The organism is Tenacibaculum gallaicum (genome assembly GCF_003387615.1).
GTDB classification, from domain to species: domain Bacteria; phylum Bacteroidota; class Bacteroidia; order Flavobacteriales; family Flavobacteriaceae; genus Polaribacter; species Polaribacter gallaicus.
In genome coordinates this window covers 463698-577460 of the sequence record NZ_QUNS01000002.1, presented here as the reverse complement: position 1 = coordinate 577460, position 113763 = coordinate 463698, and the positions used below count along the sequence as shown (strand labels likewise).

Here is a 113763-nt window from a genome sequence, read left to right as displayed (position 1 = left end):
ACCTAACTTTATACACAACAAAAAACCTTTGAAGCTAGCTTCAAAGGTTTAATTAATATTTTATAAAAACTGTCAACCTATTTCAGGACGACTCAGTAATTAAAAGTTCTTATTTATTATTAATCTTTTCTAAATACCTCTCCATTTTTCATCACAAAAACTACTTTTTCCATTATATGAATATTTTGAGTTGGGTCTTCCTCTACTGCAATTATATCTGCTAAAAACCCCTTTTTAATTTGCCCTAGCTCATTTTTCATCCCTAACAATGCTGCATTAGTTATTGTAGCAGATTGAATGGTCTCTACAACAGGCATTCCTGCTTCTACCATATACCCAAACTCTTTTCCGTTTTTTCCATGTTTAAAAACTCCTGCATCTGTACCAAAAGCTATTTTAACTCCTTTTTTATAAGCTCTACCAAAAGTTCCTTGTATTTGTGGACCAACAGCCAACGCTTTAGGTACTACAATTTCTGGATAAAAACCTTTTACTTTTGCTTTCTCTTCAACCTCTTTTCCTGCCGTAATGGTAGGAACTAAATACGCATCGTGTTTTTTCATCAACTCCATCGTTTCATCACTCATATAAGTTCCATGTTCAATAGTTTTTACTCCTCCAATAATCGCACGTTGCATGCCTTCATCTCCATGAGCATGAGCAGCTACATGCATTCCATAATCTTTTGCAGTTTCACAAATTGCTTTTACTTCTTCAATAGTAAATTGAGGGTTGTCACCACTTTTAGCTACACTCAACACACCGCCTGTCGCTGTAATTTTAATACAATCTGCTCCATTTTTATACCGTTGACGTACTGCTTTTTTAGCATCTTCAACTGAGTTTACCACCCCTTCTTTAGGACCAGGGTTTCCTAGTAATTTTCTACTACTTCCATTCGTTGGGTCTGCATGCCCGCCCGTAGTTGCTAATGATTTACCAGCCGTGAATACTCTAGGGCCTGTGATTTTTCCTGCTTTAATTGCTTTTGCCAAAGAAATATTGACTCCTGTTCCTCCTAAATCTCTCACTGTTGTAAAACCATTTAATAAGGTTGTTTCTGCAAATTTTACCGAGTTATAAGCTCTATCAGCATCATTCAATATATATTTTTCTAATCTCGATTTTGGACTATGCTCACTTTCTATATGTACATGCATATCAATCAGTCCAGGCATTACCACTTTGTCTTTTAAGTCAATTATTACATCATCAGAGTTTTCTGGGTTAACGTACCCTTTTAACACTTCAACAATTTTATTTCCTTTTACAATAACGGTTTGTTCTTCTTTTATATTTCCTTTTTCTGTATCAATTAATTTTCCGCAAAATATATAAGTATTTTGAGCAAATATTGTCATTGACATTGTTAAGAATAGCGCTAAAAAAAATATTTTTTTCATGATAATTTAAGAATGATTAAGCAATAAATGTAGTGATTTTTATGTAGCTTGCCTTTTTAAATTTTGCCAATTACATGAAGAACATTGTTATTACAGGAACTAGTAGAGGTATTGGTTTTGAATTAGCACAGCAATTTGCTAATCAAGGACATCAGGTATTAGCGCTATCTAGAAACACAAAACCTTTAGAACAAATAAATCATTCAAACATTACAACTATTTCCGTTGATTTATCTGACGAAAGTGACATAAAAAAATCGGTTGATTTTGTTTCAACTGAATGGAAAAAGGTAGACATCCTTATCAATAATGCTGGAAAATTAATTAATAAACCTTTTGAACAATTAACCACCCAAGATTTTGAAGAGGTTTATAAAGTAAATGTTTTTGCAGTTGCCGAATTAACAAAAAACTTACTACCATTTATGCAACAAGGAAGTCACGTAGTAACGGTAAGTAGTATGGGAGGAGTTCAAGGTAGTATGAAGTTTCCTGGATTAGCAGCTTATAGTTCTGCTAAAGGCGCAGTAATTACTTTATCAGAATTACTAGCTGAAGAATACAAAGAACAACAAATAGCTTTTAATGTGTTAGCGTTAGGTGCCGTACAAACAGAAATGTTAGAAGAAGCTTTTCCTGGTTATGAAGCTCCTTTATCGGCTAAAGAAATGGCTAATTACATTTTTGATTTTGCTTTAACAGGTAATAAGTATTACAACGGTAAAGTTTTACAAGTTTCAAGTTCTACTCCGTAGAGAAATAACGATTGTCACTTCGAGTGATTTTCGTTCAACATAATTGAAAAGAAAATTATATCGAGAAGTACTAGCTAGTTCTCGATACAATTTTTATTTTTCCTTTTTATTTCAAAATAAAAAACCACTCGAACTGACTTTTGAAAAAAATACTGATTAAATACATCCCTGAAGAAGCAATTCCGTTAGTTGAATATTTAATTATTGAACATAAAATCAATTTGAAAATAGTAAGCGAACGTCAGACCAAACATGGTGATTTTCGTCGATTGCCAAACGGACACATGCAAATTACGGTCAACAATAATCTGAATCCGTATCAGTTTTTATTAACCTTAATTCATGAAATTGCACATCATGTTACCTATCAAAAATTTGGAAGAGTACAACCGCATGGTAAAGAATGGAAAACAGTATTTCAGCATTTAATGCTGCCTTTTTTACAGCCTGAGATTTACCCTAAACATATTTTACCCTATTTAGCCAACTACTTAAAAAATCCGAAAGCAAGTACCGATACCGATGTAAATTTATCATTGGCTTTACGAGAAGGAAAATCAGAAGACGGAAAGAACTTTATCTTTGAAGTTCCAAACGGAAGTGTTTTTCAGTTTAAAGAAAAACTATATAAAAGAGGAAATAAACGCAGAACACGCTACGAATGCTTAAATTTAGAAAATAAGCGCGTGTATCTGTTCAATCAAAATGCAGAGGTGAAACTCATAGCTTTAAATAAATAACAGCTTGTATGAACACTAATTATTATGCAGTAATCATGGCAGGTGGCGTAGGTTCTCGTCTTTGGCCAGTAAGTACCGAAAAATACCCTAAACAGTTTCATGATCTATTAGGGTCTGGTGAATCGTTGCTGCAAAGAACTTTCAACAGAATTAGCCAATTAATTCCTTCTGAAAATGTTTTAATCGCTACGAATAAACATTATGAGGAATTAGTGTTAGAACAACTTCCTAAAATTGGTAATAAACAGTTACTGCTAGAACCTGCAATGCGTAACACTGCTCCTTGTATTTTATATGCTGCACTAAAAATTCGCCAGCATAATGAAAATGCAGTGATGTTAGTTGCTCCATCAGATCATTGGATTGAAAACGAGACTGAATTTCTTAAAAACATTGAAACTTCTTTTAAAGCCTGTACTAAAGAAAATATATTGATGACTTTGGGGATTCAACCAAATCATCCTAATACAGGTTATGGCTATATTCAATTTAAAGAAAATGTTTCTGAAATTAAAAAAGTAAAAACATTTACTGAAAAACCAAACCTAGAAAAAGCTACGCAGTTTGTAGCAAGTGGTGATTATTTATGGAACGCTGGTATTTTTGTTTGGTCAGTTTCAAGTATTTTAAATTCCTTCCAAAAACATCTTCCTGATATGGTTGGCATTTTAGATGATGGGAATAATGTCTACAATTCCGATTTTGAAGACGATTTCATTAAAAATAACTACGAAAAATGTGAAAACATTTCTATTGACTTCGGAATTATGGAGCGCTCTGAAAAAGTACACGTATTACCTGTAGATTTTGGTTGGGACGACCTTGGTACTTGGGGATCTTTATACAACAAACTCGCTAAAGACAACCAGCAAAATGCAACTGTTGGAGCTAACATTATTTTTAAAGATGCCAACGGGAATATGGTTAGTACTAAAAATGGTAAAAAAGTAGTAATTCAAGGATTACAAGATTTTATTATTGTAGAAAAAGACGATGTACTTGTCATTTGTCCTCGTAAAGAGGAACAAAATATTAAGCAACTACGATCGGAAGCTAAAGATACTTTTGGTGAAAAGCATATATAACTTCCACAATACTTTATAAAAAACACTATAGAAATGGATCGAAATTATATAGACGGTACTCTCATTACTTTTATAAAATCATTTATAATTATACCACTAGGAACCATTTATTTCGCTATTACTGGCTATATAGGAGTTCAAAACCCTAGACTCGACTATTTTATACTTGCCTTTTTCTATGGTCTATTCTCCTCCCTTTTAATCAAATATATTATAGACTCCAATAAAAGACGTTTTATTTACGATATTAAATACAAAAAAATAAAACCTATCTTAAGTTTTAAATACACCAAAAGTGAATGGGTTCTTTTTATTCAAAAAAACCTAACTAAAAGAAAGAAAAAACACGCTATAATTACCCTGTGCCTTTTTATTGCTTCCATTTCTTTAATATACTTTGGCTATACCTTAAAAAATGATGGTGAATTTGCTTTAGCTATAGGTTACAACATATTAATGGCTTCTCTTTTTTGGGGAATATTCTCTTACAGATTTTTAATTTCTCCTTTAAAATACGCTTTAGAGTGTTCTGTAAGAGAAGTTCAATGCTTTAAATATGGTATTGTTCTTATAAATGAATACTATATTATTAAAACTTTTAGCTACATGAAAAACGTATCATTAAGCAAAAAACATAATAAACATAGTATTTGTTTTACAGATGAAACTAGAGGTACTAGTCTTGAAGGATATGATGCTAATAGAATTATGAAATTTACTTTACCAATACCAAAAGAAGAAAAAGAAAATTCAAAAAAAATATATACCACAACTTTTAGAAGCCTATTAACAAGTAAATAAAGTTATTTTGTTTTTTTTACTCTTCTTATTTCTTCTAACACCAAAGAGTTAAAAACCTGCTCTTCGTTTAGAAAATCACTTTTTATTGATATATAACTAAGATGATCAACCTTACCTTCTAAACGCATATAATCTTTTTCAGTAGTTAGAATGATTTTTTGTTGAGATGACAACTCTTTAAAAGCTTTCTTAATATTTGAAATGTCCTGCTGAGTAAAATTATGATGATCTGGAAAATTTAAATGCTTAAAACCTATTTCTTTTTCTTTTAAAAAGTTCAATAATGGTTTGGGGTTCGCAATTCCCGTCACCAACAACACTTCTTTATCTTTCAAGTCTGAAATTGCTAGTTCTTCTGTTCCTTTTAAATTTTCGTCGTACACAATCGTCGTAAAAAACACTTTTTGATACGACTTCGGATTTATCTTTCGTACTATCTTTTCTTGCTCCGTTTTCGATAAACCCTCAGGACATTTCGTTACCACAATCACACTAGCTCGTTTAGCTCCTCTCCTACTTTCTCGTAAATTCCCTGTTGGTAACACAAAATCATCAACATATAAGTCATTGTATTTTGTCAGTAAAATATAACTACTAGCAGTTACTTTTCTATGTTGGTAAGCATCGTCCAACAATACTACTTCTGGCGAATTATCTCGCTGTAACAACTGCTGAATTCCATTTGTTCTGTCAGCATCAACAGCCACCATAACATCTTTTTTAAATTTTTTATAAAACTGTAAGGGTTCATCACCAACATCTTCAGCACTATGCGTGTCATTTACTAGCTGAAACCCTTCTGTTTTTCGTTTATATCCACGACTTAACACAGCAATTTTATAATTATCCTTTAATAAGCGTATCAAATATTCAATCTGCGGAGACTTTCCTGTTCCTCCCACACTCAAATTTCCCACAGCTATTACAGGAATATCAAAAGATCTAGACTTAAAAACACCTATATTGAAAAACCAATTACGAACAGTCGTAACAACATTGTACAATACAGCAAACGGAAATAATAAAAATCGAAGTAACTTCATTATATCAAAAGTAATAATTTAAGCATTAATGTACAGGATACTTTTATTTTCATTTTTCTACTTTGTAACTTTGCTATATTAATACTTTGAAACTTACTTAAATGCAAATAAAAGACGTCACCAACTATATTGAACAACTGGCTCCACTCTCGTATGCCGAAGATTTTGACAATGTTGGGTTATTAATAGGTAATTACAACACAGAAGTAACAGGAGTTTTAGTCACGTTAGATACTCTTGAAGAAACTGTAGACGAGGCTATTGCTAAAAACTGTAATCTTATTGTAAGTTTTCACCCTATTGTATTTAGTGGACTAAAAAAATTTAACGGCAACAACTATGTAGAACGTGTTGTATTAAAAGCTATTCAAAATAACATTGCTATTTACGCTACACATACAGCCTTAGACAATGTAAACAACGGGGTTTCTGCTAAAATGGGAGAAGTTTTAGGCTTAGAAAAAATGAAAACCTTAATCCCCAAAAAAGGAATCATTAAAAAACTAACTACTTATGTTCCGTTTGCTGAAGCTACTAATGTACGTGAAAAGTTATTTGAAGCTGGGGCAGGTAACATTGGTAATTACGACAACTGTTCTTTTAATGTAGAAGGAAAAGGAAGCTACAGAGGAAACGAAAATTCGAATCCTACTATAGGTAAAAAAGGAGAATTGATGTTTGAAGAAGAAACCTGTATTACAGTAACTTTTGATTCTTATTTAGAAGGAAAAATACTTTCAACACTCTTCAAAAACCACCCATATGAAGAAGTTGCTTATGAAATTATTACATTAGACAACCAAAATCAACATGTAGGTATGGGAATGATTGGTGAACTACCTTCAGCGATGGATGAAAAAGACTTTTTATTATTTGTAAAAGAAACTTTTAAAACAGGTTGTGTCAGACACTCAGAATTACTTGACAAACCCATTAAGAAAGTAGCTGTGTTAGGTGGCTCAGGAAGTTTCGCTATTAAAAATGCGATGCGAGCTGGTGCCGATGCTTACATAAGTGCTGATTTTAAATATCACGAGTTTTTTAAAGCAGAAAAAAGAATTTTGCTTGCAGATGTAGGACATTATGAAAGTGAACAATTTACAAAAAACCTTTTAGTTGATTATCTTAGCAAAAAAATTAGTATTTTTGCAATTATTTTAAGCGAAAAAAGTACAAATCCAATATACTATATTTAACAGATGGCAAAAAAAGAAGTAACGGTAGAAGAAAAATTAAGAGCGTTATACGATTTACAGTTAATCGATTCTAGAATTGACGAGATTAGAAACGTTCGCGGTGAATTACCTTTAGAAGTTGAAGATTTAGAAGATGAAGTTGCCGGATTAAACAAGAGACTTTCTAATTTAGCTGAAGATGTTAAAAATTTAGAAACTGATATTAGTAATAAAAAGTTAGCGATTGAAGAATCTAAAAACTCAATTACTAAATACGAAGAACAACAAAAAAATGTTCGTAATAACCGTGAATTTGACTCTTTATCTAAAGAAATTGAGTACCAAGAGCTAGAAATTCAATTATCTGAAAAGAGAATTAAGGAATATAAAGCTAAAATTGCTCAAAAGAAAGAGGTTATTGACAACACCAAAGAAAAATTAGCGAAGCAAGAAGCACATTTAACTCACAAAAAAGGTGAACTAGATGCTATCTTAAAAGAGACTGAGAAAGAAGAGCAATTATTAAAAGAAAAGTCTGAAGAATTTTCAAAGTCTATCGAAGGTCACTTATTAACTGCTTATAAAAGAATTAGAACTAAAGTAAGAAACGGATTAGCTGTTGTTGCAATTGAACGTGGAGCTGCTGGAGGTTCTTTCTTCACTATTCCACCACAAGTTCAGTTAGAAATTGCTAACCGTAAAAAGATTACAATTGATGAGCATAGTGGTCGTATTTTAGTAGACCCTGCCTTAGCACAAGAAGAAAAAGAAAAAATAGATAGCCTATTTGCTTAATATTTTTCTTAAAATATATACAAAGCCTCCAAAATTTGGAGGCTTTTTTATTGCTACATATTTTGACCATTATATTATTAAAAAATTTAAACTCCACACTTTTCTTTTTCAACTTTTCACCTAACGTCACATTTTCGTATCTTGCATTCTGCTTATGATACAATTTATATTAAATAATCAGGTAATAAAAACTACAGCAAACGCTGGTATTACCTTACTCGATTTTATTCGAGAACACCAACAATTAAAAGGAACAAAAATAGGATGTCGTGAAGGCGATTGCGGAGCTTGTACTGTTTTAATTGGTGAATTAAAAGATAATAAACTTAGTTACCAAAGTATAACTTCTTGTATTTCTCCCTTAGGAAATGCTAACGGAAAGCATATTGTTACGGTAGAAGGAATTAATTTACCCAAAGAACTAAACACTGTTCAAAAAGCGATGACTGACAATTATGCTACGCAATGTGGTTTTTGTACCCCTGGTTTTGTAGTTTCTATGACTGGTTATGCTCTTGACGACAAGCAAACAACCTCATGTAACGATGCTATTAGTGGAAATATTTGTCGTTGTACAGGTTATAAATCGATTGAAAAAGCTGGTTTTGAAATAGAACAAAAACTACAACAAAAAGATAACAATCATCAAATTGACTGGTTAATCAAGGAAGGGTTTATTCCTAATTATTTTGAATCAATCCCTAAAAAATTAACTCAAATACAACCTAAAATCTTTGAAAAAACAGGAGTAAAAGTAGCTAACGGAACCGATATATATGTACAGCATGCAGATAAAATGGCAGAAGAAGATGTGCATTTACTAACCGATAAAAACGCTTTAAAAGAAATTTCTTTTACTGAAGGATTTTGTACACTGGGTGCTAATACAACCGTTACCGAAATTGCAGAAAGTAAGCAACTACAAACCCTTTTTCCGAAACTAAAACAATTTTTAAAACTCATTTCTTCTGAACAAATCAGAAATATGGGAACTATTGGAGGTAACTTTGTAAACGCCTCACCTATTGGCGATATGTCTATTTTCTTTTTAGCATTAAACTCAACGTTAACCATTCAAAAAGAAGATGGAAACACGCGACAAGTTCCGTTTCAAGAGTTTCATCAAGACTACAAAACATACGATTTACAAGAAGGCGAAATCTTACAGTCCATAACATTTAAAGTTCCGCAGGCAGAAGACAATTTTAATTTCGAAAAAGTAAGTAAACGAACACATTTAGACATTGCTAGTGTAAATTCCGCAGGAAGAATTACACTAAAAAATAATACTATTACAGATGCACATTTTTCATTAGGAGGTGTTGCTGCCATTCCGAAATATTTACACGAAACCAACGCTTTTTTAATCGGAAAAACAATCAATTCAGACACTGTAAAAGAAGCCGAAACAGTTTTACAATCAGAAATCTCTCCTATCACCGACGTTCGAGGAACTGCTGAATACAAACGTTTGTTAGCACGACAGTTATTTTTTGCTCACTTTTTAGAGCTATTTCCTAATCATGTAGAACTAAAAAAATTAATTGCCTAATGAAGACGATGAAAAATATTGACAGTTTTACACATGTTAGAGGAGAATCGTTATTTGTTGACGACTTAATGCTACGTCAAGATACCTTATTCGGATTGGTTTATGATTCGCCAAAAGCACACGGAAAAATAAAGTCGGTAGATTACTCCAAAGCAGAAGCGCTAGAAGGCGTGGTAAAAATATTCACTTATAAGGATGTTTTAGGAGAAAATCAAATTGGAGGTATTATTCCCGATGAACCCTTATGGGCTGAAGATGAAGTCCATTTTTGGGGGCAACCGATTGCCTTTATCGTTGCTAAAAGTGAAGCCATTGCTAAAAAAGCTAGAACTTTAATTTCCATAGATATTGAAGAACTTCCCGTAATTACAACTGCTAAAGAAGCCAAAGAAAAAGGTAGTTTTATCAATGCTCCTCGCTCATTTAACTTAGGGAATACTCAAAACGCATTTAGCGAATGTGACTATATGTTTGAAGGCGAAACTTTTTCGAACGGACAAGAGCACTTGTACCTCGAAACACAAGGTTGTTATGCGGTTCCTCAAGAGAATGGAAGTATAAAAATTACCTCATCAACTCAAGGACCTACTGCTGTGCAAAAAACAGCTGCGAAAGTGTTGGGTATCCCAATGCATAAAATTGAGGTAGATGTTATCCGTTTAGGTGGTGGTTTTGGAGGAAAAGAAGACCAAGCTACTCCATGGGCTGTAATGGCTGCTGTTGCAGTACAACATTTGAATCGTCCGGTAAAATATATGTTAAATCGACATGATGATTTACGCATGACTGGGAAACGTCACCCCTATTCATCATTTTATAAAATAGGATTAACTAAGGACTTAAAAATTAAAGCCTTTGAAGCTGAGTTTTTACAAAACTCAGGTGCTGCAGCTGACTTATCACCTGCTATTGCCGAGAGAACTCTGTTTCATGCTACCAATAGCTATTTTGTTCCGAATGTGAATACTACCGTGTATAGTTGTAAAACCAACTTACCGCCTAATACCGCTTTTCGTGGTTTTGGAGGTCCGCAAGGTATGTTTGTTATTGAAAGTGCTATAGCAGATGCCGCTGATAAAATAGGCATTAACAAAAGAGAAATACAAGAAGCCAATCTATTAGCTGAAAACGATGAGTTTTCATACGGACAAATTGCAACCGAAGTACAAGCACAAAACTCTTGGTTTAGCGCAAAAGAGCAATATCAACTGGAACAGCTAGAACAAAAAGTAGCTGACTTCAATAAGAAGAACCACCACTACAAAAAAGGTATTTCATTAATGCCTATTGCTTTTGGTATTTCGTTTACCAATACTCCAATGAACCATGCACGTGCTTTGGTGCATATTTATCAAGATGGAAGTGTTGGCGTCTCTACAGGTGCCGTAGAAATGGGGCAAAGTGTAAACACAAAAATGTTGCAAGTAGCACAAAGTGTTTTAGGAATTTCGGCAGATAAGGTTAAACTGGAAACCACGAACACTACACGTGTTGCCAATACCTCACCTTCTGCAGCAAGTTCAACTGCCGACCTTAACGGAAAAGCAACTGAAATGGCTTGTAATTCGTTAGTTGAACGACTAACAGAAGTTGCTGCTGACATGCTCTCTACCAAAAAAGAAAATATCTCTTTTCAAGAAGATGCTGTTTTTGTAAGCGATAAAAAATCAGACTTAACATGGGAAGCTTTAATTGCTGAAGCGATGCTACGTCGTGTGGCGCTATCTGAAAATGCACATTACGCTACCCCAGTTATTCATTTTGATAAAACCAAAGAAAAAGGGCATCCATTTGCCTACCATGTGTACGGTACTGCCATTACAACAGTTACTGTAGATTGTATCCGTGGTAATTATGAAATTGACAATGTAAAAATTGTACACGACTTTGGTAAAAGCATGAATATGGGTATTGATTTAGGGCAAGTGGAAGGTGCACTAGCGCAAGGAATCGGCTGGATGACCCTAGAAGAAATTTCGTATAATAACGAAGGAAGGTTATTGTCAAATGCTTTATCTACTTATAAAATTCCTGATATTTTTTCAGCTCCCAAAACAGTAGAAACAATTCCTTTAAAAACCGAAGGAAATCAAATGGCAATTAAAAAGTCGAAAGCGGTGGGCGAGCCTCCGTTGATGTACGGGATTGGAACTTATTTTGCCATTCAGCAAGCTGTAAAAGCTTTCAACCCTAATTATAAATTAAAATTCCACTCCCCTTTTACACCAGAAAAAGTGTTGACGGGATTGTATGAAAAATAAAAATGACATACTCAATAAACGAACATGTTTTTGATACGTTTCCTGAATTAGAAAGTGACAGACTTTTATTTAGTGAATATACAAAGACAGATGCCTCAGAATTATTTAACATTAGAACTCACCCAAAAGTTTGTGAGTATTTAGATTCTGACACTCCTCAATCTCCACAAGACATTGAAAAAAGAATAGAACTCATTCAACAAGCTTTTAAAGATAAAAACGGAATTACTTGGGCTATCATCAACAAGGAAAATAACAAACTAATTGGTGATTTTGGAATTTGGAAATTAGACAAACAAAACTTTAGAGGTGAAATAGGCTATGTGTTGAGCCCTGATTATTGGGGAAAAGGATATATGAAAGAAGCTATGAAAACCTTAATTCACTTTGCTTTTAACACCTTCAATCTTAATAGCTTAGAAGCTAATATAAATCCTAAAAACCAAAACTCAAGAAGTATTCTTTTAAAACTAGGGTTTCAAAAAGAAGCCTATTTTAGAGAGAACTATTTTTACAATGGGATGTTTTTAGATAGCGAGATTTATTCGCTATTAAAATCAGATTTTAATTCAAAATAAATAAGAAGAGTATCAAACTACAATACACTAAACAAAATATAATTCGTGGGGCACTTATTTATAGCACTGGTGATACTATTGCCGCCTTGTTAGTAAACGAGTTCTCAATATACAGACTCCTTGGAATGGTTGTGGTTGGCGCTACTGTATATGCCTTAGAAATACCTAATTATTTTAATTGGATAGAAAGAAAAACAGCCAACAATAGCGGACTAAAAAGAACCATAGCAAAAACAATATTGGCTATTGCCTATTTTAATCCATTATGGATTTTTAGACATTTACTGTTTATCAAGTTATTTTCTGGAAATTTTGAACAAATAACCAGTAACTTATTTGTAGTTGCTTGTTGGTCGTTTTTGGTAAACGTTCCTATTTCGTTTATCGCTAATTTTATCATTCAAAATAAAGTAAAACTCGATTGGCGTTTTTTAGCCAGTGCTATTTTTTCTGCATTGATGGCTATTTATTATGCGTTGAGCGAAACCATTTTTAAGTAAACTTTTATGGAATTCTGGCAACAGTTACATACAAAACTTCAAAATAAACAGAAGGTATACGTGCTAACGGTAATTGAAAACCTTGGTAGTTCTCCGGGGCGAAAGGGTTTTAAAATGTTAATTGCTGAAGATGGTTTTATTTTCGGTTCTGTAGGTGGTGGTGTGATGGAGTTTACACTCGTTGAAGAAGCGAAACAACTACTACAGCTAGAGAATTCGCCAACATTTATCAAAAAACAAATCCATAAAGGAAACATCAAAGATGGTTCGGGTATGATTTGTTCTGGTGAGCAAACAGTAAGCTTTCATTACTTGGGTTCAGAGAATATTTCAATAATCTCAATCATTATTTCTTCTTTACAGCATGGTAAAAAAGGAACTTTACACTTATCTCCTACCTTATTTGATTTTACTCCTGATGTTCTAGAAAGTCAATTTGAGTATGATATCAACTCAAAAGAAGATTGGTACTTTAAAGAACATATCGGTTTTAAAGAAACCTTGTATATTATAGGTGGCGGTCATGTAGGCGTTGCCGTTTCTGAACTTTTTGTAAAGCTTGGTTTTTATGTGGTGGTTTTTGACAATCGAGAAAACCTCAACACTTTAGAAAATAATCAAACCGCTCATCAAAAACAGGTTATTGATTATAACGACATTGAAAACTACATAGAAGAATCTTCTTCAAGCTATGTAGCCATTATGACTAATAAATACACTGATGACAAATTGGTATTGAGTAAACTCCTCAAAAACAACTATAAATTTCTAGGAGTTTTGGGTAGCAAAGCAAAACTACAAACCATGTGGGAAGTTTTACAAAACGAAGGCTTTACTCAAGAAGAATTAAACAAAATTCACGCACCTATTGGACTTTCTATAAAAAGTGAAACCCCTGAGGAAATTGCAGTAAGTATTGCAGCACAAATCATTCAAATTAAAAACACCTAAACGAATAATGAATCAATCTAATGAATATAAAACCTTTTTAACAAGCGTTTTTAATCGTTATGCTACGGTAAGCGACGACTCCATTTCTTCTTTGTTTTCAGCTGTAAAAATACATAATTTAAAAAAGGGAACCACCCTATTAGCTTTTGGTAAAATATCAAAACATGTACATGTTCTTTACAAAGGCGCAATAGTTTCGTGCTTTTTACATAAAAACGGTACGGTATATCATAAAAATATCTTTTTATCAGGGAGTTTTATAAGTTCTGTAGTATCATCACTTACCAACACACCTTCCCAGTTTTCTTTAGAAGTTATAGAAGACTCAACGGTTATTAGTTTTCCGTATGATGTATACAGGCAACTTATTAAGGATAACCAAGACTTGCAAAACTTCTATATTGCTTATCTTGAAAAGAATTGGGTAATTGACAAAGAGAAACGAGAAATTGACATTGTTTTAAAAGAAGCTAAAGAACGATATCTTGATTTTGTAAACGCTAACCCTAACATAGAAAATAGAATACCATTACACTATATTGCCTCTCATTTAGGTATTACTCCCACTCAATTAAGCCGAATTCGTAAAAGCATTAAAAAAAGTGTGTAGCAATCAACATATGTAAAGAAAAAGACCTTATTTCCTTCCCATCTTTGCAGTATGAAAATATTCTTTATATACTTTTTGGCCTTTATTGGTGGAGTATCACTAGCTGTTCAAGCAGGATTTAACACGCAACTAGGTACTATTGTAAAACAACCTGTTATCGCTGTTATAGCCACCTCTGTAGCTAGTGCTGTTTTTGGGTGCTTATTCATCTTTCTATTCAAAGAAGAAAGTATTCAATTAACTATAGCGCAACAAGTACCTTGGTATTTATGGTTTATTGGCGGACTTTTTAGCATGATTGGTATTTCTCTTTATTTTTACACCATACCAAAACTAGGGATTTCAAAAATGATTGCTTTTGGCTTATGCGGTCAATTGATTTTTTCGTTATTCGCAGGAAAATTTGGTTGGTTAAACCTGCCTGTTGAGCCTATAACTACCAAAAAGTGTATTGGAATTATTTTCATGGCAATTAGTATTCTTTTAATCAACTCAAAATGAAAAAAGTAGTATCAAACATTAACAATTTAGCCTCTTTATGGAAAACTGCTGCGGCTCCATATCAAGGTTATCATAAAGAAACATCTTTTGAAAGCGCTTACATTGAAAATGCTCAATGGCCTAATAGAATTTGGACCAACCTCTCTCCTTCTACTAATCAGCTAAAGGAAATACAACAGCAAATAATTAGCAAAGACAACCGTTTTACATTTTCTTTATTTACACTACCAGGTCAAGAAAATAATATGGAACTTGACACTAAAATTCAGTTAAAGTCAACACAATACGGAATGAGTTTAGAACTAAACGAAAAGTTTGAAACTCAAAGACACATCGATTTTAAAAGAGTAGAAAACAAAGAAGATGCTGATGTTTGGAGCAACGCCTTTTTTAAAGCCTTTAATTACGAAATAAGTACAGCAACCATTTTAAAAACCAAAGAAACCATCCCCTACTATCTTGTTTATTTTGAACAAGAGCTTATAGGCACCGTAATTTTATACACTACTAATACGATTGCTGGCTTGCACAGTTTAGGTATTATTCCTGGAAAAAGGAAACAAGGTTTTGCTACCGAAATTATGCGTCATACACTTAACAAAGCCATTGACCAAAATTTATCGTTAGCTACACTACAAGCCTCAGAAATGGCTAAAGAAATGTATTTTAAACTAGGGTTTTCTTTAGACTTTTTAATGGAAAACTATATTACACCTTAATTTATAATAAAACAATATTCTTAAAACATCTGATTAGGCTCTTATAGTTCTTTAACCTTAAGAACATATTAGTCATTTCCTGACATTTTTCAACAAAAAAACTTTATTAACTTTTATATAATAATGAAAAACTCAATAACCGTTTTGGCAATTTTAAGTATTTTTTGCCAATCTTTTTCGCAACAAGTAGATACGCTAAACGTATATAGTCAATCAATGCAAAGAAACATTAAAACCTTAGTAATAAGACCTAATAACACTATTAAAAAGTCCGTTCCTAGCATATATATTTTACATGGTTACAGTGGTTACCCTGAAAGAACAATAAAAAAAGATATTCCTTCTCTACTTCGTCTAAGTCAAGAAATGCAGACTCTATTTATTTTACCCGATGGTAATTATGACAGCTGGTATATTGATAGCGAAACAACAAACTCAAAATATGAAACTTTTATCGCTAGTGAGCTTGTTTCTTATATAGATGAGCACTACAATACAGATAATTCAAAAACTGCAATTGTAGGTTGGAGTATGGGAGGACATGGTGCTTTGTATATTGGAGCAAGACATCAAGATCTTTTTGAAGCTATAGGAAGTATTTGTGGAGCTATAGATTTTTCTGCATACGGAAAGGATTATGGAGTACCAAAATTACTAGGAAAAGACAATAAAAACTGGGCTAATTATACAGCAGCATCTCAAATAATGCGGTTAAAGAACTCTAAACAAAAAATTCTGATTAGCTGTGGAATAAATGATTTTCTGATTAAGCAAAATAGAGATTTACATCAAAAGCTCAATACTCTCAATATTCCACATATTTATGAAGAACGTCCCGGAGAACACAATGCAGCTTATTGGTCTAAAGTTGCAAACACCCAATTGTTTCATATAGATAACTTTTTTAAAGAGAGTAACTAAAAGTGTCTTCCTTTTATAATCACGTCTTATAAAAAAAATGATTATAAATACACCTAAACAGTAAAATGTGCTGTTTAGGTGTTACTCTTATTAAACCTTTTAATTAAAGGGAAAACTATTTTATGGTGGGATAAATAGTTTACAGGGAAAACAACCAGAATAATTTGCATATTAGGCCAACCTGCTTGGTACTATAAATGGTTTTATAGAAGCCCGAGTCATAATGCGGTTAAAAAACTAACATTAAACTATATAGAAATAAAAAAAGTGCGAATTACTACCATTGGCCCTATAAGACTCTCAAAAGAAAAGTTTAGAGCAAAATGGCTAAAAAAAGTAGCAACCCTTGGAACAATGAACAAATAAAAAATAACTGTTATTTATTATAAACTGTAACAATTTCGAATCTCATCTGTCATTGAAAAAAACAGAACTAATGAAACTAATTTTACAACTATTACTAATTACTTGTTTAATAGGTAAATCTTATGCTCAAAAAAATGACAAAAGTATTTATAGTAAAACTGATGCCTATTTGGAAAGTACTATAGATAGCCTAAATATTATTGGGTTAAACTATGTAATACTTATTGACAACAAAATAGTTCACAAAAAATCTTTCGGTTTAGCGCATGCACAGCTTAAAGTACCTATGACTATAGATAAGTCTTTTCCTGTTGCTTCAGTATCCAAATTATTCAGTTCGGTTGCACTTCATAAATTATTAAGCATTCATAAACGAGAGGTAAATGAAACTTTAGAAGATTTTCTTCCTAACAGAAATGACTTACCTGAGTCTTGGAAAAAATTAACTCTCAAACAATTACTATCTCATACTTCTGGTATTCCAGATCAAATAGATTATCAAATTTATTTAGCTCCTGAGAGTGAAAAAAGTGTTATTGACGCCCTTAGAGATAAACCATTTAGTTCTGAACCAGGAACAGAGTCAAAATATAATGCAACAGGTTTTTTACTAGTTCGTGCTATAATTGAAAAATTGGCAAATCAGGATTTTGAATCCTATATGCAAACTGAATATTTCGACAAGTTTAATTTAAGTTCAGCTAAGTACGGTGGGTTTAAAAAAGTTATTCCTAATAGGGTTACTTGCTACCAAAAAAGAAATGGGAGTTTAGAGATGTTTCCTCTAAATTATTCTTCTCCTATGTATGCTGGTGCTGGTTTAAATATCTCAATAGATGATTTAGTTAAATGGTTTCAAGCTATTCAGAAAGAAAAAATCATCACAAAAGAACAACTTGAAAAAGCTTGGACACCTGTAAAGTTAAAAAATGGAAAAGATGGCTATTTTGGATTAGGTTGGGAGTCTTACAGACTTCAAGATGGTTATAGAATGGTTGGACATGGAGGAGCTGGTATTTCCTCTTTCAGACATTACTGGAACGAAAAAACCAATCAAAATATTACAGTTATTTTATTAACTAATGGTGCTTTAAACTGGGCTATTAGACCAAATCAAATTAACTCAAAAATTGCAACTATAATACTTGAAGATGAGTAAAACACTTCGTGTAATGCTATATATATATAGTAGTTGCTTTTTTACATTTAATCCTTAAAACCACAATTATACATTTAACATACTAACTAACATTTTTCTACACAATACGATATTTTATCTTTTTCTTGTTTGGTATCACTTCCCTTAGGCAAGAAGTGTTGACCTAATTAGGCTTCGTGTAGTATTAATTTATCTATTGCCGTAGTATTAGCGACCCATGCCGTGATATTAGCGACCCATGCCGTGGTGTCAGCGACCCATGCCGTGATATCAGCGACCCATGCCGTAGTATCAGCGACCCATGCCGTGGTATCAGCGACCCATGCCGTGGTATTAGCGACCCGTGCCGTGGTGTCAGCGACCCATGCCGTAGTATCAGCGACCCATGCCGTGGTGTCAGCGACCCGTGCCGTGATATTAGCGACCCATGCCGTAGTATCAGCGACCCGTGCCGTAATATCAGCGACCCATGCCGTGGTGTTAGCGACCCATGCCGTGGTGTCAGCGACCCATGCCTTGGTATTAGCGACCCATGCCGTGATATTGGCGACCCGACCCATGCAAGCTTTTATGATAGCTAAAACAACTTTTATTACCTAAATAATTGAGCTTATGGGATTCCGTAAGAATATGTATTGATATTTTTTTAGATTCGCAAGAATTGTAAGAGCAACTCGCTCTTATAGTTACGTTAATAAACAACAACAACTCGTTGATAACTTTATTTTAGGTAAAGCATTGTTTTGATATATTTGATATCATATAAAAATTGCTTAAACTTTATGATATCCATACTTTTATCAGGATAAAAGAACTAAAGTTTGGTATATAACGAGTTGTAAGCAATGTAACCCAACAATATGAAATAGATGATTACAAAGTTTAAATCAATAAATAATCTTGCGGTATTTCAAAATTTTGATTGGGATTCAACTATTCGTGATAGTAGTGGAAATAATGTTGTTTTATTTAAACCAATCAATATATTTTACGGTCGAAATTATTCGGGAAAAACTACTCTTTCTCGAATTGTCAGAGCATTAGAAACAGGCAACTTATCTGAGAAATACGAAAATCCTCAATTTGAAGTTTGTATTACTGATGTTGCTGATTGCACACCTAATAATCTAACTGAACACAGAAAAAAAATCAGAGTATTTAATGAAGACTTTGTAAAGGCTAATCTTCGCTTTATAGTAAATCCTGATGAGAGCGTATCACCTTTTGCTATAATTGGCGGAAATGCTACTATTGAAGCCGAAATTCAAGCACTAAAAAGTGAATTAGGTGAAAAGGAAAATATTGAAGAAGATATTAATGCTACAGGATTTTATCTTGAATTGAAAAATACCTCATTAAGAGCAAATACCGCATTAGTAGCATATCAAAACGCGAATAAAAATTTAACCGACCAATTAAGATTTAAAGCAACTAACAATCCTCTCGGAATAAAATACAAATCTGATAAATATGGCGACCAAAACTATAATATCAATAAATTACAAAATGAAGTTAACACAGTTTTGGAAAACTCATTTCAGCCTTTAACTGATGACGAAGTAACAGAAAAACTTAATTTACTGAATGAAAGCGCAAATTCTAATATCCCAGAAGTTGAAAAACCAAAATTAGACTTAGATACACTGAATATAAAAGCGAAAGAGCTTGTAACAAAGTCAATCAGCAATTCTAATAAAATCGAGCAACTTTTAAAAGATGCTATTCTCAATCGTTGGGTAAAGGAAGGTCGTCAATTACATAAAGACAAGCTAGATAAATGTTCTTTTTGTGGTAATGATATAACAAAAGAGCGCTGGAATGAATTAGAAAGTCATTTTGATGAAGAATCAGAAAAGTTAGAAAAGGAAATTGATACCTTAATTTCTGAAACCAATAACACAATTCAGAATATTGAAAAACAACTAATAATAAACAAAACCTTGTTTTATTCAAAATTTCATTCTGATTTAGATACTCTAACAATACAAAAAGAGGAAGCTGTTGAAAAAATTAAATCTGAATTAAATATTATAATCGAAAAACTTCAAGAGCGTAAAAATGATATACTCAATTCCAAAACTTATAATGATATTACTGATAACAGCAAATTATTAGAAAATTGTTGGTCGTCATTCGAAACTTTTAGGATTCAAGCTAACGAATACACTAGTTCATTGGAAACCGAACAAACAAAAGCAAAGAGGCTTTTGCGATTAAGAGAAGTAAGCGATTTTACTACAACTATCCAGTACACAACTGTAAAAGCAAGAGTACAAACTTTAAAAGACACTTCAGATACTGAAACTCAATCTAAGAAAGTTGTAGAGGAAAAAATCAATCAGCAAATTAATCAAATTGAAGCAAAAGAACGGTTGATGAATGATGAAGAGAAAGGAGCTATTAAAGTAAATGAATATTTAAACAATTTTTTTGGTCACGATTTTTTGACATTGCAGGCGTTAGAAGATACTGATGAGTTTGGTGGAAAAAAAATTAAATTTGAGATTGTAAGGAATGGAAACAAAGCCCATCATTTAAGTGAAGGAGAAAGTAGTTTGATTGCATTCTGCTATTTTATGGCTAAACTTGAAGATGTGGATACCAAAGGAAGTAAGCCAATAATTTGGATTGACGACCCAATTTCTAGTCTAGACAGTAATCATATCTTTTTCGTTTACAGCCTTATTAGTGCAGAAATTTTCACGAGACAAGAGTTTGAACAAATTTTTATTTCCACTCATAATCTTGATTTCCTAAAGTACTTAAAAAGATTACCAAGTGCTTTGAATAAAAATCAGTGTAGTTATTTTTTGATTTCTAGAGAAAATGAAATCAGCAAAATTACTTTAATGCCAAGGTACTTAAAAGACTATGTGACGGAGTTTAATTTTCTTTTTCACCAAATTTATAAGTGCTCAATTGCTGAGTCTGATGATGAAAATCAACATAATCTCTATTATAACTTTGGGAATAATACGAGGAAATTTTTAGAAGCTTTTCTATTCTACAAATACCCAAATACCAGCAAGCAAATTGATAAACTGACAAAGTTCTTTGGCAACAATAGACAAGCTTCAACGATGACTGATAGAATCAACAATGAATTCTCACATTTAGAAGGATTGTTTGAGAGAAGTATGACACCGATAGATATACCTGAAATGAAAAAAACTGCGAAGTTTATTTTAGATAAGATAAAAGAAAAGGATAATGAACAATATGAAGCCTTATTATTAAGTATTGGAATAGAAGTACAAGAAGAAGTATAAAAACACTGCTCACAACAACCTATATAACTCATAGCTAACTAGTTGCTTAAACAAAGTTAAGGTATATTTGGAAAGTCGCCAAATTTTTAAATTTTGACGATTTCCAATAAAAAGATAAATAGTAAAATTTAAAAATCTGGCTTGTGCTTAATCCGAAAATATTTTTATAATTTACACGCTACGAGCCATATACAGAGACGTTGGTAATAATTGCCTGCGGCACGTAGAAACCGTGTTTTAACAAACACTCCTTTTCTACTAATTATTACCAACGCTCTAGGTTAATTGCTCCTCTAACAATTATATTGTGTACCTTTAGACTTCTTTGTGAACTACACACGAAACTATAAACAACAAAATGTATAACGAATGAGGCACAATTATGGCTCCTCATGAGGCTGTACCTCACACGCCATACACCTAGAGCCTTAATGCAAAATCTTAAACAGTAATTCTTTTAAAATATCAGCATGGGTTTGGTTAGCTCCTACTCCTTTGCTCTTTACATCGGCATCGCGTAATAAGGTAATAATTTGTGATACTTTACGCATCGGGTAGTTACGGGCAGTATTTATGTAGTCGTCCACAAAATATGAGGGTACTCCTATGTTTTTGGTGTTATAAAATTTTTAATCTTCTAAAATCAACTTTTCTTTGGTTTAAAAACTTTAAGTCTACAAAGTATTCTTCAAAATCTTTTTTAAGAATATTTTCTCCAGCTTTACTTAAATACATATCTTCCATTTCCCATTTTTTATAATATATATTAATACCGTTTTGTTCGTAAAGCTTCATTCTGGCTTCTACTTCATTCATAAAAACTGATGTTTGTAGTTTTATATTTTTGTCTTTTAAAGAAATTGTTATTTGCGACCTAAACCTTTTTCGAGTTTCAAACCTGTCGTGTTTGTTTTTATAATATTCAGGCGACCTTATAAATAATTCATCTAAAAAACTACTCTTTTCATCTAAGTAATCGTCTGGATTTTCTCTACACTCTTTTCCGTATACATCAATAGATATAGTTTCGTCGTAATAGAATCCTTCAATTCTAACATCTTCTGTAGGTACTTTTATGTGTAAGTAATCTTTAAAGAGCAACTTGTTTGACCTATTGTTGTATCTGGTAGCATTATTATAGTTATCGGGACTCTTATGTGAGGATGTAAGGTAAATACCTTCAATTATTTTTCTTATAAATGTTACTAAGCTAAACTGCATTATTAATGGGTGTCTTTGATGTTTTAATTTTTAGCTATTTTTTCATGTAAACTAAGTTATTATTGATTTTAAAACTCATACGTAGAAAAACGATTACTTACTCTGTTAATAAACTTTTTAAGAGTACTATGAATTAACAGGTAAGAAAAAGCTAAAATAACAGGATATATAACGACTTCCATCCCTAAATATAAGTGGTCGTATTTATCATACTCTGAATTGTGATTATACCAACCGAAAAAATTAAATATAGTATAGCTAAATTCATGATTGTAAGTATAATTACGATCAAAGTAATAAAATAACCTCATAAGTATCATACTTAAAACACCTACCAAACCAACATAAACCACTACCTTTTTCCATTTAGAAAAAGATAGCACCATAAAAGAAACAAAAAGAAGAACTAATAAAGGTGTAAAAATTGCCATTTCATTATCTGAACTTATATTTTTTTTACTTTGAAGAGCTTTAGAGCAATTAATAATATTAATTATTAGTATTGTGGAATAAATACTGGCTATGACAGATAAAATTATATTCGCGCTATTTTTTTTCATAATACTTGATTACCACTTTACAGGTATTTTAATACGTTCGTGCTTACTTTCTATTGATGTAATGGTTTGAGGTTCTCCTGTACTAGGATCGACAACTGTCATTTTTTCTTCTCTGCTGCCATGTCTTAGAAAAAATCTAGTAAAAATAGTGTCATTACTAGTTAGCATGTTAAATAGTTCTTGATTGTTTTTCTTGAAATCAACAATACCTATATGTATAGTATCTTTGTTTTTCTTTTTATCTAGTAATGGTCTTAATAATTGTTGAGTAACAGTACTTGTATCTATAATGTAATTGACATAATAGGTGTAATTAAGACTTTTCTTACCAAATATTATTTTTCTATTATAATTTCCAGCAGACTTTAGAGAGCCTCCTTCTACCGAATATAAATACATTTGAGGGCGTCTATAAGAAGACTTATAGTTTGATTCATAGGTTATTCTACTTAAGTTTAAGTTCACATAAGACGTATTTTTTAATTCAATTTGATTAGGCAACTTAATATAAGCTACCTCTTCTATTTCTGACTTGTATGTTCCAAAAATTACAGGAAAATTAACCGATTGAGATTGTTTTACTACAAGATCTTTTTTAGGGTTGGCACAAGTAAATGTTGTTAAGGTTATAAATAAGTAAATAGTTAACTTCATTAATTAATTTTAATAGGGACTTTAATTCTTTTTGTAGATAGTTTACTTTTTTTATCCTCGTTGTTAACGACTAAAAAAACTCTGTTACCACTCTACAGGAACAGTAACACGTTCTCCAAATTTTCCATCATCTAAAAACTGAATTGAAATACTATCTCCTTTTGTTAACTTTTTAAATAATGCTGCATGGTTTTTCTTAAACTCGGTAACCCTACCAATATGTAAAGTGTCTTTATTTTCTGCTAGCATTTTTGCTACATAAGGCTTGAACTGTTGTTGGATTGATTTTGTTGAGTCTACAAAATGTCTTGAGTAAATAAGGTATTCTTTATTATTATATGATAGAACTTCTTTTTTTGAATTATTTGATGTTCTAGAAATTGATTTTTCTTTATACTCAAATAACATTATACCATAATCTCTTCCAATAGGTATAGAGTTATAATTATACTTAATTTTAATAAACTCTTCATCTTTATTAGAATTATTTATTAAATCAACTTTTAAAGGCAGCTTAATACTTATTACTTTTTTAAACTTTTTGCTTAACCTTATAATTACAGGGTATTCAGTTGAACTTTGAGAAAGTTCAATAGTTTTTTTACTTACCTCACAACCAATAAGTAAATAACATGTCAATATTAATACTATCTTATTCATTTAAAAAAATGGTTTCAATTATATAATCATACTTATTCTTACTAGTGTTAAGTTTTTCTTTATATAGGACAAATATTTTATCATCATAATCTGTATTCTCTTCATTATAATCATTCAGTCCTTCAAAAGTTATAAATTCTCCATTAAGAAGCTTGTTAGCTGTTTCGTTAGAAATAGCCATTAAACGCCACTCAAAACCTTTTTCATAGTAATCTTGGAAATTTTCTCTCCTTTTCCATGATTCAATATACTTTTTTACTGCACTTAAACCTTCTGACTTTGCTTTTAAAAGTTCTTGGTCTACCACCTCATTAAAAAACTCTTTAAATATTGCTTCGTTTTCTTGAGTAATTAAATTTGTAATATTTGTTAAGGGAGACATAGGACCTAATGGAATAGGTAATTGCTTTGAGGTTGCTTCTTCATCTGCCATAAAAGAAGCAACTCCAAAAAAGTCATATACACTACCTGCTTTTTTTAACGTTCGTAAAAATGTTACTCTCTTACCTGTTTTAGAAAAATAGTCATATTGACTTATAGGTTTAGTTGAGGTGTATTTATTACCAGTGTTTTTACGAATTTTCACATTTTCAAGTAACTTACTGTCATTTGTATAAACACCTTTTTGTAACAGTTCTCCATTGTTTGAATAGAAGTTTTTACCATAAATTTGGCTATTCCTTGTTATTATATTTCCTTGAGTGTTAATTAGCATACCTTTTTCTAGCTTCGCCAAAGCTATATTACTTATAACTTTGTCAACACCACCATTTTTTATAAAACCTTTAGCTTTCTTTTTTACTTGTTTTACTCCAAAAGACTTGGCAAACTCTATAAATACCATTGGACTACCATCGTACGCAACAAATTCTGGCAAATTATGTCCAGCGATAATAGGGTTAAAATATAAGTCTCTCTTGCTAAAACCAACTTTTAGCATATCCTTTGTTTTTTTAGGCACTTTCGCCCAAAGTTTTGTATCGTAATTGGGTAATTTAAAATGTACTTGCCAATATAAATCTAGATCATAAGCAGTGTCTTTTTTTACCATATTTTCCCACCTCTGATCAAGGTAAAGTTTTATACAAGCTTTTCGTATTTCCCCTTTTTCTATTACTTCAGTTTTTACAATAACTTCTTCTTCATTAAACTCGTCATCATCTAAACCATCACGTAAAAAATTATCGTAGTCATAGAGTTTAAACTTCAATTGTGTTTTATTTGGCAATCCTGTTATTTCTGTGTGAAAGTATACAGTTTCAGAAAGTTCAGCCTTGTTTATAGTTTCTTTTCCTTCCTTATCATAACTCCATTTATGATTGAAAAAAGAAATTTTGTAGCCTAATACTTCTTTGGTTATCGATTGCCCTGTTTCGTTTAGCGTAATTTTAAATTTTGTTTCAGCCATAGCTTTTAGTTAATTTCTTCTTTTTCAGGAACTATAACTTCCAGTATTATTTTTTCAAGATTACTGTTAATTACATAATCTTTTAATGTATCATCTTTTAAAACAGTATTCTTATACTTAAAGTCATAAGACTTATCATTTAAGTTTAGTGTTATGGTTTTACCAATAGCATTAATTGTTTCAACATGTAACACGATTGTATCACCAGCAAAGTATTCTTCAATTTCTACATTGTTGGTGTTTCTTATTGTGTACTTAGTTATTTTTATGCGGTTATCGTTTGTTTTCGCTTTATATGGTTTATCTTCTATAGGTGGTATAAAACTTTCTTGCCATGGTTTTATATAACGAGTTCTGCTTTTTCTTCTCCAGTCAGTACTATTATTAAAAAAACGATAATCTTGCATTGCAGGTGATATGGTTAGGGTAACCTGCATGCCTTTCTGGTTATCAAAAGCTTCGTAATAATTTACAAGTACACCATCTTGAAAGTTGTATTGGAATAGTTCTACTCCATCAAACTCGTCTTTGTAAAAAACTATTTTACCATCTCTTAATTGGTAAAGATTAAAAGGATGACGTTTTTTTTTATTGCCTCTTCTATCAGATTTAATCCAATCAACAAAGGTATCATCGTACATTTGAGGTTCAAAAGTTACTGAAATAGCTCCTCCTAATAAGGCGGAAGTTGGTTTACCGTTCCAATCGGTAAGGCGATTATAATTTAAGTTAGTAGTAAGTAGTTCTCGTTCCTCACCACATACAAAAAGCTTTGCTTTTATGTTCATAGATGTATTTTAGGGGTGGTACAATTTTTTGAGTTAAAGATATAAAATATCTCTAAAATCATACAATTAGTGTATTGATTTTTAAGCTTTTTACCGTAAAATACTGTCTTTTAAGAAGAACTAACTTTATTTGTACGCAACTTGTACCTGTGTATACAATTTTATGTACTTAAAAAGCCACTAAGTAGTACGTGTTTTTTTGCCCTTTTATTCGAGCAGTCGTCTGTTTTGATACGTTTGATTATGAAAAGTGAGTCTGTGGGTAAGTTAAAATTGCCTCTTTATTAGAATTTTGTTTGTAACAATACAGTTTTACAATATTTTTCTCGTAGTTTTTTATTTCTTCAGTCACAAAAGTTATACACAACACTATTAATGCAAAATCTTAAACAGTAATTCTTTTAAAATATCGGCATGAGTTTGGTTGGCTCCTACTCCTTTGCTTTTTACATCAGCATCACGTAATAAGGCAATAATTTGTGATACTTTTCGCATCGGATAATTACGGGCTGCGTTTACGTAGTCGTCCACAAAATATGGGTTTACTCCTAAGTTTTTAGCTACCGAAGCTTTCGATTTGTCTTTTAATCCGTGGTATAGTAATAGCTGTGTAAAAAAACTATTTAGTAAAGAAATGGTCATTACCAACGGATTGTTTTTTGGGTTCTGCGCAAAATAATTGATAATTCTGTTCGCTTTTACCACATCACGCTGTCCTACTGCTTTACGCAACTCAAAATTGTTAAAGTCTTTAGAAATCCCAATATTTTCTTCAATATGCTTATCGGTAATAATGGTTTCCGCAGGTAATACTGAAGTCAACTTATCTAATTCGTTGCTAATTTTGCTTAAGTCAGTTCCTAAAAACTCCACTAACATTTGTGCAGCTTTCGGTTCGATGTTAAACTTTTTTCCGCCCAACACCTGACGAATCCAATCAGCTACTTGGTTATCATACAGTTTTTTACTTTCGTAAATGAGTCCGCTTTTTGCTATGGCTTTGTACGCCTTTTTACGTTTATCTAGCTTTTTGTATTTGTAATTAAACACCAATACGGTACTCGGTTGTGGATTTGCAGCGTACGACTCTATTTTATCAATCGTACGGCTTAAATCTTGCGCTTCTTTAACAATAATCACCTGCTTTTCTGCCATCATCGGAAAACGTTTTGCCGACGACACAATTTCTTCTATCGATACATCACGACCGTACATGACTACTTGATTGAATCCTTTTTCAGATTCATCCAACACATTGTCTTCAATATAATCTGAAATTTTATCGATGTAATACGGTTCTTCCCCCATTAAAAAATAAATGGGTTTGATGTTGCCTCCTTTGATATCGGATATGATAGATTTAATTTCGTTCATAAAGCCTCTCCTCAATCCTCTCCAAAGGAGAGGAAGTATTATTGTTTCTTGTTAATACTAACTCGAATAATTACCTCTTCTTGGTATTATTATTTAAAATGTTATAGCGAGGTATTCATTTCTTAATAACACTCTTGGTTATTTCGACGGAGCGATTTTATGAGCGACGAGAAATCTTAACAATAAGAGTAACACACCTCTTGAGATTCCTCCTCCTTCGTCGTTCGGAATGACAATTACTATAATGTCATTTCGAAGGAGGTTACGACTGAGAAATCTCATTCAACGGAGTAACTCTCATGTTTAAGATCTCTCACATTCCGCGTTGCTCCAGTTCGAGATGACAATAATGTTCGTCATCTTGAACAACGAAGAAATAACTTATAATTTTATTACTTTTGGGTTATGCAAAAGCTCAACCTTCCCAGCTATACATTCAAGCTCAAAAGTAACGAAAATAAGACGCTTATTTTTGATAATTTGAGAAAAAAATATATGGTATTAACTCCCGAGGAATGGGTACGTCAGCATTTTGTTCAATGGTTGATTCAAGAAAGAAACTATCCTGTTTCATTGATTGCTATTGAAAAACAGTTGGTTATCAACAACCTTAAAAAACGTACCGATATTGTGGTTTTTGCTTCTGACGGGCATCCGAATATTATTGTGGAATGTAAAGCTCCGCATATAAAAATTACCCAAGATACTTTTGATCAGATTGCACGCTATAACTTAAAGCTTGATGCCGATTACCTCATCGTTACCAACGGACTGCAACACTTTTTTTGTATGCTAGATAAAGAGAAGGAAACTTATGTGTTTTTAAAAAATATACCTAAGTACCAATAAGTTTTATGAAAGCAAATTTTACCACTGAACTCGTAGCTATTATTGAAAACGATTCTTGGATGCTAAACATTCTTGAAACCGTTAGTAGCTTACACCTCTCTGATTGTTGGATTGGTGCTGGTTTTGTGAGAAACAAAATTTGGGATTATAAACATAATAGTAGAAGAACTCCTTTAAACGATGTTGATGTTATTTATTTTGATGAAAGCGATATTTCTAAGGCTCGTGAATTAGCTCTTGAAGAACAACTCAAAACTATTAATTTCTCTGTCAACTGGTCGGTTAAAAATCAAGCAAGGATGCATATTCGAAACAATCATTTACCTTATAAAGATTGTTACGAAGCTATTTCTTACTGGCCTGAAACAGCTACAGCAATTGCTGTTCAGTTAAATACAAACAATCAAATAGACTTTATTGCTCCGCATGGTTTAGACGATGTATTCAATCTTATTGTACGACCTACTCCTAATTTTGATTTAACAACGTATCGTAACAGAGTTATGAATAAGGGATGGGAAAACATCTGGGAGAAGTTAGTTATTGAAAAGTAAGAGTTACGCGCCTCGTGAGATTCCTCCTCCTACGTCGTTCGGAATGACGATTACTATAATGTCATTTCGAACTGAAGTGAAACGGAAGAAGAAATCTTAAGAATGAGAGCTCCTCTCTTCATGAGATTCCTCCTCGTACCTCGTTCGGAATGACGATAACTGAAACATTAGAGCGAGGAATGATAATAACGTGGGCTATTCTCGACAAAAAGATTACTTAACATACCACTTCGACTACGCTCAATGTTTATTTGGAATGATGGTAATTCCTTTAATGACATCCAACACATATTTCAACACACAAAACAGCACGCTTATAACATTTCTTTCTCCTTGCTTTTATCATTTTCTTAAATTCATATTCTAAAGTACCAAACTTAAAAAGTTGATTTTATGAGCAATACTATTAAACTAAACTTTATAAACAGATCTAATGATGCTAATAACAGTGATGTTGTAATTTTTCAAAAGAACGTTGCAAGCAATTTTGATGAAATAGCCACTGCATGGAAAGTTATTAAAAATTGTGGTCGATTAGACAATCATCCTTTCAACTATCCTAAAAACTTTCAAATTAATGCTAGTGATTCTTGCGGAAACTTCACACCTCAATTAACCGCATATAATGGAAATGGTTATGAAATGGTTAAAAGTACTTCTGGAAATATCTTACAAAGTTCTTCAACTCCAGCTACTAACGCAGAAGAAGTAGAAATACGTAATAACTTAACTAATGGCAGCATTAATGCTCACTGTTACAGAAATGGTAAGTTATTAGCTTCTAAACGTAATATTGCTCCAGGTCAAAAAGCTGTTTTTAAATTTAACCCTAAACTTTACATTGGTCTTGCTTCTGAAATTGTAGAAGGAGAAATTCTTAATTCTGCTATTATTTCAAAAATAAACACAGAAATAAACTTATTTGAGGTTCAAAGCGCTGATATTGTAATGACTGGTGGTGGTTCTGAACCTTTTAATTTTAGTTTGGAAAACGTAACCTAGTTTTTTAATAAGAGTAACTCACTTCAATAAGATTCTTCTCCTGAGCTAGAATAACACTAGTTAAACGTCATACTCTACGGAGAGATTACTTTGTTCCACTCGCAATGACGATAACTGAAACATTATAACGAGGAACTCATTGAGTGAAGTCGAAATGAACGACGTACTATCACATATTTATAAAAAATAGTTATTTATTGCCTCCTAAAAAGTATTTTCTACTGTTACACTCATAATCAACATTACACCTTTCATTAGTAAAAACAAACCACTTAAAACATTTAAATAATGATGTTTACAAATTTTCATCAACTTTAATGTATAACTAAACAGGTTTGATTTATCAACTCCTTAAAATTTTATTATTATGAGTAAAACTTTTTATTTTTATAAGGGCGACATTGATTCTGTCCCTTACGACTTTGCCCCTAGCACCAAATTGAATGATATAAGAAAAGAATTGGTAGCTAAGGGATTTATGACCGCTTCTGAAAGCACAAACAATTTTCGTTTTATCAATTACCAAAACTCAGGTCTTAAATATGAAGATATGGTTGTAGGTATTGGAACTGAACAATTTATTCCTCTGGATGCTATCAGTGGAATAAATGATCAGGCATATCTTACTAATGTAAATAAAACGAAAGCTGTAGATCTTATTGGGTTTAACACTAACTGGTGGTTTGACAGGTATATGTCTTGTAAAATGACACTTAACACTATTGACCCTGAAGCCCAAACTGCTAATAAAGGGAAATTTCAACCATTTATGTTAACAAATGTAAAAACAGCAAACCCTAACCTACCTGGTGTTACTATGGATAATGTAGTGGTATGTGAAAAGGGTAGTATTGTACAATTCAATATTAGCTCTTGGGGCTCTGCCGGATATGGATATAAAATTAAACCTATTTCAGGTGCTCCTATTAATAGTGAAAACTTATACATAACGTTTACCACATGTCCTACAAACGGAGGTAATTACGCCAACTCTAGTTTGCGTCGTTATTTTTCAAAAAATGAAAGTCAAAACAACAGTACCATAAAAGTTGTTGCAACTGAGAGTCTTAATCTGGGAGGGAAGACCCTTAATTACATGAAGTTTTCAATTAAAACATGGAAAGTAACCAGTTATAAATCGGGAGGAAAAACCTACAAATGTGATCTTCCTTTACCTGTAGCACAGCAAAAAGCACCTTCTAATTTAATGGCCAGATCTATTAAGGCTGATGTAGGAACAGCATCTGTACCCCCATACAACAAACTGGTGAATGCCGATGAATCTGTAGTACCCGGAGGCACAATTGAACCAGGAACTACAGTACCTTCAGGACAACAATCTACTCAAAACATTGGTACGATTTACAATGTAAAAGAGAGTCAAGACCCAGGAAATATAATAGGAGAAGTAATCTTCTACATCTTTGTTTTCAAATCTCATGAAGATGCTGTAGCTGTATTTGGAAAGATGAATGATATAAATCCATCTGTTTGGGGAAGTTAATACCTCTATTTATTTCTTTTTTTAACTTTTTAAAACAAAAAAAATGACAACCAAGACTTTAACAAAAAAAAACGAAACAAAATTAATAGTATTTCAAAAATCAGGAGCCACTTCAATTTCATATCCTTTTGATGTAAATGACACTTTAGCACAGGTAAGAAAAACTTTAGAGTCACCCAAGGCTGATAGCTTTATGGATAAAGATGATTATTTTTTAAATCATGGAAGTAAAGTTTTAGTTTCTTCTGAAAAAACAATTACATTAAGCATATTATTAGATGGTAGTAATACCGTAAATATAGGATCTCCTGAGCATTCTGACCCTTTAGACCCGAAAGATGGTGTTCAACATTACATGAATTTAAGCAATGTAGAAAAAGAGTCTCTTTTTAATAACATTCAAATTTTCAATGGACTAACATTCAATCCTACCTATGGGTTTCAAAAATCCTTTAAAAAGATATACTCTTGGAAAGATAATCAATTTCCTGATTCTGTGATTCCACGGGTATTAACTGAAGTTGTATACACCGACTCTTACTCAAAAGTTACACATTCGTTACAAGAAACAAGTACTGATAGTAGTTCTGTATCATTGAATACACCTTATGGTGGCGGAGAAGCTGAATTTAAATATGAAAAAAGTAAAGAAACATCGAGTAGTAAAGTCACAGAATACATTACTGGAAAGTTCTTAGTTAGAAAAGTTGCTCTTCAAATCGATTTATCAAAGTTTCAAAGTTCTGATGAATTTAATCAAGCTATTAATCAAGCACTCCACGACAATATGGATAATGATTTTCAGGCATGCAAAGCTGTTTTAGAAGTGCTAAACGAATATGGCTATTACGTACCCAAACAATTTAATTTAGGTGGAGCTCTCTTTTCAAGTGATACTACCACCATAACAGAGTACAGCGAATCGGAAACTAATAAACAAGAATTTGGAGGTTCTTTTAAAGCTGCTTTCGATGGTATTGGAGGCGGAGCATCTTATAATCATGCACAAGGAAGTACTGAAAAAACTACTAAATCCGATAAATTTCAAATTACGTCTTTTTCTCAAGTTGGAGGGAGAGCTGGTACTTCTAACGACTTCAACGAATGGGCTAAATCATTAGATAAAGCAATGTATTGGGGAGTAGCTACTTTTGATGAAATGTTGCCTTCAGTAGCCTTAATTAGTAATGTTCCTAACATGAATAAAATAATTCAATTATTTGATAAATACAGTTCGTACCCTGGCGTCTTAGAAGTTCAACCTTATGTTAACTTGTTAGACTATGCAACATCCGTTCAAGATCTTTTTAACCCTTGGGGGTAATCACTAACTCTATAAGGCAGGTTATAAAAATACACAACCTGCCTTTTCCTATTTTAACTTTATGAATAAGTATACAATTTACATAGGCTACACCAATTGGCTACAACACCTATTTCAACCAAATACATTATTAAAAGATGTTAGAATAGCATTAGGAAACGCTATTACTGATAACTTTCGGTTTTTAAATTATCAAGATACTAGTACTTACTATACAGATATGATTGTAAGTCTTAGTGACGAGAATTTTTTACCTATTTCAGCTATTACAGGGCTTTTAAATCAAGTTTATATTACCAATGTTACTGCAACAGTAAAAACAGACATATTGGGGTTTCGAAATCCTTGGTTTTGGGATAGAAAATTAGGAATACAAATAGGTTTTAATACAGAACAAAGTGCTCAAGGTTATAACAAAGGAAAAATGCCTCCTTTAATGCTAACAAATGTAAAATTAGCAAATCCTAATTTAAGTGGTATTGGAGCTATGGAAAATGTTTTAGTTTGTGAAAAAAACACGGTTATTCAATTTCTATTAAATTCTCCTGGTTCAATGGCATATGGCTACGATATAAGACCACTATCAGGAACCCCCATAACACAAAACCCTTTATATATATGCTTTAAATCTTGTAGTTCTAACAATAGAGCTACTGGGGTACTCAGAAAATATTACACTCCTAATAGGTCTAGTAATGGCAAAATGATTGAAATTGTCCCTACTTCGAGTATTAGACTAAGTAACGGAACGACTCTTTCTTACATGAAGTTTACTGTAAAATCATGGAACGTTACTAGTTATACAGAACAAAATGGTAGTGTTCATACATGTAATAAATTACCCTCAAAAATTCTCGGTGCAAAAGTGTCACCTGGAACTTCAAAACCACATACAAAAACATCTGGGCAGGTATTTAATGGTCCTATTCATAACATTGTTCAAAATAAAGGTACAACAGGTATTTTTGGCGAAATAGTTTTTTATGCTTTCGTTTTTGATACTCATGCTGATGCTATAAAAGCATTTACAGCCATTAATACTCCAGACCAAAGTTTATGGGTAGTATAGTTTATGTCAAAAAAACTTATGTATTAATTAAATTTTAAAATAAAACTTTATCACTGGTGTTTTGATGTAATAACTGTAAATTTGCCGTCTTGAAAACAGCTATCGTCATATTAAACTGGAACGGAAAAAAATTGCTTGAACAATTTTTACCTTCTGTAGTAAATTATAGTTCTGAAGAAGCGAAAGTATATGTCGCAGACAATGCTTCTACAGATGATTCTATTGAATTTATTAAGCAGTATTTTCCTACTGTAAAAATTGTAGAGAATACCGAAAATGGCGGGTATGCAAAAGGTTACAACGATGCTTTGCAACATATTGATGCGGATGTATATTGTTTAGTAAATTCTGACATTGAGGTTACTGATAACTGGTTAACTCCCATTATTAGCACTTTTAAAAAAGAACCTAACACAGCCATTATTCAACCGAAGATTTTAGACTTTAAAGATAAATCGAAATTTGAATACGCCGGTGCTGCTGGTGGTTTTATTGATGCTTTTGGATATCCTTATTGTCGTGGTCGTTTGTTTATCGATTTAGAAACTGATAACGGACAGTTTAACGATACTACCGAAATATTTTGGGCTTCAGGAGCTTGTTTTTTTATTCGTTCAGAAGTTTTTCATCAACTCAATGGTTTTGATGAAGACTTTTTTGCACATCAGGAAGAAATTGATTTGTGTTGGCGCGCTAAAAATAACGAACACACCATAAAGTATGTGGGTACTTCAACTGTATACCATGTTGGTGGTGCTACACTCGACACTTTGAATCCGAAGAAAACATTTTTAAATTTCAGGAACAGTTTACTTAGCTTAGTTAAAAACCTACCATCAGCAAAGTTATTTCCAATTATTTTTTCCCGTTTGGTCTTAGACGGATTGGCAAGCCTTAAATTTTTATTGGAAGGAAAACCTAATCATTTGTTTGCTATTTTAAAAGCTCATTTTAGTTTTTATATACATCTTCCTAAGTTCATGAAAAAGAGAAATGAATCTCCTAAAAAATCGAATTACTACGAACATAAATCTGTAGTTTGGCAATATTATGCTAAAGGAAGAAAACAATTTACTGAACTACGTTAATTCTTGTTCATCTTTATAGATATAATATAATAGGAAGAAGACTGCAATTCCGCCGAAACTATGCCATAACCAGTGCGTTCCCATAGGTAGTAACTCTACTTTATTATCCAACGTTCTAAATAGTAACGCTATTCCAAACACTATTCCTCCATACATTATGTACTTTACGTTTTTCCAATGTGTTTTGTAAGCATACCAAATTAACGGAGTTATTACTGCAAATGCTGTTACTGCATATCCAAACGATGTTCTATATCCTGAAGGTATTGGTAAAAATCTTGGTAAAACGGATACTAAAAGTATAGCTACAATTATTGCTAATCGTTGCCACCATTTCTTTTTAATTTTTCCTATGAAATAAATAATAGCTCCTAAACATACAATCATAATAGGAACCCAATCTAACAACAACCAAAACTCATGACTTCGTGTTCCGTGAAACATGGTACCTCCTATCCAACTGATAAATATTACTGGAATGGCAAACAGAAAAAATGGGTATTGTTTAGGGTTTTGATAAATTCTTCTTCCGAAGTAAATCAGTAGTACTATAAAAATTAAGTTACTAAAGGTATTGAAAGGTTCAACAGGCAATCTGCCTGCTATGGTTTCTTGATATATTGGTCCGCTGTCGTTGGGGAATCTATCCAGTAAAAACATATATCCTTTTTCTATTCTGTACCAAGATAAGGATTACGCTTTTAATTAAAAAGTGATTTTTTAAGATTTCAACCAGACTTAATATTTACAAAATATCCAAACTTCCTTTTCCTTCACGAAGTACTTCTGGCTCATCGGTTGTTAAATCGATTACGGTAGATGCATGGTTATCTCCATACCCTCCATCAACTACAACATCAACAGTATTTTGCCATTTTTCAAAAATTAATTCGGGATCTGTTGTGTACTCTAATACTTCATCTTCATCATGTATAGAAGTTGATACAATCGGGTTTCCTAAAGCTACCACAATAGCTCTTGCTATATTATTATCGGGTACACGAATACCTACTGTTTTACGCTTTTTATACGCTTTTGGCAGTGAATTACTCCCTGGTAACACAAAAGTATATGGACCAGGTAAAGCTCTTTTCAAGATTTTATAGGTTGCAGTATCAATTTGCTTTACATAATCTGATAAATGACTTAAATCGTTACAAACAAATGAAAAGTTGGCTTTTTCTGGCTTTACTTTTTTTATTCTCGCTACTTTTTCTAGTGCTTTAGTATTGGTAATATCGCAACCTAAACCATAAACAGTATCGGTTGGATAGATAATCAACCCGCCATTTTGTAAAACTTTTACAATTTTTTCAATCTCTTTTGGGTTGGGATTGTCGTTATACAATTTTATAAATTGTGCCATAGCTTAATAATTATCAAAGTCAAAATCGTCTAGACTCTCAAAGTTATTAAATTCGTCATCAATTTCATCGTCTATATTTTTTGAAAGATCTTCTGCCTTAAATTCTTTTTCAGGAGCTTCTTCTGGTAACTCCCCTACAGATAAAATCATTTTTGTTTCAGCAACCTCTTCATTCGATTGTTCTATCAACTCTACATAAAACGTCCACATTTGTAAGAAGTCGTACACATAAATTAACTTATCGTTTTGATTAGGTAAGGTTTCATGCAAAATACATGTTGCCATTGAAATTCCTTCTCCTGCTTCTGACATATTAAATAATGGAATTTCTTCTCCTTGATTCCAACCTTCATCGGTACGGTAAAAAGATGCCATTTCTTGTCCGTTAAAACCAAACGCTTTGGCAATATCAAAGTGTAAGTTTTCTAACGAAGCTTTTTCATTTACCAATAGTGTTCTTATTACATCTTCTTTCGTATCTAAAATTACGCGTACTTTATACATTCTATCATTTTTATTCAATGCAAAAATACGTATTTTTGAGTGATAATTTTTAGTTACCATGAATAAGCAAGCATCTCTTACAGTCTTAAACAGTTACAATAAAAACACCTTGATGGAAACTTTAGAAATAGAGTTTGTTGATGTAGGAAATAATTTTATTACCGCTAAAATGCCGGTAACTCCTAAAGTACATCAACCATATGGAATACTACATGGTGGAGCAACAGCTGCTTTGGCAGAATCCGTTGGGAGTTGTGCTTCTGCATTTTTTTTAAGAGATTCTAATAAAATTATTAAAGGAATTGAGTTGAGTATCAATCATGTAAAAAGCAAAAGAGAAGGATATGTTTTTGCGACTGCAAAAGCGATTCATAAAGGTAGAACTACACATTTATGGGAAGTGAGAATTGTTGACGAAGATGATAATTTGATTTCGCTTTGTAAGATTACCAATATCGTTTTAGATAAACAATAGCATGAAATTGCTAAAAAAAATCTTGAAGTTTATTGGAATTGCTCTTTTTGTGCTTTTCCTTGTTTTGTATTATTTATTTTGGAGTTTTTCTGCTCCTAAACCTGATATAAAAGTACTTGAGAAATTTTCAGGTAGTTCTGCTACTCCTCTCCTAACTTATGAAAACTTTAAAGGTTTTAAGTATAGAAAACTTTCTATTCTAAAAGACACGACTTTACCTACACTCGTTTTTGTTCACGGAACGATAGGTTCTTCTACTGACTTTATTGAATATATGAAAGACAGCGTATTACTTAGCAAAGCTAATATGATTTCATACGACAGAATTGGTTACAATTATCAAGACAAAAGCTCGGTTCAAGAAAGTATTGCTTTTGAACGTGATATGCTAAAGCGTATTTTACAAGATATAAACCCTGATAAAACAATTTTAGTAGGTTATTCTTATGGTGGTCCTATTGCCTTAGCCATTCAACAAAAAGTTAGAAAAGTAATTTTGTTGGCTCCTGCTGTATATAGTAAAGTAGAACCTATACCTTGGTCTTTAAGTTTATATAATTGGAAGCTTACTCGATGGCTTGTTCCTCCTATTTGGCAAGAAGCAAGTAAGGAAAAATTATCTCATAAACAAGATTTACAAACTTTTGAAAACCATTGGAAATCTACACTTAACAACATAATTAGTATTCATGGAACTAACGATTGGATCGTTCCTTTTGAAAACTCTACTTTTTTAAAACGTCAATTTCCTAAAAATCAATTTGAGTTAATTAGCGTTCCTAATGCTGGTCATGGGTTTATTTGGAGTAAATTTGACACGATTAAAGAACTTTTAATACAGCAACTAGATTGAGTATTTTTTCAAACATAAAAAAAGCTTTAGACAAACAATTACCTTTTGTTACTTATAGAAAACCCAATACGTCTACAATAAAAGGATGGTTTCAACAAAATGATGATTTAATTACTTCGGAGAACTATAGCGAAAGCGGGTTTATTTTCGCTCCATTTGATAGTAAAGAGAAAGCTATTTTAATCCCTCAAAATCAATCTTCCTTTATTATTGAAGAAAAAACTACTTTTGATACTATTGTAGCTAACAACACAAATCACGCTACTGATACTACTTCCAAAGAAAAACATATTCAACTAGTTGAAAAGGGAATAGCAGCTATTAAAAATCATCAGTTTAAAAAGGTAGTACTTTCTAGAAAAGAAAAAGTTGAAGTACCTGACTTTAACCTTATTGAAACTTTTCAAAAACTATTGAGCCACTACCCTACTGCTTTTGTATATCTTTGGTATCATCCTAAAGTTGGTTTATGGTTAGGAGCTACTCCAGAAACCTTGGTTAGTATTCAAGACAACAGTTTTACTACCATGTCTTTAGCTGGAACTCAACTTTATAATGGAACAACTAATGTTACATGGCAATCTAAAGAGTTAGAAGAACAACAATTTGTAACTGACTACATTATTGATAGACTATCAAATATCTCTTCAGAAGTTACAACATCAGGAATTGAAACTATTAAAGCAGGGAAATTACTTCATTTAAGAACAGTTCTTAATGGTAAGCTAAAAACTAACACTGCTTCTTTAATCAAAACTTTACACCCTACCCCTGCTGTTTGCGGATTACCCTTAGAAGCTTCAAAGCAGTTTATTTTGGATAATGAAAGTTATCACAGACGGTTTTATACGGGGTTCTTAGGCGAACTAAACATTAACACTAAAGAAAGTAATTTGTTTGTTAACCTTCGTTGTATGGAAGTTTCTGACAATATTATATACATTTATATTGGTGGTGGAATTACACTTGACAGTAATCCTACAAAAGAATGGCAAGAAACGGTAGCGAAAACAACTACTATGAAAAAAATTTTATAGGAAAAACACCTAACTCACAAGATATTTTAATTCAAAACAACATAACCTACTGAAATTCAGTTTTTTTTATTATATTTAGATAAACTCAAAAACTCGCTTTCCTATGAAACAAAAATTACTTAGGATTAACCAGCGTGAAGATAAACTTAATAGTAGAGTAGGTAGAACTTTAACTTATAAGCAGCTGGTTGAATTCGCATCAAAACTACCAAACAAAATAAAATCGCTTATATAAAAAATAAAAACCACCAATTGCTTGTGCAACAATTGGCAGTTTTTCTAAGTGTAAATTGAATTTGAATTGATTTTTTCTGCACAATCCAATCTCTAAACACAAATTATACATTTGTGTTTAGAGTTATGCAAAACAGTTTCTTCTGCTTAAATATCGTCGAAAGAAACGTCAGTAAAACTTTCTGTTGAAGTTGCTTCTGTTGCTGCGTTTTCTTCTTTTTTATAGTCTTTTTGATGACGTTCACTGATTACCTCAGATCCTTTTTCATTTACGATAAAGTCTGTTGCTTTATTCAACATCTCTTTAAAGTCTTGAAAATCTTCTTTATATAGGTAAATTTTATGTTTCTGATAATGAAAAGAACCATCATCATGAGTAAACTTCTTACTCTCTGTCACTGTTAAATAATAATCATCTGCCTTTGTAGATCTAACATCAAAAAAATATGTTCTTCTTCCTGCTCTTAAAACTTGTGAAAAGATTTCCTCTTGTTCTACTCTCTCGCTCATAATTCGTTACTTAAAATAATAGTTGTTTACTTAAATTTTCTCAACAAATCTAACAAAATATTTGACTTGACAATACGAAATGCTATATTTCTTTTTCTAAAAGCTGTTGCTCATATAGCTCTTTGTAATACCCTTTTTGTTTTACTAATTGATTATGAACACCTTGCTGAATTATCTTTCCGTTATCTAATACAATTATTTTATCTGCATTTTTTGCCGATGATACTCTATGACTTATTATTATCGTTGTTTTATCACTAGAAACTCGTTCTAAGTTAGATAATATTCTCTCTTCTGTCTCAGTATCTACTGCTGATAAACAATCGTCAAAGATTAAAATTTTAGGCTTTTTTATAATAGCTCTTGCTATTGAGGTTCGTTGCTTTTGCCCTCCTGAAAGCGTAACACCACGTTCTCCTAAAATAGTTTTATACTCTTGTTTAAAATCGATGATATTTTCGTGAATTACCGCATTTTTAGCTGCTTCAATAATTTCTTCTTCTGTGGCGTCTTCTTTACCAAATTTTATATTGTTTTCAATGGTGTCTGAAAACAGAAATGGTTCTTGTGGCACAAACCCTATTTGGTTTCTTATATCATACAAGTTACAGGTTTTAATATCTTTTCCATCCATTAACACACTTCCTCCTGTAGTATCATACAATCGTGAAACCAGATTAATAATAGATGATTTACCACTTCCTGTTTTCCCTAAAACTGCTAGCGTTTCTCCTTTTTCTATTTTAAAGCTAACATCTTTTAACGCAGTAATATTTGTATCTTCATAAGTTAAAGAGACATGTTTAAACTCAATATTTCCTTCTATTATCGTTTCTCCTTCATTTGCATTTTTAATTTCTGGAACTTGCTCTAAAAATTCGTTTATTCTTTCTTGAGAAGCTTCTGCTTGTTGTACCATAGAAGTTACCCAACCAACGACAGCTACTGGCCATGTTAAAATATTTACATACATTACAAATGCTCCAATAGCTCCTACCTTAATTTCATCATTAATATATAAACTACCACCAACATACAATACTATAATATTACTGATTCCTATTAACAAAATCATTAATGGAAAAAACAACGCTTGTACTTTATATAAATTAATGTTTTTGTCTTTGCTTGCATCTGCCAACGTATCAAAATTTTTAGTCACAGCACTTTCTATTGCGTATGATTTCACCACATTAATACCCGAAAAGAACTCTTGATTAAAAGTTGTTAATTTTGAAAGGTATTGCTGAACCACGGTACTTCGCTTATTGATTTGTTTACTTAAAACAAAAACTGATATTGATAAAACTGGAAAAGGTATCATTGTATACAAAGTAAGCTTTGGTGATATCGCATACATTTGGGTAAATCCAACTGCAAAAGAAACCAACATGTTTAACGAGTACATAATAGCTGGTCCAAAATACATACGTACCTTAGATACATCTTCGCTAATACGGTTCATTAAATCACCTGTTCTATTTTGCTTATAAAAATTAAGTGATAATCGTTGATATTGTTGATAAATCTCGTTTTTTAAATCAAATTCTATTAATCGTGACATTACAATAATAGTTTGACGCATTAAAAATGTAAAAAAGCCACCCAATAATGTTACTCCCACAATAAGTAGGATATTTGTAAAAAGAATACTTTTTACTTCTGACATTTCAGTTATTTTACCTAATTGATAATCTTCAACAACATTTAATGAGTCACCAACAAAATTGGGAATTTTAAGTGTCAGTATTTTTGATAATATCGTAATTAAAATCCCTAATAATAACCTCCATTTGTATTTGACAAAGTACTTGTTTAAGTATTGTAATGCTTTCAATTCTATTTTATTATAAAAATTAAACTTTATAAAGACGCCCTGTTAAAGATACCTTAATTGAGACCTCTTTTTTTGCTTATGTTTTAATGATTTCTTACTTTTGCACTCGAATTTTTGAGATTATCCAAATCGTCTCAAATTAAAAAACAAAACAAATGACATCAGAAATCATTGATACTAAAGATCTTAAGAATGACCCAGTGTTTGGTCAATTATCTTTTGACAATCACGAGCAAATCGTTTTTTGCAACGACGAAGATACAGGTTTAAAAGCAATTATCGGTATCCATAATACAACTTTAGGACCTGCTTTAGGAGGTACTAGAATGTGGCAGTATAAAAGTGAATGGGAAGCTTTAAACGATGTGTTACGTTTGTCTCGTGGTATGACTTACAAGTCTGCTATTACTGGTTTAAACCTTGGTGGTGGTAAAGCAGTTATTATTGGTGATGCTAAAACTCAAAAGAATGACGCTTTAATGCGTAAGTTTGGTGAGTTTGTTAATTCTTTAAGCGGAAAGTATATTACTGCCGAAGATGTTGGAATGGAAACTCGAGATATGGATATTATCCGTGAAGTTACCCCACACGTAACAGGTGTTTCTGAAAGTATTGGAGGTTCTGGAAACCCTTCTCCTGTAACAGCTTACGGTGTTTACATGGGTATGAAGGCTGCTGCTAAATATAAGTTTGGAACTGAAAACTTAGATGGTAAAAAAGTATTAGTTCAAGGTGTTGGTCATGTTGGAGAAACTTTAGTAAAGCACATTACTGATGAAGGTGCTCAAGTTGTTTTAAACGACATTAATGAAGCTCGCTTAGAAGAGTTAAGTAAAAAATATGGTGCTAACGTAGTATTAGGGAATGATATTTTTGGACTAGATGTAGATATTTATGCTCCATGTGCCTTAGGTGCTACTATTAATGATGAAAGTATTGCTCAATTAAAAGCTAAAGTAATTGCAGGTGCTGCTAATAACCAATTAGCTAACGAATTAAAGCACGGCACAATGTTAAAAGATAAAGGAATTGCTTATGCTCCTGACTTCTTAATTAACGCTGGTGGTATTATTAATGTATATGCTGAAGTTATAGGTTACGATAAAGCTGAGAGCTTAAAAAGAACCGAAAACATCTACAATACTACTTTAGATATTTTCAATTTATCAGAAAAAGAAAACATTACTACACATCAAGCTGCCTTCAATATTGCACAAGCAAGAATTGATGCTCGCAAAAAAGAGCAAAATAGCTAGATAAAAAATAAAAAAGTTTTACTTTTGCAGAGCGTTAGAAATGGTTTCTATCGCTCTTTTTTTTAAAGTTCTTTAGAATGATTAACAGAAGACATATTCGTGTTAAAGTAATGCAGTCGGCTTATGCGATGCAACAATCGCATAGCGATGATTTGGTTAAGGAAGGAAAATTCTTAAAACACAGCATTCAAAAAATGTACGATTTGTACGTTTTAAATCTTCAATTATTAGTTGAAGTGCAAAAATTAGCTCGTAAGAGAATAGAGCTTTCTAAAAAGAAAATACTTGCTACTAAAGAAGAACTGAATCCAAACACAAAATTTATAGATAATAAGCTTTTAAGCTTACTTAACGAAAGTGTGAGTTTAGAAGGCTATATTGAGCTTAACAAGTTAAATTACTGGGATCTTGATGATGAGTACGTAAAGATTTTATTAGATGAGCTACAAAAAAGTGATCTTTATAAAAAGTATATGGATACTGTTGAAGACTCTTTTAATGTAGACAAAGCTTTTGTTATCGACTTTTTTAGAGAGATAGTAGCTCCTAATGAAAAATTAGCTGATTATTTTGAAGATAAAATGATTTCTTGGGTAGATGATATTCCTTTTGTAAACACTTGGACTCTTAAATCTTTAAACAAACAAAAAGCCAATAAACCTTTTATTTTAGGTAGTTTATATAAAGATAACGAGGATAAAATCTTTGTTTCTGATTTGTTTACAAAAACGATGTTACATCAACACAAATACGAAGAAGACATCATAGAAAAAACTCCTAATTGGGAAGCTGATAGAATTGCAGATATTGATATGATTATTATTAAAATGGCAATTACTGAGTTTTTACACTTCCCTTCTATTCCAAGTAGAGTTACTATAAACGAATATATTGAACTAGCTAAGGATTATTCAACGAATAAAAGTGGTTACTTTATAAATGGTGTTTTAGATAAATTAGCCAAAGACTACCTAAGTTCAAATAAGATGGTAAAAATTGGTAGAGGTTTATTATAATAAATTAGTATTTTTACAATAAATTAAAAATATTTTTACAATGAAGAAAATAGCAGTAATAGCAGCATTTGTTGTATCGGCAGGAATGTTAGTTTCTTGCGGACAAGGAAATGCTTCATCAAAAGTTAAAAAAGAAAATGTTGAAAACGCAGAAAAAAGAGACAGCTCTATTGGTTTAGGTGCTCCTGTTATTTCTTTTGACAAAGAAGAATTTGACTTTGGTACTGTTAACGAAGGAGAAGTTGTTAAAACGACCTTCTTAGTAACAAATACTGGTAAGAGCGATTTAATCATTACAAATGCACAAGCATCTTGTGGATGTACTGTTCCTGAATGGCCAAAAGGGGCTATTGCTCCAGGTAAAACAGGAGATATTAAAGTTAGTTTTAACACCAACGGAAGAGTTAACAAACAATCAAAATCTATTACCCTAACTACCAACACTGAAAAAGGTAGAGAAATTATTAAGATTTCTGGAATGGTAACTCCTAAAAAGAAAAATTCATAATGTTTATAACCATTTTTTTACAAGCTAGCTCTCAAGAAAGTTTAATGAACATGCTTCCTTTTGTAGCAATGATTGCTGTCTTTTACTTTTTAATTATTCGTCCACAAATGAGACGTCAAAAAAAAGAAAAGCAATTTCAAACTGAAATCAAAAAAGGAGCAAAAATAGTTACCACTAGTGGTATTCATGGTAAAATTGTTGAAATCAACGATACTGACAACACAGTTACTATTGAAACTGGTGCGGGTAAAATAAAGTTTGAACGTTCTGCCATTTCTATGGAAATGAGTAAAAAACATTCTACTGAGACTAAAAAATAATAGTATATTTTTTCATAAAAAAGTGAGCTCATGAGCTCACTTTTTTGTTTTTTACGTAGATTGCATCAATAAACTATTTCTTGAAAACAAAATTTAACATACCTAAAACTTTCTTTGGTTTTTTAACTACTTCAGTATTTTTTTGGTTGCTTATCAATCTATCAAAAGAATATGACACTACCCTTGTGTACAGTGTTGAATACGTACAACTACCACAACAAAAAACATTAATAGAAACACCTATTAATCAGCTTTCTTTAAAACTAAAAAGTAGTGGATATAATTTGTTAGTTGCTAGCATTACCCATAAGCCGATTAAGCTAGATCTTACTAAAGTTTCTAAGAAAACTGGAACTAATTATTACTTTTTATCTAAAGACCTAACTTCAGAAGTTCAAGAACAATTAAAATCTAGCATTGAATTAACTGAAATTGTAGAAGATACAATTCCTTTAAAAATTGGCACGCTTAGTTCAAAAAAAATCCCTTTAAAACCTAACTTAAATATCACTTTTCAATTAGGGTATGACCTCTCAAAACCTGTAACAATTACTCCTGATAGTGTTTTAATTTCTGGAGATGAAACCTATGTTAAAGAAACAAAATTTTTAACCCTAGAAAATATAACGTTAGAAAACTTATCAAAGAGTACTAATATCTCCTCTCCTATTATCTTTCCAGAAAATACACAACTTAAATCAAGCCATTCAACAGCTGAAATTAGTATTGACGTTGATAAGTTTACCGAAGGACAAATAGAAGTTCCTGTGTTTGTAAAAAATGCTCCAAAAGGAATTAATGTCTTTCCTAAGAAAGTTAAGATTATCTATAAAGTAGGCTTGCAGAATTTTAATGAAGTAACACCTGACTTATTTAAAGTAGAGTGTGATTATCTACAATCTAAAAACAAAGAAGTTAACTATCTTACCCCTCAAATAAAAGACCTTCCTGATATGGTTACATTGGTAAGAATAGTTCCTAATAAGATTGATTTTTTAATATATGAATAGTATGGTAGTAGGTTTAACAGGCGGTATTGGTAGTGGGAAATCTACCATAGTTAAAATGTTTTCAGAATTTGAAAATATTGCCATTTATATTGCTGATGATGAAGCTAAAAGGCTAATGAATACATCCGCTAAAATTAAGACTCAACTAATTGCCGAATTTGGTGAGCAAGTTTATGTTAACAATGAGCTTAATAGGTCTTACTTAGCTTCAATTGTTTTTAACAATAAAGAAAGATTAACTACCCTTAATGCTATCGTTCACCCTGTCGTTAATGAACATTTGCAGCATTTTATTAAAGAAAACAATAATAAAGATTACATTTTGTATGAAAACGCCATTCTTTTTGAAAATGGAAGCGATTCTTTTTGCGATAAAATTATTACAGTTACTGCTCCTGAAGATATAAGAATTAGTCGAGTCATAAATAGAGACAGCTCAACCATTGAAGAAGTAGAAAACAGAATTAAAAATCAATGGGATGAAACTAAAAAAACACTTCAATCAAACTATTTAATTGAAAACCTTACACTTACAAAATCAAAAGAACAAGTCTTAAAAATCCACAATTCTTTAACAAAAAAAAGAAGTTAATTTGCACTTTTTCATTTTTTTTTGTTAAAATTATCTTAATTTTATAGTAACTTTGTTAATCTAAGTTAAAAGATTATACGCCTAAATTTTATTAATTTATTTTTGAATAATGGGTAAGAAAATTTTTATTCTCATTGTTATTTTAATGAGTATTTCTTTAATAGGAATCATCTCTATTCAAGTCTATTGGATTAACGATGCTATTAAAAATAAAAAAGAACAATTTAAAAACAATGTAAAAATTGCTTTAGCTCGCACCTCTGAAAATATAAAAGAGAGAGAGTATCTAGAGTTTAAGCAAAATTATAAAGATTATTTTGAAAGTGATAAGCTAAGAACTGATGCTGAAATAACAACTTTTCTTTTTCAACAAGTTGATACGGTAAGCAAAAAAAAGTTTTCTTTTGGTAGTACTATTTTAGAAGAGAGTATTAAAATGCCCAATGAGTTTGTAGATAACGACTCTATCATTATTAAACGATACTCGGGAAAAGAAGATATTTACTTTTCTCAGGTAATAAAATCTGAAAATAAAGATTTTAAGCCTTTTTTAGATGAAAACCGTTACTCTACTTTTAGAACTTATAATAGTTGGAATAATGAAGTTATGGAACATGCTTTTAGACGAAGTAAAGCCGTGTTTCCTATTAACCAAAGAATAAGTAATAAAGAGTTAAGTTACACTCTTAAAGAAGAGTTTGCTAAAATGAATATTACACAAGATTTTAAATATGTTGTTTATGAAGATGGTTTAGCAACACAGTTAAAATCTGGATATTTTAATATACAACCAGAAGATATTAGCTATCCGTTATTGGAAGATGAAAACGGAAATAGCAAATATAAACTATATGTTAAATTTCCTAACGAGAAAAAGAATTTGCTTTCAGGTATGATGAAAGTACTGATACTTTCTTTATTTTTTATAGGGATTATCATTGCTGCTTTTTCAACATCGTTATATCAACTTATTCGTCAAAAAAAGATCTCTGAAATAAAAACAGATTTCATTAACAATATGACACATGAGTTTAAAACACCTATTGCTACTATTAATCTAGCTTTAGATGCAATTAAAAACCCGAAAATCATATCAGATGAAGAAAAGGTTAAGCGATATGTTCAAATGATTCGCGATGAAAATAAGCGTATGCACGGACAGGTAGAGAATGTATTACGAATTTCAAGACTCGAAAAGAACCAAATTGAAATTAGTAAGGATGCAATAGACATGCACGACATAATTGAAGAGGCTACTGAACATATTCAGCTATTAACCGACGACAAAAAAGGAAGTGTAACAACTCATTTTAAAGCTATTTCAACAGAAGTTCTTGGAAATCAGTTTCACTTAACAAATGTTGTTGTTAACATGTTAGAAAACGCATTAAAATATTCAGAAAATGCACCAAAAATTGATGTATTTACTGAAAACACAAATAAATACTTTATCTTTAAGATTAAAGATGAGGGGATAGGAATGAGTAAAAATGCTCAAAAGTATGTGTTCGATAAGTTTTATAGAGAACATAAAGGGAATATACACAATGTAAAAGGTCATGGATTAGGCTTAGCCTATGTAAAAGAAATAATAGACAGCCACCAAGGTACCGTTTATGTTGAAAGTGAGAAGGGTAAAGGAAGTACATTTACAGTTAAATTACCATTAATATAAATTATTTAAAAATGGGGAGTAAAAAAATATTATTAGTAGAAGATGATCCTAATTTTGGAACAGTTCTGAAAGATTATTTAGCATTAAATGATTACAATGTTACACATGCTAAAGATGGAATAGATGGTTTAATTATGTTTAAAAATGCAGAGTACGATTTGTGTATTTTAGATGTAATGATGCCTCGTAAAGATGGTTTTTCTTTAGCTGAAGACATTCGTTCAACTAACAAAGAAATCCCTATTATTTTCTTAACTGCTAAAACACTAAAAGAAGATGTTTTAAAAGGGTATCAAGTAGGTGCTGATGATTATTTAAATAAACCTTTTGACTCAGAAGTTTTATTACATAAAATCAAAGCTATTTTACAGCGTAAAGAAACCGAAAAAACAAACGATAATGATGAGTTTGAATTTAAAATTGGGGCTTTTGACTTCAACTCTAAACTACGTCATTTAATATACAAAAGTGGTGAACCACAAAAACTATCACCAAAAGAAAGTAAACTTTTACGAATGTTAGCCGTTCATAAAAATGACTTAATGCCTCGTGAATTAGCTTTAACAAAAATATGGAGAGATGACAACTATTTTACATCTCGTAGTATGGATGTTTATATTGCCAAACTTCGTAAATACTTAAAGAGTGATGAAAATGTTGAAATATTAAACATTCACGGTGAAGGGTTTAGATTAATAGACAATAAATAAAAGACATATACATTTTAACAACAACAAAAGACTTCTTAAATACAAGAAGTCTTTTCTTTTTTATACATTGTAACAATAATTTGTATCAATCGTCAAATACATATAATCAACAAAACCAAAATAGCTTGGAAACAATTTTATCTATTCGAAACCTCGATAAAAAATACGGAAAAGTTCATGCCGTAAATAACCTTTCTTTCGACATTCAAAAAGGAACTGTTTACGGAATTTTAGGTCCTAATGGAAGTGGAAAATCGACCACATTAGGAATCATTTTAAATGTAGTAAACAAAACCTCAGGTAGTTTTAGTTGGTTCAACGGAAACCTTACTACACACGAAGCATTAAAAAAAGTAGGAGCTATAATAGAACGCCCTAATTTTTATCCATACATGAGCGCTGTTCAAAATTTACAATTAATATGTAAAATTAAAGGTGTTTCATACGATAAAATAGATGAAAAACTAAAAACTGTAAACCTTTATGAACGTAGAAACAGTAAATTCAAGACTTATTCTTTAGGAATGAAACAGCGCTTAGCTATTGCTTCTGCCCTATTAAATGATCCTGAGATTTTAATTTTAGATGAACCAACAAACGGTTTAGACCCTCAAGGAATTCATGAAATTCGTCAAATAATTAAAGAAATTGCTAAAAATGGAACCACAATTTTACTTGCTTCTCATTTACTTGATGAAGTAGAAAAAGTATGTTCACATGTAGTAGTAATTAGAAATGGTGTAAAACTATATAGTGGCAGGGTTGATGAAATGAGTGCTTCAAACGGATTTTTTGAACTTCAAACCGATAATCAAGACACACTTATTCAACTTTTAGAAAATCACCCAGCAATAGGAAAAATAAAAGAAGAAAATGGAGTTTTAATAGCAAGTCTAGCATCAGAATTGTCAGCATCAGAAATTAATACATTTTTATTTGATAAAGGTGTTTCTCTTTCTCATTTAGTAAAACGCAAACCTAGCTTAGAACAACAGTTCTTAGATCTAACCAACAACCAATAAACCTACACCATGTTACGACTTTTAAATATAGAAATTCATAAATTAAAATATAACAGAGCTAGTAAAGTTCTTTCTATTATATATTTCGCTTTATTAACCTCAATCGCTTTAATTGCAGCAATAAAATTTGATATAGGTCCTATTAAGTTTCATTTAGCTGAACAAGGAATTTTTAATTTCCCTTATATCTGGCACTTTAACACATATATGGCTGCTATTTTTAAATTCTTTTTATTGCTAGTTATTGTTTCTATGATGGCTAACGAATACAGTTATAAAACTTTAAAACAAAATTTAATTGATGGCTTAAGTAAAAAAGAATTTATTCTTTCAAAGTTTTATACTGTTATAGCTTTTTCTCTTATTTCTACCATTTTTGTTTTTGCTGTTTCATTAATTCTTGGTGCTATATATTCTGATTTTAATGAAGTTGCTATTATATTTTCAGACTTGGATTATTTATTTGCTTTTTTCATTAAACTTTTAGGTTTTTTCTCTTTTGGATTGTTTTTAGGAGTCTTAATTAAACGATCAGCTTTTGCTGTAGCGGCTATGATTGTTTGGTTAATTATAGAAAGCCTAATTAAAGGGTATTTATACTGGACATTTAGAAATGCAAAAACAGGTGTTGAGGAAGCTGTTAATTCAATTATGCAGTTTTTCCCGTTAGAGTCTATGGCTAACTTAATTAAAGAACCTTTTACAAGGTTAGGTGCAGTTAAATCAGTTGCAAATCAAATAGGAGAAAACTTCACGAAAGATTACTCTGTTAGTTTATTTAACATCGTAATTGTATTAATTTGGACAACTATTTTTATTTATTCATCATATGCTTTGTTAAAAAAACGAGATTTATAGAGGGTTTTATGTAGTTTAGTTGTTTTATTTATATAATTAATTCCATTTAAATGAAAAAACAACTACTTCTAGCACTTTTCTTTATAGTTTCTATTTCTTCATATAGCCAAAAAGAAGCAAATATTTGGTATTTTGGGAATAATGCAGGACTGGATTTCAACTCAGGAAATCCAGTAACATTAAATGATGGACTACTAAAAACAGACGAAGGTTGTTCAACCATTTCAGACGAAAATGGTAACTTATTATTTTATTCAGATGGAATTAATGTTTGGACAAAAAACCACGAGTTAATGCATTATTCTAGTGGTGGTTTAGCAGATAACCTTCAAGGAAACCCATCAAGCTCACAATCAGGTTTAATTGTCCCTAACCCTGAAGATAAAAACCTTTATTACATATTTACCGTGGGTACCAACTTTATAGGAAACCTTCCCTACCCAGATAATCCTGGATTTAAATTTTATACTATAGATATTTCAAAAGGTAATGGTGGAGAAATTATTTCTGGCCCCGTAAACTTAGCTGATAGTAGAGATTTTGAATGGTCGGAGAAAGTTACTGCTGTACAAGGAAAAGATTGTAAAGAAATATGGGCTTTATCTATAGTACAAAATACTTTTTACGCCTATAAAATTGATAAAAATGGAGTAGATTCAACAAACCCAATAATCTCAACTTCTTCATACTTTTTAAGAGATAAAAGAGGATATTTAAAAGTATCTCCCGATGGAACTAAGGTAGCATTAGCTGATTTTACTAATGACGGAAGTGGAAGGTTAGTTTTATACGATTTTGATAACGCTACGGGTAAAGTAGTTCCTAATGGTTTAATTCTTACAGACGGCCCAATTGATGGATCCCCTTATGGCGTTGAGTTTTCACAACAATCAACAAAACTATATACTTCTTTATATCATGAAAACAGTAATTCTTTTAGAATTTTTCAATATGATTTGTTAGACTCTAATATTCCACAAACTAAAACTCAAGTTCATCAAGAACAAGGTTATAGAGGTGCTTTACAGCTTGCTCCTAACGGAAAAATCTATGCTTCCATTCCTGAAAGAAGTCATTTAGGGGTCATAGAAAACCCCGAAGACAATGCTACTGACATTCAGTTTACATCAAATGCTGTTAGTCTTGGCGGGGCAAGGTCTTCACAAGGTTTGCCTCCTTTTATCCAATCATTTTTTGCCCCTGTAAAGCTAATAAACCTTGCTAATAATGAAGTTTTAAACAATAGCAATCAAGTTTTTTGCATTGGAGAAAGTTATCAAATTCAACCAGAAAAGAACAACCCTAGTGATACATATACATGGTTTAAAGATGGAACAGAAGTAGCTAATACAAGGGTTTTAACAGTTGACAATACTAATTATGGCAGTGGTTTGTATGAAATACAAATAGAATCTAACTCTTATTGTAAAAAAACATATACCGGTAAAGTTCAAATTACATTTGAACCAAAGCCGGCAATTAACACATTACCTCCATATATTCAATGTGATTTTGATAACAATACCATTGATGGATTTACAACTTTCAACCTAGAAATACTAGAAAAAGCACTAGTAAAAAACCTTTCTGAGGTTACAATAGATTTTTTTGAAACATCTGACACTAGTTTTTTAACACCACTTAACAAAAATAACTATACCAATTTAGCAACCATAAATCATTCTATAACTGTAAGAATTACTAACAATACTACACAATGTTACCAAACTGATGTTGTCAATTTGCAAGTAAACCCTACAGGGTTAACTTCATACACCAATGAATACATTCATGAATTAGATCAAAACGCATCTAATCCTGATGCTAAATTTAGTGTTGGTACTAACAACGGTTTTCTTGATTTTTCTCTGAAAACTCAAGAAATAATTAATAACTCTGGAGGAACATTATCGGAAACTACTCATGATTTCCAATATTACAGAACAGCAAATGACGCATCATTACAAACAAATCAAATTGTGCCTCCATACCAAGACGACTTATTTACCGATAATTCTGATGTATATGTTAGAATTTCAAACAAAGGAGCTACATCTTGTGAAGCAGTTGGGAGTTTTAAAATTTTTGTAGAAAAAATTCCTGTACCACAAGGAAACCTTAATGACTTAATTTTATGTGTCGATAATCCAAGAACAAACCCTCAACCAAATACAATTCCTTTAAATGCTGATACAGGAATTTCAACTGATACCTACAAGTGGTATTTAAATGGTAAATTAATTTCAGGTGAAACATCTGCTATTATAAATGCAAATTCTGCAGGAGAATATAAAGTTGAAGCTTATAGAAAGCATCCTAACATAAATTCTCTTTACATTGGCTATAATACTTTCTTTATAAAAGAATCCAACCAAGCATTAATTATAAATATTAAATCAGTAGACGACCAAGATAATCCAGACAGTAACAAAATTGAAATCACTATCGATGGAATTGGTGACTACGAATATGCTTTAAATAGCACAAATCTTAGCGACTTTGTCAAAGGGAATGAAAACCTATCATATATTTTTACTGATATCCCTCCTGGGTTAAACTCAATCTCTATTAGAGACCGAAATGGATGTGGAATTACTACATCAAACCAAATTTCAACTATTTATTTCCAACGTCACTTTACACCAAACGGTGATGGGAATTTTGACACATGGAAAGTCTTAGGAACTAATAACGATTATTACGATGTTGTAAAAGTTCAAATATTTAATCGTTACGGAAAACTCATTAATGAAATTACTGATAAAAATCACCCAGGTTGGGATGGCGTATACAATGGCACGACCTTACCTACAAATGATTATTGGTATAACGCTGAGCTAATTGATTCCAATGGAAAAGTAAGAAAAAAGACTGGGCACTTCTCTCTACTTAGAAAATAAATCACACACTATGAAAAAATTAATTATCTTAAGTCTATTGTTTACTTACGTATCTCTATTTTCTCAAAATGATTGTTCTGATGCTATTGTTGTTTGTGGTAATAGTGGTTTTCAAAACTTAAATGCGACAGGAGTAGGTATTCAAGAACTTTCAGGATCTAATACTTGTTCTAGTCAAGAGAATAATAGTTTGTGGATTAAAATTAAAATTGATAAAGGAGGTACATTAAGCTTTACCCTAACTCCAACTAATGCTGACGGTAGTCATAATACTGACATTAACATCGATTTTGACTTTTTTATATTTGGTCCAAATGTAAATTGTGGAAACATAGGACAAGCCATTCGATGCTCTACAACAAATCCAGCTGCAAGTAACCAAGGAAATAACCTAACAGGTATTAGGAGTTCTGAAACTGACACCTCTGAAGGTCCAGGGCCTCAAGGAAACAGCTTTGTTAGTTCATTAAATGTTAGTGATAATGATTCTTATTTTCTAGTTATTGATAGACCCATAGGTAATAGTAGCTTTAAAATTGATTGGACGGGTACAGCTACTTTTAACAAACCTCCCTCTATTAATCCTCCAACAGTTGGTCAATCATATGACTTAGAAGAATGTGATAGTGATGGTACTTTTGACAACAGTACAAATTTTGATTTGACTACCAATAGTAACTCAATACTAAATGAACAAACAGATGTAAAAATTAGTTACCATCTGAGTAATAATGATGCTCAAACCAACACAAACCCTATAGTAACTCCAAATACTTTTAAAAACACAAGTAACCCTCAAAAAATATTTGTGAGGTTAACAAACATAAACTCTGAATGTTTCTCTCTAACTGATTATGAGATTATTGTAAACAATAATATTAATATTACTCAACCATCAGATTATGTTATATGTGATGATACTGATAGTGGAAATAATACTGATGGTTTGTATAGTTCATTTTTATTATCTTCTAAAGACAGTGAAATTTTAGGAACATTAGACCCGAGTACACATACGGTGAGTTATCACCAAAGTCTTTCTGATGCACAAAATGATTTAAATCCTATAAATAAAAACACTCTTTTTACTAATACAACAAAAGACACTCAAGCAATCTTTGTAAGAGTTGAGAATAATGTTGGTTGCTTAAATACTGCATCCAGCTTTAACCTAATTATAACACCTGTTCCCAATTTTGTTACAACACTACCATATCAACAATGTGATTTTGATGCCAACCCTACTGATGGTTTCACTACATTTAATTTAAAAATCAAAGAGGCTGAAATATCAAACAATGCTACAAATGTAACAGTATTGTTTTTTGAAAATCAAACCGATTTTAATAACAACATACCTATAACATCGCCACAAAACTATATCAATACAACTCCATTTAGTCAAACACTACTTGTAAAAATTATAGATAACACAACACAATGTTTTAATACAGGGAGCCTAGGCCTAACTGTTAATTCCTCAGGCTTGAGTACATTTGATGATATGTATTCTTGTGAGTTAGACACTAATGCTTTAAACCTAAATGCTACTCAAAGTATAGGAAGTCAAAATGCCTTTTTTGATTTCGACATGAAAAGAGATGATATTATTACAAAATCTAACAGTGCTTTAACTAACACTACACATTTGATTGAATTTTACAAAACAGCTATCGATGCTTCTTTACAAATAAATAAAATTATCTCACCTTATAACGATGATTTGTTCACCGATAACTCAGAAATATTTGTAAGAATTATATCAAGACACAATAATGCTTGTGAAAGCATAGGTAAGTTTAATGTACATGTTGAAAACCTTCCTAAACCTCAAAGGAATCTAAATGATCTTATTTTATGTGTCGATAACCCAAAGTCAAACCCTCAACCACATACAATCCCTTTAAATGCTGATACAGGAAACCCAACCGACACTTACAAATGGTATTTAAATGGAAACTTGATTTCTAATGAAACATCAAATATTTACAACGCTAATTCTGCAGGAAAATATAGAGTTGAGGCCTATAGGAAATACCCTAATATTTCTAAATATTGCATGGGATATAACACATTTCTTGTTAAAGAGTCCAACCAAGCATTAGTCGTTAATATTAAATCTGTAGATGATCAAGACAATCCTGAAAGTAATAAAATTGAAATCACTGTTGATGGAATTGGAGATTACGAATATGCCTTAAATAGTACAAATATCAGTGATTTTAGTAAGGGAAATGAGAATCTTACATACACCTTTAGTAATATCCCTACTGGGCTAAACTCTATTTCTATTAGAGACAGTAATGGATGCGGGATTACTACATCTAATCAAATTTCAACTATCTATTTCCAACGTCATTTTACTCCAAATGGAGACGGACATTTTGATACATGGAAAGTGTTAGGTGTTGACAATGACTATTATGATATTGTTAAAGTTCAAATTTTTAATCGTTTCGGAAAACTAATTAATGAAATTACTGATAAAAACCACCCAGGATGGAATGGCGTATATAACGGAACTACATTACCTTCAAACGATTATTGGTATAATGCTGAATTAATTGATAAAAGTGGAAAAACTCGAAAAAAGACAGGACATTTTTCTTTATTAAGAAAATAATATATTACTACAAAGAAGTAGGGATTTTTTTAACAAAAAACTCTCTGTTTTTTTTGTAAATTAGCTTTTCACTAAAATTAACTAGCTATGAACAAGTTAATATTCATTTATTTATTTATTTTTTCTCTTTCGTGTTTTTCTCAAAGAGAAACCGATAACTGGTTCTTTGGAGATAAAGCAGGAATAGTTTTTAATGCTGGTGATCTTAGTATTTCAAATAAAGGGCAAATAGTTACCGAAACTGGTTCCTCTTCTATTTCAAGTAATCAAGGGGATTTATTATTCTATACTAACGGAGCAACTATTTGGAATAAAAATCACAAAGTAATGGAAAATGGAGAAGATTTAATAGGCGAAGCTGAAACAGCTCAACCGTCAATAATCATACCTAAACCTAATAGCAATAGCATTTATTATGTCTTTACCACTAGAAAGACTAAAACTGAAAATCCTTCTTTGTTTCCAGGTATTTACTTTTCTGAAATTGAAATATCAAACACATACCCCTTAGGTAAAGTAATTAGAAAAAACATAAGACTTGAAAACTCTACTGCTCAAAGAATAACTGCTGTACATCATAAAAACGGAAAAGATATCTGGGTTATAACATATGGAAGTAATTCTTACAATAGTCCAGATGAAATTTTCTTTGCATTTAAAGTAACTGATAAAGGTGTTAATTTTCGTCCTGTAAAAACTAAACTAAACGAAATTAAAAGTTCCTTATCCAAAGGAGAAATAAAAGCCTCTCCAGATGGAAGTAAAGTTGCTCTTTCAACTGGATCTAATTTATACATTTATAACTTTGATAATGAGACAGGGTTGTTTTCACGTTTTAAATCACTCAATTTACAACTAAACTTTACTGATGGATATACCTGTAATGGACTAACTTTCTCTTCAAATTCTAAGATTCTTTATTATTCCTCATTTTACTATGAAAGAGGAAATAACGACAGTTATAATATTATGCAATTAGATCTTAACAATACAGGTCTTTTCTTTTTTGGTGAACCTATTTTTACAACTACACCAGATAGAGTTAGTGCTTCTGCTCAATTAGCCTCTGATGGGAAAATCTATATTGCTCAAATAAACTCTGAAAGACTTTTTGATTATGGAGGGCAACCTATTGGCTTTGATTTAACCCCTTTCAACACCTTAGGTGTTATCAACGACCCTAATAAACTAGGCACTGCATGTAATTATGTACACGATGCAATTAACTTAGAGGATGGTTTATCTTATTTTGGCTTACCTAATTTCATTCAATCTTACTTTAGAAACAGAATAACTACAGAAAACCAATGCATTTTTGATACATTCACTTTTTCTCTTGATTCTTATGCTCCTATAAATAGTGTGGTTTGGGATTTTGGAGATGGAAATACTAGTAATGATATCGCTCCTAAACATTCCTATACTACCACAGGTGAATATACAGTTACTGCCACAATCAATATTAATAATCAAGACATTCCTCTTTATAAAAAAATTACTGTTTACCCCCTTCCTAAACTGATACCTAACCAAGAAATTATTCAGTGTGATGATGATAATGATGGTGTAAACTTATTTAATCTATATACTATTACCGATAAAATATCTAATGATAATACACATACCTATAAATTTTATAGAAGTTTAATCGACTCTCAAAATGATACAAATCAAATATCTGATCCAGAAAACTTCTATAATGAAACTAATCCACAAACTATTTACACGAAAACCACTTCTATAAATGGTTGCTCTGATATCGAAAGCTTTTCTATTAAAGCCTTATTTAGACCTGCACTTACCATTAGCCCCATAACTGTTTGTAGAGATTCCGAAAATAGTATAGATGAAGATAAAGGTCTTTTTGACTTGAGGGTTAAAAAAAGTCAAATAATAAGTGATTTAGGCTTAAGTAAACTTGAAAAAGTATCTTTTTTTGATTCGGCAGAAAATGCTCAAAAATCAATCAACCCTCTTCCTTTTGAATACATTTCAGGTTCTACTACTATTTGGGTAAAAATAGAAAATGAAAACGGATGCTTTGGTATATCTCCTATAGATTTAATTGTTAACCATCCTCAAATTAATTTACAGGACAATTATACCATTTGTATTAGTCCCTCAGATCACCCCGCTATTATATTAAATGTAGACTCTTCTAACGATCGGTTTGAATGGAAAGATGAAAACAACAATACAATTAGTACCAGTAATAGTTTCACTTTAACCAGAGAAGGTGAGTTTTCTTTAACCATTTACAAAGTAGTAAACGGTATAGAATGTTCAAACTCTAGAAATTTTACAATTAACTATCCTCCAGCTCCAGAGATTTTAAATGTTGAAGTAAATGTTCAAAGCGATACCGACAACAGTGTTTATATTAGTATTGATGGAAATAGTAGCTATGAATTTTCTTTAGATAATACTACTTATGCTGGAAATGGGACTTCTCACTCTTTTAACAATGTGCAACCTGGTATTGCCACTATTTATATAAGAGATATTAATAAATGTGAAAGCCCTACTAAAGCCTCAGCTAGTATAATTGGCTACCCTAAGTTTTTAACTCCTAATGCTGATGGATTTAACGATTATTGGAAAGTTTATGGAGTTAGTACCAATTTCTTTAAAGATATAGATATCAAAATATTTAATCGCTTTGGTAAAGTCTTATATGTTATAAATGATAAAAACACAGAGCTTGGTTGGGACGGAACTTACAATAATATAAAACTACCTTCTAATGACTACTGGTTTCATGCTAAATTAACTGATATTAATGATAATACAATAGATAAAAAAGGGCATTTTACACTCAAAAGAAATTAAAATTCATCACATAAATAACTATCCGTATTTTTGTTGAATGAACTTTGAATTACACTCAGAATTTAAACCAACAGGGGATCAACCTCAGGCCATTAAACAACTTTCAAACGGAATTTTAGCCGATGAAAGATACCAAACACTTTTAGGGGTTACCGGATCTGGTAAAACGTTTTCGGTTGCCAATGTTGTAGCCGAAGTAAATAGACCTACGCTAGTATTGGCTCATAACAAAACCTTGGCTGCTCAGTTGTACTCTGAATTCAAACAGTTCTTTCCAAACAATGCTGTAGAATATTTCGTTTCATATTATGATTACTATCAACCAGAAGCTTATATCCCTGTAACAGGAACCTACATTGAAAAAGACTTATCCATCAACGATGAGATAGAACGCTTACGAATTAGTACCTCTTCTTCCCTACTTTCAGGACGTCGAGATGTGTTAGTAGTAGCCTCGGTATCTTGTTTGTATGGTATTGGAAATCCGACTGAGTTCAAAAAAAATGTTATTACTATTGAAGTTGACCAACAAATTTCTCGTACCAAATTTTTACATCGCTTAGTTACAAGTTTATATGCTCGTACAGAAGTTGAAATAAAAAGTGGAACGTTTAAGGTAAAAGGTGATGTTGTTACCATTTATCCTTCTTATGGAGATAATGGATATAGAATTCATTTTTTTGGAGATGAAATAGAAGAAATTGAAACCTTTGATATTGAAACCAACGAAGTTCTTACGCGATTAGACAAGCTGAATATTTATCCAGCTAACTTATTCGTAACCTCTCCTGACATACTACAAAATGCCATTCATCAAATTCAAGATGATATGGTGAAACAAGTAGATTATTTTAAAGAGATAGGAAAACATTTAGAAGCAAAACGTTTACAAGAACGTACTGAATTCGACCTAGAAATGATTCGTGAGTTAGGCTATTGTTCTGGAATCGAAAATTATTCTCGTTACTTAGACGGAAGAGAAGCAGGTACCCGCCCTTTTTGTTTGTTAGATTATTTTCCTGATGATTATCTAATGGTAATTGACGAAAGTCATGTTACCGTACCACAAGTTCACGCGATGTATGGTGGAGACAGAAGTCGTAAAGAAAACTTGGTAGAATACGGATTTCGCCTACCAGCTGCTATGGACAATCGTCCACTAAAGTTTGAAGAATTTGAAGCTCTACAAAATCAAGTAATTTATGTGTCTGCAACACCAGCAGATTATGAATTACAAAAAACAGAAGGTTTATTTATAGAACAAGTAATCCGACCTACGGGATTATTAGACCCAGAAATTGAAGTTCGTCCTAGCTTAAATCAAATTGATGACTTAATTGAAGAAATTCAAATTCGTGTTGAAAAAGACGAACGTACTTTGGTGACTACCTTAACCAAGCGTATGGCTGAAGAATTGGCAAAATACCTAACTCGAATTCAAGTACGCTGTCGTTATATTCATTCTGATGTAGACACCTTAGAACGTGTAGAAATTATGCAAGATTTGCGTAAAGGATTATTCGATGTACTTATTGGAGTTAACCTTTTAAGGGAAGGCTTAGATTTACCAGAAGTATCATTAGTGGCTATTTTAGATGCTGACAAAGAAGGTTTTTTACGTTCTCACCGTTCGTTAACACAAACCGTTGGACGCGCTGCTCGTAATGTAAACGGTAGAGCGATTATGTATGCTGACAAAATTACCAACAGTATGCAACTCACCATTGACGAGACCAATCGCAGACGTGAAAAGCAAATTAATTACAATACGGCTCACGGAATTACTCCAACACAAATCAATAAAAAGATAGACAATACGCTATCTAAAAATGCTATTACCTCGTATCATTATGATAATGTGGCACAAAAAGCTGCTGAACAAGAGTTGGAATACTTACCTAAACAAGAAATAGAAAAACGTATTCGTACCAAACGCAAGCAAATGGAAGAAGCTGCTAAAGCATTAGACTTTTTAGTAGCAGCACAACTCCGTGATGAAATTGAGGTTTTGAAAGAAAAATTGTAGTTTTATAAAAATTATGTATTTTTACTAGAAAAATGCTAAAATTTTTAACTTCACTCATTATTTTTATTTCTTTGAACTCTTACGCTCAATTAAAAGATACTATTTTTCTTAATGAAGACTTTATTAAACTTACTAAGGAAACATATTTTTCAAACGAAAAAAATGAACATTTTTTTCATTTCCAAATACAAGAAGATTCAACTACAATAGCCTTAATAAAAGTTGCTAAAAGAAAACATGGAAGAATTGATATTAACACCCATAATAAAATTAAAAAATATCTTTTTTATTTGTCTGATGAAAAAATTGACTCAACAAAAACTATTATTATTAATTATTTCCCAAAACAAGACAACTGTTGTATTGCAAACAACCCTTGGAGCAAAGCTAGTATTAAAAACTTTAAGCGTTTCGTTCAAGAATTAAAGAATAAAGAAAATATATCTCAGTTTTTTATTTTTAAAGACACACGTACAGTTAATAACTTTAGTGATTACTTTTCTTGGTATCCAGATAAGGAATCAATCATGGAAAAAACATTTTTTAAATTCCAATATCCTTGTTACAGTTATATTATTATTAGACCTAATGGAAACTATTTTACATTTAGAGGAGAATATTATGCTCCAGAAATAATAGGTGTCCTAAACAGGTAAAGTCCTTTAAAACTTTAAACTACCTTATTTAAAACAAAAAACCTCACTGCAATAGTGAGGCTTTCTAATATATTATTACTAAGAATTAAAAGGTAGTTTAAGCACTTAAAACTTCTCCTACTTTATCAGCAGCTTCTTGGAACTCAGTAGCTGAGATAATTTCCATTCCGCTGTTGTCAATTAATTCTTTTGCTTCTTTAGCATTTGTTCCTTGTAAACGACAAATAATAGGCACATTAATTTTGTCTCCCATATTCTTATAAGCATCTACAACACCTTGAGCAACACGATCACAACGAACGATTCCTCCAAAAATGTTTACTAAGATAGCTTTTACATTAGGATCTTTTAAAATAATTCCGAAAGCAGTTTCAACACGTTGTGCATCTGCAGTACCACCAACATCTAAGAAGTTAGCTGGATCACCACCTGCTTGCTTAATTAAATCCATAGTTCCCATTGCTAAACCAGCTCCGTTTACCATACATCCAACGTTACCATCTAAATCTACATAGTTTAATCCTGCAGCTTTCGCTTCAACCTCAATAGGGTTTTCTTCACGTAAATCACGCATTGCTGCATAATCTTTATGACGGTATAATGCATTCTCATCTAACGATACTTTAGCATCTACTGCCATAATTTTATCATCAGATGTTTTTAATACTGGGTTAATTTCAAACATCGAAGAATCAGACTTGATGTATGCAGTATATAAAGCAGTAACAAATTTTACCATTTCTTTTAAAGCTCCACCGCTTAAACCTAAGTTAAAAGCAATTTTACGAGCTTGGAAAGGCAATAATCCTGTTGCAGGATCAATTTCTTCTGTAAAAATTAAATGTGGAGTTTCTTCTGCCACTGTTTCAATATCCATACCTCCTTCAGTAGAGTACATAATCATGTTTCTACCAGTAGCACGGTTTAATAAAACTGACATATAAAATTCATCTGGCTCACTATCACCAGGATAATATACATCCTCAGCAATTAACACTTGGTTAACTAACTTTCCTTCTGCTGAAGTTTGAGGAGTTACTAACATCATTCCTAAAATATCATCAGAAATGCTTTTCACTTCGTCTAAGTTTTTAGCTAACTTAACTCCACCTCCTTTTCCACGACCACCTGCGTGTACTTGAGCTTTAATTACGTGCCAACCTGTACCTGTTTCTTCTGTTAATTTCTTTGCTGCTTCAACAGCTTCTTCTGGAGTATTTGCAACAATTCCGCGTTGAATACGAACGCCAAAACTGCTTAATATTTCTTTACCTTGATATTCGTGTAAGTTCATTAGATATGAATTTTTAAAGTCGAACAAAAATACAAATTCAATTTATAATACCTTATAAATTGTACTTTAATTTATGATTAAAATCAATTTTATTCAATTTTCGTTTTTACATTTTTTTAACACTTAAACATGTAACATTCTTTTTTTTAACAGGTCTTTACTGTAATTAACGTGATTTTGTGATTTATTAACCCAAATCATAATAATTTAGCTCAACAACTAATACTATATCTCAATCAACTATGCTTAAAGTTTTAGCATTTATTACAACCTGTTTCTTCTTTATAGGAGTTACAACTGCCCAAACCATTAACCAAAACAGAAAAAAACTAGACGTAGTACGTGTAGCTTCTCCACCAAAAATTGACGGAGAATTAGATGATGTTGCATGGAAAAATGTTCCTGTTGCTAAAGATTTTGTGATGATGCGTCCTGACAATGGAAAAGCAGAACCTAATACCCATAAAACAATAGTAAAATTAGTATATGATGATAATGCTATATACATCAGTGCTAAAATGTACGACCCTGAACCATCAAAAATACCAGCTGAATTTACTAACAGAGATAATATTGGTAACAGTGATTTCTTTTTAATAACCATTAACCCTAATGATGACGGACAAAATCCTTTTGAGTTTATTGTAACTAGTTCGGGCGCACAAGCCGACTCAAAAGTTTCTAATGGTAATGAAGATTTTAATTGGAGTGCCGTTTGGGAAAGTGATTTTAGTATTAACGAAGACTCTTGGGTTGTAGAGATGAAGATTCCTTATAGAGCTTTACGTTTTGCTAACGTTCCTGTTCAATCATGGGGAATCAACTACCACAGAAAAGTACTAAATTTAAATGCTCAGTTTACTTGGAACCATATTGATAACCAACAAGGGAATTGGACACAGTATGATGGTTTGTATAAAAACTTTACCAATATAAAACCTCCTACTCGATTAAACTTTTATCCATACGCATCGGCAACTACAACCACTAAAGATGGTAATACTGACTTTGACTGGAGTGTTGGTATGGATGTAAAATATGGAATTACTGAAAACTTTACACTAGACGCAACATTAATTCCTGATTTTAGTCAAGTAGGTTTTGACAATGTTACCTTAAACCTAGGTCCTTTTGAACAACAATTTACAGAACAACGTCAGTTTTTTACCGAAGGAACTGAGCTATTTAGCAAAGGGCGTTTATTTTATTCGAGAAGAATTGGTGGAAGACCAATAGATCAATTTTCTGATGAACGAAAAGATGATGATGAATTTACTGATGGTAAAAAAGTAAATGATGAAGTTATAGATATTCCTGATAAAGTTCAAATGCTAAACGCTATAAAAATATCAGGAAGAACCAAAGGAGGTTTAGGAGTTGGCTTTTTTAATGCTATTACCGAAAAAACAGAAGCTACTGTTGAAAGAACAGAGCAAACTATTAACGGATTAGATACTATTAGTAATGTTAGCACCTATAAAACTACAGTAAATCCGTTTTCTAATTATAATATTATGGTATTAGATCAGCAGTTTAATCAAAACTCATCTGTTACCTTAATTAACACCAATGTAACTCGTGATGGACGATTTAGAGATGCTAATATTACGGGGTTATTATGGCATGTTGAAGACAAAAAAAGTAGATACAATATAGATGGTAGTTTTAAAATGAGTACTATTTCTGACGATGAAGACAATCCTAATACAGGTTACACTTTCGATACTAGTATAGGTAAGCAATCAGGGAATTGGCGTGGAGAAATTGGGTATAATTTTGAAAACAAAGACTATAACCCTAACGACATGGGAATTCTATTTAGCAATAACGAACAAGTTATTTACGGTTTTATCGGTTACCAGCTGTTAAAACCTAAAGGACTATTCAATAATTATAGAGTTAATATTTTTTATGATGTTAACTTCTTACACAATCCAGGAACGTATGTAGGTACAAATGCTAGTTTATCTTTTGGTGCTGACACAAAAAAGCGATTCAGTTTTGGAGGAAATTTGAATTATAGCACAGAACGAAAAGATTTTTTTGAACCAAGACAAGGAACTACTAGTGGAGTTTATTTTAACAGACCTGAAAGGCTAAATGTGAATCACTGGGGGTCTACTGATTATAGAAAAAAGTTCGCTATAGACTACGATTGGTATTATACTTTTTATAAGAACAATCCTAAAGAAGACTATGGGTTCAGAATTTCTCCTAGATATCGTTTTACTAACAAGTTTTCTTTAATTTATGGTTTCAGGTATGGTAAAACAAATAACGGTCAAGGCTATGTTACAAAAATTGATGAAGATGATGTAGAAGAAAAACCTTCATTAGCTCCTTTAAAAGATCATATTATTTTCGGGCAACGAGATTGGGCTACTTATGACAATTCTTTAACTGGAAAATATACGTTTAGTACAAAATCAGCAGCGTCGTTATCGTTTAGGCATAACTGGAGTAAAGTTCCATATCAAGGAAAATATTTTAGCTTAAATGAAGATAACGGAGAACTTACTTCAAATAATTATCAAGGAGAACACGATAAAAATTTTAATAGTTGGAACTTAGACTTAAATTATCAATGGCAATTTGCTCCTGGTAGTCAATTGATTTTTTTCTACAGAAACTCTATAAGACCTGATCATGATTTTGCTCCTGCAAATATTGATTTCAAAAACAATATCTCTAAGCTTTTTGACCAAAGTATGCAACATAGGTTTTCCGTTAGATTGGTTTATTTTATCGACTATAACAACATCAAAAACATAATTTAAATACACGTTCATTTATTATTTGAAATCAGATAAGCATTAAAGTTTATCTGATTTCTTTTTTATACATTCGTTACTTAGAAAATAACACTATGATTGTTGCTAAAAACATCCACAAACATTACGGAGAGGTAGAAATTTTAAAAGGCGTTGACCTTCATATAAAAAAAGGAGAAATTGTAGCTATTGTTGGTCCTTCTGGAGCTGGTAAAACAACCTTATTGCAAATTTTAGGAACTTTAGATAAACCTTTAAAAGACCAAAACTACGAATTGTTAGTTGATGGTGTTTCTATTAAAGATTTAAACGATATAAAAGTTTCTACTTTCAGGAATAAACATATTGGGTTTATTTTTCAATTTCATCAGTTATTACCTGAATTTACTGCTTTAGAAAATGTTTGTATTCCTGCTTTTATAGGAGGAAAAGGAAAAGCAGAAACCGAAAAAAGAGCCAAAGAATTACTAGCCTTTTTAGGATTATCGCATAGAGAAAATCATAAGCCTAACGAGCTTTCTGGAGGGGAGCAACAACGTGTTGCTGTTGCCAGAGCTTTAATTAATGAGCCTTCTGTTATTTTTGCTGATGAACCTTCAGGAAACCTTGACTCTACTTCTGCTAAAAACTTACATGAGTTATTTTTTAAACTGCGTGATGAGTTCGGACAAACTTTTGTGTTAGTCACACACAACAAAGAGTTAGCGAAAATGGCTGATAGAACACTTACCATGAAAGACGGAATTATAGTTGAATAATGTAACTATTTAAAGTTTCTGCCTACTAATTAATAAATCAATTCCATGAAAGAAACTTTTCAAGAGCTTATCAGTTATTTAAAAAATCCTGTTTTAGAAAAAGATACTAACCAGAATAGTACGTATCGATTTCAAAAATTCTTTCATCTATTGATCATAAGTATTATTACAGGTGCAGCATTATCCCCCCTTTTTGTTCTTATTGAAGAATTGGGTTGGGTAAATATGAATGAACATGCTATGGAGGAACTACTAAAAGAACACTCTAAATGGTTTATTGCTTTTTTAGCAATTATTTTAGCACCATTGTTTGAAGAATTATTTTTTAGAGCTCCAATCACCTTATTTCATGGTAAAAAAACTTTTAAAATAGCCTTTTATGCATTTGCGCTACTTTTTGGTTTGGTACATTTAACTAACTTTACTATTACTACTAACGTACTTTTATTAGCACCAATATTAGTAGCTCCACAAACTATTTTAGGTGGTTATTTAGGATTTATAAGAGTTCGTTTTGGTTTACAATGGAGTATCTTATTACACGCTTGTTACAATGCTTTCTTTGTTTTGCTTAGTTTTGCAGGAGATTTAGCATAAAATGAACAAAGTATTTAACGAACTTATTGTATACTTCAAAAACCCTCTTTTAGAAAAAGACACGAACAATGACTTTAAATACAGAATAGTTAAGTTTTTTAAAATACTCACTTTTTGTTTACTCACATCTTATTTTTTCATTTTTATATCTAATCTCTTTGAAAATTTCCATTTAGTAAAATATAAAGACTATATATTTAATATCTCTTTTAAAAATATAATTAATTTACTTTGTTATATCTTTATTATTTCTACCATTGAAGAGATTATTTTTAGGGCACCTTTAACCTTATTTAAAAACAAACAAACATTTAAAATTTTATTTTATCTATCTGCTTTTGTTTTTGCCTATATTCATTTCAATTATAATATAACTTTATATACAATTTTGTTTTCTCCATTATTAGTTGCACCTCAATTTTTTGCTGGATTATACTATAGTTTTATTCGTATTAAATTCGGACTTATATGGAGTATATGTTTACACATAACTTATAATCTAACTATTTTTGCACTAAATATTTTTCTATTTTAAATGAACAAAAAGGAACTTAAAGAATTTTTAGACGAAAAAGTAACAAAGTACAACAATCCTGATTTTATTGATAGTGACCCAATTCAAATTCCACATCTATTTTCGTTGAAAGAAGATGTTGAAATTGCTGGTTTTCTAGCAGCAACTATTGCCTGGGGAAATCGTAAAATGATTATTAACAACTCCCATAAAATGATGAGCTTAATGGGAAACTCACCTTACGATTTTGTGCTCAATCATACTGAAGAAGATTTAGCTAGTTTTGATGGATTTGTTCACAGAACTTTTAATGCAGATGACTTTAAATTTTTTATTCAATCATTAAAAAACATCTACCAAAACCATGGCGGATTAGAAGCTGTTTTACGACCTAAAGGTAATGCCGATAATTATCAGCATGCTATTCATCATTTTAAACAAGTTTTTTTTGAAATACTACACCAACCAAGAACTTTAAAACATGTTTCCGATCCGTTGAAAGGTTCAGCATCGAAGCGAATTAACATGTTTTTACGTTGGATGGTACGCGATAATACTACTGGAGTCGATTTAGGTATGTGGAAAAAACACTCACAGGCTAACTTGCATTTACCCTTAGATGTTCACACAGGAAATGTTGCTCGAAAACTGAGAATCCTTACTCGAAAACAGAATGACTGGAAAGCAATTCAAGAACTTGACCTAACGTTAAGGAAGTTTGATAAAAGAGACCCTGTTAGGTATGATTTTGCCTTATTTGGTTTAGGCGTTTTTGAAAAGTTTTAATTTTTCTAAAAAAAGTAGTTACTTAGTTGATATGAAAAATAGTTTTGATAAAATGATGTCTTTAGATATTTATGTGTCTAATTTGGAAAAAGAAGAGTATACTAAAATTGCTACTGACCTTGAACCTTCTTCTAAGAAAAGTGTAAACCTTTTAAGTTGGGGTATTCAAGATTTGTTTTTTGAAAAAGAGTTATATAGTGACTTAAAAATTATAAAAACGCTATCTAAAAACCTTAACTGGAAAAACAACATATCACATATTATAAAAGAGAACTATTATGAATCTTTAGTTCTTACTGATAGGAATAAAAAAATAGTTTGGGTGAGTGACGGTTTTACAAAAATGACGGGGTATAAAAAAGAGTTTGCTTTAAACAAAACTCCACGTTTTTTACAAGGTGAAGAAACCAAGGAAACTACTAGAAAAAGGATTCAAACGAAACTACTAAAAGGAAAGCCTTTTAAAGATATAATTGTCAATTACAGAAAAGATAATTCTACCTATAAATGTGAATTACACATTATTCCACTGCATAACAATCACAATTCAAAGGTCACACATTTTTTAGCTTTAGAAAAAGAAGTAGTTTAAGCTTTAGGTAAATGCAAACATTTATTCACTACTTTTTACATTTTGGTTTTCCTATAATAATAGCCTATTTATTTTTTAGAGATAACTGGAAAAGAATTGCTCTAATTTTGCTTGCTACTATGTTAGTAGATCTAGATCATTTATTTGCTAACCCAATATTTGATTCTAACCGATGTAGTTTCGGGTTTCACATATTTCACTCCTACTATGCTTCGGGATTATATATTCTTTTACTTTTTTTGAAAAGACCTTATAACATTATTGGTTTAGGATTATTGCTGCACATGCTAACCGATTTTATCGATTGTTTATTTATATACAACGCTTGTAATTCTTGCTTAGAAAATACTCCTTCAAAAAAATTGCTAGAAACAGTATCTAATTTACTTTTTTAACTGTAAATCACAGTACCAAAAGCTTCTATCATAATTTTTAGTAGCTTTTTTTTCTGATTTCTTTGAATCCTGATAACAGTTGTCATCATCGTTTTTATGCAAAGTATACGATTTCAACACCTTCTCTCCTATTTCAAAGGCTACTGGTTTCTTAAAAATAGGTCCATCATAACAAAAGGTATGAAACTCGCCATTTTCTCCGCAAACATCTACTCCCTCAGGAAGCTCATTGATAAAATCTTCATCAATAACTCTCCCTACAAACTCTTCTCCCAACAATTTTGCATTGACACAAACGGTAATCGTTTTAAACCCTAAATTCAGAAATTCACGTAATAATTCCTTAGTATCTTGCTTCCAAAGTGGATACACTCCTGTAATTCCCACTTCTTGTAATTTTGAATCACGATACGCTCTTAAATCTTCTAAAAAAATATCTCCAAAAATACCATTTACAAGTCCTGCTTCTTTTAACTCAGCAGTTTTCTCTTTCATTCTCTCATTATACAAATCCATCGTAACCTCAGCAGGAAAGTAATTTTTTTCTAATGGAATACCAATACTTTCAGCTTGTGCATCTAGTAAATCTTCATGCAACCCATGCATTGAAACACGTTGGTAATCTTGATTTACATTCGTAATCAACTTTTGTACATCGTACTCTTTTTGTTGCAATATTTTGTATAATGCTAATGAAGAGTCTTTCCCTGAACTCCAATTAAAATAGGCTTTTTTCATGTGACAAATATGCATAAAAAATCCTGCAATAGCAGGATTCATTTTTATTTCGTTTTTAGTAAGATTCCTCTCTTCATTCGGAATGACGTTTGTGAAAATTACTTTCTTTTCTGATTTAAGGGAACTGGTCTTTCTTGTTTTACCACAGGTTTTCCGTGTAAATCAAAATCTCCTGCTTCAAAAATTTCAATATCAATAAACTCTCCTAGTTTAATATAATGTTCACGTGCATCAACAATTACATCATTATCTACATCTGGTGAATCAAACTCAGTACGTCCGTAGTAATATTCTCCGTCTTTCCTATCGAATAAACATTTAAAGGTCTTCCCTATTTTTTCTTGATTCAATTCCCAAGAAATTTGCGATTGTACTTCCATAATTTCGTTTACACGTCTGAACTTAACATCAGCAGGCACATCATCTTCTAAAACAAAAGCTCCTGTATTTTCTTCGTGTGAATATTCAAAAGCTCCTAAACGTTCAAAACGCATTTCTTCTACCCAATCTTTTAACTCTTGAAATTGCTCTTCAGTTTCTCCAGGGTACCCAACAATTAGTGTTGTACGAATTGCCATATTTGGTACTGCCTCACGGAATTTATGAATCAACGCAGTAGTTTTTTCATGCGTTGTACCACGCTTCATCGATTTTAAAATCTCTGTGTTGATATGCTGTAACGGGATGTCTAAATAATTACAAACTTTCGGTTCTTTTTTCATTACCTCTAACACATCTAAAGGAAACCCAGTTGGAAATGCATAGTGCATTCTAATCCATTCAATTCCATCAACCTTTGTCAATGCTTGTAGCAAATCGGCTAAAGCTCTTTTTTTATAGATATCTAATCCGTAATAGGTTAAATCTTGTGCGATTAGCATGATTTCTTTAATCCCTTTTTCAGCCAACTTCGTAGCTTCTGTAACCAAATCTTCAATTGGAGTAGAAACATGCTTACCACGCATTAACGGAATAGCGCAAAACGAACACGGACGATCACAACCTTCGGCAATCTTTAAATAAGCATAGTGTTGTGGTGTCGTTGTTAAACGCTCACCTATTAACTCATGCTTATAATCTGCTTCTAAAACTTTAAGCAAGTTAGGTAAATCGTGAGTACCAAAATACTGATCTACATTGGTAATTTCAGCTTCTAAATCTGGTTTATAACGCTCACTTAAACAACCAGTAACAAATACTTTATCTACTTCACCTGCTTCTTTACGTTGCGCATAATGTAAAATAGTATCCACACTTTCTTCTTTAGCTTTACCTATAAAGCCACACGTATTAATTACTACAATATTACCATCGTCATTTTCATCTTCATGAACCACGTCTTTACCATTGGCTTTTAATTGTCCCATTAACACTTCACTATCGTAAACGTTTTTAGAACAACCTAAGGTAACTACATTGATTTTGTTTTGTTTTATTGTTTTGGTACGCATATCAAAATTTTGGGGTACAAAGATACGTTTTAATTGATCTTTTTTTACTTTAAACCCTTAAAAATTAGTTTGATTCTTATCCTTGTTTTCGATAACTTCGCTTTCGGTTGATATAAGTCATTAAAACGAACTTATATCCTTAAATTGCATTGCCAGAAATTAAAACCGACAAATGACATTAGGAAAAAGTATAAGAATATATTTAAAAGAAGGAAGTGTTACAGGGATCAAGTTTGCTGAAGTTGTTAATCAAACAATTCAAGCTCTTTCTTGTCCCCGAACAAAAATATCAGAGCTTAATAAATATTTTTTTGATGAAATAAATACTCAAGGTGTATATTTCTTGATAGGGTTTGAAGAAAAAACTGGAAAACAAATTGTTTATATAGGAGAAGCGGAAAATGTTTGGGACAGGTTGAAAAATCACGACTCAAAGAAAGATTTTTGGAATGAAGTTATTGTTTATACCAGTAAAGATGATAATTTAACTAAATCACATATTAAATATTTAGAAAGTAGAATAGTCGAAATCGCTAATGGGACAAAAAGATATGGACTAAAAAATGGAAATAATCCAACCTTAAGCTCTTTACCTTTGCCAGATAGAGATGCAATGGAAGAGTTTTTATCAAACATAAAAATTTTGACTGGAACATTAGGGCATAAATTTTTAGAGAACCCCATAGCTATAAAAAATATCCCTGAAATTGATACCTCTATTACTGCGGGAACAGAAAGCAATGTAATCATAGATACAATGGGAGAGTTAGAACTTAATCTAAATGTAAGTGGAATCCAAGCTTCTGCTGTCCAAACGAATGAAGGTTTAGTTGTTCTGGAAGGTTCACAAACGTCAAAGAATCCGACAAAAAATTATGGATATGGGACTTTAAGAGATAATTTACTCTCTGAAGGAATAATAAAGTTAAATTCTGACGGAGAATTAATCTTTACAAGAAACTATTTATTCAATAGTGTTTCTGCTGCTGCTGCTGTTATTCTAGGTTATTCAGTCAATGGTCGGAATGTTTGGAAAAATAGTGAAGGAAAATCTATTAAAGAAATTGAAAAAAGTGAATTAAAATAACCACTAGATAATAATGGTTATAAATTTGTTTATTCTAGCCTACTCAACTTACTTGATAGCTAAAATCGATAACAAAACTTTTAACTACAAGAAAACTACACTAATCACTATTTACATAATGAACGAACTAAAAAGATTGTTACATGATTTAATCGGACTTACAGATGACGAGTTTCAAACGTTTTACAGTCAATTAGTAAGAAAAGAATATAAAGCTAAAATATTATTAATAGAAGAAGGAAAAACAGTAAAAGATTTATTCTTTGTCGAATCTGGGCTCTTTAGAACATTTAAAAACATAGAAGATAAAGAATTCACTACCTATTTTGCTTGTGACAAGCATTTTATAACAGTTTTTGATAGCTTTATATACCAAACTCCTTCTTCTGAATTTTTAGAAGTCATTGAAGATAGTGTAGTTTATAAAATTTCTTTTGAAAGTTTAACTCAATTATATAAAGAATCTCCTAATTTTGAGAAATTTGGTAGGGTTTTAGCTGAGCGAAATCACCTTTGCGCTCAACAAAGAACATTAACAATGCAAACAAAGTCGGCCAAGAAAAAGTACTTAGATTTTATAAAAGATTACGATAAAAAAATTGTTTTAAAAGCTCCTCAATACCAAATAGCTAGTTTTCTTGGTATAGCTCCTGAGTCGCTTAGTAGAATTCGAAAAGAGGTTGTCATTTCCTAACATTTGTCAAGATAAAAATAGTTTATCATCATTTTCTTTGTCTTTATAAATCATAAAATAAATACAATGAAAACAGTATCGATAGTAAAATATACTATACTCTTAATCTTGCTCATTTTTATAGCTAGTGTTTCGTTTAAATCATGTTCAATAAATCCAGAAGCTTGGTCTCCTCCTACACCACCAAAACTGGAAGGCGTACTTCTTGAAAATGACCTGCTAAGTTCAACCCAGCACATCAATTTAGATGGTTGGTACGGTCCAGAAGATATTGCCGTGGATAATCAAGGAAATTTATATTGTGGGGTGCACATTTCTGAAACAGATTTTTCAGATGGTAGAATTTTAAAAATTGATACTTCTGGAAAAGTCTCTGTGTTTTGTAATACAGAATCTTGGGTAGCGGGATTACATTTTGATAGCAATCAAAATCTAATTGCTTGCGATTTAGAAAGAGGTTTAATCAGTGTTGATAAAAGCGGAAAAATCACAACCTTAGCTAGTGAAGATGAAAAGGGAAACAAGTTTTTAATCCCGAATGATGTTGACATTGCTTCTAATGGAACTATTTATTTTACCAATACTTCTTCTAAAATCACTTTTAGCAGAACACATATTTGGAAACTATTAATGGAAGCGAAACCAGATGGAGGTCTTTATAGCTACAACCCGAAAACCAAACAAGTAAAAACACTTATAGAAGGCACCTATTTTGGAAACGGTGTTGCGGTTTCTCAAAATGAAGACTTTGTTTTAATGGTAGATTTAGCTAAATATAGAATTCTTAGATACTGGTTAAAAGGCAGTAATAAAGGAACAACGGATATTTTTCTAGATAATCTACCTGGTTTCCCAAATGGAGTCTCTAGAAGAGCAGATGGAAGCTTTTGGCTTGGTTTTTCTACTAAAAGAGATCCTTCTTTAGATGGAATACACTCTAAACCACTTGTAAAAAAATTAGTTTATGGTCTTCCGCTTTTTTTACAACCCAAAGTAGCTCGTTATGGAATGATTATGCATTTGAGTGCTAATGGAGAAATATTAAAAACGTATTATGACACCACTGGTAAATTCGTTTCGGAAGCTAGTTCTGTTGAAGAACATGATGGATATCTTTATCTCGGTGGAGATGTATCTGGTCATATTGGAAAATATAAATTGGAGAATTAAAATTCTTCAGACTAAATCACTCTGCACTAAAAGTACAGAGGTTTATTATACTGGGGACTAAAAGTCCCCTTTTTTTATTCTAAAAAAAATTAGAATTGTCTGAATTTGGCTTCCTATGATGCTCTAAATATTCGTTAACCATTTCATTTCATCTGTTTGAAAGCCTCACTAATTAAAGTGAAGCTTTTTGTCATCATAACTAATTACATTATTTTTTCTTAAACATATAAAGAGTTTTATTTTCTAATTTCTTCATGATATCTCTTTTCAAATACTTCTTAAGTATAATTAATTGAATAAAATTAAGAACTTGTTTCTAAAACTATAGCTTCAACAGCTCCTTTAGCTGAATTAATTACCCCTACATCAGTTTTTACTTCAGACATTCTAACCCACACTCCTCCATAAATATCTCCAAAACCGAAAGCTCCCCAAATAAGCTTATGTCTACTCCATTCATTCTGGAAGTTTGGAGCTAGAAAATCCATTGAATCACAAAACTCTTGAACAATATACTTAGTATTTTTAACTGCATAATTTATGGCTTCATCCCATTTTTTTACTGTCATAAACTTTCCTACAAAAACATTTTTTCCTTGTGAACCCGTAGCATCTTTTACTACAAAATTATTTTTTTTGTTCTTTAATAACTGGAGAAGATTTTCCTCTTTACCTTTATAAAAAACATTTTTATCTTCTACTATTTCCGTATAAGGTATTGAATCTAAAATAAGTTTATTTTCATCATCTGTAAACTTTTCTTCTTCTGCCAAGTTTCTTAAAATAGCTAAGTTTCTTTTATCTTCTATCATTTGAATATCAATTGGAGAAGTTATGTATAGGTTATTTAGAACATAAGCTCTAAACACTTCTGGTTTTAAGTGTAAATCACTGTTTAATAAAGTTATAGCATGAATTCTATTATTTTCATAAAAAATATTTCCTTTTATATACTCAAGATCAGTTAAATCTCCTGTTATTGCTTTACCTTTTAAACCAATAGAGTTTAGTTCACCTTCCCATAAATTATTAAAAAAATTCATTGTATCAATAATCAAACCTTCACCTACCGAATCCATTCCTACGAAAATATTCACCTCTTTCCTTTTATCAATTCCAGATACTTGCTTTATTATTTCTCCTACTAAAAACTTAAAATAAGATGTTTGAATATTTCTACAATTATATTTATTAGAACTATCTTGAAGTAAATTATTATGAAGACTTCTTATCACTTTCTCAAAACTCTGAACTTGAAACCCCCCTAATGAAGGTCCCATGTTTACTTCTAATATCTTAAACCCCTCACTTGTTCTCGTCAAATCAAGTCTTGAGCTTGTTGCAAGCTTTTTTTGATAACACATCATACCAAATTCAGCCAGCATATAATTATCATCATAATAAAACTGTGCTATTTTTGATATATCATTTTTAAAATATAATTCAGGTACTTGTGATAACAGTCTAGGTATTTTTAAACACATTTCTTCTAAACTCTGAACGACATCTAGCTCTATTAAAACAGGCCAAGAACAAACAGGATATTCATATTCTCGAAAAACAGGATCTATTTCTTTTAAGTCTGTATTTATCCTAGAAGCAGTTAGCTTTCTTTTGCTTTCTATAAAAGATTTGTGTTTATTTGATAAGATTGAGATTGATTTATTTATAGTCATTTCTATTTCGTTTATTTTTTAGAAATTTTACCTCTAGTTATATTCAAAAATAATCGCCTCTACTGCTCCTTTAGCAGAATTAATTACACCAACATCATTTATTGTTTCAGAAAGTCTCCCCCAAACACCACCATATTCTTCACCAAAACCAAACGCCCCCCAAATTAATTTATGATCTACCCATAAGTTATTTTTATTTGGAGCTAAATAATTTTTTGAAGCACAATACTCTTGAATAATATAATTTTTCTTGAGTCCTAGATTAATTATCTCATTCCAACTTTTATCTGTCTCAAACTTACCAATGAAAACATTATCACCCTGAGCGCCAACAGCGTCTTTTATTACAAAACTGTTTTTGTATTTTTTAACCAACTCTAATATGTTGTACTCATCATTTTTAAAAACAGTTCTTTTTTCACCTAAATTCTCAGTAAATGGAATACTTCTTAAAATTAATTCGTTTTCTTCTTTACTAAATTTATTTTGTAACGCTAGTTTCCTAAGTAATACTAAACTTCTTTTATCTCCTAAAATAGCATATCCAAAATGTGTTGTTAGGTACACTTTTTTTTGTATAAAACTTCTATATATGGTTTTATCTAATGGAATATTCTTTCCTAATAATGTTATTCCGTGAATTGTAATTCCTCTATAAGTTACAACTCCATTTTCATTTTTTAATTCTGAAATATCTCCTGTATATGTTTTTCCATTTATTTTAAGTTTAGTAAACTCTTTTTTCACCAAACCATTAATAAATTTCATTGCATTTTGTCTTACCGATTCTTCTTTATCTGTTAGCCCTATAAAAATATTTACTTCATTCTTTTCACCAGTATAATTAAGGACTTCATTAATTAAGAACTGAAAATATTTTTGCTGCACATTATAAGACTTAAATTTTTCTCTTGAAAACTTTAAAAATGAAGGATGTAAATTTCTTAATGTATCCTCAAAACTACTCAATTCAAAACCTCCCAATAAAGAGCCTGCATTTACTTCTAACACTTTAAAATCAGTTTCAGGTAAACTCAAATCAAGCCTTATACTTGAGTTTTGATTCATTTGAAGAGAAATTAACCCTAATTGGGTCATAATTTGGTTTCCTTCGTAATAATAATCTGCTATACTTTTAATATCGTTTTTAAAATATAATTCAGGAATTCTAGATATTAATTTTGGAATTTTAAAAGTTAATTCCTCTAATTGATTTGATTTACAACTATCTATTATAATTGGCCATGAACACACCTCATAATCATAATTTTTAAACAAATCTGGAATTTCTTCTTTATTTATCTTATTTATGTTAAGTCTTGAAGAAGACACTTTTTTGTTTTCTATAAACTCTTCATGAAACTCTCCTAGAATAGAGTTTTTATAGCTCGATTTATTATATACTTCTTTCATTTACTATTTTTTTAAGCTTGTTTTAACTTTCTAATTATACTCATATACTAAACCACCTATAGCCCCTGAAGCAACGTTTACCACTCCTGTTTCTTTTTTATTAATTTGTGATAATCTTGCACAAACCCCACCATAGATATCTCCAAACCCATAGGCGCCTAGTATTAATCTATTTGGCACCCATTTATCATCTTCATTTGGAGCAAAAACTGTTCGTGAATCACAAAACTCTTGTACTAAATAATTTTTACTTTCAATGGCTTCTAATATTGTATTATTCCAGTCGTTTTGTTCCATAAACTTCCCTACAAATACATTACTTCCTTGTAGTTCATTTGCCACCTTAATTACAAAAAGGTTTTTATTTTCTTTTAATAAATTGATAAATGAAACCTCTTTTTGATTATACATTACATTTTCATCCTTTAACAATTCTGTCCACGGGATACATTTTAGAATTAATAAATTAATTTCTTCAGAAAAAGATTTTTTTTGAGCTAAAATTCTTAAAATACTCAGGTTTCTTTTATCTCCTAGTAATGTTGTTCCTAAATGGTCTGGAAAGTAAACCCGATTAGTTAAAAAGGCTCTAAATAAATTAGGAGAATTCCCAAGGGAAGCATAATTTAATATCAAAACTGAGTCTATATGTTTATCCTTATAAAAAAGGTTGTTTTTTACTAGATTAAGCTCTTCTATTTTACCTATAAAAACCTTCCCCTTTAATTCTCTATATTTAAGCTCCTCATTTAATAATCTTTGAAAGTATTGTTGGACTTCATTATCTTCTTCAGTGCTTTTACCATATCCTACAAGGAAAATATTTATGTCACTATTTTTACTATTAATAAACTTTAAGCTTTGCTTAATAATAAAATTTATATATATCGATTGGGTTTTCTTTATAACGAAATCTTTATCATTATTTTTCTTTTGCATTATCGGATGTAAACTCCTTATAAGTTCATCAAAATTTTGGAACTCCATTCCACCTATTGAAGACCCCATATTTATTTCTAATACCTTGAATCCTTCTTGAGTTTGTATTATGTCTAAACGTGAGCTTATTTCTATGTCTTTAGCTAATGACATTAAGGCAAATTGAGCTAACATTTCGTTCCCTTCAAAATAAAATTCACTAATCTTTTTTGTATCACTTTTAAAATACAAATAAGGAATTTTTTGTAACAACTTAGGCAACTCTTTACAAAGCTTATTTAAACCTTCTATTTGGTTTTTATCTAAGAGAACTGGCCAAGAACTAATAGGTACATCATAATTATGAAAAATTTCTGGGACTAAATCGTTGTTTACTTTTATTGTGTTTTCTTTTCTTACTCCACTTTTAATAAAAGAATTATATTTTTCTCTTAAAATTGTATTATTCATAGTAGTGCTTTTTAGTATTAAACTACATAATTCCCCAATACATAAAATAAACAATACATAAAAGGTTTGAAAACAGCAGGGAAAAAACAATGCTTCTATCTCTTATAGATTTTAGTTTTAGAAAATAATATGCAAAAGAAAGAATCAAAAGAAAGGCAAAAACAGCAACCCCTATGAATACATAATCAAAGCTACTTGGCAGTCCAAAAGCTAAGATAAAATAATTATTTGCCGCGGTTTCACTTATTCCTCTTACTAATAAAGCAAAGCATAGTATTCCTACTATAGAAGTAAATATCCCCATTAAACGAATGATACTATCTGCTATTTTTGAATACTCTTTTTTAAAGATTTTTATAGTATAATTAATTATAAAAAAGGTCATTAGTACAAACGCAATTATCAAAGGTGACAAAAAAACCGGGTCTAGATTGTTAAAACTACTTCCCATTTTAAATACTCCTGAATTAATAGTTACATCATTCACCAAATGAACTGGTTTAATATCAGAAAAAAGTTTCGTATCACTCTTGATATCTACATCCGATAAAAAATCACTAACTAGTTTACTTCCTTTTTGGGTGAAACTTGCTGAATGTCCATAAGTAGGAATTTCTAAAAATTTTGATTCAGTTAGTTTTGCACTTAACTCGCTTCCATTACTAGATGGAGTTATTGGATCGTACTCTCCAGATATTATGACCGTTGGTATATTCCTTTTTAGATTTTTTGTGGAATTATTCATCATGAAAAGACTATCTCTTTCTGTTTTTCCCCATTTTTCACATACCATAAAATCGGATTCATAGAATGCTACTCCTCCATCTAATCCTTCATATTTACGTGATTCTTTATTAAATTTAGAAATATCATTTAATGGTAATACCTCTTCACAACTAAAGCAATAATACACTCCGTAATCCATACTCAATAAACTTGCAAAAGAAGGAACTAGGTTACTTAAAGCTTTTTTATTTCTTACTCTAAACTGAGAAATCAGTAATGGTATAACCTCAATCATTTGTTTATGATAAAGAGCTTGTTGTATAACAATTTTAAAATCTTCTGAATTAAATGTAAACTCTCCTGATTTTAAAAACTTATCATCTACTTTTACAGTAATTGGATTGATTTCTAAATCTTTTATTACATCGAAAAACATAGTATCTAAATCTTTATAACTAGAATTACATGCTGGATCATCTTTACATTTTTTGAATACTTTTAACAAGCCACTCATAAAACCATCAGTATTTTTCTCATAATAACTACTTATGCTGGAAATTGGAGAGTCTAGAATTAATGATTCAATATCATTTGGATAATTACTAGCGTAAACCTGAGCTACATGAGTACCATAAGAAACCCCGTAAACAGACCATTTTTTATACCCTAAAGATGCTTTAAGTACATTCATATCCTTTGCTATCGCCAGACTATTGTATGATGATATGTCTACTCCTTTACTTATTAAGTCTGTTTTACAAGAAATTACTGCGTTTATCTTTTCTTTCTCATCCTCTTCCTTTTTTTGATTTTTACTCAAAAACTCAAGTATTTTCTTTCCTAAATCAGGACAAAGTCTTGGTTCAGATAGTCCTGTACCTCTTATATCAAAAAGTATGATATCTTTATACTCTCTAATAGGATGGTTTACCCATTGCCAAATGGTTTCTGTTCCGCTCGCTCCTGGACCTCCTTGAATAAAGACAACAGCTTCAGAATTATTCTTACTTTTTTTATTATTTAAAACAGCGTAAGCTATTTTAACTTCTCCTTTTAAACTTTCCCAATTCTCTGGTACTATAAGGTTTCCCCATTGGATATTTTCTCCTTCTAAAAATTTTGAATTTGGAAAAGGTGATTCTCTTTCTTCTTTTCTTATGCTTTGAGCATTTACTATTGTAAATGAAAGAATATTAAAAACTATTGCTAATATTATTGTTCTTTGTAAGTTCATTTTCTTTATTAAAAATTAAATTCTATATCTATTATTGGTTCTTTTTCAAATTCTAAATCAGTATCTAGTTTGTCAATTATAGTCTCTGTATTATTAATTACATTGACAATAAGTGCTTTATACCTTAGTGCAAGTAATTCTATTGTACTTTTTTCATAAATAGACTCATTATATTCAAATTTTGCTGTGGTTTCTTCAGCACCTTGAATAAAATTTAACAAAAGCGGAACCCTAGTGTAAAATGATGGTATTTGATATTCTTTAAGAGTTAGTGTAGGAGTAACTTCTATATTACTATAATTAAACGAAGGAGCTTGTAAAGCTATTAAAACCTCAAAATTTAAATTTTTATAAACAACTTTAGGTAAGTTTTGATAAGCATCTCCTCTCAGTAAATCATCTTGTACTTCCTTTAAGAAACTATCTAATTTTTCTTTACCCTCAATTCTTGTCCTTTGTGGCAAAGTTTTCACAAACATACCTAGTTGATTATTTAATTCAGCTTTTCCTCTTCCTGAGTTAACTACTCCAATACATACTTCTTTATGATTATATAATTTACAGAGAAGTATATTAAATACTCCTACTAAAAAAGAGTGTAATGTTAGCTCTTGTTCTTTTAAATAGTTATCTATTGTTTTTTTTAGATTCAAATCGATTTTAAAACTAAATTCATTAGCTTTATTAAAATCAGATTGAATTTCATTTTTTTGAGGAATTATTGATTCCCATGAGTAACCGTTCAAATATTCCCTCCAATAACTTTCTCTTTCTTTAGTATCTTGCTTTTCTATGTTTTCATACCATACACTATAATCTTTAAATTGAAGAGGTAGCTTTTCTTGAATAGAATTAACTCCTTTTAAATTGAACTTATAATCATTTAACACTTCCTTTATTAATACTTCCATAGACCACCCATCTAGTATTAAATGATGACCAGAAAATACAAAGTATTTTTTATCTAGAGTAGTTAAGATTATCCCTCGAATTAAAACATCTTTCTCGAATTTAAATTCTTTATTTACAAAACCAGATATAAAATCGTCAACTCCTTCCTCTACTATTTTTTTTTCTTCAAGATAAAATTTATGTTTCTTTTCTAAACTTATTTTTTGTCTTGGTTCACCATCTATTTCAATAAAATTAGTTCGGAGTATTTCATGTTTTTCAATTAACTTTCTGAGCGAAAACTCTAAAGCAGACTTATTTATTTCTCCAAAAATTTCATACACAGCATTCATATTATATGCCTTAGATATTGCTTCATTTTGAGATGCTAACCATATGCTATATTGAGGAAAAGTTAACGGGTAATTGTCTTTCTTTTCAGCAAGAGTAATCTTATTTATTTTTCTTTCCTTTTGATTTTCTATGAAAAAAGACAATTTTTCAATTGTAGGATTTTTGAAAATATCTTTCAAGCTAATACTCACATTAAGCTCTTTTTCAATAGTACTAGCTAACCTCACAGCATTTATAGAATGTCCTCCTAAAGAGAAAAAGCTTTCTTGTAAACTAATTTCTGTTTTCAGTCCAAGTACTAATTTAAAACACCCCTTTAGTTTAAAGGTCATCTCAGTTTCAATACCAATATCTTCTTTAGTGATTTTATTATCTATTTCTAGACTTAGTAATTTTTTCCTATCTATTTTTTTATTTGGTGTTAAAGGAAACTCATCTACTTTTACTATCACAGAAGGAATCATATATTCTGGTAGCGTTTCTCTTAATTTCTCTTTTATAAATTTTGTATCTAATGTAATTCCATTTTTTAATGATACAAAAGCAATTAGATATGATTCTTGGTTTTCTAATTCTTTAGCCAAGACAACAGATCCCTTTACCTTTTCTAACTCATTTAATTTACATTCTATTTCTCCTGTTTCTATACGGTAGCCTCTTACCTTAACTTGAAAATCATTTCTTCCTTGAAAAAGTATTTCCCCTTCTTTATTCCATTTACCTATATCTCCAGTTTCGTAGATTCTCTCCTCTTCTTTAAAAGGGTTTCTGATAAACTTCTTTTTACTTAATTCTTTATTTTTATAATAACCTTTTGCTAAACCATCTCCTCCTATATATATTGATCCTAAAGCACCAATTGAAACTCTTTCTAAGTTGTTATTTAAAATATAAAACTTTGTATTATTTATTGGTTTACCAATATTATTTGCATCATCTTCTTTTTCTATCTTTTTTGCACTTGACCATACCGTTGTTTCTGTTGGTCCGTACATATTCCACACCTCAGAAAAGTTTTCTAATAATTTACCCGTTAATTTATTGCTTAGTAAATCTCCTCCACATAATGCCCTTATATTTCTATCGCCTTTCCATCCTGAATTAAACAAAAGTTGATAAAAACTAGGAGTACCCTGAATTACTGTTGTACCTACCTCTTTTATTTTTTCTTTTAAAGATTTTGGTTCATTTAATATTTTTTTATTAGCAACATAGACAGAAGCTCCCCTTATTAATGGCACATAAAACTCTAAGATTGAAATATCAAAAGACTGAGTCGTTACTGAAAAAAGAATATCATCTAGAGTAAAATTTTGATTATCTCTAATACTTATTAAGAAATTTAAAAGCGACTTATGACTTATTTCTACTCCTTTAGGGTTACCAGTTGATCCAGAAGTATATATAATATAAGCTGTTTCATCTGCATCAATAACTTTCTTTGATTTAAAAACTCTTAAACTATTCTCTTTTATAAAGAATTCTTCTACATCTAAATAATGACCATGTGCTAAGTTTTCTTTTTTTGTTTCCTCTGTTCCAAAAACATAACACGCACCACTATGCTCTAAAATATAGTTTATTCTTTTTTCTGGAAATTCTGGATCTAATGGAATGTATGAATTTCCTGACTTCAAAATACCTAAAAATGTTACCAACATTTTTGCTGACCTTGGTATTAAAACAGCTATAGGTGATTTTTCTATATTCAGTTGAGTAATAGATTCTGCTATTGCATCAGATAAATTCTCTAAATCTCTAAATGAGTATGAATTCCATTCATCTGTAACAGCTATTTTATTAGGCCTCTCTTTAACTCTCTCTTTTATAACTGATAAAAATGTTTGCTCCTTAGGATACCCTATATCCATTCGGTTAAAAGAGTCTAGTAACCCCTCTTCTTTAGTTGTTAAAAAATTAAAGGTATTTAACTTACCCTTTGGGTTTTCGATTACTTCATAAATCAGTTTTTCAAAATGTTTTACTACCTGAGATATTGAATAATTGTCGAAATAGCTTAAATTATAATCAAAATCAATTTTAACATCTTCACTCTTATCAAACTCTCTTATGTATACTGCCAAAGCTACACGTTCAGATTTATGAGTCATTGGAATAACACGAGTAACAGTATCTCTAAAATGATCAGCGTAGTCTTGTTTTTCATACGATAGTGTTACATTATATATCCTATCCTTTTCTTCAAAAGCCTTTAGCTTTTGAACTATTTTTCCCATTGGGAAACGTTGATGCCTATAATCTTTTCTAAGTTGAGATTTAATTTCTTTTATGAATTCTTCAAATGTAAATTCTGAATCTATTTTCATTCTTAGGGCTGAAACGCCCATAAAAAGTCCAACAGTTTTTTTAAAGATCGGTTTTCCTCTATTCAATACAGGTAAACCAATTGCAAAATCATTAATTTCATGTTTTTTTGAAAAATAAAGATAAAATACTCCTAAGATTATATGGAAAGTAGAACAATTGTTAGCTTCTGCTATCTTTTCTAATTTTGTGTATATTTCTCTTTTTATACATAATTCCTTTCTTTTACTTTCATTTAATCTTTTGTTTGTTTTGTTCTTTTCTAAAAAACGCCTAGGTAAGTTCTTAAACTTATTTACCCAGTAGTCTTCATCCTTTTTAAAATTTTCAGAGTTTTCATATAATCTATCATCTTTTACAAAATTTTTATATGAATATGGATAACTTGAAAGAAATTGACTATTACCAAATAACTCATTATAATTTTTAACCAATCTCTGAAACATTAAAGATGTTCCCCAACCATCAGTGATTATATGGTGGTATTTTGAAAATAGATAATAAAATGTATCTGATACTTTAATTAAAATAAACTCATGTAATAATTCTTTTTTTGCTAAATCAAAACTTATAACAAATGAATTGTCCATATAATTTATAGCCTCTTCATTAGCATTTACTTTACTAGATAAATCAAGAAATATTAAGTCTTCTTCAAAACCTTCTTGTATTTCAAAAAATACTTGATCTTTATTAACAAAAATTTTAGTTCTGAAGGCATCGTGTTGATTTATAAGTCCTTTATACGCTCCATTTAAAATTTCATATTTAATTGGCCCGTCAATAACTATTTTAGCTCCAATATTATATATAGGTTCATCTATATATAATAGTTGCTCAAAATAGACATCTTGTTGTGGAAGTGTCAATTTCATTTTTTATTCAGAAATAAATTGTGATAAATTAATGTGGTATTTCTTAGCAAGACTCTCTTAAGCCCAGAGATTATCTGCCAACACAGCTTCACTATTAACTGTAACGTCTTTTACTATTTTTCCATAATCAAACTTAATAATCCTATCAGCTTGGTGGAAATATGCATCATCATGTGTAACGGCAATAATTGTTTTTCCAGAATCTTTTAATCTTGGAATTAACTCTTCATAAAAGAATTTTCTAAAATGTGGATCTTGATCGGCAGCCCATTCATCAAGAACTAAAATTGGCTTTTTTTCTAGAATAGCAAATATTAAAGACATTCTTTTACTCTGCCCTTTTGAGAATTTTCTTCGTGCTGACGCATCTTTATCATCTTCAATAACTTTATCTAGTTCCATTGTTTTCAACAAATTAATATACTCTTCATTATTCTCTATCTCGTAATCTTCATAATTATGTGAAAAAATATGATTATCTGTAAAAACAGCAGCTATCATATTTTGTAATTCTTCTTTTCCTTCTAATTCTTTAGAGTCATTTAAATATATTTCTCCTTCTGTTGAGTTATACAATCCTGTTAAAACATTTATAAATGTACTTTTTCCTGAACCATTTCCCCCTACAATAAATATAGTTTCTCCTTTTTTAATTTCCATATTAATAGGTCCTAAAGAAAATGTAGAATCATTTTTTTCATCGTTATAAGAAAATGAAATGTTATTAAATTTTACAGATTTAAAATCATGTTCTAAAGTTATTTGAGTGTTTTTTTCATCTTTTACTACAGCAAAATCTTGCATAAACTTTTTAATCCTTGAATTAGCAACTAAAAATCGTGTATACATTTGCTGTAAATTAATTAAGTTATTTATAGGCCCCGATATAAATAAGATTATAACAACATATGAAATTACATCATCTCTATTTAATAACTCGAACTCTGGGAGGACAAACAAAATAGCAGCTATTACAAAATATAACCCATACTGACTTATTAGATTAATAGACAGAAAAATATAATTAATTCTAAAATCTAAGTCTCTTGCTTCATTTCTGTTTGGAATTAAAAATCTATTCATTAAGTTTTTCCTTCTAAAAAAACTTAACTTAAGTTCTTTAAATCCTTGCATTACATCATCTACATACTGGTAATAATGTTCATTATACTCTCTTAAAGCAGCTACTTTTTTAGACATTGAGTTCATTACTATAAAATAACAAGCTCCCACAATAATGATTAACCCAATTACTATTAATGCTGAAACTATTGATAGTGTAAACATATATACCAAACATAACACGAGCATTAATAATGAATTGATTGTATGAGTTATTGTGTAAGGTAACATTGCAAATGTTCTTAAATCTTCAACAACAGTAAAAAAGCGCTTTGACCCAAACTTTTCTAGTTTGAGTAAAGGGGCTTTTATTATATGATCAAAAACTTTCTTTTCATTAGCGTAAAGTAAATTGAAAGAAAATTTGTTTAGCCATTTTTGATATACTACATTTAATAGGTATGTATAAATTACGAGAGATAGGAAAACAATTCCCATGTAATCATGTAGAAAATCTTCTTTTCCTGCTAGTACATTGTTTATTATGTAAACTATTCCAAAACTTAATATTGTATTGGGCAAAGCATATAATATCAAAAAAATGATATTTTTTGGTTTAAGTTTCAACATTCTATTTTTTTTTGTAAAAAAAGTGACATATCGTATTATATCACTTAAGTGATTAATAATTTCGTTTATTTATTTTTATGATAAATCTCCCTTGAAACACTTGTGTTTTCATTTTTAACAGTTTACAAATAAGAGTGTTTCAAGGAAACAGTAGTTTCCTACTTTTTTTTTAGAAGAAAGTTATAAATTAGAAGAAATGATTATAACTATTTAGTAAACTGTATAGGCGGTAATTCTGCTTTAACTTCTAATCAAAGTTGCTAATAAGAACGTTACTAAAAGCTTCTTTAATAATTGCTGAAATGTTTTCTGGATGATCATATATAAAAAAATGATTTCCTTTAAACAAAGAACAATTAAAACTTGAAGACGTATAATTTTTCCAGTTGTCTATTCTAGACGAGTGTTCCTCTTTTTTCCCCATTAAAGCATATATAGGGCTTTTAATTACGATATTTTTTGATAATGTATTATCATCCTCTAGAACTTGAAAGTCGGCTCTAATAATAGGTTTAAAAAAATCAAAAATATCATTGTCTTGAAGAACTTCTTCTGGCATCCCTCCTATTTCTCTTAACTCTTCTTTTAATTCATCATCACTTAATTTATATCGAAGCTTTTTTGATTTTTCTTTTACCAAATCATACGTTTCCTTTTTAGGCCCTGGATTTCCTGAAACAAATAAGTATTCAGGAAACAGTAAACTCTTTTCTAATCTTTTTGTCACATAAAAGCCTAAATCTGCTCCCATACTATGACCAAAAATCATAAATGGTACACCTTCGTGTAAAAGTTTAATTTGCCTCACATAATCTTCAATAGCTACCTCTTTATTTTTGATTAATTCTTCCTCAATTCTTTTTCCCCTTCCTGGTAGTTCTAAAGGGATAAATTCAAAACAATTAGGTAAAAATGGTTTCAAAAAATCAAATGAGTACGAACTTCCTCCTGCAAAATGTAGAAGAAAAACTTTTATTATCTTGTTTTCCATTATCCTTTAATTTCCTGCTCTTCCTTTTTCCTCTTCATTACCAAAATTCCTTTGATTTACTCTTACCTTTTTATTTCCAAAATTATACGTTAGTGTCATTCTAAAATTCCTGTTACTAGGAAACATCTTCTGAGTTTGTTTAATATTATTGGTAAAGGAAGTTGATTTTCTAGGGCTTGTATTAAAAATATCATATACCCCCATTGATAATTGCCAACTATTTTTAGATATATTAAACTTCATTGCCAAATCTAACTCATGACTCTCACCGTACTCAAATAAGTTATTTTTGAATGCTGAGCTATACCAATAATTTATTTGAGCTTTTATTGTTCTTTTAGAGTTTAAGGTAAAAGTATTATTTGTTGATCCATAAAATCTAAATCCATTTTGTGGCTTAGCTATAATTCCATCTGAAAAGGATAAACTTGTTTTATTTCCAATTAAGTATATACTATTTTGGCTTTCCCACCATGAAATTTTATCAAAAGTGTAATATTCAGATATCCCATAATTATAATGAGTATAAAAATTCTGATGCTTAAAAAATTGCTCATTAGTCGTATCATCAATATCAGCGATTTCTCCAAATCCATCATTCTCTATACTAAAAAATAAAGTTGTAATCCAATTACTTTTATATGTATGAATGAATTCCAAATTATCAGTAAACGAAGGTTTTAATTGGGGATTACCTTCTATAAAGTTAACATTACTAATATATGTTCTCGCTGGGTTTAATTGATAGTATAAAGGTCTACTTATTCTCCTTCCATAATTAAAAGAAAAATTGTTATTCTCATTCATTTTATAACTAATATATAAGGTAGGAAAAACCCTGAGATAATCATTAGTGTTTGTCTGATTTAGTACGTTTGAGACTCCTTTAGTTTGAGTGTTTTCCATCCTTAACCCTAACTGTCCACTCCATTTTTCATTAAACTTTTTAGAACCATTGATATATACTGCTTGATTATTCTCTGTATATTCAAAATCATCAGAATCATTTACAATTAATTCTGGTGTTCCTGATAAAGTATTAAAATTATCTGTTTTATACTCACTTTTAGTAAAACTGGCCTTAACTCCATAAGATAAATTGAATGCTTTTAAAGGATACTCCATATCTAGCTTTACACTAAAGTTTTCAATTTTTTGATTAGAAACATTCTTATTTGAAAAAATATTATTTAAGAAATCTCCATCACTGGTATAACTCTTTGTATTTACATTTCTATCATTATCAGAATTGTATGTGAAATAATCTAAATCTGTAGATAAGTTTTTTCCTTTTTCATCAATTTTCGTCTTAAAATGTACATTTAATGAATGATTATACTTTTGTTGTTTACTTCTACCTTTATTATTTAATAAAGAGTCAACTACCATTGCATTATTAAAAATCTTGGTTTTCGAAAAGGTTGTTTGACTTGGATCTGGATTACTTAGATTACCTAAATACTGAAAACCAATTGTAGAATTTTTACTTACGTCGTAGTCAAGCATCAATCTACCTGATAAGTTTTCATTGTTCCATTTATCTCTTCTTGAAATTACCCAAGGTCCTGAAGAATAAAAAATTTTTCCATCTCTATCAATAATTGTATTTCCTTTAGTGCCACTCAAGCTTAAAATCAAACTTAATTTGTCTTTTTGGTAAGTAAAATTATTTCTCAAAGTAAATCGTGGTAAAAAAGACTGGAAATAAGTTAATGATGTTCTGTTATTCCAAGAATTTTTTCTTCCTTTCTTATAAATAATGTTAATCAAGCCACTATTTCCTTCAGCTTCATACTTAGCTGGTGGGTTGGTAATTATTTCGATTTCTTTTATATCATCTGTGGGTATAGATGATATAAAACTCATTAAAGCTTCTCCAGAGAGTTGAATGATTCTTCCATCAATCATCACTCTCATATTACTTTTCCCAATAATTGAAATGTTACTACCATTAACTATCACTCCTGGTGCTATCTTTAAAGCATCTAAAACATCACCTCCTGAGGCAGCTATATTACTTTCAATGTTATATACTAGTCTATCTGTTTTTCTTCTTATGAGTTTTCTTTTGGCTACTACTGTTACTTCTCCTAGCTCTGTTTTTTCTTCTTCTAAAAAAATTGGTTGTAATTCTATGTTTTCTAATAGCTCTACTTGTTGCTTATAAACTTTAAATCCAACATAAGTTATTGATAAAACGTATAATCCTTTATTTGCTTCTATTTCAAAACTTCCATCTTCAGAGGTAACGCTTCCTGCTATAATTTCGTCTTTATCATTCGTTAAAACAACATTGGCATATGGTACAGCTCCCATTTCATCTTTTACTTTCCCTTTTATTTTCTTTTGTACAAAAAGAACATTGGAATCTGATATGGTTTTTACTTCATCTTTTTCTTTTATTTTATTTTGTGAAAAAACTACAATTGGTATTATATACATACATAAAGCAACTACTTTATGTAATTTGTTTTTCAGGTTAATCATAAAATTTTTAAGTTAATTTTTAATTAATAGTTTAAATATTTGTTAGTCCTTTTGTATGGCATTAATTAATTCGTTTGATATCAAATAATTCAAATTAAGTAAACTCTTATTTTCCTCGTAAACATCTAACCTACAAGTCATTTCTATCTCAAGAGAGTTTTCATATAAGACATTGTAAAGGTTTATTGGTTTTTCTTGATTCAATTTTTTCTTTTTTTTGTAAAACAACTGATTACTTAAAAACGTTCCTTTCTCAAACTCTCTTTTTATATGCTCAAGTGATACATAATTATAAAGTCCTAAAATGTGATTATCTATATTTACTTTGTCTTTAAACAAAACTTCATTCTTAATTACTTCATAAGGAATATCTTGATTTAACCTTGCATTACAGTATGCTATAAATACGTCAAAAATTAAGCTTCGTGACATCTTATTTTGTTTCGCTATTGGTAGAGGTAATGAATTGGCTACCATTCCAAGTACCTTTTTGATATCAAAATCATCAAAAACTTTCTCTCGGCCATCTACTCTTATCAATTGTATTCCTCTATTGTCAGGAAAAGCAATATTTAACATCCTTTGATGCAGTGTCATTAAAACTCCTGTTAAGGGTAGGTTAACTTTTCTTACTAAAAATTTCATATTTTCAAAATCACTTCCCTTTATAATTAATTTTTGAGAAACAAATATTTTTTGACTTTCAAAATCATAATTCTTTTCTTCAGTTAAATTAACTTTCTTGATTAAATCAACCCAAAACTGCTTTTTTACTTTTGCTTTTACAGACTCTAAGTATTTTTTTTGCCATTCAGCAAAAAAGAAGCTTGATATATAGCTTGAATCAAACTCTTGATTCTTGAAAAAAGAAAAAAGGTTATTACTTAACATCATATTCGTTTTCATATCTATTAGAGAATAATGAATTCCTAAAACAATAACCAACTCATTCTTTTGCTGTATATCATCAAAAACAATTACCCGTATCAGTTCTCCTTTAAAAAAATTACAATTTCTTTTTAAAAAGGAAGTACCCTCAGAAATTAATTTTTGCTCATCAATCTCTGTATCAATTTTCTTATAAGTTATATCCAATAAAACCTTTTCAGCTCCAACAAATTGTTGCTTTATTTCTCCCTGTTTACTAATATAGCTAACACACAATTCAGGATAAATAGCTAAAAATTCACGTATCCTAATTTCTAATTCCTCTTTATTAAAGTAAGGTATTCTTGTAGGTGATAAAATAGAAACTGCCCTTGAATCTTTTAATAAGGACTTTTGATTTTCAGAAATAGAAAATATATCTCCAATATTCAAATCGTTTTGAAAAGTAGATTTCTCTTCTTTTTTATTTTCAATCATTCTTCAACTATTTTCTAAATTAAGTAACTCATTTCCAAAACAAAAAAGATTTGGCTCTATGAATTAAATGTCTTTTTTTTAAATTATATTTTCTTCGAAGACAACTTCTTCTAAAAGACTAGCAATTTGTTTTATTTTTGGTTTTTTAACTACTTCTGCTATATTTAAATTGAATCCTAATTGTTTTAATTTTGATATAAGTTCGATTAATTTCAAAGAGTTTCCTCCTAAAAAGAAAAAGTCATCTTCCATACTAACTTTTTCAATTCCCAAAATATTTTTAATTACCTCATCTAACAGTTTTTCTGTTTCTGTTTCTGGAGCGATATACTCAACTCCACTTGAAATTAAATTTCCTTTTAGTTCTAATAGCTTTTTACTGTCTATTTTTCCATTTCTTGTTAAAGGAAACTCCTCCAGTTTAACATATTTATCTGGTATCATATATTCTGGTAAACTTTCTAGCAAAAACTCTTTTAATTCTTTTAAGTTTTGGTCTTTCTCTCCAACAAAATATGCTATTAACTCATTCTGATTTATATTATTTTCATGAACTAAAACTTTAGACTCACTAATTCCCTCTTTCTTTTGGAATTCTTTCTCTATTTCACCTAACTCAACTCTAAAACCTCTTACTTTTACCTGGTTATCCTCTCTTCCAATAAATTCAATTTCTCCAGTTTTTGTCCATTTCCCAAAATCTCCAGTTCTATACATTAATTCTCCTTTACGGAATGGGTTTTCTATAAACTTCCCTTCTGATAATTTTGTATTATTAATGTATCCTTTAGCCAGATTTTGTCCACCAACATAAATTTCTCCTTTTCCTTTTATTGGTAATAATTTTCTTTCTCTATCTAAAATATAGATATAGTTATTATGTATTGGCTTACCTATACTTACACTTTCCCCCTCTATAATTTCTTTTACTGTTGTCCAAATAGTATTTTCACTTGGTCCATATTCATTAAACATTCTACATTTTGGAGTCTTTTCAAAATGTTTATCGACCAAATAAGTATGAATTGCCTCACCTCCTAGAATTACTCTTTCTAAATTTATATCTGTGTAAGATTCTTCTTTTAAAATAAGTTGATAAAGTGAAGGTGGGTTACATAAGCATTTTATTTTGTTTTCTTTTAAATACTTTATAATAAAACTTGGATTCTTCAAGCTTCCTTCATCTAAGATGTGATATACTGATCCTGTAGTTAAAGCATTCCAATACAATCCAATCGAAGCATCAAATGAAAACGGAGTTATAGCAAGCATTGAATCTATGTTTGAATAAAATTCATTTCGAGATAATATAGAGTTCAATAAACTTCCATGAGATACCATTACTCCTTTAGGAGTGCCTGTTGAGCCAGATGTATAAATAACGTAAGCTAAATCACTATTAGAACTTACCTCTACAACAGGCTCATCTTTTTCTAATGAATCAAACTCAACATCAATTGCAAAAACATCTCCATCAAAAAAATCTAAATCAAAAATATAGTTTGCTTCAGTAATTAATACTTTTGAATTTGTTTCTTTCCTTATATGTTTTTTTCGAAATGTAGGCATCATTGGACTTATTGGAACATATGCGGCACCTGATTTCATCACACCTAAAATTGCAATTATCATCCACTCATTACGGTCAAGCTGAATTCCAACAATATCGTTTGGTTTAATATTAAAATCTTCTTTTAAAAAGTTTGCTACTTTATTTGATGCTAAATCAAGTTCTTTATATGATAAACTTTTGTCCTTGAATTGAATTGCTTTTTTGTCTGGATTTGCAGATGAAAACTCACTAAACAACGTTAAAACTGTCTTAGATGTATCTGCGACTAATTCATTACTATTAAAAGTATTTAAAAGGTTTTCAATCTCATTTTTCGACAAGTACTCTACTTCTTCTGTTTTTACAGAAGGATTATCTGAGATATTACTTAGGATATTTTTAAAATGACTCATAAAGTTCATAATAACATCCTGTTCATAAACATCTGAGTTATAATTTACTCCAAAAGAAATACAACCATCAACTTCTTGAAAATGCAACTCTAAGTCATTTTTACATTGACTATCTCCCAATACTTTAATTTCATCTAACTCACTTTCGCTCACCGTGTCTAAGTTTGAAGTAATATTGTTATAAGTTACTGATATATCAAAAATTGGACTACGACTCATGTCATAACTCACATTTAAATCCTGGACTAAACGATCAAATGGATATGCTTGATATTTATACGCCTCTAGAGTTGTTTGCTTTATTCTGTTAAAAAATTCTTCAAAAGTTTCATCTGGAATCACTTGATTTCTTAATGGTAGAATATTTAAATAGAAACCAATTTGGTTTTCTAATTCAGTTCTATCCCTACCATGTACAGGTGTTCCAATAGTAATATCTTTTTCAGATGTATATTTATATAGTAATACCTTCAAAGCTGCAACAATCCCCATAAACAAACTTCCTCCTTGTTTTTGGGTTATTTCTTTTATTTCTCTGGTTACTTTAGGGCTTATATATGCCTCTAAACTATTCCCTTTATATGTCTTAGCCGTAGGACGATTTTTATCCGTAGGTAAATCTAGTGTAGGAATATCACCAGAAAGTTTATTCAACCAATATGCCTTTGCTTTTTCAGTTTCATCTTTACTCAATTTATCTAATTGCCATGCAGCGTAATCTTTATATTGAATTTCGAGAGGCTCTAACTCTACTTTAACGTTATTTTTATAACTGTTATAAAACGCTAAAACATCTTTAGATAAAACTAGCAAAGACCATCCATCACTTATTATATGATGCATATTGTAATACAGTTCAAAACATTCGTCAGACGTTTGAAGTAACGATATTCTTAGTAAAGGACCTCTCTCTAAATCAAAAGGTAAAATTGAATCATTCTTTATATAATCTTCAACTTCTTCTTGGGGAGAACTACTTCCTCTAAAGTCTTTATAATCCACAGAAAAAATCAAATCTTGAACTGGAATTATTTTTTGCCACACCTTACCTTCTTCATCTTCTTGAAAAACTGTTCTTAAAATTTCATGTCTTTCTATTACTGAAAGAATAGCTTTATTAAAATTCGTTATATCTATTTTTTCATTTAAAGGCATGTGAAAAGGCATATTGAATGCAGATGTTTTACCTTCAAAACGATCAATTACCCAGAGCCTCATTTGAGCTGACGACAGCTCATACTTCTCCGATTCTGATATTTTTTTAATTTTACTAAAACCAGAATTTTTACTTTTCAAAAACTCAACTAAAACTTGTTTATTTGTTTTTATTTTTTCTATTAACTCTGGAGTTAAACCTTTATCATATGAAGCAATTTCTATTGTATCATCAGCGTTTAACTTTAAGTGTATTTTTTCTTCTCTTAATTTAGAGATTATTTTTTCTGCTGTTTCCATAATATCTATGTATTAATTGAAATGGTTATTAGTATTCTATTGTTTTTTCACCAAACAATCTTTCTGCATCTTTTCCCATCTCAATACACTTAGTCACAAGTTTATTTGATTCTTTTATTGGTCTAGATTCATCTGTATATCTAATAGAGCTTATAAATTCAAGCCATGGTTCTAATCCCATAGCATAAACAAAAACATTCTTAGGATTAAATATGTTTATTAATGACATACCTTGTTCATAATCACTTCCTGCTAAACGTCTTGAAAGGTCTTTATCTCTTTCTAACTTGTCATATAACAATGGTCCATACACCCATGATAAAGGCGCTCCATCACATTCCATTCCTAAAAACAATACATCTACATTACCGATAACTTTTTGAACTCTTTCATATATTTTTGGCTCAATATTACATGAATCTGCTACAAAAAGAACATTAAAATTATTATGAAGACCAACGTGAAAACAAAGCTTACTTCTAATATCTAGATCACAATGTTCTCCTAAAAAAGGTAAACCTGTAATACTACACCTATCTAACTCTATAGACTCCATTTCATCTAACTCAATAACATTAAAGAACCCTATCTTATTTAACATTAATCTTAAACTAGGGTCTTGAATATTTCCTTTACTTCCACTAGGAACAACTATGTTTTTTATTCTATGTCTTAACTGTAGTAAAGTTTCAAATAAAATATGGTCTTGATGATTGTGAGTGATAAGTACATAGTCTATCATTTCTGGTAAATCATTAACGGTATACCTACTTATATCTGTTTCGTAACCATCATAACTAATAACTGGGTCTACTAAAATCGAGATCTCATTAGTTTCTACTAAAACACTGGCATGTCCAAAATATCTAGTTCGAATTCCTGAACCTGTATATTTTTCGAAACTTTTAGGTGGCTCTATTGAAAAAAAGCTTTTAAAAAGCTCTTCTTGATCTGGCTTTATTCCTAAAGCATTTTTTATATAATTATAATCTCCAGGTGTCTTTTTCATCTTAAAAAGCTCGTCTATAACCTTATCTTTAAATGCAATTTGAAGATGAATTAGATTTTCATCGTCTAGTCTTGGTGTACTTAAAACAAAAGATCTTGCATTATCAGATTCTACTAACTGAAGAGAAATAGACTGTGTACTTTCATCATAGTACTCACTACTATAAAAAAGAGATTCGTAGATTCTAAAATTTGCTCTATTATTTAAATCATAATACAATTCAACATATCCTTTTAATAAATCTGGAACCTTTTCATACAATGGATCTAAAGAGTAGCCTATTGCTTCTTTTTTTAGCATTTCATTCAACTCTTCAAATGCAGCATTAAGTTCTAAAAGACTAGCTCTTTTACTTAATGTTTCTTCATACAACTCTTCTATTTCTTTTACTCTTCCTCCATCATAATCTATAAATGGTCCCCCTAACATTTCAGGCTTTTTTACTGCTGCCGCATGAATTCTAGGATTTTTTATATAGGATTCCATTATTTTTAAATGCCTTTCTTTAATATTTAACCCTGCTGTAGGAGGATACATTAAATGTGACCAAGCATACCATCTGTCTATAAGAGCTTCAATTGCTACATTTGACCTTAAATAATATTTAGTATTCATTTCTTAGTTTTTGGGTAGTTAAATAACTGTTTTATCTACTATTTCGTTTTGATTTTCTTCTGTTTCATGCCAAAGTACATTTTTTACCATCTCTGCCAATCCTTTTATTGTTGGCTCCTGAAATAGCACAATAAGATCTACTTTTGCATTAAACTGTTGTTGTATTTCGGAAACTATTCTTACTGCCTTAATACTATCTCCTCCTATACTGAAAAAATCATCTTCTACACCTATTTTTTCTCTCTTCAAAATATTTTCCCATATCTCAACCAACTTTTCTTCAATCTCATCAGATGGAGCAACGTACATTGAACTTGTTATTACATTTTCCGATGTAGTTGACAATAGTTTTATAGTGTCTATTTTTCCATTTATTGTTAAAGGAAAGTTTTCGACTTTTATAAATAGATTTGGAATCATGTACTCAGGAAGCGAATTCCCTAAAAAACCTCTTAATTCATTTTCTGATAATTCTTCTTCTGTTTTAATAAAAGCTATGATTTCCTTTTCTAAATTGTTATTCTGCTTTACTAAAACCACTGCTTCGTTTATATTCTCTCTTTTATTTAGTAAATTTCCTATCTCTTGAAGTTCTATTCTGTAACCATTTACTTTAACTTGATTATCAACTCTACCTATATATTCAATTTCTCCATTTGACAACCACCTCCCTATATCACCAGATTTATAACTTTTTTCTTCTTCTAAAAAATTAAATTTAATAAACTTCTCTGATGTTAATTTATCGTTGTTTAAGTACCCTTGAGCTACTCCATTACCCGATATTAAAATTTCTCCTGATACACCAATAGGACATTTCTCTCCTTTTTTATTTAAAATTGTAACTTGAGTATTGGCTATTGGTTTTCCTACAAGTATTTCCTCTTTTGATTCTAAATCAATTTTTTTTGCCACACAACCAACTGTTGTTTCTGTAGGACCGTATTCATTATACAAGTGAATAGAATTGGATATTTTTTTAACTACATCTCTATGATTTGGCTTTAATTGTTCTCCTCCACAAATTATTTTCTTAATAGGTGTTGACTCTAAATTAAGCTCATTGAGTAAGATTAGATGAGCAGGAGTTAATTTTAAAGTGTCTATGTTAGAATCTATAAATGCCTTTTTAATAGTATTAACTATTGATTCTTCATTAAAAATAGTTATTCGTTTACCTCTTGTTAATGGAGAGAAAACACTTGTAACTGTTAAATCAAAAGACATTGACGTTACAAACCCAAAATTCCCCAAATTGTCATTAGAAAAATAAAACTCATTAGCCCAGTTTATATAATTATATAAATTCTTATGAGAAACAAGGCATCCCTTTGGTTTTCCTGTTGATCCTGATGTATAAATACAATATGCAATGCTATCTTCTTTTATAACATTAATAGGGTAAGCAGAATCATTATCATAATCTTGTACTTTATTAGGAATAAGGATATTTATATTTTCAAATTCAAACTTATCTACTACTTCATCACAAGAAATAAGTAACTCACATTGTACATCGTTCAAAATATAATTAATTCTATCTTTTGGATAACTCTCATCTATTGGTACATAGTAGGCTCCTGCTTTTAATACTGCTAATGCACTTATAATAGACCATTCTGATGGTTTCATTAGTATAGCAACTCCATTTCCTGGTACAACGTCTTTTTTATTTATTAAGTAATTAGCTAACCTATTTACTTTTTCTTCAAGTTCTTTGTAGGAAATGTTGTTCTCCTCTACTCTTAAGGCAACTTCATTTGGATATTCTTGAGTTCTTTCTTCTATTAAATTTATTACATTTTTTCCTACAACAAATTCTTTATTTGTTTTGTTAACTTTATTTATTATTTCATTTTCTACATCAGTAATAACTAATTCTTTCTCTAAATTTTGAAAGTATCCTTTAATCTGACTTATAATAACTTCACTATCCTTTTCATTGATTTTTCCGACATTAAAATATAATTCAAGTTCAATTCTATCTCCATAATTAACACAGCTAAACTTTAACTCAAAAGGATCTTGTATGGAAGAAAAGTCTTTTACTACTACTTTTTCAGCCTTATCTAATTCTATATACTCAAAACAATATTTAAATATTTTTGCTTCGCTATCGTTTGATTTGATTTCTCTATTTAAGGTAAAAAAATCAGACCATTCTTTAACTTCTTTAATTAAATTTTCAACACTCTCATCCTGAGTATCTTCTTCATTTTTAAAACAAGTTACTGGAACTGTTTTATTAACATAGCCTAAAGTATTTTTTAATTCATCATAATTTCTATAAAACGGTATGTAACCTATTGTTAGCTCTTGTTTTTTAAATAATCTTAAATATTGTGACCATTTATAAAAAAGAAGCTCTTCAATACTTGAATTATTTTTCTTTACTAGACTTTTTAAGTCATCGTATTTACTTCCAGAGATTTCTGTCAACTTAATTTTCTCTACAGTAAAATCATCATTCTTCTTATTTATAAATGGGTAAACCTTCTGATTGAAGTTATAATTTTTACTCTTCCAAAAAAGTTTTGCCTCTTCATCCTCTTCTTTAAGTAGTTCATTTTGCCAAGCACAAAATTTTGTATACTCAATCTTTTCTTTTTCTTCTTCCTTTTTGTTCTCTAATAAACTTGATAATTGATTTGTGAAATTTACAATTGAAAAACTATCAGCCCACAACGAATATATCTTTACATGTAATTCATCAATAAAATTATCTTTCTTTACTATTTTAAAACGAATAGGAGAATCATTTTCTGGATTATATGTTCTATTATAATCTGGATCAGCTGATTCATAAATTTCTAGTTTAACATCCTCTATTTTTTGAAGTGGATATTTATAATTTTCATGATTTAAAACTCTAGCTCTCAACACTTCATTTTCCTTAAGAAGTTTTCTCAACGAGTTCATTAAAACATCTGATTTTACTTTATCAGAGAATTGAAGAGCTACTTCATTAAAAAAAGTATTTAAATTTCTATTTCCGATTAACCAAAGGTTTTTTTGATTTTCGGAAAATTCATATCCTTTTCCGCTTAATTCTAAATTCATAATAAAAGTTTCTTTTTTAGTTAAATTTATGCAGTACTATACCATCACATATAAGCCTATGTGTTGATAGCTATATTCTTTATAAGATTAGGTTGTTAATAGATAGTTAACTATTTTTAATAATTAACCGTAATTTTTATTAGTTAAGATTTTATTCTCTCTTTTTAAGCGACAAAAAGTTATTTAATACATTGACACTATAACTTTCCTTTCTCCTTCGTAAGTGTTTCTTCCATGCGCCATTAATAAATTATCTAAAAAAAGTACATCCCCCTTTTCCCATGGAAAAGAAACAGTTGACTTTATAAACGCATTGTTGATTTCTTCTATAATTTCTTTAGATATTTCTGTACCATCTCCAAAGAAAGTATTGTTTGGTAATTTTTCATCATCAGAAATCGAACTCAATACTCTTTTATTTAACATGTATTTATTAAAAAATAAACCATGATTAAACCATATCTCTTCATTTGTAATAGGATGTTCCCATATCGCTTTTTTTGTCCAACTTATTACAAGTTCTTTATCTCCTTTCCAACAAAATTCCATTCCATTATTTAAACACTCTTTTTCCACAATTTCTTTATCATCGGTTTGAAAAACTTCCTGCCAAGCCAAGCCAAGAATTCCATTAAGAACTCTTCTATACTTTATTCCTTTTTCTCTAAACATCTCAACTGTCTCTCTAGATATTTTTTTTAATACCTTCCTTGTATCAGCGATAGGCGTTTCTCCTTTTTTCAACGCGGGAGTTACACAACAAAAAATTATTCTTGATGGATGAACTGGTGCATATGAACTCTCTGAATGCATATTTATTATTTGATCATTAGGATAAGTAGTAGATACATATACATTACCAGATATAGAGTGTCTTGGAGATGATCTTAACTTATACTCTAGTAATTCATTTGGAAAAATATTCATTAAGTCTTGAAACTTATTTACCGAATTAATTTCAAAACCTCTAAACAAAACTCCCCCATAATTTATCATATCTTGCTCAAACTTTTCTTTGTTATGACTAATCCAAGACTTCAAATTAAGGCTTGTGCTTTGTGTTTCAATTACCAAAGGAAAACCTTGAGTAGCATCTTTTACACTTTCTATAATATTTTCTTCGTTAACATTTATACTTTTAACATTAGTATTCTTTAACTTATTCAATCGATCTATCATGGCTTATTTTAACAAGTTTTTCAATTTTTGTTGTCTCTTTTGTTTCAATTGATTTCGTTGTTCTTGTTCAAAATCAATATCACTCAACTTTTTATTCGGTTTGTTTATTAACTCTTTCAATAAGTACTTATAATCTCTTATCATTTTCCTTACAAAGGATGATTCAAAAATTGAGGTATTATAATCTATATCCATATAGATAAAGTTATCTTCTTCAGCAAAATTTATTAAAAGATCTAACTTAACCTTAACATTTCCTCTATCTATAATCTCTTCTGTATTGTAACTTTTTTCCCTTTTAAAATTTTCTTCTGTGTTATGAAATGAAAACATCACATCAAAAATTGTATTTCTATCTGTACTTCTACTAATTTCTAAGTCTTCAACAAGCTTCTCAAATGGGTATTCTTGATTTTCAAAACTTTCAAAAACATTGTTCTTAATTTTCTCAAAAGTTTCTAAAAATGTTTCTTCTAAATTTAACTTATCTCTTAAAACAACTGTATTAATATAGCATCCTATCTGATCTTTCAAGTCATCATGATATCTTCCTGCTACTGGGGTTCCTACGATGATATCAGTTTGCTTTGTATATCTTGAGAAAAGTATTTTCCATACTGTTAAAACACCTACATACAAAGTAGCCTCATTTAGTTTACACATCTTTTTCAAGTCAAGTACGAGCTTTGAGTCAATGTATGAATACATGTTCCTACCATCATGTGTTATTACCTTAGGTCTCGATTTTTCTCCAGAGAACTTTAATCTTGTAAGCTCACCGTTCAATTTTTGCTTCCAAAAATTACTATATTCTTTAAACTCTTCACTTTCATATCTAGAGTTTTGCCATTCAGCATAATCCTTATATTGAAGAGTCAAGTCTGGTAACTGAGAAGCTTCATTCTTTATAAAAGCATTATAATAAGCCAGCGTGTCTCGCTTTATTATTCTTAAAGAAACACCGTCACCAATAATGTGATGCATATTGTAGTAAAAAATGTATTTACTCTCATTTATTTTGAATAATAATACTCTAAATAATGATCCTTTTTCTAAATCAAAATCTTGGTAAGAATCTTCTTTTATAAATTCTTTCACCTTATCAATTGCATAATCTTGATCAGAATAGTCAAAACAGGGGATTTCAAGCGATAAAGTTTCTTTAGGTAAAATCCATTGAGACAATTCTCCTTGCTCATTCTCTTTAAAAACCGTTCTCAATATTTCATGCCTTTCCACTAAGGCTAATATTGCTTTCTTAAATATTTCAATATTAGAAACCTTATCTAGTTCAATAGAAAAAGGCATGTTATAAGAAGCCGAACTATTTGAAAACTGACTTGCAATCCATAACCTCTTTTGAGGTCCAGATAATACATAACTTTCTTTTTCTGCTGCTTTTTCAATTTTTAAATAATTACTCTTTGGCGCTTTATTTAATAAACTTATATGAGAATAAAGTGTAGTATTTAAGAATATCTCGTTAATTCCTAATTTGACATTAAAAATTTTCTGGTACTCATTTATTAAATTCGTTGCTTTCAAACTATGACCGCCTAGAGCGAAAAAGTCATCATAAATACCAACTTTTTCCTTCTTAAGTACTCTTTTCCATACGTCCACCAATTTTAGCTCTATATCATTTCTTGGTACCACATAATTATTTACCTCCTGAAAAGTATTATAATCTACATTTGGTAACTCTTGCTTATTTATCTTCCCGCTTGTAGTTAAAGGAATTTTTTCAAGCCTTACGAAATACTGTGGTATCATATAGTCTGGAAGAAATTCTTTCATAAAGTTTCTTAATTCAACCGATGAAATTTCTTCCAGCGATTCAAAGTAACCTACTAAAAACAATTCTCCATTGTCTGTTTCTTTAGGAATCACTACAGCATTTTTTACTTTTTTATATTTTTGTAAGTTATTCTCAACCTCTCCTAATTCTACTCTATTTCCTCTTATTTTTACTTGATCATCCTTTCTAGAAATAAACTCAATATTTCCATCTTCTAATATTCTCCCTAAATCACCTGTTTTAAATAATTTTTCTTCCTTTTCAAAAGGACTATCTATAAACCTAAATGATTCTTCTTTTGATAAATTAATATACCCTTCTGAAACACAATCTCCACTGATACATATTTCTCCCACTACGCCAATAGGTAGTATATTTAAATACTCATCTAATATAAATACCTTTACATTCTCTATGGGAATACCAATTGGAACTGTTCCCCTTTCATTTATTTCTTCGAACTCAGATTTATTTTCTATTGAAAAAGCTATTTGCCTTTGTTCTTCTAGAACTGCTTTTAGGTTAACTTCATTTGTAAACGGATTCATAAACACCGTTCGGAAAACAAGATGTCTGTTTAAATTTTCTTTATTCTTAATTTTAGTATATGAAACAAAAGTATTTCCTTCTTCAAACTGTTTAATTTGAATTCTTTCATTTAATTCATTTAACTTTTCTATTTCTTTTTCTGTAAACTTTAATTTCCCTCTATACCTTTCTGGTACATATCTATATAGTACAATATTTAAATCTGGTTGTAGTATTAATTCAAAATCAGCACTTTTTTTGACTAATTTAGCAAAGTATTGAGCTGTATTATAATTGTGTCTTACTACTTCAGAAAAACCTTCTTTTCCTAATACATGGAAGACTGCATGAAGTGTTAAACTCATAAAATTTCTTGACCCTTCAACCGTATACTTTCCTAAATCATAACTCCCTTTTCTTGCTTGGTAATGTGTGTTATTTTCTGAGAATGAAATAAAATCAATATCTTTGAACAAGCATAGACTTAGCCCAATAGGAATGTAAAGTTGTTTATGCGCGCAGATTGAAACGGTATCAGCCATTTGAATTCCTTTAAATTTTGATTTTAATGAGTCTTCCATTAAAAAGCTTCCTCCAAATGCAGCATCAACATGATAATGAATATTAAATTCGGCAGCTATTTCTCCTAAAATTTTTAAAGGATCTATATTTCCAGACTCAGTCGTTCCAGCAACTCCAATAATACTTAATATTAACGTTTTCTCTTCACGTAATCTCTCTATCTTGCTTCTAAGTTCATCTTTAAGTTCTTCATAAGCCTTATCTTCAAAACTAATGGGTGCAAAAGAGTTTTTACCTAAACCTAATATTTTTAACGCTTTACCAAATGAATAATGACACCATTCAGAACCAATTATTACAACTTTCTCATATTCATATGCTTTCATTGCTTCCATTAGTCCTTCTTCTGATACTCCCCTAAAACCTTCCTTAGGTTTTAATGAATTATTTAGAGCATAGCTCATAGCCATTATATTGGACATTGTTCCGCCATTAGTAATAACTCCTAAAGCCTCTTCTGAACTTTGAACATATTCTTCATAAAAAGAAGGTTCTTTTTCGAAAACTAACTTATGAAATGTACCTATTACTTGATTTTCAATAAGCGTAGCCACTAAAGATGTTTCTATTTTTACCTGGTTTTGATTTAGAGCAACTATTAATGCGTTAATTTCTCTAATAAACTCAGGAACAGGTCCTGTCATATGCCCTATATAGTTAGGTGAAGCTACATTTACCACATTAGGTAAAATATCTTTTTTTAGGAACTCAATATATTTTTCTTCGTTTATCCCCTTACTAAAATCAACTTTCTGAAAATTATCATTCTCTAATAATTCTTTTAACGAGCTCGATACTATTTTCAACCTATTATCCTGTTGTTCAATTAATCCATTAACAGAATCTCTTATCGTAGTATTAAAAAGTTTAAAAGAAGACTCTGTAAAATAATCATTATAGGTATCATAATAAGTTGCGTCAGCAGTCACCTCAGTAGATCCATAAATATTTATTAATCTAACATTATTCCTCTTTAATACTTTATAAAACTTTGATACGTCTCTTTTTTTTAGAGCTTCTCCACTACTAATACAGACTCTTAAATTTTCTAATTTAACTCTACATAATTCAGGAAACTCCAATATTGCTCTTAAAAGTGAAGGAACTAAAACTATTCTTGTTATCTTTTCTTCTCCTAAACTATTGATAAATGTTGGGATATCAATTATATCTTCCTTTGCATAAAATACTAAAGGAATTCCTTTTAATAACGGACCAAAAAATTCCCAAATATGATCTACAAAACTTATTGATGTTTTGGCACAACAAACTTCACCTTTCTCAAAAGGATATTTTTTCCACATCCAATTCAATCTATTATTTACACTAGATGTTTTTATTAAAACCCCTTTAGGAATACCAGTTGAGCCCGAAGTATAAATTATAAACTCAATTTCACTATCAACATCATTATTCCAATTAGTCTTCACTTCCTCTAAAACAGCTTGCTTTCTTTTAATATCACTAAGTAAAGTCTTATCAATTATGTTTACACTAGAGCTTAAATCAAAAATATGGTCTACTCTTTCTTTTGGTGTTTTAGGGTCTACAGGAATATAAATAGCCCCAATTTTCATGACGGCTAATAATATTGCCATTAAATCACAACTATGAGGTAAACTTACCACTATATTTTGTCCAGATTTTAAACCATACTCTCTTAAAAGAGTAGTAGCATATTCATCAGATAATTTATCTAATTCTTGAAAGGTTAATTTTGTCTTTTTATAAATTACAGAAGCTTTATTTGGCGTTTTAAAAACCTGCTCTTTAAAAAAATCAATTACTCTCTTATTTTTGGGGTAGTCTCCTTTGCTATTATTGAAGACATGTAATAACTTATAGTGTTCTTCTTCTGTTAAAAACTCTACCTTGTTTATTTTTTTTTGAGGTGCTAATAAAAGTTCATTTATAAGTTTTTTATAATGTCTCATACAGCCTTTAATAAAACTCTCCTCATATATATCAGTATTGAATTTAATATCAAACGATACATAATCTCCTAACTCCTTAAATTCAATCTCTAGAGGAAATTTGGAAAAAGTTTTTCCCAAATAACTGATATTATCTATTTGTTCTTTATTGAGATGGATATATTCTTTTTCTCTCTCTTTTATATTATGTAATACCAAAAGAATATCAAAAATAGGAGTTCTACTTACATCTCTTTCAACATCTAACTCTTCTAACAAGTTATCGAAAGGGTACATTTGATGTTCAAATGCTTCTAAGGTTTTATCTTTCACTTTTTGATAAAAAGAAGAAAAACTATTCTCTGGTTCTATTTTATTTCTAAGCGCTAGTGTATTTACATAATACCCAACCTGGTCCTCCAAATTTGGGTGTACTCTTCCTGCAACTAAAGTCCCTATTATAATATCTTTTTGTCCTAAATACCTATGAAATAAAACATTCCAATTTGCCAAGAGTAGCATAAACAAACTTCCTCCATTTTCTTTACAAAACTGTTTTAATTTTTTAGTTGTTTCTTTTCCAAGATAGGTTCTGTAATGCCCTCCATTATAAGTTAGTATTTGGGGACGCTCTTTAAAAGTAGGTAAATTAAGGTTTGGTAATGGAGTTATCAATTCATTTTTCCAATACTCTGCATCTTTACTTAATGCAACATTATTTAATTGCCATGAAGCAAAATCTTTATATTGAATAGGTAAGTTTGGTAAATTGACTGCTTCTTTTTTTTCAATTGCTTTATACATAGCCATGATATCTCTCTGTAAGATCTCTAATGACCAACCATCACTAATTATATGGTGTATGTTCAAGTAAAATAAGTACTCATTATTATCAACTCTTAATAAAGAACATCTTAACAAGGGATCCTTCTCTAAATTGAAAACCGAAGAGGAGTCTTTATTTATGTATTCCTCCGCTTTAATTGACGCATTATCTTCCACTTTAAAATCAAAATAGTTTAGATGAAAGTTAAATTCTTTAGAAGTTAAAACTTTTTGATACACCTCTCCGTCTTCTTTTCTTACAAATACAGTTCTAAGGGTTTCATGTCTCTCGATAATATTTTCCAGTGTCTTTTGAAAAACATCTACTGAATACTCCCCTTTTAACTCAATTGTTACGGGCATATTCCAAACAATAGAACCTCCCTCAAACTGATTTAAAACCCATATCCTTTTCTGGTTATGAGAAATTGGATAATATTCTTTACTCTCTATTATTGGAATATCATCATATGATTTAATTTTATTTTTTCTTCTAAGGAAAGACAATAATTCTTTTTTATTTGTCTTTACCTTTTTGACCAAATCCAAACTAACATATTGACTATCAAAACTTAGCTCTAAATCCTCTCCATCTAAAGATATCTGGATTTTATTTTCTTCTAGCTCATTTATCAAATCAATCATAACTAAATTTTTATTGTATTTTTTTTCTTACTTTGGTTTTGCATTGACTCAACTTTTTTAAGAATTTCAACTTGTTCTGCAATATCTTTAACAGTTGATTTTGTATAAAATTCCTGTAATTTTATTTCAACTAAAAAAGCTTTTTGTATTTTTTTTAATAAAGTCATTGCCTTTAAAGAGTCTCCTCCTAAATCAAAAAAGTCATCTAAAACACCTATTTTTTCATATCCGAAAAAAGTTGCCCAAATTGAGCATATTTTTCTTTGAATTTCATTTTCTGGTTCTTGATATATTGTACTTACATCTGGTCTTTCAGTAATAAAATCATCCTCTAAATTTTCATTATGAAACTCTTCTTCCTTCTCCTTTTCATTTATTATTTTAATTTCTCTAACAGATGTAATTAACTGAGGTTCTTCCCCTATCATAAAAGATTTTTCAAAAACCTCTATGATTTCAGCATCATTTATCCTTTCCTCGATTAAACCATCAAGATTAATAGAAAACCAATTAGTAAGTTTATTTCTTCTTTGTTGAATAAATGCGTCTAAATATTTGTTTGCACTTGCATAAGATGTAAAAGTAAGCCCTCCTAAAATTGAAGATAAACTAGATGCAATCCAAACAAAACCTATTGGAAGTCGTTTACTTAATGAGTATATGTTATTTATTCCTAGAACTTTTGGAGTGAATTGCTCTTCAACGTCACTTTGCGAAACATTTTCAAAAGTCTTAAAGCTATTATTCTCTAGTATACCTGCAGCATGAATAACACCTGTTATATCTCCATGCTTATGAGTTATGTTTTCAAACACCCTGTGCAATGAATTGTTATCTGATACGTCAACTTGGTAATAATGAATATTTTCGAATTCTTTCTGTAAATTTTTTAACAAGCTAATTTTACTATCTAACCTTGAATTTTTTCCTGCTTCACTATCATAAATATTTGTTCTACCTAACAAGATAATTGTTCCATTATATTTTTCACATAAGTACCTTGTTAATATTCCTCCTAGCTTTCCAAGTCCACCAGTAATTATAAAAAGTCCATTATTTTTTAAACCTTGATTGTTTGAGTGCTTGGGTAGCTTTACATTTTCATAAAACAATTCCCATCTTTGATCTTTTCTATATGCTATATTAATTGAACTTCTATCACTTTTTATTTCTCTAATAATACTAACTGCACTCACATTAAACTCGTTCTTAAAAATGTCTATACTAGAAGCTTTAATTTTAGGATTTTCTTGCTCTAGCACCTGCAATAAACTATTAGATATAGTTGCTTTAGAATCTAATGTTTCATCTCCATGAATATTATTACCATACTCTAATAAAAAAGTAACTTTATTGCCTGTTTCTCCCGCTAAATTTATTGTCAATTTACCAACTTCAATAAGGTGAAGAAAATAATCCGTTATGGTTATTTCTTCTTTTGTTTTCCAACTATAAATAACGTGATCTATTCTATTAAACCTATTATTTAACTCTTCATAAAGAGCTAAATAATGCTCCTTGTTTAAAGAGTCTATACAATAATTATAGTCATCATATTTTAAAAACTCTTCCCCTTCTATGACTTTGACAACTTGATTCCCTTCATTTTCTAAAGTTTTAACTACGTCTTCAACTAATGGTTCTTCATTTATGAAAATCAAATATTTTTTAGGGGTTTCTTGGAGAAAATCTGAATTTAAAAAAGTACTTCTTTTCCAATTTGGAACATAAAACCACTCAGATACATTTCTTTTTATTCCTGGAAACAACTCTGCCTTACCTTTTATTTCTTCTAAAGGGTTTACACTACTTTCAAAATTCTTTTTATCAAAACAATATGTAGGTGCTGAAATTTTATTTCCTTTATCACCTCTATAATACTCATCCCAACTAACAGGGCATCCTAAAGCCCATAATTTTGCTATAGAAAACTCAAATAAATTCACTTCTCTTTCAATTTCTTTAGGATGAGAAATCATTGATATTGTACATTCCGATCGTAAGTCAAAATTTGAATGTTGCTTACTAAATGTTCCTAATGTATTACCTGGACCCAATTCAATAAATATTGATTCTTTATAATTATTTAAGATAGCTGTAACTCCATCATAAAAGCATACAGTTTCTCTCAAGTGACGGCTCCAATATTCAGGTGACATCATCTCATTTGAAGAGATCATTTTACCTGTTAAATTAGATACAATTTTGTATTTTGGACTAGAAAACTTTATCTCTTTTAAAAATTCTTCAAAAATATCTAAAATAGGGTTCATCATTTTTGAATGAAAAGCATGAGATGTTTTTAACCTTCTATAAGGAATGTTTATACTTTCTAAATGTTTTACATAATCTTCAATAGTTTCTTTTTCTCCAGAAACAACACAGGAGGTTATCGTATTTTTTGCTGCTATACTCAATTCTTTTGGTAAAGATTCTTCTATTTTATTTGAAGATTCTCCTACAGCTAACATTACTCCTTTCGGCAATGCATTCATCAACTCAGCTCTTTTTACAATAATTCTTAACGCATCTTCTAATGTAAAAACCTCACTGATACAAGCTGCAACATATTCTCCTAAGCTATGTCCAATCATTGCTGTTGGCTCAATTCCAAGCAATATCATTTGCTTAGCTAATGCATACTCCACCAAAAACAAAAGCGGCTGCGTGTATTTTGTGTCGTTTATTAAATTTTCATTGAATGATTCTTTTGATTCATACCCTAATATTTCTTTATAATTCTCTCCTGTTAAGTCTTTTAAATAACTTAGCCCACTATTAATTATGCTTTTGAAATAAGAACTTTCTTTATAAAGCCTTTCTGCCATCCCGAAATACTGACTTCCTTGCCCTGAGAATAGAAAAATTATTGGTCTCTGCTTTGCTTTTGTGATAGCTCTTTCAATAAATTCTGTTTGCTCTAACATTTTAATAGCAGATGCCGAATCCTTTGCTATTAGAGCATTTCTGTAAGTAAAAGGTTTTCTTCCTACACTTAAGGTATAAGCTAAATCATTTAAACTTTTATTTCCTCCCTTTAAAAACTCTAATATTTTTCTTTGATATAATAAAAGAGATTTCTTTGTCTTTGCTGAAAACGGAACTATATAAAAATCTCTTTCTTTATCTATTTTAGATAAAACTGGAGGTTCCTCCATAACAACATGTACATTAGTACCTCCAATTCCAAAACTGCTTACCCCTGCTCTCAATGGATACTTATCATTTGGTTCCCAGTTTTTCAATTTATTATTTACATAAAATGGACCATCATTAAAATTAATTTCTTGGTTTGGTGTATTAAAATGTAAAGATTTAGGAATTTTTTTATTTTTTAGAGCCAATGTCGTCTTTAACAAACCCGCTATTCCTGCTGCAGCATCTAAATGCCCCATGTTAGACTTTACTGAACCTATAGCACATTCATGTTCTGTATTGTAATTAAAGGCTTTATTTAGAGCTTCTACTTCTATTGGATCCCCTAGCTTTGTTGCTGTACCGTGTGTCTCTATATATGAAATTGATTCTAAAGGTACATTTGCTATTCGATGAGCTAACTTTATACATGCTGATTGCCCCTTTACACTTGGAGCCGTATAACCAATCTTCTCTCTACCATCATTATTTACAGCGGAAGATTTTATTACAGCATAAATATTATCTCTATCGTTTATGGCTTCTTCTAATCTTTTTAAAACTACAACTGCACCTCCATTTCCTCCAACAGTTCCAGAAGAGTTTTCATCAAAAGGTCTACAGTGTCCATCTTTTGAAGAAATCATTCCTTCTTGATAAAAGTAACCTTTATTTTTTGTGCTATCTAGACTAATACCTGCTGCCATTGCTATATTACACTCTTTTAATAGCAGGCTTCTACAGGCAACATGTAATGAAGTTAAAGAACTTGAACACGCCGTATCAATCAGTAAGCTCGGTCCTTTAAAATCAAAATTATAAGACACTAAAGTATGAGCAAAATTTTTATTTGATAGTTGAGATTGGTAAAAAGAATTTACTTTAGAATTAGGATGTAACATAGAATATACCTGCCAATTTAAATTATCAGAGATTGATGTATACATTCCTATTTTACCTTTATAAGTATCAATATTACATCCAGCATCTTCTAATGCCGTCCATGTTAATTGATGTAGCATTCTCGTTTGCGGGTCCATACAGCTTGCCTCTTCTTTTGTGTATCCAAAAAAAGCATAGTCAAAACCACCCAACTCTTCTATTTCAGCTTTTACTTTTACAAACTCTTTATTTTTGATAGTAGCGTCTGAGATACCAAATTCTTTTAACTCTTTATTAGAATAGAAATGAAGTAGCTCATTTCCTTCAATCAAGTTTTTCCAAAACTCCGATGTATTCTTAGACTGTGGGAGTTCGCAAGAAATACCTATTACAGCAATATCTTTTTTATTAATTTGTCTCTGTTTTTCCATGATTTCTTTTATTCTTCCATTAAGTCCAACATATCTTCAAACTCCTGTGTTGTATTTTCATCTTGTAAATCTTCATTTTCTTCATCTTTATGAAAAAGGTAAAGTGTAAGCTCTTTAATATTTGGATACTGAAATAATACCACAGGTTTAATTTTTAAATCAAATTTTTGATTTAAAACATTGATGAATTTCATTAGTTTAATGGAGTTCATTCCTAAATCAAAAAAGTTATCTAATACCCCAATTTTATTGCTATCTATTCCTAATTGATTTGATAATATTTTTATCAAATCTTCTTCATTGCCATTTTGAGGAGCTACATATGCAATTCCTGTATCCATACACGTACCATCAGGTAGTGGCAAAGATTTTTTATCAATCTTTCCATTTGTTGTTATAGGCAACTTGTCTATTTGAATAAAGTAAGTGGGTATCATATACCTTGGTAGTCTCTCTGCTAAATACTTTCTTAATTCTGAAAACTGTAATTTTTCATTAGAAGTTACGTAAGCTACTAACTCTTTTGCTTCATTTTCTTTATTAAATACTGTAACATAGGATTGTTTAATATCACTTTTTTCTCTGAGTTTACCCACTATTTCTTCTAACTCTATCCTGTAGCCATTAATTTTAACCTGATCATCTTTTCTTCCAGCGAAAACAATATTTCCTTCTATTGTCCAATAACCTAAATCACCAGTTTTATAAAGAACTCCCTCCTTTTCATATGAGGTTTCAATAAATTTTTCTTTGGTCAACTCTGGCTTATTTAGATAGCCTCTTGCAATTCCATAACCACTAATACAAATCTCTCCTACAACCTCCTTAGGTACAATACACCCTTCATTATCTACGACATATAAGTTTACATTATGTATAGGCCTACCAATTGGAAGATTCGAATAATTTAAACCTATTTCTTTTCCAATTTTTAAAACTGTACCGCAAATACTTGTTTCTGTTGGACCATAAGCATTAAAATAATCTCCTGTTTTCATTTCAAGATATTCTTTAACCTTACCATAATCAGGAGATTCTCCAGCTGTTATTAAAGAAACCATACCTTCTAATGAATTAACATCCATATATCTTAAGTAAGCAGGAGGTATTGTTGCTATATCAATATCTCTATCAACAATAAACTCTTCTAAATTTTTGGGGTTTTCTCTCTCTTCATCAGTTGCTATATGAAGACTCGTTCCCGATAATAAACTTATAAATATCTCTGAAACTGAAGCATCAAATGAAAAAGAGGCAAATTGTAAACTACTTTTACAGTTGTTTAGATTAAATATTTCTATTTGAGATAAAATAGTATTAACAATATTCCTATGTTCAATCATTACTCCTTTAGGTTTTCCTGTTGATCCTGAAGTATAAATAACATAAGCTAAATCTGTCGCTTGGGGTTGCTCTGCTA

The 113763-nt window shown here is 30.6% G+C and carries 85 protein-coding genes and 1 pseudogene; 52 read left to right on the top strand and 34 right to left on the bottom strand.

Features of this window, described 5'->3' with window-relative positions:
• Positions 1–119 precede the first annotated feature (119 nt).
• A complete protein-coding gene (locus C7448_RS06860; protein WP_115900613.1) occupies positions 120–1403 on the bottom strand; it encodes a metal-dependent hydrolase family protein in 1284 nt (427 codons plus the stop codon).
• Between the two features lie 74 nt (positions 1404–1477).
• On the opposite strand from C7448_RS06860, the gene C7448_RS06855 reads away from it, so the two are divergent.
• The 4 genes from C7448_RS06855 to C7448_RS06840 all read left to right on the top strand — a co-directional run bounded on the left by C7448_RS06855 (position 1478) and on the right by C7448_RS06840 (position 4784).
• The gene (locus tag C7448_RS06855; protein WP_115900612.1) at positions 1478–2158 is read left to right on the top strand and encodes an SDR family NAD(P)-dependent oxidoreductase; all 681 of its coding nucleotides are present in this window, start codon (positions 1478–1480) and stop codon (positions 2156–2158) included.
• A 140-nt stretch (positions 2159–2298) separates the two neighbouring features.
• Positions 2299–2898 carry a SprT-like domain-containing protein gene (locus tag C7448_RS06850; RefSeq protein ID WP_115900611.1) on the top strand — a complete coding sequence of 200 codons (600 nt, stop codon included), beginning with the start codon at positions 2299–2301 and terminating at the stop codon, positions 2896–2898.
• An 8-nt stretch (positions 2899–2906) separates the two neighbouring features.
• Positions 2907–3983 carry a mannose-1-phosphate guanylyltransferase gene (locus C7448_RS06845; protein WP_115900610.1) on the top strand — a complete coding sequence of 359 codons (1077 nt, stop codon included), beginning with the start codon at positions 2907–2909 and terminating at the stop codon, positions 3981–3983.
• A 33-nt stretch (positions 3984–4016) separates the two neighbouring features.
• On the top strand, positions 4017–4784 hold the full coding sequence (locus C7448_RS06840) for a hypothetical protein (RefSeq protein WP_115900609.1): 768 nt from the start codon (positions 4017–4019) through the stop codon (positions 4782–4784).
• A gap of 2 nt (positions 4785–4786) precedes the next feature.
• On the opposite strand, the gene lpxK is transcribed toward C7448_RS06840, so the two are convergent.
• Entirely contained in the window at positions 4787–5827 is a 1041-nt protein-coding gene (gene lpxK, locus C7448_RS06835) for a tetraacyldisaccharide 4'-kinase (protein ID WP_115900608.1), read from the bottom strand.
• 101 nt (positions 5828–5928) lie between these two features.
• Between lpxK and C7448_RS06830 the strand changes: the two genes are divergently transcribed.
• From C7448_RS06830 to C7448_RS06760, 13 genes are all read left to right on the top strand, one after another.
• A complete protein-coding gene (locus C7448_RS06830; protein ID WP_115900607.1) occupies positions 5929–7023 on the top strand; it encodes a Nif3-like dinuclear metal center hexameric protein in 1095 nt (364 codons plus the stop codon).
• A 3-nt stretch (positions 7024–7026) separates the two neighbouring features.
• A complete protein-coding gene (locus C7448_RS06825; protein WP_115900606.1) occupies positions 7027–7797 on the top strand; it encodes a zinc ribbon domain-containing protein in 771 nt (256 codons plus the stop codon).
• A gap of 154 nt (positions 7798–7951) precedes the next feature.
• Positions 7952–9349 (top strand): FAD binding domain-containing protein, encoded by a 1398-nt coding sequence (locus tag C7448_RS06820; RefSeq protein ID WP_115900605.1) that lies wholly within the window; start codon positions 7952–7954, stop codon positions 9347–9349.
• Complete coding sequence (locus tag C7448_RS06815) at positions 9349–11610, top strand: xanthine dehydrogenase molybdopterin binding subunit (protein ID WP_211321892.1); 2262 nt, start codon at positions 9349–9351, stop codon at positions 11608–11610. Before C7448_RS06820 ends, C7448_RS06815 begins: the two co-directional genes overlap by 1 nt.
• Before the next feature lie 2 nt (positions 11611–11612).
• Positions 11613–12188 carry a GNAT family N-acetyltransferase gene (locus C7448_RS06810; protein ID WP_115900603.1) on the top strand — a complete coding sequence of 192 codons (576 nt, stop codon included), beginning with the start codon at positions 11613–11615 and terminating at the stop codon, positions 12186–12188.
• Positions 12189–12313: 125 nt separating this feature from the next.
• A complete protein-coding gene (locus C7448_RS06805; RefSeq protein WP_211321891.1) occupies positions 12314–12688 on the top strand; it encodes a hypothetical protein in 375 nt (124 codons plus the stop codon).
• A gap of 6 nt (positions 12689–12694) precedes the next feature.
• The gene (locus C7448_RS06800; protein ID WP_115900601.1) at positions 12695–13639 is read left to right on the top strand and encodes an XdhC family protein; all 945 of its coding nucleotides are present in this window, start codon (positions 12695–12697) and stop codon (positions 13637–13639) included.
• 7 nt (positions 13640–13646) lie between these two features.
• Complete coding sequence (locus C7448_RS06795; protein ID WP_115900600.1) at positions 13647–14249, top strand: Crp/Fnr family transcriptional regulator; 603 nt, start codon at positions 13647–13649, stop codon at positions 14247–14249.
• A gap of 51 nt (positions 14250–14300) precedes the next feature.
• Positions 14301–14750, top strand: a complete 450-nt coding sequence (locus C7448_RS06790) for a DMT family transporter (protein WP_115900599.1) — start codon at positions 14301–14303, stop codon at positions 14748–14750.
• The gene (locus C7448_RS06785) at positions 14747–15469 is read left to right on the top strand and encodes a GNAT family N-acetyltransferase (protein WP_115900598.1); all 723 of its coding nucleotides are present in this window, start codon (positions 14747–14749) and stop codon (positions 15467–15469) included. Before C7448_RS06790 ends, C7448_RS06785 begins: the two co-directional genes overlap by 4 nt.
• A gap of 123 nt (positions 15470–15592) precedes the next feature.
• On the top strand, positions 15593–16390 hold the full coding sequence (locus C7448_RS06780) for an alpha/beta hydrolase (protein WP_115900597.1): 798 nt from the start codon (positions 15593–15595) through the stop codon (positions 16388–16390).
• A gap of 436 nt (positions 16391–16826) precedes the next feature.
• Positions 16827–17915, top strand: a complete 1089-nt coding sequence (locus tag C7448_RS06770) for a serine hydrolase domain-containing protein (protein ID WP_147300506.1) — start codon at positions 16827–16829, stop codon at positions 17913–17915.
• An 869-nt stretch (positions 17916–18784) separates the two neighbouring features.
• A complete protein-coding gene (locus C7448_RS06760; RefSeq protein WP_115900594.1) occupies positions 18785–21184 on the top strand; it encodes an AAA family ATPase in 2400 nt (799 codons plus the stop codon).
• Between the two features lie 428 nt (positions 21185–21612).
• Here the strand turns inward: C7448_RS06760 and C7448_RS06755 are convergent.
• From C7448_RS06755 to holA, 8 genes and pseudogenes are all read right to left on the bottom strand, one after another.
• Positions 21613–21786: pseudogene (locus C7448_RS06755) on the bottom strand (DNA polymerase III subunit delta); the annotation flags it as partial.
• Between the two features lie 16 nt (positions 21787–21802).
• A complete protein-coding gene (locus C7448_RS06750) occupies positions 21803–22405 on the bottom strand; it encodes a hypothetical protein (protein ID WP_115900593.1) in 603 nt (200 codons plus the stop codon).
• A 68-nt stretch (positions 22406–22473) separates the two neighbouring features.
• A complete protein-coding gene (locus tag C7448_RS06745) occupies positions 22474–22965 on the bottom strand; it encodes a hypothetical protein (protein ID WP_115900592.1) in 492 nt (163 codons plus the stop codon).
• A 9-nt stretch (positions 22966–22974) separates the two neighbouring features.
• The gene (locus C7448_RS06740; protein WP_115900591.1) at positions 22975–23619 is read right to left on the bottom strand and encodes a hypothetical protein; all 645 of its coding nucleotides are present in this window, start codon (positions 23617–23619) and stop codon (positions 22975–22977) included.
• Positions 23620–23703: 84 nt separating this feature from the next.
• Entirely contained in the window at positions 23704–24279 is a 576-nt protein-coding gene (locus tag C7448_RS06735) for a hypothetical protein (RefSeq protein WP_115900590.1), read from the bottom strand.
• Positions 24272–25687 carry a hypothetical protein gene (locus C7448_RS06730; protein ID WP_115900589.1) on the bottom strand — a complete coding sequence of 472 codons (1416 nt, stop codon included), beginning with the start codon at positions 25685–25687 and terminating at the stop codon, positions 24272–24274. Before C7448_RS06730 ends, C7448_RS06735 begins: the two co-directional genes overlap by 8 nt.
• A 5-nt stretch (positions 25688–25692) precedes the next feature.
• Positions 25693–26475 (bottom strand): type VI secretion system tube protein TssD, encoded by a 783-nt coding sequence (gene tssD, locus C7448_RS06725; protein ID WP_115900588.1) that lies wholly within the window; start codon positions 26473–26475, stop codon positions 25693–25695.
• Between the two features lie 372 nt (positions 26476–26847).
• Positions 26848–27849 carry a DNA polymerase III subunit delta gene (holA, locus tag C7448_RS06720; RefSeq protein ID WP_115900587.1) on the bottom strand — a complete coding sequence of 334 codons (1002 nt, stop codon included), beginning with the start codon at positions 27847–27849 and terminating at the stop codon, positions 26848–26850.
• 405 nt (positions 27850–28254) lie between these two features.
• Between holA and C7448_RS06715 the strand changes: the two genes are divergently transcribed.
• The 7 genes from C7448_RS06715 to C7448_RS06685 all read left to right on the top strand — a co-directional run bounded on the left by C7448_RS06715 (position 28255) and on the right by C7448_RS06685 (position 35239).
• Positions 28255–28698 (top strand): type I restriction enzyme HsdR N-terminal domain-containing protein, encoded by a 444-nt coding sequence (locus C7448_RS06715; protein WP_115900586.1) that lies wholly within the window; start codon positions 28255–28257, stop codon positions 28696–28698.
• Between the two features lie 5 nt (positions 28699–28703).
• Positions 28704–29252, top strand: a complete 549-nt coding sequence (locus C7448_RS06710; protein WP_115900585.1) for a nucleotidyltransferase family protein — start codon at positions 28704–28706, stop codon at positions 29250–29252.
• Positions 29253–29645: 393 nt separating this feature from the next.
• Positions 29646–30254 (top strand): hypothetical protein, encoded by a 609-nt coding sequence (locus tag C7448_RS06705; RefSeq protein ID WP_115900584.1) that lies wholly within the window; start codon positions 29646–29648, stop codon positions 30252–30254.
• A 367-nt stretch (positions 30255–30621) separates the two neighbouring features.
• On the top strand, positions 30622–31758 hold the full coding sequence (locus C7448_RS06700; protein WP_115900583.1) for a hypothetical protein: 1137 nt from the start codon (positions 30622–30624) through the stop codon (positions 31756–31758).
• Positions 31759–31801: 43 nt separating this feature from the next.
• Entirely contained in the window at positions 31802–33082 is a 1281-nt protein-coding gene (locus tag C7448_RS06695) for an MAC/perforin domain-containing protein (RefSeq protein ID WP_115900582.1), read from the top strand.
• A 61-nt stretch (positions 33083–33143) separates the two neighbouring features.
• Positions 33144–34151, top strand: a complete 1008-nt coding sequence (locus C7448_RS06690) for a hypothetical protein (RefSeq protein WP_115900581.1) — start codon at positions 33144–33146, stop codon at positions 34149–34151.
• A gap of 89 nt (positions 34152–34240) precedes the next feature.
• The gene (locus C7448_RS06685; RefSeq protein WP_115900580.1) at positions 34241–35239 is read left to right on the top strand and encodes a glycosyltransferase family 2 protein; all 999 of its coding nucleotides are present in this window, start codon (positions 34241–34243) and stop codon (positions 35237–35239) included.
• Here C7448_RS06685 and C7448_RS06680 read toward each other — a convergent pair.
• The 3 genes from C7448_RS06680 to C7448_RS06670 all read right to left on the bottom strand — a co-directional run bounded on the left by C7448_RS06680 (position 35231) and on the right by C7448_RS06670 (position 37109).
• Entirely contained in the window at positions 35231–35899 is a 669-nt protein-coding gene (locus tag C7448_RS06680) for a hypothetical protein (protein ID WP_115900579.1), read from the bottom strand. The two genes, C7448_RS06685 and C7448_RS06680, sit on opposite strands and share 9 nt — an antisense overlap.
• An 85-nt stretch (positions 35900–35984) precedes the next feature.
• Positions 35985–36605: an L-threonylcarbamoyladenylate synthase gene (locus C7448_RS06675; protein WP_115900578.1), complete on the bottom strand. Its 621-nt coding sequence runs from the start codon at positions 36603–36605 to the stop codon at positions 35985–35987.
• Between the two features lie 3 nt (positions 36606–36608).
• A complete protein-coding gene (locus C7448_RS06670) occupies positions 36609–37109 on the bottom strand; it encodes an IS1096 element passenger TnpR family protein (RefSeq protein WP_115900634.1) in 501 nt (166 codons plus the stop codon).
• A 58-nt stretch (positions 37110–37167) separates the two neighbouring features.
• Here C7448_RS06670 and C7448_RS06665 point away from each other — a divergent pair, with 58 nt between their 5' ends.
• Genes C7448_RS06665 through C7448_RS06655 form a run of 3 tightly spaced genes read left to right on the top strand, consistent with a single transcriptional unit; the run spans position 37168 to position 39474 of the window.
• Positions 37168–37584 (top strand): PaaI family thioesterase, encoded by a 417-nt coding sequence (locus C7448_RS06665; protein WP_115900577.1) that lies wholly within the window; start codon positions 37168–37170, stop codon positions 37582–37584.
• 1 nt (position 37585) lies between these two features.
• A complete protein-coding gene (locus C7448_RS06660) occupies positions 37586–38437 on the top strand; it encodes an alpha/beta fold hydrolase (RefSeq protein ID WP_115900576.1) in 852 nt (283 codons plus the stop codon).
• Positions 38434–39474 carry an isochorismate synthase gene (locus tag C7448_RS06655; RefSeq protein ID WP_115900575.1) on the top strand — a complete coding sequence of 347 codons (1041 nt, stop codon included), beginning with the start codon at positions 38434–38436 and terminating at the stop codon, positions 39472–39474. The genes C7448_RS06660 and C7448_RS06655 overlap by 4 nt, the downstream gene beginning before the upstream one ends.
• Before the next feature lie 381 nt (positions 39475–39855).
• On the opposite strand, the gene C7448_RS06650 is transcribed toward C7448_RS06655, so the two are convergent.
• Together C7448_RS06650 and C7448_RS06645 are read right to left on the bottom strand one after the other, a co-directional pair.
• Entirely contained in the window at positions 39856–40218 is a 363-nt protein-coding gene (locus C7448_RS06650) for a PUR family DNA/RNA-binding protein (RefSeq protein WP_115900574.1), read from the bottom strand.
• An 82-nt stretch (positions 40219–40300) separates the two neighbouring features.
• Positions 40301–42055: an ABC transporter ATP-binding protein gene (locus C7448_RS06645; RefSeq protein ID WP_115900573.1), complete on the bottom strand. Its 1755-nt coding sequence runs from the start codon at positions 42053–42055 to the stop codon at positions 40301–40303.
• Positions 42056–42210: 155 nt separating this feature from the next.
• Between C7448_RS06645 and C7448_RS06640 the strand changes: the two genes are divergently transcribed.
• The 15 genes from C7448_RS06640 to C7448_RS06570 all read left to right on the top strand — a co-directional run bounded on the left by C7448_RS06640 (position 42211) and on the right by C7448_RS06570 (position 62056).
• Positions 42211–43311, top strand: a complete 1101-nt coding sequence (locus C7448_RS06640; RefSeq protein WP_115900572.1) for a Glu/Leu/Phe/Val family dehydrogenase — start codon at positions 42211–42213, stop codon at positions 43309–43311.
• A gap of 77 nt (positions 43312–43388) precedes the next feature.
• A complete protein-coding gene (gene nusB / locus C7448_RS06635; RefSeq protein ID WP_115900571.1) occupies positions 43389–44327 on the top strand; it encodes a transcription antitermination factor NusB in 939 nt (312 codons plus the stop codon).
• Between the two features lie 40 nt (positions 44328–44367).
• Positions 44368–44835, top strand: coding sequence for a DUF1573 domain-containing protein (locus tag C7448_RS06630; RefSeq protein ID WP_115900570.1), 468 nt, complete (start codon positions 44368–44370; stop codon positions 44833–44835).
• Positions 44835–45155: a preprotein translocase subunit YajC gene (yajC, locus tag C7448_RS06625; protein ID WP_115900569.1), complete on the top strand. Its 321-nt coding sequence runs from the start codon at positions 44835–44837 to the stop codon at positions 45153–45155. Before C7448_RS06630 ends, yajC begins: the two co-directional genes overlap by 1 nt.
• A gap of 80 nt (positions 45156–45235) precedes the next feature.
• Positions 45236–46165 (top strand): YbbR-like domain-containing protein, encoded by a 930-nt coding sequence (locus C7448_RS06620; protein ID WP_115900568.1) that lies wholly within the window; start codon positions 45236–45238, stop codon positions 46163–46165.
• A complete protein-coding gene (coaE, locus tag C7448_RS06615) occupies positions 46158–46757 on the top strand; it encodes a dephospho-CoA kinase (RefSeq protein ID WP_245939443.1) in 600 nt (199 codons plus the stop codon). The genes C7448_RS06620 and coaE overlap by 8 nt, the downstream gene beginning before the upstream one ends.
• Positions 46758–46866: 109 nt before the next feature.
• The gene (locus C7448_RS06610; protein WP_115900567.1) at positions 46867–48432 is read left to right on the top strand and encodes a sensor histidine kinase; all 1566 of its coding nucleotides are present in this window, start codon (positions 46867–46869) and stop codon (positions 48430–48432) included.
• Positions 48433–48443: 11 nt separating this feature from the next.
• Positions 48444–49142 (top strand): response regulator transcription factor, encoded by a 699-nt coding sequence (locus C7448_RS06605; protein ID WP_115900566.1) that lies wholly within the window; start codon positions 48444–48446, stop codon positions 49140–49142.
• A gap of 125 nt (positions 49143–49267) precedes the next feature.
• Positions 49268–50164: an ABC transporter ATP-binding protein gene (locus C7448_RS06600; RefSeq protein WP_115900632.1), complete on the top strand. Its 897-nt coding sequence runs from the start codon at positions 49268–49270 to the stop codon at positions 50162–50164.
• Positions 50165–50173: 9 nt separating this feature from the next.
• Complete coding sequence (locus tag C7448_RS06595) at positions 50174–51022, top strand: ABC transporter permease (protein WP_115900565.1); 849 nt, start codon at positions 50174–50176, stop codon at positions 51020–51022.
• Between the two features lie 50 nt (positions 51023–51072).
• Complete coding sequence (locus C7448_RS06590; RefSeq protein ID WP_115900564.1) at positions 51073–53922, top strand: T9SS type B sorting domain-containing protein; 2850 nt, start codon at positions 51073–51075, stop codon at positions 53920–53922.
• Between the two features lie 10 nt (positions 53923–53932).
• Positions 53933–56545, top strand: coding sequence for a T9SS type B sorting domain-containing protein (locus C7448_RS06585; RefSeq protein ID WP_115900563.1), 2613 nt, complete (start codon positions 53933–53935; stop codon positions 56543–56545).
• A gap of 87 nt (positions 56546–56632) precedes the next feature.
• Entirely contained in the window at positions 56633–59374 is a 2742-nt protein-coding gene (locus C7448_RS06580) for a T9SS type B sorting domain-containing protein (RefSeq protein ID WP_115900562.1), read from the top strand.
• A gap of 37 nt (positions 59375–59411) precedes the next feature.
• Entirely contained in the window at positions 59412–61400 is a 1989-nt protein-coding gene (gene uvrB / locus C7448_RS06575) for an excinuclease ABC subunit UvrB (RefSeq protein WP_115900561.1), read from the top strand.
• A 32-nt stretch (positions 61401–61432) separates the two neighbouring features.
• A complete protein-coding gene (locus C7448_RS06570; RefSeq protein ID WP_115900560.1) occupies positions 61433–62056 on the top strand; it encodes a hypothetical protein in 624 nt (207 codons plus the stop codon).
• A 97-nt stretch (positions 62057–62153) separates the two neighbouring features.
• Here C7448_RS06570 and sucC read toward each other — a convergent pair whose 3' ends face one another.
• Positions 62154–63350 (bottom strand): ADP-forming succinate--CoA ligase subunit beta, encoded by a 1197-nt coding sequence (gene sucC / locus C7448_RS06565; RefSeq protein WP_115900559.1) that lies wholly within the window; start codon positions 63348–63350, stop codon positions 62154–62156.
• A 242-nt stretch (positions 63351–63592) separates the two neighbouring features.
• On the opposite strand from sucC, the gene C7448_RS06560 reads away from it, so the two are divergent.
• The 7 genes from C7448_RS06560 (at position 63593) to C7448_RS15940 (ending at position 69763) form a co-directional block, all read left to right on the top strand.
• Entirely contained in the window at positions 63593–66127 is a 2535-nt protein-coding gene (locus C7448_RS06560) for a DUF5916 domain-containing protein (RefSeq protein WP_245939442.1), read from the top strand.
• Positions 66128–66216: 89 nt separating this feature from the next.
• Positions 66217–66879 carry an ABC transporter ATP-binding protein gene (locus C7448_RS06555; protein WP_115900558.1) on the top strand — a complete coding sequence of 221 codons (663 nt, stop codon included), beginning with the start codon at positions 66217–66219 and terminating at the stop codon, positions 66877–66879.
• A gap of 45 nt (positions 66880–66924) precedes the next feature.
• Positions 66925–67476 carry a CPBP family intramembrane glutamic endopeptidase gene (locus tag C7448_RS06550; RefSeq protein WP_115900557.1) on the top strand — a complete coding sequence of 184 codons (552 nt, stop codon included), beginning with the start codon at positions 66925–66927 and terminating at the stop codon, positions 67474–67476.
• A gap of 1 nt (position 67477) precedes the next feature.
• The gene (locus C7448_RS06545) at positions 67478–68011 is read left to right on the top strand and encodes a CPBP family intramembrane glutamic endopeptidase (RefSeq protein ID WP_115900556.1); all 534 of its coding nucleotides are present in this window, start codon (positions 67478–67480) and stop codon (positions 68009–68011) included.
• Complete coding sequence (locus tag C7448_RS06540; protein ID WP_115900555.1) at positions 68012–68776, top strand: TIGR02757 family protein; 765 nt, start codon at positions 68012–68014, stop codon at positions 68774–68776. It abuts the gene before it with no gap.
• A 31-nt stretch (positions 68777–68807) separates the two neighbouring features.
• Positions 68808–69368, top strand: a complete 561-nt coding sequence (locus tag C7448_RS06535) for a PAS domain-containing protein (RefSeq protein ID WP_245939441.1) — start codon at positions 68808–68810, stop codon at positions 69366–69368.
• An 11-nt stretch (positions 69369–69379) separates the two neighbouring features.
• The gene (locus C7448_RS15940; RefSeq protein ID WP_115900554.1) at positions 69380–69763 is read left to right on the top strand and encodes a DUF6122 family protein; all 384 of its coding nucleotides are present in this window, start codon (positions 69380–69382) and stop codon (positions 69761–69763) included.
• Here C7448_RS15940 and C7448_RS06525 read toward each other — a convergent pair.
• Both C7448_RS06525 and rimO read right to left on the bottom strand, forming a co-directional pair.
• Complete coding sequence (locus C7448_RS06525; RefSeq protein WP_115900629.1) at positions 69752–70501, bottom strand: Dph6-related ATP pyrophosphatase; 750 nt, start codon at positions 70499–70501, stop codon at positions 69752–69754. The two genes, C7448_RS15940 and C7448_RS06525, sit on opposite strands and share 12 nt — an antisense overlap.
• Positions 70502–70599: 98 nt before the next feature.
• Entirely contained in the window at positions 70600–71952 is a 1353-nt protein-coding gene (gene rimO, locus C7448_RS06520) for a 30S ribosomal protein S12 methylthiotransferase RimO (RefSeq protein WP_115900553.1), read from the bottom strand.
• A 172-nt stretch (positions 71953–72124) separates the two neighbouring features.
• Between rimO and C7448_RS06515 the strand changes: the two genes are divergently transcribed.
• From C7448_RS06515 to C7448_RS06505, 3 genes are all read left to right on the top strand, one after another.
• The gene (locus tag C7448_RS06515) at positions 72125–73039 is read left to right on the top strand and encodes a GIY-YIG nuclease family protein (protein ID WP_115900552.1); all 915 of its coding nucleotides are present in this window, start codon (positions 72125–72127) and stop codon (positions 73037–73039) included.
• Positions 73040–73157: 118 nt separating this feature from the next.
• On the top strand, positions 73158–73733 hold the full coding sequence (locus C7448_RS06510) for a Crp/Fnr family transcriptional regulator (protein ID WP_170137009.1): 576 nt from the start codon (positions 73158–73160) through the stop codon (positions 73731–73733).
• 66 nt (positions 73734–73799) lie between these two features.
• On the top strand, positions 73800–74903 hold the full coding sequence (locus tag C7448_RS06505) for an SMP-30/gluconolactonase/LRE family protein (protein WP_115900550.1): 1104 nt from the start codon (positions 73800–73802) through the stop codon (positions 74901–74903).
• 302 nt (positions 74904–75205) lie between these two features.
• Here C7448_RS06505 and C7448_RS06500 read toward each other — a convergent pair whose 3' ends face one another.
• From C7448_RS06500 to C7448_RS15795, 16 genes are all read right to left on the bottom strand, one after another.
• Positions 75206–76579 carry a hypothetical protein gene (locus C7448_RS06500; RefSeq protein ID WP_115900549.1) on the bottom strand — a complete coding sequence of 458 codons (1374 nt, stop codon included), beginning with the start codon at positions 76577–76579 and terminating at the stop codon, positions 75206–75208.
• Positions 76580–76612: 33 nt separating this feature from the next.
• On the bottom strand, positions 76613–77992 hold the full coding sequence (locus C7448_RS06495; RefSeq protein WP_115900548.1) for an ATP-grasp domain-containing protein: 1380 nt from the start codon (positions 77990–77992) through the stop codon (positions 76613–76615).
• 30 nt (positions 77993–78022) lie between these two features.
• Positions 78023–79381, bottom strand: coding sequence for a hypothetical protein (locus tag C7448_RS06490; RefSeq protein WP_147300505.1), 1359 nt, complete (start codon positions 79379–79381; stop codon positions 78023–78025).
• Positions 79382–79403: 22 nt separating this feature from the next.
• Complete coding sequence (locus tag C7448_RS06485) at positions 79404–81341, bottom strand: alpha/beta fold hydrolase (RefSeq protein WP_115900546.1); 1938 nt, start codon at positions 81339–81341, stop codon at positions 79404–79406.
• A gap of 8 nt (positions 81342–81349) precedes the next feature.
• Complete coding sequence (locus C7448_RS06480; protein WP_115900545.1) at positions 81350–85786, bottom strand: non-ribosomal peptide synthetase; 4437 nt, start codon at positions 85784–85786, stop codon at positions 81350–81352.
• Positions 85787–85843: 57 nt separating this feature from the next.
• Positions 85844–87478, bottom strand: coding sequence for a cyclic peptide export ABC transporter (locus C7448_RS06475; protein WP_115900544.1), 1635 nt, complete (start codon positions 87476–87478; stop codon positions 85844–85846).
• 247 nt (positions 87479–87725) lie between these two features.
• A complete protein-coding gene (locus C7448_RS06470) occupies positions 87726–88469 on the bottom strand; it encodes a thioesterase II family protein (protein ID WP_115900543.1) in 744 nt (247 codons plus the stop codon).
• 6 nt (positions 88470–88475) lie between these two features.
• Complete coding sequence (locus tag C7448_RS06465; protein ID WP_115900542.1) at positions 88476–90956, bottom strand: outer membrane beta-barrel family protein; 2481 nt, start codon at positions 90954–90956, stop codon at positions 88476–88478.
• Between the two features lie 42 nt (positions 90957–90998).
• Positions 90999–92321: a condensation domain-containing protein gene (locus tag C7448_RS06460; RefSeq protein WP_115900541.1), complete on the bottom strand. Its 1323-nt coding sequence runs from the start codon at positions 92319–92321 to the stop codon at positions 90999–91001.
• Between the two features lie 78 nt (positions 92322–92399).
• Positions 92400–95741, bottom strand: a complete 3342-nt coding sequence (locus tag C7448_RS06455) for a non-ribosomal peptide synthetase (protein ID WP_115900540.1) — start codon at positions 95739–95741, stop codon at positions 92400–92402.
• A 28-nt stretch (positions 95742–95769) separates the two neighbouring features.
• Positions 95770–97365, bottom strand: a complete 1596-nt coding sequence (locus C7448_RS06450; protein WP_115900539.1) for an MBL fold metallo-hydrolase — start codon at positions 97363–97365, stop codon at positions 95770–95772.
• 18 nt (positions 97366–97383) lie between these two features.
• On the bottom strand, positions 97384–100425 hold the full coding sequence (locus tag C7448_RS06445; protein ID WP_115900538.1) for a non-ribosomal peptide synthetase: 3042 nt from the start codon (positions 100423–100425) through the stop codon (positions 97384–97386).
• Positions 100426–100608: 183 nt separating this feature from the next.
• Positions 100609–101604 carry a TauD/TfdA family dioxygenase gene (locus C7448_RS06440; RefSeq protein ID WP_115900537.1) on the bottom strand — a complete coding sequence of 332 codons (996 nt, stop codon included), beginning with the start codon at positions 101602–101604 and terminating at the stop codon, positions 100609–100611.
• Between the two features lie 3 nt (positions 101605–101607).
• Positions 101608–107895 (bottom strand): condensation domain-containing protein, encoded by a 6288-nt coding sequence (locus C7448_RS06435; RefSeq protein WP_115900536.1) that lies wholly within the window; start codon positions 107893–107895, stop codon positions 101608–101610.
• 2 nt (positions 107896–107897) lie between these two features.
• Complete coding sequence (locus C7448_RS06430) at positions 107898–112343, bottom strand: type I polyketide synthase (RefSeq protein WP_115900535.1); 4446 nt, start codon at positions 112341–112343, stop codon at positions 107898–107900.
• Between the two features lie 8 nt (positions 112344–112351).
• On the bottom strand, positions 112352–113763 hold a 1412-nt coding region (locus C7448_RS15795; RefSeq protein WP_170137008.1), incomplete at its 5' end, for a non-ribosomal peptide synthetase.

Bases quoted from the DNA above. Each gene is read 5' to 3' on its own strand.
- C7448_RS06535 (WP_245939441.1), top strand. From the start codon at position 68,808: ATGAAAAATAGTTTTGATAAAATGATGTCTTTAGATATTTATGTGTCT.
- C7448_RS06450 (WP_115900539.1), bottom strand. From the start codon at position 97,365: ATGAATACTAAATATTATTTAAGGTCAAATGTAGCAATTGAAGCTCTT.
- C7448_RS06480 (WP_115900545.1), bottom strand. From the start codon at position 85,786: ATGAAATTGACACTTCCACAACAAGATGTCTATTTTGAGCAACTATTA.
- C7448_RS06435 (WP_115900536.1), bottom strand. From the start codon at position 107,895: ATGATTGATTTGATAAATGAGCTAGAAGAAAATAAAATCCAGATATCT.
- C7448_RS06855 (WP_115900612.1), top strand. From the start codon at position 1,478: ATGAAGAACATTGTTATTACAGGAACTAGTAGAGGTATTGGTTTTGAA.
- C7448_RS06580 (WP_115900562.1), top strand. From the start codon at position 56,633: ATGAACAAGTTAATATTCATTTATTTATTTATTTTTTCTCTTTCGTGT.
- C7448_RS06760 (WP_115900594.1), top strand. From the start codon at position 18,785: ATGATTACAAAGTTTAAATCAATAAATAATCTTGCGGTATTTCAAAAT.
- C7448_RS06660 (WP_115900576.1), top strand. From the start codon at position 37,586: ATGAAATTGCTAAAAAAAATCTTGAAGTTTATTGGAATTGCTCTTTTT.
- coaE (WP_245939443.1), top strand. From the start codon at position 46,158: ATGAATAGTATGGTAGTAGGTTTAACAGGCGGTATTGGTAGTGGGAAA.
- C7448_RS06700 (WP_115900583.1), top strand. From the start codon at position 30,622: ATGAGTAAAACTTTTTATTTTTATAAGGGCGACATTGATTCTGTCCCT.
- C7448_RS06540 (WP_115900555.1), top strand. From the start codon at position 68,012: ATGAACAAAAAGGAACTTAAAGAATTTTTAGACGAAAAAGTAACAAAG.
- C7448_RS06570 (WP_115900560.1), top strand. From the start codon at position 61,433: ATGCTAAAATTTTTAACTTCACTCATTATTTTTATTTCTTTGAACTCT.
- tssD (WP_115900588.1), bottom strand. From the start codon at position 26,475: ATGAACATAAAAGCAAAGCTTTTTGTATGTGGTGAGGAACGAGAACTA.
- C7448_RS06750 (WP_115900593.1), bottom strand. From the start codon at position 22,405: ATGCAGTTTAGCTTAGTAACATTTATAAGAAAAATAATTGAAGGTATT.
- C7448_RS06490 (WP_147300505.1), bottom strand. From the start codon at position 79,381: ATGAATAATACAATTTTAAGAGAAAAATATAATTCTTTTATTAAAAGT.
- rimO (WP_115900553.1), bottom strand. From the start codon at position 71,952: ATGCGTACCAAAACAATAAAACAAAACAAAATCAATGTAGTTACCTTA.
- C7448_RS06680 (WP_115900579.1), bottom strand. From the start codon at position 35,899: ATGTTTTTACTGGATAGATTCCCCAACGACAGCGGACCAATATATCAA.
- C7448_RS06610 (WP_115900567.1), top strand. From the start codon at position 46,867: ATGGGTAAGAAAATTTTTATTCTCATTGTTATTTTAATGAGTATTTCT.
- uvrB (WP_115900561.1), top strand. From the start codon at position 59,412: ATGAACTTTGAATTACACTCAGAATTTAAACCAACAGGGGATCAACCT.
- C7448_RS06800 (WP_115900601.1), top strand. From the start codon at position 12,695: ATGGAATTCTGGCAACAGTTACATACAAAACTTCAAAATAAACAGAAG.
- lpxK (WP_115900608.1), bottom strand. From the start codon at position 5,827: ATGAAGTTACTTCGATTTTTATTATTTCCGTTTGCTGTATTGTACAAT.
- C7448_RS06745 (WP_115900592.1), bottom strand. From the start codon at position 22,965: ATGAAAAAAAATAGCGCGAATATAATTTTATCTGTCATAGCCAGTATT.
- C7448_RS06465 (WP_115900542.1), bottom strand. From the start codon at position 90,956: ATGATTAACCTGAAAAACAAATTACATAAAGTAGTTGCTTTATGTATG.
- C7448_RS06675 (WP_115900578.1), bottom strand. From the start codon at position 36,605: ATGGCACAATTTATAAAATTGTATAACGACAATCCCAACCCAAAAGAG.
- C7448_RS06795 (WP_115900600.1), top strand. From the start codon at position 13,647: ATGAATCAATCTAATGAATATAAAACCTTTTTAACAAGCGTTTTTAAT.
- C7448_RS06670 (WP_115900634.1), bottom strand. From the start codon at position 37,109: ATGTATAAAGTACGCGTAATTTTAGATACGAAAGAAGATGTAATAAGA.
- C7448_RS06585 (WP_115900563.1), top strand. From the start codon at position 53,933: ATGAAAAAATTAATTATCTTAAGTCTATTGTTTACTTACGTATCTCTA.
- C7448_RS06560 (WP_245939442.1), top strand. From the start codon at position 63,593: ATGCTTAAAGTTTTAGCATTTATTACAACCTGTTTCTTCTTTATAGGA.
- C7448_RS06455 (WP_115900540.1), bottom strand. From the start codon at position 95,741: ATGGAAACAGCAGAAAAAATAATCTCTAAATTAAGAGAAGAAAAAATA.
- C7448_RS06460 (WP_115900541.1), bottom strand. From the start codon at position 92,321: ATGATTGAAAATAAAAAAGAAGAGAAATCTACTTTTCAAAACGATTTG.
- C7448_RS06430 (WP_115900535.1), bottom strand. From the start codon at position 112,343: ATGGAAAAACAGAGACAAATTAATAAAAAAGATATTGCTGTAATAGGT.
- C7448_RS06840 (WP_115900609.1), top strand. From the start codon at position 4,017: ATGGATCGAAATTATATAGACGGTACTCTCATTACTTTTATAAAATCA.
- C7448_RS06790 (WP_115900599.1), top strand. From the start codon at position 14,301: ATGAAAATATTCTTTATATACTTTTTGGCCTTTATTGGTGGAGTATCA.
- C7448_RS06555 (WP_115900558.1), top strand. From the start codon at position 66,217: ATGATTGTTGCTAAAAACATCCACAAACATTACGGAGAGGTAGAAATT.
- C7448_RS06470 (WP_115900543.1), bottom strand. From the start codon at position 88,469: ATGGAAAACAAGATAATAAAAGTTTTTCTTCTACATTTTGCAGGAGGA.
- C7448_RS06525 (WP_115900629.1), bottom strand. From the start codon at position 70,501: ATGAAAAAAGCCTATTTTAATTGGAGTTCAGGGAAAGACTCTTCATTA.
- C7448_RS06820 (WP_115900605.1), top strand. From the start codon at position 7,952: ATGATACAATTTATATTAAATAATCAGGTAATAAAAACTACAGCAAAC.
- C7448_RS06815 (WP_211321892.1), top strand. From the start codon at position 9,349: ATGAAGACGATGAAAAATATTGACAGTTTTACACATGTTAGAGGAGAA.
- C7448_RS06545 (WP_115900556.1), top strand. From the start codon at position 67,478: ATGAACAAAGTATTTAACGAACTTATTGTATACTTCAAAAACCCTCTT.
- C7448_RS06845 (WP_115900610.1), top strand. From the start codon at position 2,907: ATGAACACTAATTATTATGCAGTAATCATGGCAGGTGGCGTAGGTTCT.
- C7448_RS06695 (WP_115900582.1), top strand. From the start codon at position 31,802: ATGACAACCAAGACTTTAACAAAAAAAAACGAAACAAAATTAATAGTA.
- C7448_RS06495 (WP_115900548.1), bottom strand. From the start codon at position 77,992: ATGAAAGAAGTATATAATAAATCGAGCTATAAAAACTCTATTCTAGGA.
- C7448_RS06595 (WP_115900565.1), top strand. From the start codon at position 50,174: ATGTTACGACTTTTAAATATAGAAATTCATAAATTAAAATATAACAGA.
- C7448_RS06475 (WP_115900544.1), bottom strand. From the start codon at position 87,478: ATGTTGAAACTTAAACCAAAAAATATCATTTTTTTGATATTATATGCT.
- C7448_RS15940 (WP_115900554.1), top strand. From the start codon at position 69,380: ATGCAAACATTTATTCACTACTTTTTACATTTTGGTTTTCCTATAATA.
- C7448_RS06740 (WP_115900591.1), bottom strand. From the start codon at position 23,619: ATGAAGTTAACTATTTACTTATTTATAACCTTAACAACATTTACTTGT.
- yajC (WP_115900569.1), top strand. From the start codon at position 44,835: ATGTTTATAACCATTTTTTTACAAGCTAGCTCTCAAGAAAGTTTAATG.
- C7448_RS06830 (WP_115900607.1), top strand. From the start codon at position 5,929: ATGCAAATAAAAGACGTCACCAACTATATTGAACAACTGGCTCCACTC.
- C7448_RS06505 (WP_115900550.1), top strand. From the start codon at position 73,800: ATGAAAACAGTATCGATAGTAAAATATACTATACTCTTAATCTTGCTC.
- C7448_RS06515 (WP_115900552.1), top strand. From the start codon at position 72,125: ATGACATTAGGAAAAAGTATAAGAATATATTTAAAAGAAGGAAGTGTT.
- C7448_RS06825 (WP_115900606.1), top strand. From the start codon at position 7,027: ATGGCAAAAAAAGAAGTAACGGTAGAAGAAAAATTAAGAGCGTTATAC.
- C7448_RS06780 (WP_115900597.1), top strand. From the start codon at position 15,593: ATGAAAAACTCAATAACCGTTTTGGCAATTTTAAGTATTTTTTGCCAA.
- C7448_RS06730 (WP_115900589.1), bottom strand. From the start codon at position 25,687: ATGGCTGAAACAAAATTTAAAATTACGCTAAACGAAACAGGGCAATCG.
- C7448_RS06710 (WP_115900585.1), top strand. From the start codon at position 28,704: ATGAAAGCAAATTTTACCACTGAACTCGTAGCTATTATTGAAAACGAT.
- holA (WP_115900587.1), bottom strand. From the start codon at position 27,849: ATGAACGAAATTAAATCTATCATATCCGATATCAAAGGAGGCAACATC.
- C7448_RS06500 (WP_115900549.1), bottom strand. From the start codon at position 76,579: ATGACTATAAATAAATCAATCTCAATCTTATCAAATAAACACAAATCT.
- C7448_RS06770 (WP_147300506.1), top strand. From the start codon at position 16,827: ATGAAACTAATTTTACAACTATTACTAATTACTTGTTTAATAGGTAAA.
- C7448_RS06445 (WP_115900538.1), bottom strand. From the start codon at position 100,425: ATGAATTTAGAATTAAGCGGAAAAGGATATGAATTTTCCGAAAATCAA.
- C7448_RS06810 (WP_115900603.1), top strand. From the start codon at position 11,613: ATGACATACTCAATAAACGAACATGTTTTTGATACGTTTCCTGAATTA.
- C7448_RS06805 (WP_211321891.1), top strand. From the start codon at position 12,314: ATGGTTGTGGTTGGCGCTACTGTATATGCCTTAGAAATACCTAATTAT.
- C7448_RS06715 (WP_115900586.1), top strand. From the start codon at position 28,255: ATGCAAAAGCTCAACCTTCCCAGCTATACATTCAAGCTCAAAAGTAAC.
- C7448_RS06605 (WP_115900566.1), top strand. From the start codon at position 48,444: ATGGGGAGTAAAAAAATATTATTAGTAGAAGATGATCCTAATTTTGGA.
- nusB (WP_115900571.1), top strand. From the start codon at position 43,389: ATGATTAACAGAAGACATATTCGTGTTAAAGTAATGCAGTCGGCTTAT.
- C7448_RS06630 (WP_115900570.1), top strand. From the start codon at position 44,368: ATGAAGAAAATAGCAGTAATAGCAGCATTTGTTGTATCGGCAGGAATG.
- C7448_RS06665 (WP_115900577.1), top strand. From the start codon at position 37,168: ATGAATAAGCAAGCATCTCTTACAGTCTTAAACAGTTACAATAAAAAC.
- C7448_RS06860 (WP_115900613.1), bottom strand. From the start codon at position 1,403: ATGAAAAAAATATTTTTTTTAGCGCTATTCTTAACAATGTCAATGACA.
- C7448_RS06640 (WP_115900572.1), top strand. From the start codon at position 42,211: ATGACATCAGAAATCATTGATACTAAAGATCTTAAGAATGACCCAGTG.
- C7448_RS06785 (WP_115900598.1), top strand. From the start codon at position 14,747: ATGAAAAAAGTAGTATCAAACATTAACAATTTAGCCTCTTTATGGAAA.
- C7448_RS06705 (WP_115900584.1), top strand. From the start codon at position 29,646: ATGAGCAATACTATTAAACTAAACTTTATAAACAGATCTAATGATGCT.
- C7448_RS06590 (WP_115900564.1), top strand. From the start codon at position 51,073: ATGAAAAAACAACTACTTCTAGCACTTTTCTTTATAGTTTCTATTTCT.
- C7448_RS06510 (WP_170137009.1), top strand. From the start codon at position 73,158: ATGAACGAACTAAAAAGATTGTTACATGATTTAATCGGACTTACAGAT.
- C7448_RS06735 (WP_115900590.1), bottom strand. From the start codon at position 24,279: ATGAATAAGATAGTATTAATATTGACATGTTATTTACTTATTGGTTGT.
- C7448_RS06485 (WP_115900546.1), bottom strand. From the start codon at position 81,341: ATGAACTTACAAAGAACAATAATATTAGCAATAGTTTTTAATATTCTT.
- C7448_RS06440 (WP_115900537.1), bottom strand. From the start codon at position 101,604: ATGATAGATCGATTGAATAAGTTAAAGAATACTAATGTTAAAAGTATA.
- C7448_RS06650 (WP_115900574.1), bottom strand. From the start codon at position 40,218: ATGAGCGAGAGAGTAGAACAAGAGGAAATCTTTTCACAAGTTTTAAGA.
- sucC (WP_115900559.1), bottom strand. From the start codon at position 63,350: ATGAACTTACACGAATATCAAGGTAAAGAAATATTAAGCAGTTTTGGC.
- C7448_RS06550 (WP_115900557.1), top strand. From the start codon at position 66,925: ATGAAAGAAACTTTTCAAGAGCTTATCAGTTATTTAAAAAATCCTGTT.
- C7448_RS06690 (WP_115900581.1), top strand. From the start codon at position 33,144: ATGAATAAGTATACAATTTACATAGGCTACACCAATTGGCTACAACAC.